Raw genomic sequence first — 92,294 nt, 5'->3', positions numbered from 1 at the left:
TGCTGCTGCGGGGCGGGCGTGGGGGTGGGGGGCTGAGGCCGATTTTGCCCGGGTTGGGCCTGGTTGCCCTGGGGCTGACCGCTTTGAGGCCGGTTGCCCTGGGCCCGGCTGCCGTTGGCGGGCGGGGCGGCCTGCTGCCGGGCGGGCGGCTGCTGGGGCCGCGGCGGGGCGGGCTGAGGGGTATTGCAGGCAACCAGCAGCACCGCGGCGAGAAACAGAGCGAAAAGGGTAAAGCGTTTCATGATGGCCTCCAGGGATAAGTGCGGTATGCAGGAAATAGATTTTTGGAGTGCGGCGACGCGTCGCCGCTTTCAAAGCGGTGCCCTGGCACCGCACTCCAAAAAGGGGCTACGGTGCTGGCTCAATGAACACCGGCGCGTTGCCCAAGGCCAGGGTGAGTTGGCCGTTGGCGAGGCTGGCCTGCACGGCGTTGCCTAAGGCATCGGTGACGCTCACCGCGGGCAGGGGCACGGGCAGGGCCACCGTCACCGGCGGGGCGGCTGCGTCGTCGTAGGGGTCTAAGTCGGCGTTGTGGCGCCAGGCGATGAAAAGGGGTTGTTGGCCTTCCCGCTCGATGCGGTAGAAGTAGATGCTGTCGTCACCCGTGGCGATGCGTTCCACCCGGGTGGCGTTGCCCATGTGCCCGGCGAAGCGTTTATAGCAAGCGTAGCCGGGCAGTTCTTCCATCTGCGGCGTGCGCAGGCGCATTTGGCCGAAGATGAGGTCAACGCCGGGGGATTGCAGGTTCCACATCCACAGCGCCTGCACGCCTTCGCCCAGGGCTATGGTGCTGCGCTGCACGATGTCGTAGCAGTGAAGTTGCTCATACTGCGCCTGCTCTTCGGGGGTGGTGACGCCAAAGAAGGGGCGTAGTTTGGGGTCAACCTGGTCTACGTGGTCGGCAGCCCACTGGCGGGCGCAGCGCAGGCGGTTGGCCTGGTCGTCGCCGCATAGCGCGCTGGTGACTTTAATCTGCGCCATGAAAAGGTAATCCGGGCCGTTGTGCATGGTGCGGGGGTCTACGCCGCCGTATTCCGTGCTCACGATGGGCTTTTCGTAGCCGTACATTTGCATGTGCTCGCGGAACCAGCCGACCCGATTGGGGATGGCATAAAGGTCGTTGTAGAGGCGCACATCCAGCAGGTCGAAGTCGTCTCGCCCGTGTTGGAGCACATATTCAAAGAAGTCGGCGCTGGCCGGCTCGCCCATGCCGCGCTTGGTGAAATCGCCGTTGCAGTTGACGCCGATGACCTGCACATCGGGCAGCACGGCTTTCACCGCCTGATAGTAGATGTGCTGCAGTTGCACGAAGGCTTCGGGCTGGTCGGCGGGGAAGTGCAGCCCCGAGGCGGGTTCGGTATCCCGCTGCATGTATTTGATGCCGCCGTGGGCGTGGTCGCGCACCTCTTCGGCGACTTTGGTCACGAATTCCCGGTAGTATTCCTCGCAGGTCTTGGTGCAGGCAGTTTCCCCTTTGGGGCACTCGCGCAGGGGCGCGCCTTTCTGAGATTGCACCTCGTCGGCGGCGGTGCACCAGCCGTTGGTGAACAGGTTGAGCAGCGCCTGGTCGTTTGGCCCCAACTGGTCGAGGTAAGCGTCCAGTTCGTGGAAATCGTACTGCCCTGGCTCCGGTTCCAACTTGGACCAGTAAAAGGAAAGTTTGGTGCGGGGGATACCCAGGTCGTGGATGTAGGTGAGGAAGCCTTCCATCTTGGGGCGCCCGGCGTTGCCTTCCTGGAAGGGGCCGAAGGCCACGCCCAGGGGGGAGTGCCACCAAACCTGGGCGGTGTTGGGGGAAGGCGAGGCAGCCGTGGCGGTCGGTTGGGGCGGCGGCGTGTTGGCGGGGGACTGAGGCCGGTTTTGCCCGGGTTGGGCCTGGCCGCCTGGGGGCTGATTGCCCTGGGGCTGGCTGCCGTTGGCGGGCGGGGCGGCCTGCTGCCGGGCGGGCGGCTGCTGGGGCCGCGGCGGTGCAGGTTGTGGTGTGTTGCACGCCGTGAGCGCCCATAACAGCACGGGAAGGACAAGAAGCCAACGTCTCATAGGGAACCTCCTTTTGAAGACTGTGCTCGGTCGCTTCGGGTGAGCGTTTCCCCCGATAGCGGCGACCGCGCGGACGTGGATTCTGCCGCTGGAAAGCACCGCCGCGGAGAAGGCAGAGGGAGCACATGCAGAGACAAGATATGTGCGGCTCAGCGAGGCGTACCATTGCACAATACAAACCCTTACGCCCCCTGCGGCCTCTGTGCGCCCTTTGCCTGGGGCCCGGATGATTGCCTTCTCATTTTGCTCTCATTATACGCACACCGTGTAAAAACGGGGTTATCGGCGAGTAAGAAAGGCGTAAAATGCCGCCGCGGCGTTCAGGTTTCCCCCATGATGTTCCCTCTATGACAGGGCGGGCGATGTCGTCGCACACGACACCGCCCGCTGAAGTGGCCTTCAAGATTCGTTAGCGCCGGAAAAGCACCGCGGGGGCTTTCCCTCACCCCCTCGGTGGAGCAGGAGGAAGCACTCCAAAGCGCCCCCTGGGGAAATCCAGCACGATGGTGTGCTCAAGAAATGGCGCGTTCCCCATAATGCCGATCATCTCATGGCGAGAAAAGAACGCCTGCCACCCTTCGTCATCGCTGTAATGCACGGTGTGCATTGGGAGCAACATCCCTCCCAGGCGCACCTGGGCCTTGAGCGGACCTCCCGGTATTTGTTTGGTTTCACCCCAGGCAGAGATGGACAGCGTATGGGTCACGTGGCCCTCGCTCAACTGCGCCCACTGGGAAGCATCGGTGAGCAGTTCGAAAATGCTGCTCCCTGTATCCCATAAGGCCCAGCGGGGGCGGCCATCCACCTCTATCTCAATCATGATGTGCCCGTGCTCGGTGAGCCGGAGGGGGGTCCAGCGGGCGGTCCTTTCCCAGGGTACAGGAAGGCGTTCCAGGCGAGCAAGGCGCTGAGCGGGGAAATCCATTGCCAGGATATGCCCTCGCACCAGGTCAGCCCCAATGGTGCCGAGCACCGGCTTCCCATCGGGCGGCGTGTCTTCGTCGCCAAAATCCCGGTACCAGGCGATGGGGGTAATTTCCCACGGCCCCACGCGCAGGGGAATCTCGAGCAAGGGGGCTTCCTGCCCATTGATGATGGCACGCCGCCCTTGCTGCTGAAAGCGGATGAGTGCTGCCTTTTGCTCGGGGGTGAACGCCTGGGCGTAAAGCATGGTCGTAGGCGCGCCCAGGTCAAATTGAAACCACCCTTGCAAGCCGTTGAGAGCAGGCAACGTCGCCAACACATACATCACAGCATGGGGAAAATACCTTCCCCCAAGATCGGCGCCCTGCCAGCGGAAATTTTGCCAGGGAATCGCGGATTCTGCCATTTCCTCTTACCTCCGTGCCATGCTCTCGAGAGACCGTTCGGTTTCGGGTAATGTCTCTGGCAGCATTTCGTACTTCGACTTCGCTGCCGTTGGTCACTCCGCTCAGTACGAAATGCTGCCAACAGCACGTTTCGACATGGTTGCTCCACAATCTCTGCTCAACGCGTTTATTCGCGACTCAGGTTATCATCGTCAGCGCCCCCAACAGCCCGGCATCGTCGCCGAGGGCCGCGGTGGTAAGCACCATGCCTTCCAGATAGGCCGGCGACATCACGCTGGTGCGCAGGGCGGCTTCCAGCGGGCGCAACAGCACGTCGCCCGCATGCACCACGCCGCCGCCCAAAATCACAATGCTGGGATTGAAGATGTGCAGAAAGCCTGCGAGCGCGCGGCCCAGGTGCTCCGCAGCCTGGGTGAAGATGCGTTGTGCCAGCGCATCGCCGCCTTGCGCGGCCTGGGCCACATCGGCCGCGGTGAGGGGGCGGGGCAGGGCGGCCAGGGACGAGGCTTCCCCGCGGTTTAAGGCTTCTTCAGCCTGGCGGGCAATGGCCGTGCCCGAGGCAACGGCTTCCAGATGCCCTCGCTGGCCACAGCCGCACAAGGGGCCATCGGGCATCACGGTCACATGTCCCAGTTCTGCGGCCAGCCCGCGCGCGCCATGCAGCAGGCGATCGTCCACGATCACGCCCGCGCCAATGCCGGTGCTGATGGTCAGGTAGAGGACGTGATGATGCCCCTGCCCTGCGCCGTAACGCCATTCACCCAACGCGGCCAGGTTGGCGTCGTTATCTACCTTCACGGGCACACCCAACGCCCGCGAGAGGTAATCTGCCAGCGGGAAATCGCGCCACGCGGGGATGTTAGGGGCGGCATACACCACACCGGTTTCCGGGTTCAGGGGGCCAGGGCAGGCCACGCCCACGCCCAGCACCTCGCCATCCGCAGGCCAGATTTCCCGGAGCAGCGCGACCAGTGCGGCTTCCGGACGGCCTTCCCGCGGGGTGCGGGCGCGTTCCCGCCGCATCGGCGCGGTTTCCCCTTGCGGGTACAGCGCCGCCCGCAGCCACGTGCCGCCAACATCCACCGCCAAATGATACTTCATGCAAGCAAGTATAGCACACGTAGGGTATACTAAAATTGAGCGTTTTCGAGATTTCCCGCAGGCGAGGAGAGACCCCAGGTGCAACCTGAACGCATTGGCCGCTACGAAATTCTGGAACTTTTGGGGCGTGGGGGGCAAGCCGCCGTGTATCGCGCCTATGACCCCACCATGCAGCGCGAGGTCGCCATCAAAGTGCTGACCACCACCGCTGCCGTCGACGAGAAAGCCCGCCAACGCTTCGAGCGGGAAGCCCACACCATCGCTGCGCTGGAACACCCCAACATCGTGCCGGTGTACGATTTCGGCGCCTACGACGACGGCCTCTACATCGTCATGCGGCTGATGAAAGGCGGCACTTTAGCCGACCGCCTGGCACACGGCCCACTCAACCCCGCGGAGGCGCTGGAAGTAGTGCGCCCCATCGCCGCTGCGCTGGACGCGGCCCACAAGCGGGGCATCGTGCATCGCGATATCAAGCCCGGCAATATCCTCTTCGACGAATACGGCGCAGCCTACCTCTCGGACTTCGGCATTGCGCGGCTGGGCGATGCCACCGCCTCGCTGACAGGCTCGCTCATCCTCGGCACGCCCCACTACATGAGCCCAGAGCAAATTCAGGGGAACGTTCCCCTTGACGGGCGTTCCGACGTCTACGCGCTGGGCGCGCTGCTCTTTCAAATGCTGACCGGCCACGTGCCCTACGAGGGCGACACCCCTGCCCAGGCCCTGGTCAAGCACCTTCAGGAACCCATCCCACGGCTGGCCGACTATCGGCCGGCGTTGCCGGAAGCCTACCAGGCCATCATCGACCGGGCCATGGCGAAAGACCGCGAAGCGCGCTACCCCACCGCAGGCGCGCTGGCTGCCGACCTGGAAGCCGCGGTCACCGACCGGCCGCTTGCCAGCGCCCCGACGTTAGCCATGGCGCCGCCCGCCGCAGGCCGCCGTGCGGGAAAACGCCTGCCCTGGTGGGCATGGGCTGCCGCCGGGCTGGCCGTGCTGGCCCTGGTGGGGGCAGGCTGGGCGCTCTGGGGTCGACGCACCAGCCCGCCGCCCACGCCAACCCTCGCGGCTTCCCCCACAGCCCTGGTGAAGACCAGCCTGCCCGTCGCGGCAGCCACCACGGCCGTGCCCACGCCTTCCCCCCCACCCACGCCCACGCCCACCGTGGCGACTTCCCCCACATCACCCCCCACCCCCACTTTCACCCCCGCCGCGTCGCCCACCCCAGCCCTTGGCGGCAAGGTACTCGGCGGCACCGACCTGCTGGCCGTGCTTTCCGGCGGCGATTTATGGTTCGTTTCGCTGGACGGCCACGCGCAACGCATCACCACCGACGGCGGCGACAAACACGGCCTGGAATGGCTTTCGCCCGACCGCCTGCTCTACCTCAACGGCAAATGCGTTTTCACCCTCACCACCGCCGACCCCACTCCCCAACCCCTGGTTTGCTTCCGCAACACCGATTCGCTGGATGCCTTCCGCATCTCGCCCGACGGCAAGCGCGTTGCCATTGTGCTGGACAACAAACTCTACATCGCCGACTACGACCTCAAAGCCCTGAGCAACTATCGCGACCCCGACCTGCTCCCCCAAATGCCGGGCTTTTGTGCGCGCTTCGTGGCCGACACCATCCATGAAGTGCGCTGGTCGGCCGACGGCTCGCGGCTGGCCGCGCGGGTCACAGTGCCCATCGGCGGCGGGCGGGCTGGCGACCAGATCGAAATTCTCAACCCGGTCTGCGGCCAGGGTATTTACCGCCAGCACACCTTCCCCGGCAACCGCTTCCCCATGCGCACCTACAACCAGGTGCCGCGCATTACCGCTTTCGATTGGGATGGTGACAAACAGTTCGTCTTCACCCTCTACTGGCGCAACCTCAGTTTCGGCGATATGTACCTTTACAGCCGCGGTACCTACACCGGCGAGCGCATCCAACCCATCCAAACCAGCGATTGCTGCTACGCCGCCCCGGCCTGGAGCCCCGATGGCACTTACCTTTCGTTCTTCTTCCAAGACATCAACGACCCGAAGGGCAAGATCTTCCTGTACCACATTCCTGCAGGCACCATCGGCGCGGGGGTGAACTACAAGCCTCTGCCTCTCGACGCCCCCATTTTCCCCTCGCCGCGCACCTATCTGGAAATCGCCCCCCGGCCAGCGCCCTGAGCGCAAGCCCTCACCCCCGGGGAACTTTTGCGCCCCCTTCAGCGTCTGAAACCGCAGAACGCCCCCAAAAGCACCTTCCCCAGGAGGAAAACATGACCTCATCCAAACGCATCCTCAGCCTGGCGTTACTGCTGACGCTGCTCGGCGCACTGCTGGCAGGCTGCGCGCAGCAAAAAGCCCCTCTGCCCGAAGCCGTTGGCCGCGACGCGATGGAAAACGGCGCGGCTTCGCTGGCAATGCCCGCTAATGCCCCCGCTGCCAAAAGCGCCGCCTTCCAAGACGCGGTGCCTGAAGAGGCCCCACGGTTGGTCATCCGCAACGCGGACCTGGAAATCGTGGTAGACGACCCCGCACAGGCCGCCGACGCCATCAGCAAAATGGCCGCAAGCATGGGCGGCTTTGTGGTCTCTTCCAAGGTTTACGAAAGCACCAGCGCGAGCGGCGTGCAGTTGCTTTACGGGTCGGTCACAGTGCGCGTGCCCGCCGAAAAATTCCAAGAGGCCATCGGCCAAATCGAAGCCCTGGCCGTGCGGGTGGAACGCAAAGACATCACCGGCAAAGACGTCACCGAAGAATACGTTGACCTGCAAGCCCGTCTCAAAAACCTGGAAGCCGCCCGCGACGAGTTACAGCGCCTGATGCGCGACGCCACCAACACCGAAGACGTCCTGGCCGTCTATCGCGAACTGACCCAGGTGCAGGGCGAAATCGAACAAGTGAAAGGGCGCATTAAATACCTGAAAACTTCTGCGGCCATGTCGGCTATTTCGGTGCGGCTGACCCCCAGCGCCGCGGCCAAAACCGTCAGCATTGGCGGCTGGCACCCCAGCGGGGTCGCCAAAGACGCGCTGGTGATGCTGGCGCGCACCCTGCGCGGGCTGCTCAACCTGGTCATCTGGGTGGTCATTTACCTCATTCCCACCTTCCTGGCGCTGGGCATCGTCTTTGGCCTGCCAGCATGGGGCTTTTACCGCCTGGCACGCCGCTGGTGGCGAAAGCGCCATGCCCCGCAGCCGCAGGAACCCCCAACCCCAGCAGCCGCCCCACCGCCCAGCGAGAATACCTGAATCTCGTCCCATCCACAGAAAAAAAGCCGCCCCGTGAGGGCGGCTTTTGGCGCTCAAAGGGGCATGCCGGGGGGTTAACCCTTCATCCCACTGCGGGCAATGCTTTCGGTAAACTGCTTCTGGGTAAGGAAGTAAAGCGCCAAAATGGGCAAAATGGTAATCACCGCGCCGGCCATCTGCAGGTTGAGTTCCGAGCCAGCCTCATCCACAAACTGGAACAACCCTACCGCAATCGGCCGCCAGGTCGGCTCGTTGGTCACCAGCAGCGGCCAGGCCAGGGCATTCCAGGAACCGATGAACGAAAGCACCATGATGACCATGATGGGCGCTTTGGAAAGCGGCAGCACCACATGCCGCAAAAACTGCCAGTGGCTCGCCCCGTCGATTTGCGCCGCGTCGAAAAGGTCGTCGGGGATTTGCGCGAAAAACTGCCGCAACAGGAAAATGCTAAACACGTTGCCCATGAAGGGGATGGTCAGCGCAGGCCAGTTGTTGATCCACTTGATGGGGCTGACACGGCCCAACCACGTCACGGTGAGGAAGTTGGGGATCATCAACACCATCCCCGGGATCATCATGGTGCTCAACAACACCATGAAAATCAGATCGCGACCGGGGAATTTCATGCGGGCAAACGCATAGGCCGCCAAAATGCTGAACAACAGTTCCCCGCCTAAGGTGATGAACGTGATTTCCACCGAGTTGAAGAAATACTCCGAAAAGTTGGCTTCCCGCCAGGCCACGACGTAATTATGCCATTGCGGCACCTGGGGCAAGAAACGGCCTGAAATGGCTTCCCCCAAGGTCATCAGCGAGGTGGAAAGCATCCACAAAAAGGGCACGATGGCGATGATACCGCCCACAATCAGAATAGTGTAAAGCAACCCTCGCAGCAACCCGCGGCGCAGACGGTAGTTGGGGGTGGATTTTTGAGCAGCGACACTCATGAGGCACCTCTACTGGTAGAAAACGCGCGAGCCTTGCACCTTGTTGTTGATGTAGGTCAGGCTGAGGATGATGGCGAAAAGCACAAAAGCCATGGCCGAAGCGTAGCCGTAACGGGTGTCGGTGAAGAAAGTGTCGAAGATGACCACGCTGAAAGTGTTGACGGTCTTCAAGGCTTCCGTTTCCCGCATGACGTAGATGTGATTGAAGGCCTTGAAAGTCCCGATAATGGCAATGAGCGAGAGGAAGTAAGTGGTCGGCGAGAGCAACGGCAGTGTGATGTGGCGGAAAATCTGCCAGCGGCTGGCGCCGTCGATTTCAGCGGCTTCGTTGATTTCGTTGGGGATGTTCCCCAGCCCGGCCAGATAAATCACCGTGTCGTAGCCGACGTAAGTCCAGATGGAATAAATGATGATGACCACCAGCGCCAGGCTTGGCCCTGCCGCCCACGAGGGGATATGCACCCCCAGCCCATCGGCAATCAGCGAGAACACCCCGCGAGGCTCCCACAGCCACTTGAGCGGCTTGATGCCGAAAAGCCGCAAGAAGCGGTTGACCAGACCGGAAGGGTGCCCGATGAACAGCAACCGGAACACCGCCGCGCTCGCCACCGTAGGCGTGATGTAAGGCATAAAGTAAAGCACACGGAAGAACTCGCGCCCCCGAATGTTCTGAAACAGCAAATAAGAAAGCACCAACGCGATGCCCAACTGGAACGGCACCGTGCCGAGGGCATAATACACGGTCACCACCAGCCCGCGCCAGAGGTCAGGGTCACCCGCTTCAATGACCGGCGGCAACTCGGCCACGAAAATCCAGCCCGCGACCAACAAAAACAGCGCCGCCAGCCCTTTGAAAGCAAAACCCTTATCCGAGGCGCTATCAACGGCGCTTTGCCACAGCCTCCAGGCCGCATAGAACAAAATCACCCCAATGGTAATCAGCACCACGTGGGTGGCAATGGTGGGCGGCTCTCCCTCTTCGATGGCTTTCTGGATGGTCAATTGTAACTGATGGTAAGTAAACCCGGCTGTGATGACGCCTGTCAGGAAGAAGAAAACCCCCGTGCTCCACTGCAAAATATAAGTGCTGTGGCGCGCCGAAGACTGCCGCCGATAAAGCGCCCACCACAGCAACAGGCCCACCAACGTCACCCCTGCCGCCACCCCCATTGCGGCCAACACGTGCGGCTCGATGAAGGCTTCCCACAGCAGTTTCCGAAACAAAGCCTGCGATCGCTTGACGCCGATGGCCTTGTTGGGGATCTCCAACACCACGGGCAGCAAAATGACGCCATAGCGCATCCACAATAAGCCCCCCACGCCAAGCACCACGCCCGGCACGCCCCACAGCCAGGGGCTTTCCTCGTTCTCGCGGGCATGGGTCATCACTGCCCGCCACGCCCGCCAGGCCGCGAAGAACATGCCCAAGGCGACCGCGAAAAAGAGCAAAAACCCCAAACTCTCGACGGCACGGACATAATGAGCAAGCCCCACGAACTTGCCCATCCGAATGCGCCAGCGGTGCAAACTCACATAGACCGCAAACAAGACCGGGAAAATGCCAAACGTGAAAATGAGAATCACCGACGGCGCCAGCATCAAATACGCGGTAAGATATTCGCGCCATTGACGCCCGCGCTTGCTATGCCACATTGCAGAGAGTTTGGAATGCATAGGCCCTCCCTTGAATGGTCGCGAGGCTGATGGTGTTATTATACCCTGCAAGGAGGCCACCATGCCCGATTTGAGTACCGCGATCATGCCCGTGCTGGAAAGCCCGCGGCTGACAGCCCTGCCCCTGGGGCCCGGCCAGATGCCCCCTCACTATGCGGGCTACGGGCTGCTCAACATTCCCGCCACCATCTGCCAGTTACTCGGCGCGCCGCCCATCCGCGACCACCCACCGCTGGAAGCCGCCCTCACCGAGCCGCTGGGCCACGCCGAGCGCGTGGTAGTTGTGCTGGTGGATGGGCTACGTTGGGGCCTGCTGCGTCAGGCGCTGGAAGCCAACCTGCTCCCCGGCTGGGTGCGCCTCGCCGAGCAGGGCGTGCTGGCCCCGCTGACCTCCATCGCCCCCAGCACCACCGCCGCTGCCCTCAGCACCCTCTGGACGGGCGCAACCCCCACCGAGCACGGCATCACCGGTTACGAAGTCTGGCTCAAGGCTTACGGGCTGGTCGCCAACATGATCTTCCATCAGCCTTCCAGTTTTCGGCGGGGGATGGATGCCTTGCGCAACACCGGTTTCGAACCGGACAAATTCATCCCCCTCCCCACCTTAGGCGAACACCTGGCGCACCACGGCATCAAAAGCATTGCCTTCCAGCACTACACCATCAGCCATTCCGGACTTTCCGAAATGCTCTTTCGAGAAACCGAAGTGCGCGCCTTCACCACGCCGGCGCAATTATGGTTCAACGTCCGCCAGGCGCTGGCCGAAGCCCCCGGCGAAAAGCGCTTCCTGGGCGTGTACTGGGGGGCAGTAGACGGGCTGGAACACCACCACGGCCCCCACGACCCGCGCGTGCTGGCCGAAGTGCACGCCTTCGGCTGGGCGATGGAACGCTACTTCCTGAACGCGCTCACCCCCGCCGAGCGTGCCGGTACGGTGCTGCTCATCACTGCCGACCACGGGCACATTCACACCGACGACGACCCGCACTTTTACCTCAAAAACCACCCCAGGCTGCAGGAAACCTTTCACATCCCGCCCTGCGGCGAAAACCGGCTGATGTACCTCTACCCCCGCCCGGGGCACGCGGCAGCCATGCAAGACTACTTCGCAGAAGCCTGGCCCGGCCAGTTTCGGCTGGTGCCTGCCGAAAAAGCCATCGCCGCCGGCCTTTTCGGCCCCGGCGAGCCCCACCCCGACCTGCACAACCGCGTCGGTGACTGGGTGGGGCTGGCCCAGGGGAACGCTTACCTCTGGTGGGCCGACAAGAAAAACCACCTCATCGGGCGGCACGGCGGGCTTTCCCGCGAAGAAATGCTTATCCCGTTTCTGGCCGCGCGGCTGGACTAAAAAACCTGACAGGCCTTCGCGGGCCTGTCAGGTTTTCATCACCACAAAACGGGGAAAATCAGCCGCGGCTGTTGGCGTCCATTACGGCCACAGCGGCCACGTTCACAATGTCTTTCACTTCGTCGCCGGTCTGAAGGACATGCACCGGTGCGCCCATTCCCAACAGGATAGGCCCAATGGCCTGCGCCTTGCCCAAACGCGCCAGCAGTTTGTAGGCAATGTTGGCGGCTTCCAACGAGGGGAAGACCAGCACGTTGGCATCTTTCACCCGGCTGAAGGGGTAACGTTTCTCGACGATTTCAGTCACCACTGCGGTGTCAGCCTGCATTTCGCCGTCGATGACCAGGTCAGGGCGCTTCTCACGCACGATTTCCACGGCCTTGCGCACCTTTTCGCTTTCAGGGTGCGGCGTGCTGCCGAAGTTGGAGAAGGAAAGCATGGCCACGCGCGGCTCGATTTCCAACTGGCGGGCAAAGTCGGCGGCCAGAATGGCAATTTCGGCCAGGTCTTCCGCTGTGGGGTCAATGTTGACGGTCGCGTCGGTGAAGAGATACACCCGGCCGTCCACCACCATGATGTACACGCCCGCGGCCTTGGAAACGCCCGCGGCCGTGTGGTGAATTTGCAGCGCCGGGCGGATCACCTCGGGGTATTCGTAAGTCAGGCCAGAAACAAAGGCATCGGCATCGCCCATCTTGACCATCATCGGGCCAAGGATATTCGGGTCGCTGATGTGCTTGTAGGCCTGGGAAAGGGTCACGCCCTTGCGCTGGCGCAGTTCGTAGTAAGCGTGCGCATATTCGTCGCGGCGGTCGAAGTTCTGCGGGCCCACCACCTTGGGCTGATGTTTCAGTTCCATGCGCCTGGCTTTTTCGGCAATCACCTCGGGGTCGCCGATGAGAATCGGCTCGGCAATGTTTTCGTCGATGAGTTGCATCGCCGCGCGCAAGATCTTGTCTTCCTCGCCCTCAGCAAACACCACGCGCTTCTTGCTCTTGGCCGCCTTGGCTTTGTTCATGATGAAGTGGCGTACCTGAGCGCCTTTGCCCTGCCGCAGCGCGAGTTGTTCTTTGTATTCCTCAATGTCAATGTGCTTGCGGGCCACGCCGGTTTCCATGGCCGCCTGCGCCACCGCGGGGGCTTCCCACAGCAGCACGCGCGGGTCGAAAGGCTTGGGAATGATGTAGTCGGGGCCAAACTTCAGGCTTTCCAGGCCATAGGCACGCAGCACGCTGTCGGGCACGTCTTCCTTCGCCAACGCCGCCAACGCCTTGGCCGCGGCGATCTTCATTTCGTCGTTGATCGCCCGGGCACGCACATCCAACGCGCCGCGGAAGATGAAGGGGAAGCCCAGCACATTGTTGATCTGGTTGGGGTAGTCGGAGCGGCCCGTGGCAACAATCGCATCGGGACGGGCTTCCTTCGCCAATTCATACTTGATTTCGGGGTCGGGGTTGGCCATCGCGAAGATGATGGGGTTGGGCGCCATCTTCTTCACCATCTCGGGCGTCAAAATGTCGGCCACCGAGAGGCCATAGAACACATCCGCCCCTTCGATCGCGTCATCCAGCGTGCGGGCGTCGGTCTCGACGGCAAATTCCTCTTTGTAGGGGTTCATCCGCTCGGTGCGGCCCTTGTAAAGCACCCCGCGGCTGTCGCACATGATGATGTTTTCTTTCTTCGCGCCCAGTTTGATGGCCAGTTTAGCGCACGCCATGGCCGAAGCACCAGCGCCTGAGACCACGATCTTGATCTCATCGATCTTCTTGCCGGTGAGTTCCAGCGCGTTGAGCAGCCCGGCCGCAGAAATGATTGCTGTGCCGTGTTGGTCATCGTGGAAGACCGGGATGTCGAGCATTTCTTTCAGTTTGTCTTCCACGTAAAAGCATTCCGGCGCCTTGATGTCTTCCAGGTTGATGCCGCCGAAAGTGGGCGCAATGGCTGCTGCCACCTTGATGAGTTCATCGGGGTCGTGGGTGTCGACCTCAATATCGAACACATCAATATCGGCAAAGCGCTTAAACAACACGCCCTTGCCTTCCATTACGGGTTTGGAAGCAAGGGCGCCACGATCGCCGAGGCCGAGAATGGCCGTACCGTTGGAAATCACCGCCACCAGATTGCCTTTGGAGGTGTATTCGTAGGCCAGTTCAGGGTCTTTTTCAATTTCCAGCACCGGAACGGCCACGCCTGGCGTGTAAGCCAACGAGAGGTCCCGTTGGGTTTCCAGCGGCTTGGTCGGCAAAATGGAGATTTTGCCCGGTTTACCGTGTAACCGATGGTATTCCAGGGCTTCTTCACGGGTAATCGGTGCTTTGCTCATGGGAAACTTCTCCTTTCGTCACGAAGGATGATGGATGGGGGGATATTTTCTGGAACGCGGCATACAAACAGAGGTAAAAACAACAACAGCAAGTATATTATGCCGCGCTCTGGCAACCGACGGAAGTTACATTAGTCACTACATTGAGAGATAACCCTCTTTCTTTTCAAACGATGCGCTCGCCCGCGAGGCCTATGGTATCATTAGCCCGCAAAAAATGCTCTGGGAGGTCTCCCTATGAAACAAATCGCTGTGGTCGGCGTGGGCTACGTCGGCCTGGTCACCGCTGCCTGCTTTGCCGATTTGGGCAACAAAGTGATTGCCCTGGACATCGACGAGGAACGCATCGCCCGCCTGAAGCGCGGCGAAATGCCCATTTACGAGCCCGGGTTGGAAGAACTGGTGCGCCGCAATGTGCACGCCGGACGGCTGGCGTTCACCACGTCCTACCGCGAAGCGCTGGACGGCACCGAGTTTGCCTTCATCGCGGTGGGCACCCCCGAAGGCGTAGACGGCGAGGCCGACCTGCGCTACGTGGAAGCCGCGGCCAAATCCATCGCCAAGACCATGCAGGAACCGCTCATCGTGATCAACAAATCCACCGTGCCGGTGGGCACAGGCGACTGGGTGGCGAACATCATCCGCGAACACCAACCGGAACCCGTGCCGTTTTCTGTGGTTTCCTGCCCCGAATTCCTGCGGGAAGGCTCGGCCATTGCCGATTTCATGAACCCGCACCGGGTGGTGCTCGGCTCCACCGACAAAGACGCCGCCGAAAAGGTAGCCCAACTCCACCTGCCGCTGCGCGCCCCCATCATCGTCACCGACCTGCGCACTGCCGAAATGATCAAATACGCCTCCAACGCCTTCCTCGCCACCAAAATTTCGTTCATCAACGAAATCGCCAACATCTGCGAGGCGCTGGGCGCGGATGTGGAAGAAGTGGCCGTGGGGATGGGCTACGACCCCCGCATCGGGCCGCTCTTCCTCAAGGCCGGGCTGGGCTACGGCGGCTCCTGCTTCCCCAAGGACGTCAAGGCCCTGGCCCACATGGCCGAAGAAAAGGGACGCCACCCGCAACTGCTCCACGCGGTGATGGACATCAACGCCGACCGCCGTCAAATGGTGATAGAGCGCGTCAAGGAAATGCTCGGCGGCGAACTGGAAGGCAAAACCGTGGGCTTGCTCGGCCTGGCTTTCAAGCCCAACACCGACGATATGCGCGAATCGCCCGCCATCGACATCGCCCGCGGCTTCCAGGAAGCCGGTGCAACCGTGCGGGCTTACGACCCCATCGCCATGGAAAACGCCAAGGCCATTATGCCCAACGTCACCATGTGCGCCGGCCCCTACGCCCTGGCCGAAGACAGCGACGCGCTCATCGTGGTAACCGACTGGAACGAGTTCAAGCAACTGGATTTGAAACGCATTCACGGCCTGATGCGCGAGCCTGTGATTTTCGACGGGCGCAACATCTACGACCCCGAAAAGATGTGCCAGATGGGCTTCCGCTATCACGGCGTGGGGCGCGGCTACGCGTGCCCGCAACTCGCCGAGGAGGAAGCGTAGCGTGACCACTCACGACCGCCCGCCGGTGTGCGACTACGAAGGCTCCGATTACCAGCAACGGTTTTGGGAACAGGGCGGCCGCGCCTATGAGGACGGGGCGGAAGCCGTGGCCCTGCGCCATCTGCTGCCCCCAGAAGGCGGCGAATTGCTGTTGGAAATCGGCGCGGGCGCAGGCCGCAACACCCCGCGCTACCACGGCTACCGGCGGGTGGTGCTGCTCGACTATTCCCGCACCCAACTGCGGCAGGCGCAGGAACGCCTGGGCCGCAGCGATCGCTACATCTACGTCGCCGCCGACGCCTACACCATGCCTTTCGTGGACGGCCTGTTCGACGGCGCCACCATGATTCGCGTGCTGCACCACATGGCCGAACCGCTGGCCGTGCTGCAGGAAACCCGCCGCGTGATGCGGCCTGAGGGCATCTTCATCCTGGAATTTGCCAGCAAGCGCAACCTGAAGGCCATCCTGCGGTGGCTGCTGCGCCGCCAGGCGTGGAGCCCTTTCACCCCCGAGCCGGTGGAATTCGCCCCGCTGAACTACGACTTCCACCCGCGGCAGGTGCAGGCATGGCTGGCCGAAGCAGGCTTCACGGTGGAAGACATCCGCACCGTCTCCCACTTCCGCATCGGCCTGCTGAAGCGCCTGGTGCCCACCCGCGTGCTGGTGGCCCTGGACGCCCTTGCCCAGCCCACCGGCCGCTGGTGGCAGTTGACGCCCAGCGTGTTCGTGCGCGCCCGCGCCCAGGGCCAACCGGAAACCGCGCCCGAAGGGGCATTCTTCCGCTGCCCCGCGTGCGGCCACGCACCGCTGGAAAGCCACCCCGACGTTTTGGCCTGCCCCCACTGCGGCGCACGCTGGGCGATTCGCGACGGTATCTATGATTTCAAAGAGCCGATGTGATGATGCAAGATGCACCCTGCCCCCTGCAACTTCCCTAAATCGCTAATCTTATGCCTCCTCAAACCCCCGTCACCTCTCATTTAGACGCCCTCGGCCTGCCCTATCGGGTGGTCACCCACGACCATCACCCGAAGAGCGCCGAGGAAGCCGCCGCCCTGCGCGGCCAGAAGCCGGAGCAGGTCGTCCGCAGCCTGCTCTTCCGGCTGGAAAGCGGCGAATTCGTGATGGTGCTGGTGCCCGGCGGCTATCGCGCCCACTGGCCGACCCTGCGGCGCTATCTCGGCCAGCGACGCATCAGCATGGCCAGCCCCGAAGAGGTGCAGGAAGTGACCGGCTACCCCATCGGCACGGTTTCCCCCTTAGGGCTGCCCAAACCCATCCGCATTTTGGCCGATGAACGCATCTTCCAGCAGCCTGAACTCTCAATGGGGATAGGCGTGCGCAAGGCTGCTGTGGTGCTTACCCCCGAGACATTGAAGCGAGCCTTGCCGAACCTGGAAATCGGCGCGTTTGCCAAGCCAAATGCGCCCACTGGGTGATGATGAAACGCCGGTGGTTGACTTTCGCTGGAATCGGTTTGGCGCTGGCGGTGATCGTCGCGCTGGCTGCCGCGGTGGTGGCCGCGCCGCGGCTTGAGGCGGTTTCCCCTGCCCAAGGCGAGCAGGTGCCCAGCGGCGCGGTGGTGGTGCGGCTGACTTTCTCCCGCCCTGTGCAGGAAGTTAGTGTGGCCGCGCACGTCCACTTTGCCCCCGATGTGCCGGGCAAGTGGGCCGTGAAAGGCAGCACCGCGACGTTCACGCCTTCCCAGCCCTGGCCGCCCAGCGAAACCGTCACGGTCACGGTAGAAAGCGGCCTGAAAGCCGCCAACGGCCTGCCGTTGCTGAAAGGGCAAACCTGGACGTTCAACACCATGCCCACCATGCTGGCTTACGTCAGCCCCCCGGAAGGTGGCGACATTTACGCCCTCGCGGTGGGCGAAGCACAGGCCACGCCGGAACAACTCACGCACACCGGCGGCGTGTTGGATTTCGCCCCCTCTGCCGACGGCCGTTTTGTTTATTTCAGCGCCCGCGACGGCGTGGGCGTCAGCCTGTTCGTACTCGACCGCGCTGCGCCGTCGGCTTCTGCCGCCGTCAGGCAAGTGATTGCCTGCGGCACCGACCAGTGCCTCAGCCCCGCGCCCTCGCCCGATGGCCGCTGGCTGGCTTACACCCGCGGCGACGGGCCGGGCGGCGCGCCGCGGGTGCATGTGCTTCGGCTGGAAGACCATCAGGAAATGCCCTGGCTGCCCGCCGACCACAGCACGCGGGCGCCCATCTGGTCACCAGAAGGGCAACTGGCCTGCTACGACGCTACCGGCAAAGGCTACCTTGTGCTCGCCCCGCCCGACGGCAAGACGGTGGCCTTCCTGACCAACGACACCGGCGAAAGCGCGGCCTGGGCGCCCGACGGCCGCGCCCTGGTTGCCATTGAAATGCGGCTGATCAAGCCCTCCAGCCCCAACGCCACTCCCAACGCCCCCTCTCAGGCGCCTTACCTGGCCGCTCACCTCTGGCTCTACCGCTTCGCGCCCGTGCAAAGCCGCACCGACCTGACGCGCGACCCCGATCTGGAAGACGCCACCCCAGCCTTTTCCCCCGATGGGCGCTGGCTGGCCTTTGGGCGCAAGGCTTTAGACCCCGCTCACTGGACGCCCGGCCGCCAACTCTGGCTGATGCACCCTGACGGCAGCTATGCCCATCAGGTGACCCATGCCCCCAACAAAAACCACCTCGACTTTGCATGGCACCCCACCCTGCCTTTACTGGCCTATGCCAGCACCGACCAAACCGACTTCACCCGCCCGCCGGAAATCTGGCTTTACAACCTCCAGACCGGCGAGCAGCGGATGCTGGTCAGCAACGCCATCATGCCCCGCTGGCTGCCTTAAACGGCTTGCGCCCGACCGCGGTCGGGCGCTTTGCTGGCGGAGAGGGAGGGATTCGAACCCTCGGAGCCCCTTGTGAGGGCTCACCCGCTCTCCAGGCGGGCGCGTTAGGCCGGACTACGCTACCTCTCCGTGCCTTGCGAGGGCAGATTATACCATGTCGCCCGCACAGATGCCAAGTTTTGAGGTGACACCACATCCTCCACCATGACCATGACTTCCCCTGCCCACTTTCCCGATAGGGATAAACTCAGCGTTGCCACCGCGGCTATGGCCATTGCCATGCTCAGCGGCCATTTCGTGCACCTGCCAGCATGGCAAATAACGCTGCGGCTGCCGGGGGTCGTCTTGCCGCTGCGCATTGGGATGCCAGGGGTGATGGCTTTGCTCATCGCGGCCCTCACCATCGCGGGGGTGGACTGGATTTTAGGGGACCATCCTGCGCTGGCTGGCCGCTCTACCCTGCCACACTGGTTGCTGCCAGCCCTGACGGCCTGGGTGCTGGAAGTGCTGCTCCAGCGGCTGCCGGGTGGGGTCGCGTGGTGGGGCATCCTCTTTGGCGGCATCGCGCTGTGGTTTCTCGTGATGTTGGCCGAATACATCGTCGTCGACGGTGAAGACCTGCGTTACCCGCTGGCCGCCACCGGCCTGACAGCCCTGGGCTTCCTGCTGTTCTTCCTGCTGGCCGTCGCGGTGCGTTCCTCGGGCCTGCGGCTGTTCTTCACCGCGCCCATGCTGGGGCTGGCCGCGGGCACCGTCGCTCTGCGGACTTTCAACCTGCAACTTCACGGCCTTTGGCGGCCGGTGGAAGCCATCTTCATCCTTGCCATCGCCACCCAACTGGCAGCCGCGTGCCACTATCTGCCCATCCCGCCCGCGGCTTATAGCCTCATTCTCACCGCAGCCACCTACGCCGCCACGGTTTACGTCGGCAACCTGCTGGAAGAGGAACCCCCTTCACAAGCCGTGGTCGAGCCGCTGGCCGTTTTGGCGCTGCTGCTCTTGCTGCTGCCTTTAGCATGGTAAGATGTTGCTGCGCTACACTCACTACCTCGCCATGCGGCGCCATGTGGCCGCCGAAGCGCCGCTGGAAGCCTGTGGGCTGGTCGCGGGACGCGACGGCGTGAGCGTCGCTGTTTACCCCATCCCCAACGCACTGCACAGCCCTACCCGCTATCGCATGGACCCGCGCGCCCAGGTGCAGGCCTTTTTCGCGATGGAAGCCGCTGGGCTGGAACTGCTCGCCATCTATCACAGCCACCCCCAAGGGCCGCCTCTGCCCTCCGCAACCGATCTCCGCGAAGCCACCTACGCCGTCCCTTACCTCATCTGGGCGCGGTTAGGGGAAACCTGGCTGGTGCGGGCCTTCCTGCTGCAAAAAAGCGGGCAAGAAGTGCCTCTGCGCCTCGCATGAGCAACCCGAAGGCCCAAAAAGTGTTAGAATGAACGCGAAACAATTCACGGCAGGAGGTTGCCCCTATGCTTTGGCTGAAAATTGTGATGGTGCTGGCTGTGGCTTACTTCATCGGCGCCATCCCGTTTGGTTACATCTTCGTCAAAATGAAAACCGGGCGCGATGTGCGCCAAATCCAAAGCGGACGCACCGGCACAACCAACGCGATGCGCGCCGCAGGTGTGTGGGTGGGGGTTGCCACAGTTACGATGGATATTCTCAAAGGGGTGGTCGCCGTGTGGCTGGCGCGGGAAATCTTCCCCACGCTGGCCTGGGTTCACGTCGCGGCCCCCCTGGTGATGATCATGGGGCACAATTATTCACTGGTCATGGTCGAGCACAACGAAAAAGGCAAACCTGTGCTGAAAGGCGGGGCTGGGGGGGCTCCGAGCGTGGGGGGCGCCATTGGCCTGTGGTGGCCGGTCGCCCTGATCCAGATTCCGGTGGGGGCAGTCATCCTGCTGGGCGTGGGTTACGCCTCCGTCGCCACGATGAGCATGCCGCTGATTGCGGCGGCGGTGTTTGCGTGGCGGGCAGCGCACGGGCTGGGGCCGTGGGTTTACGTGGCCTATGGCTTGCTGGCCGAGGTACTGCTGGTGTATTCCCTGCGGCCGAACATCAAACGCCTGCTGGCCGGTGAAGAACGCGTGGTAGGGCTGCGGGTATGGCTGGCGAAACGCAAAGCACGGCGCGAAGCACGGCGCACGCAACCGCCAGTCGCCAAGAGCGAAAAGCACGATGAGGCCACGCAAACGCCTACCACCTCGCGCCGCCACGCACCCACTGGTGGGGCGCATTGAGCCTCTCTTGCTCTCTGATACTCTCCACGAACCGGCGCAAGGGCTGCGCCGGTTTTTTCGTCGCATGGCTCCCCGCCGCTTCTCGCACGTCCGTTTCCCCAACGCGTGATAGAATAACCCCATGAGCATCCGCGTGGTTTCCACCAACCGCAAAGCCCTGCACGATTACTTCATCGACGAAACCTTCGAGGCCGGTATCGTGCTCCGAGGCAGCGAAATCAAATCGGTACGCGCCGGGCGCGTCAGCCTGAAAGAGGCGTACGTGCGCATCGACGACAACCTCGAAGCCTGGTTGATCGACGCGCACATCGCGCCTTACGAATCGGCAAGCCACTTCAACCACGACCCGCGCCGCCCGCGCAAACTGCTGCTCCACAAGCAAGAAATCCTGCGCTTGTGGAACAAAGTCCGGCAGAAAGGCGTGACCATTGTGCCGCTGCGGATGTATTTGAAAGACGGCAAGGCCAAAGTAGAAATTGCCGTAGCCCGCGGCAAGAAAAAATATGACAAGCGGGCTGAAATTGCCCGCCGCGAGATGGAGCGTGAAATCCAACGCGAACTTCGCCGCTACTGAGCCTGAGCGCATCCCCTCGTCCATTGGGGCCATCAACCGCCTACCGGAAGCCGAGAAGCGGGCGATTTACCTGCGCGCCGTGCCGCCCGCCCTGCTCGAGCGCTTTGGCCTCAGCCCTTACCTGGTGGATGCCGAGGGGCGTCCCCTGTTCACCCTGCGCGCGCCGGCAGGGGCTTCCACGGTAGAACTGGCGGTCTACCACCGGCACGGCTTCCCCGACCCGGTGCTCTACGCCCACCTCGGCGATTCCCTCAGCGGGCACCTGCACGTTTTGCTCTATATTCTGAACGACCCCGACGCGCCGCGCTTCAACGTCGACCGCCTGCCCGACGGCACGCCGACCCGCTTTGGCATTCTGGCGCGCAACCTGGAAGCCGAACAAGCCGCCATGGAAGCAGGACTGGCCCCAGGACAAATTCGCCGCGGCCTGCGAATGCTGCCCGACGCCATTGCCACCTTCGAAGCCTTTGCCTGGAGCATGGGGCAGCGCATTTACTTTGCCGAACCGCTCTACTACCACAACGCCGTGCTCTTCGAGCGCTACGGCTTTGGCTACCAAAAAGGGCGCGCCTTCATGGAACGCATTGCTCGCGGCTTCGCTCCCGGCGGCGACCTGCTACCCCGCCTGGACGGCAGCACCCCCTTCCGCCGACCGGAAGCCGCCCACAGCATCCGCCTGCGCTCCTGGGCCATCCACGATGGCATCCTCGGCGTGCCGTTCACCGGCGTCACCATGTACAAGCGGGTGGGGCAACAATCGCGAGTGCGGACCTGCCCCCCCGAAATCGCCTGGTAACCCGCTTCCTTCGGAGGTTCCCCATGCCCGCCTTCCACGAACTCATCTCACGCGTCCGCCGCAACCACGGGCTGGAACACGCGACCATCCACCTGCTTTCCCGCCGCCATCCCAACACCTTTTTAGCGGGGCATTCCGACCCCGAAGGGTTCTGGCTGATCGGCAACGTGCCCACGGCGGCCGTTGAAAGCGCCGTGCAGGAAGCCTTAGAGCGCCTGCGCGGCGGTGAACGGCGGCTGGCCATTCACCCTGGCTGCGGCACCAACTACCTGGTTTCGGGCGGGCTGGCTGCGTTGGCCGGGGCATTAGCCATGCTGGGCGTCGGCAAACGCTGGCGCGACAAAGCCGACCGCCTGCCGCTGGCCGTGATGTTAGGCACGGTGGCCTTGATGTTTTCCCAGCCGCTGGGCTACCTGCTGCAAGAAAAAGTCACCACCGACGGCGATCCCGGCGCGCTGGAAATCGTGGAAATCATCCCCACCCGCCAGGGGCGCTTCACTGCCCATCGGGTGCTGACCCGCGGCTGAGCCATGAGCGCCCCCAAGCCCCGCATCTACATTCTGCACGGGGAAGACGAACAAGCCCGCCAGGCCGCCCTGGCCAGGCTGCGCGAAGGGCTGGGCGCCGACGACCCTGCCGCGCTGGATTACATCCGCCTCAAGGGGGAAACCCTCGACCTGCCGGCATTGCACGACGCCGCGTTGACCATTCCCTTTTTTGCCAAGCGACGGCTGGTGCACCTCGTACAGCCCCTCGCTGCGCCGCCGCTCAAAAGCCCCAAAGGCCGCAAAGCCTTCCTTGCGCTGCTGGAACGCGTGCCGCCTTCGACCGCCTTGGTGCTGGAAATCACCACGACGCTGCCCCCCAAACACTGGCTGCGCCGGTGGGCCGACGCCCACCCCGAGGCCGCTTACCAGCGCCGCTATGCCCTGCCCGACAACCTGACCCGCTGGATCATGAAGCAGGCAGCGGAAGCAGGCGGGCGCTTCACCCCGGCAGGGGCAGCCGAACTGGCGCGCCGCGTCGGCAACGACGCCGCCGCAGCCCGGCAGGAAATTCACAAACTGCTGGCTTTCGTCAACTACGCCCGTCCCGTCGAACCGGAAGACGTGGCAGAACTGACCCCCGCGCCGGAACACCCCAACATTTTCGAGATGGTCGATGCCATCGCCCTGGGACGCAGTGAGCGGGCGTTGCGGCTGCTGCACCAGTTGCTTCAGCAAGAAGAGCCTATCCGCATTTGGGGGATGGTCATCCGGCAATTCCGCCTGCTGTTACTGGTGCGCGAAGCACTGAACCAGGGCATCACCGCGCCGCAGGCGCTGGCGCAGCGGTTGAAAATTCACCCCTTCGTAGCCAAAAAACTGTTGCCCCAGGCGCGGCGCTTTCCTATGGAAAGCCTGGAGACCATCTACGCGGCGCTGCTCGAAACCGACCGCGCATGGAAAACCGGCCAGACCGACCTGCCCACCGCGCTGGATGTGCTCGTGGCTTCTTTGGGGCGCTAAACCAGGGGCGGCCTGGTCCCTCAAGCCACAATGCTCGCCCGCGCTGGCCGCGCGGTTTCCTGCACTTCGGCTACCCCCAACCAGAGATGTTGCGGCAAAATATCCTTGAGGGGGCGCACTGCCACGCCATCCACTTCCAGCGGGCCCTCGGGCAGCATCGCCGGGTGCACATAACAAAGGTTGGGACGCTGGCCGTACTTCTGGCGGTAATAGGCCGCGGCGCGACGCACTTTTTCATCCAACGACCGTTTGGGGGAATCGTCCAGCCACAGCATGCCAACGCGCATCATCGCCAACCTCCTCAACCCAGCCGCGGGGCAGTGTAACGCATCCACTCGCCGCCGGAACGCACCCACGCCTGGTAGGGCATGAGATCGTAATAGAGCATGTTGGTCATATCGCGAAAAGCGGATGTGTTGGGCAGGTGAGCATCATCTGCAAAGCCATACACCTTCTGGCGGAACAATCGCCGCACTTCCTGGGGCAGCGCATGGTAATGCTCGTAACGCACGCTGGCGACGACGTGCACGCCAAACTCGTGGCCGCGCTGGAGCAAAGGCACCAGGTCATAACGGGCGTCTTCGCTGAGGCGCTTCCAGTAACGTCCCAGGTCGTGCAACACAACCACATACTGCGGGCCACGATGCCGCCCAAAACTGCGTTGCTCCATCAAGCCCGCCATCGCAGGAATGACCTCATTGCCATCGCGCTCGTGCGGGGAAATGACGCCTTTGCAGTGCTTACTCCTTTCCACCTGCCATTCGGTGCTTTGCTCGGAAAGAATGAGGAACTGCCAGTGCTCCGGTCCCCATTCCTGCACAGTCATGCTGTAAAGGATAGGCTCAACAAGGGTGGCAAGCACACGGTCATCCTGGCCGTAGAAGAGGTAATGCCCTGCCCGCTTCGGGTCGTGCAGCCGCATGGCAAGGGGAATGCCGTCGTCGCACACCCCCATCAGCGCCATGCAGCAAAGCCACGGCCCCCACTCGCGCAACACAGCCCGCACGGTGGGCCGTCGTGCAGCCGTGCGCGGCCGCACCGCCGTGGTTGGATGCGAAACAGCAGGTTTTGCACCCCATAAGTGCCGGGCCACAGAAAGGCTTTCCGATGAGTTCATCCCTTGCTCTCCTTCCGTTCTCGAGCGTCCGCCCCTGTGCATCGCGCGCCGAGCGGCGCAAACCGAGGACAAGAAAAAACACGCCCCTAAAGGGGCCTGGCTGCCTTGCAATGGCAGCATGCGAAAAGAAACTGATACAGCGCGCCTTCGCGTGGGCGGGGAACACCATCTACCATCTCAGTCGGATAACACTGTTGGAGCATTCCAACCACGATGGCTTCCGGTCTCCGCTCAGCACGCTTATCCAGAACCTGATTATCTGCTACAAAGAGAACACTAAGAACATGCGTTCTACTTATACCCCCTTTTGGTCCATTTGTCAAGCAGCATTTTGGAGATTTTGAGGTTGGGAAAAAACATCAGAAACGCGCCCCGACTCTCTCCCTTCCCGCCGAGGTGCCTGCCAATTTGCGGCGCCCACACGCTTACGCTTTCAACACCCCCACCGCGCCCACCCCGCGCGGGCCAACATGCGTGCCAATGACCGTGGTGACCAACACCGTCATGGGGGGCAAAACCAACCCACTCGTATCGGCCGCAGCAGCCAGCGCCTCGGCATCCTCGGGCGCGCCGCTGTGCAGCAGCGCCAAATAATCCAACGCCCCCCACGCCTCGACGTGCCCGGCCAGCCGCGCCAGCCCCTTGCGCCGCGTGCGCACTGCGGGCAGGCTGATGACCTCCCCATGCCGCACCTCCAGAAAGGGCTTCAGTTGCAGCAATGACCCCAAACGCGCCTTGGCCCACGAAACCCGCCCGCTGCGGCGCAGAAATTCCAGCGTATCGAGCATCGCCACCAAACGCACCCGCTGCTGGATGCTCTGCACCGCCTCCAGCACATCCGACACGCTGCCACCTTCGCGAGCCACACGCGCCGCTGCCAACACCTGAAACCCCAGCCCCATCGTCAGCTGCCCGCTATCCACCACATGCACCCGCTCCCCAAAATCCTGCGCCGCCAGCCGCGCGTTCTGGTAAATGCTGCTCAGCGTGCTGGCCAAAAAGACGCCGACCACCGTATCGGCCGTGGCCAGCGCAGCACGATAGGCCTCGGCAAACACGCCTACGGAAGGCGCGGCCGTGGTGGGCAAAGGCTGCATGGCCGGCAAGCGACGGTAAAACTCGGCGCGGGAAAGCCCTTCACCATCCAGATACTGCTCTGAGCCCAAAACAACCACTGCCGGCACCACCGTGATGTCGTATTCGGCGGCCAGGTCAGGGGGAATATCGGCAGTGCTGTCGGTGACAATGCGGATTTTGGACATCCAACGCTCCTTTAACACAAAGTCGGGCAAGCCTTCGCCTGCCCGACCGTGTTTTCGCCGCCCACGGCAACTATTGGCGACAATACCAGTCTTCGCGTGTCCAGGGCAGGCCGCTGGGGCCGTGCTCCGATTTTACCAGCAAAGTCTGATAGAGCTCATGATGGTCTTTGAGGAAATTGTAGGAAGAGCCCGACATGAACAGCCGCCAGATGCGGTAAGTCACTTCATCCACATACTTCAGCGCCTCTTCATGGTGGGCTTCCAACCGTTGCACCCAGTGGCGCAGCGTCAGCGCGTAATGCTCGCGCAGGCTTTCCACATCGCGCACCTCAAAGCCTACCTCTTGAGCAACCTTCAGCGTCAGCCAAATGGGTTCCAGTTCCCCATCGGGGAAGACGTATTTATCGCCAAAGGTATTGCGTTGCCACGGCACGTTGGCTTCACGTGCAATGCCGTGGTTGAGGAAAACGCCCCCTGGCTTGAGCAATTTGTACGCCTGTTGGAAGTAAACCGGCAACATCTCTTCGCCAACGTGCTCGAACATGCCCACGCTGACCAGTTTATCGTAGCCTTCAGGCTCATTCACCTCGCGATAATCGCGCAATTCCACGCGGGCCCGGCCTTCCAGCCCCTCCTGCTTGATGCGCTCATTGGCCCAGCGGTATTGATTCTCGCTCAGGGTGATGCCCACGGCTTCCACCCCATAATGTTTTGCCGCGTAAATAACCAGCCCCCCCCAGCCGCAGCCAATATCCAGCAACCGCTCGCCGGGCTTGAGGCGCAGTTTGCGGCAGATGTAATCCAATTTCTGCTCTTGGGCGGTGTCGATATCCTCTTCCCCCGTCTTGAAATAGGCGCAGGAATACACCATGTTCTTGTCTAACCAGAGCGCATAGAACTCGCTGGGCACATCGTAGTGATACTGGATGGCCTGGCGGTCGCGGTCCACGCTATGGCGTTTGCCGCTCAGACGAGCAGCGCGGTCACGCTTGCGCTTGGCGTCGCCTTTCGGCAGCCGCAACAGCATTTGCCCCAGGCGCAGTTTATCGCCCACGCTCCAGTCGGCCTCATCGAGGAGACGATCGGCCAACCGGTACACTTCAAAGATATCGCCTTCAATGTCGAAATCATCGTAAATGTAGGCTTCCCCCATGCTCAGGTCTGTTGACAGATCGCGGAACATCAAGCGCAACGCGCCTGGGTGTTTGAGCACAATGGTAAAGCGAGGCTCGTCGGTCTCGGCTTCCCATACCGAGCCATCCCAAAAGCGAACGGCAAAATCACGCGGGTGGATATCCTCAAAAACCGCCTGCAGGAACGCCAACGCGGCCGCGACCTGCTTGTCACGGATAGCATTTTGCACTGCCATGAGACACCTCCTTCTCTATGTCAAAGAACCGCGCACCTTGCTCTTCTTTGATTATAGGCCATTGAGCCAACGGCGAAGGTGTCAGTTGTCATATATTCAGGCAAAGTGCGCGTCCGCGCTACAGAGGCGGGGACGCGCGTGGCGCGCAAAACGCAGCCATTCCATCCAAGGAAGTCAGGCCGTATCCGGCGGTTCCAGCCGAAACTCGTCGTCAGGGCCGAGAAGCACTTCGCGCTCCTTCCCCGCGCCGGCAGGGGGAGCCACCACGCCCACTTCCTCCAATTGCTCGATCAAGCGCGCGGCGCGGGGATACCCCACCCGCAGGCGGCGCTGGAGCATCGAGGCGCTGGCGCGCTGCGCCCGGATAACCACGCGGGCCGCCTCTTCCAGCAGCGGGTCATACCCCAGCGGGGTTGCCTCACCCTCGGCGAGCAAGCGTTCCCACGGGGCCGGTTCACGGCTTTCCCCCACCTGCTTTTGCCAATAAGCCATCACCCTGCTGACTTCCTTGTCGCTCACCAACACACCCTGGGCGCGCACCGGCGCGGGGGCATCAGGCGCCTGGAAGAGCATATCGCCCTTGCCCAGCAAGTGCTCCGCGCCGGGGGTATCTAAAATCACGCGACTATCGGTGCCCGAGGCCACAGCAAAGGAAAGCCGCGCCGGGAAGTTGGCCTTGATAAGGCCGGTGACGACGTCGGTGCTGGGGCGCTGCGTTGCAACCACCAAATGGATGCCGGTGGCGCGCGCCATCTGCGCCAGCCGCACGATGTTGTGTTCCACCTGGTCGGGAGCAAACATCATCAAATCGGCCAGTTCGTCAATGAGCACCACAATGTAGGGCAACGGCTCGCCGCCCTTGCGCTGAATTTTGCGGTTATACGAAGCAAGGTGGCGGGCGCGGTGTTGCTCCAGCAGGCGGTAGCGGCGCTCCATTTCTGCCACCACCCACCGCAGGGAAGCCAGCACCCGCTCCATGTCGCTTTCCACCTGGCCAAGCAGGTGCGGCAGCCCGTTGAAGCGCAACAGTTCCACCCGCTTCGGGTCGATCATCACCAGCCGCAGGTCGGCGGGGGTGTTGTTCATCACCAGGCAGGTGGTCAGCGCCGCGATGCACACCGATTTCCCCGAGCCGGTCGCGCCGGCGATGAGCAGGTGTGGCATTTTGGCAAGGTCGGCCACCACCGGCCGCCCGGCCACATCGCGGCCCAGGGCCAACGCCAGAGGCGAACTCAGCCGCCGGAAGGCTTCGGAAGCCATCAACGGCCGCAGGCGCACCACCGTGGCATCACGGTTCGGAATTTCGATGCCCACATACGACCGACCAGGCACCGGCGCCTGCACCCGCAAGCGCTCTGCCGAAAGCGCCAGCGCCAGGTCGCGCTGCAGGGCAGCAATTTGGGCCACGCGCACTTTCTGCCGCTGGGGCTTGCCATCGGGGCCAGGCCTTTCGATATAGCCAGGCTCCACAGCAAACTGCACCACGGTCGGCCCCACCTGCACGCCCACCACCCGGGCAGGCAGGCCAAACTCGGCTAAGGTTTTCTCAATCAAACCCGCGGTGAGATGAATGTGTCGCTCATCGGCGCGGGCAGGGGTTTCGTCGAGCAAGAGGCTCAGCGGCGGCAAGCGGTCATCACGGGGGCGGGGCTTTGGGGGCGGTTCGTCTTCGGGGCGGGCAATGGGCACCTCGCGCCGGAACTCCGGCGGCAGGTTGGGGCGTGGGCGCTTGCGGCGGCGCGGCTTGCGGGGGGCTTCCGTCACCACCGGCGTTTCGGCAGGGGCAGCCTCTTCAGGGAAAAGCCATCCCCGCAGGCGAGAGACCAGAACGCCGCCCAGGGGCGTTCCCAGGAATGGGGCAACCGCCACGGCCATCAGCAAAAACCCCCACGCCCCCACGCGGCCCGAGACCAACCGCAGGAACTCCACCAACCCCCAGCCCACCGCCCCGCCGGGGGTGGTCACCGCGCCCTTGGGCAACACGTGCCCCCCTGCCAGGTCGGCCAGGCCCAACGAGGCCAGCAAAGCGACTTCCCAAACCGTGATACGCCCCCAGGGCAAGGCTTCCGGCGGCGACGCTTTCCCGCTCGCCCGCGCCAGCACATACAGCCCGGCCAAAGCCAGCGCGAGCACCACATAGGCCACTCCCAGACCCAGCCCCGCGCGCAGGAAGGCCACCATGCCACCCACCCACGCACCGTGGGTCAACCCGGCCCAGCCCAGCAGCAACACTGCCGCCCACGCCAGCAGCAACACCCCCAGCGCGTTGAGCAAAGCATTGCGGGCACGCAAGAGGAAAGTGTAAAAAGGCATAACGCTCCCAAACTCGTCCGTCATCCCCCGCCCGACGCGCACCCTCAGCGCGTGGCGCACTCAGTCAGCCCACGCCCAGGCCGCGAGGAACGCCCCACGTCGTCCACCCCCACGGGAAAGCCGGCCCCGCGGGGGTGGCGCGAGGGAATCAACAGGTGCAGAGGCCAATCACAATTCAAACACGTCGCCAGGGTTGAGCACATGGGCCTTGGCGTCGGTTTCCGCCTCGACCCGCTGCGCCCACGCCTGGGCATCTTGTTCGATAAGCGGCCAGGTGTTGTAATGAATCGGAATGACGTGCTTCGGGCGCAGCAGTTTCACCGCCCGCAGGGCATCATCAGGGCCCATGGTGAAGTTATCGCCAATGGGCACCATCGCGAGGTCAAGCCCCTCATCGCCAATGAGCGCCATGTCGCCAAACAGGCCGGTATCTTGGGCAAAGTAGAGTTTGTGGCCGTCGTTGGTGGTCAGCAAAATGCCCGCCGGGTTGCCGCCGTAAGAACCATCGGGCAGGGCCGAGCCATGCAACGCCAAAGTCAGTTTGAGGTAACCAAAGGGATGCTTGAAACCGCCGCCGAGGTGCTGGGGGTGAACTTTCTCAGCGCCCTGGGCGGTCAACCAGTTCGTAATTTCGTAGTTGCTGATGATAAGCGCACCGGTGCGCCTGGCAATTTCCAAGGCATCGCCAACGTGGTCGCCGTGGCCGTGGCTAACCACGATGAAATCGGCGTCCACCTTGTCGGCGGTGGTGCTGGCCGCCGGATTACCGCTGAAGAAGGGGTCGATCAAAATCTTGTAGCCATCGCTGGTTTCCAGGCCAATGGTGGCGTGACCGTACCAGGTGATTTTTGTAGTCATAGCAGCCTCCTTATAGGGTACGCTGGGTGTGCGAAACGGCTGGTTTTAGTATAACGCAATTTTGGGAAACCGCATCCGGCAGGGCGGGAGCGGTGCTCAAGATGCCGCTCAGGCAGGCTCTCTTCGCGCAAGCCCTGCAATGCTTCTACGCAGGCAGGTGCTCCCAGGCCAGCAACAGGGCAGCGAGGGTCTTGGCATCCCGGAAATCGCCTGCCAGCGCCCGGCGGCGCACTTCGGCCACAGGCAGCGCCACCGGCTCCAGAAACTCATCCGCGTCCTGGGGCAGGGGGTCGGGAGAAAGGCCGGTCGCCAGATACACATACTGGTATTCGGTGGAATAGCCGGGGGCGAGGTAGAACTCGCCCAGCAGGCGCAGGTGTGCGGCGGCGAAGCCGGTTTCTTCCCGAATTTCCCGCGCCGCACAGGCTTCCGGCGCCTCGCCCGGCTCCAACGTACCAGCGGGAAGTTCCAACAAGGCTTCCCCCGCCGCGTGGCGATATTGCCGCACGAACCAGATGCGCCCGTCGGCATCCAGCGGCACCAACGTCACCGCGCCGTGATGGGTGATGATATCCAACTCGGTAGTGTTGCCATCGGGCAAGCGGACCCAATCGCGCCGCACGGCAAACACCCTGCCCTGAAAAACAGTTTCCGAATGCTCCACGCGAAACATACACAGCCTCCAAGGCGAAAAGGGTGCTGCCGGCAGCAGCACCCTTTGGAAATTCACAACCCCGCGATCTAAGGGATTCTCAGCGTCTGCCCCGGAGTCAGCACAGCGTTGACGCTCAAGCCGTTGGCCGCGGCAATGGCTTCCGGCCAGACATCGCCAAACAAGCAGGCAATGCTATAAAACGTGTCGCCCGCCTGTACGGTGTAAGTGGTAGGGTGCGGGCGCAGGGCGCGCTGGTAGGGGAAAGGCCCCGCGCCTTGCGGAATGGTCAGCGCCGTGCCGGGGTAAACATACTGCCCGCGGCTCAACCCGTTGACATTCAGCAGCGCGTCGGGGTTGACGTTGAAGCGCCGGGCAATACAATAAGGGAATTCCCCTTTATGCAGCACGTACTTCGCCGGCACCGAAGTCACCACTGGCCGCGGCGTGGGCTGAGGCTTGGGCGTCGGTTGAGGGGGCGAGGTCGGCTTGGCCGCAGGCTGCGCCTGTTGCGTCGGCTTGAGCGCGTTGGGCGTGCTGGCGTACAACGGCGCTGGCGTCGGGCCTTCTCCGCCACCGGTTTGCGGCGGCATCATTGCGACAGCCGTCTGCGTCGCGCCGGCATTGGCTACCCCCGTCGGCACATTGGTGGGGAAAGCACCCACCGTGGGCGTCGGCGGCAACGAGCCAGTGGCCGAGCGTGTACACGCCCCCAACACAGCCGCAATGAGCACGACGATCGCCAGCCAAAAGAACATCCTTTTCATCGTTACGACTCCTTCATCAAGAACCTCGGCTACCCCGAAAGCAACCGCGCACCGTGGTGTGCATAGGGTAGCATATACCTACACGAAAGTCAAGCCGCGCCCCGCCCTACCAATTCGGCTGAGGCGTTGCCATTTCCAGTAAGTGCTCCAGCACCCAGCCTTCCACCCCGCTGGAAGGCACCCGAATGCGCACCCACACATAATTGTCCACTTCCTCTTCTGGCCCGGTTACCAGCACCACCTCACCGTTGGAAACACCGCCAACCACCTTGTGGTTGAAACCAGGCGCTGCCCGGATGAGCACGCCGCCGTATTTGGCGGGGGCGGCTGCGCGCGCGTAGGCGGGTGTGGGCGTCGGCGTGAACGTCGCCGTCGGGGTGGGCGTAGCCGTGGGCACCGGCGTGGGTGTAGGCGTTGCTGTCGGCGGCACTGGCGTGGGCGAGGGGGTGAACGTCGCCGTCGGCGAAGGCGGCACAGGCGTTGGGGTGGGAATCGGCGTGGGCAGTGCCACCTGGGTGCTCACGGCAGTCCCCACACCCAAAGCCATCACCAACGCCACACCGCCCACCAGCGCGGCCACGCCGCTCAGCGTGTAGCCAAACAGCGTCAGCGGGCGAAAGCCCAACACCGCAAAGCCTACTGCCGCCAGCAGCGCTGCCCAGGCAAGATGCACCGCGAACACCACCAACCCATCGGGGAACAGATGCGGCACACCGCTACCCAGGCCAAACCCTGCCGTAACCAAAGGCAGGAAAACTTCGTAAGCCAGCGCCGCCCCCGGCACCACAAAATAGCCCAGCCTGCGGGCCAACGCCACCGCCCCCCACACCGAGGCAATCGCCAGCACGGCGAAATCCCACACGGCAAGGTGGGCATGCAGCGGGGCCTGGTGAAGCACCGGCGGGGCCCATAGCAACGCCGCTGCGCCGCCCAACACGCCCAACCCAAAGGCCAGCAGGCTTCCCAGCACAATGCCGCCCAACACGTGCCCAAAATAGCGGGCGGCGCCGGTAATGATGCCCAACCCCAGGCCAACGACGGGCGCCATCAACGGTGCAAGAAGCGCGCCAAACAACAGCAGCGCAGGGGAATCCACGCTCAGCCCCAACGTCCACACCACCGTCGCCAGGGCGAGGTAGAGGAAGAAATCCACCGAAGGCTCGGCGCGGCGGGCGGCTTCATTCCAGAAGGCGTGCTTCTCGGCCGCATCCAAAGGCGCGAGGGTGCGCCCCGCTCGACGGCGGCGGGCCGGCGGCAGTTGACGCGGGTCTTCGGGGGTGGCTCGGCTACGAGGAATGGTCATCGGCGCAAACTGGCAAGAATACGGGTCGGATGCAACAAGAGTTCCAAAGCGGTCAACACATCGGGCACCACCAGGTCAGCAGCCTGGAGAGCCTCTACCGCCGTGCCTTCCGGCGAAAGCACACAAATGCCCAAAGCGGCCTCTTTCAACATAAGCGCATCGTTAGCGCCCTGCCCCAATGCAATGACGCCTGCAGCGCCCAGGTCGCGCACAAAGGCCGCCTTTTGCTCGGCTTCGTGCCCACCACGCACTCGCACCGCTTGCAACCCCAAAATGCGGTCAATTTCGGCCTGCCTGCCGTGGGTATCGGCAGTGAGCAAATGCACTTGCAACACCTGCTGAACGGCTGCCAGCCGCTCGGCCACACCTTCGAGCAAGCGACCATCCACGGCCAAAGTGCCGTTGACATCGCTCACCAGGTATTGCCACGCAAACACACCACGCCCGGGAATTTCCAAACGAATCATCGCACCACCCGTGGTAACATAAGATGCGACAATTATAACCCGTTTTATTCACCCCGCTTTTCGTGAGAGGAAGGCCAATGGTACTACGCCGCCGAGCGATTTTGATCATCTGGGCTGCGCTCATGCTGGCCGCCTGCGGGAAAACCACGCCCTCCCCGACCGGTGCCCCCGCGCCTACCGCGACGGCCAGCCCCACGGCATTGCCCCCCACCCCCACAGCCACACCCGCGCCCCCCACCGCCGCGCTGTTGGTGGCCCCCCAGGCCGACGCCGCCCTGAAAAACACCGCTCGAGCCTGGCTGCAGGCACTGGCGCAAAAGGAAGGTTACCGCTTTGTCACCCTCAACGCGGAAGCCAGCCTGCCACCGCACACTGTGGTGGCGTTAGGTGTGGGAGTAGCGCCGCCGGCCGCGGCAGGGGCACGACGCCTGGCCGTCGCGCCGCCGGAAAACGCGGACCTGAAAGGCGTGCAATGGGTCAATGCCACCACCGCCGACCTGCCTCACCGGGCCTTCCTCGCGGGCTATCTTGCGGCGGTGGTCACTTACGACTGGCGAGGCGGGCTATTGGCCAGCGAAAACGAAAAAGCCGCCGCAGCGGCTTTTGAGGATGGCGGGCGCTACTTCTGCGGCCTGTGCCGCCCCCTCCACCCTCCCTTTCTGGCCTATCCCCAATATGCCCTGGCCCCCGCGGGGGCGACGGAAGAAGAATGGGACATCGCCCTGCAACGGCTGACCCAGACCAGGGTCAAGACTCTGGCCGTCAGCCCTGCCGCGCTGGCCGCCGTAGGCGTCAAGGCACTACCGCAAAATATCACGCTGCTCACCTTAGAAGCGCCGCCCACCGGCACAGCGCAGCCCTTTGCTGCGGCCATTTACCCCGACCTCGCCGCAGCCCTGGAAACCTTGTGGCAGCACCCCGAGACCACCACCACGCCGCTCCCCCTCAAACTCGAAGTCTTTGACGCCACGGTGGTTACCCCCGGCAGGCAGCGGTTAGTCGAAGCCGTACGCGACCGCCTGGAAGCCGGATGGATTGCGCCGTAGGCGGAGCCCAGGCGCGCTACCGTCAGCCGCAGCCACCCTCACAAGCCCCAAAAGGCCTCCCGCTGCCAGGCCCCCTACAGCCCCAACGCCTTCAGCAAGGTCAAAACAATGCGCGCAGTCGCGCCCCAGATGACTTCCCCTTCGTAAGGCTGGAAAAAGGTCGTAGAAATCGGCGGCAGCCCCGGCCCCAGGTGGCGGGTGCGGGTTTCCCGATGCGCGGGGTCACGTAGCCAGGCCAACGGCACGACAAAAAAGCGTACCACTTCACTTTGCGAAGGGTGCAGCGGCAAGGGCCAGGGAATGCCCCCCACCACCGGCGTAATCCAGAAATTGCTCACGGTCCGGTGGCGCGGCAATGTACCCAGCACGCGCACCGCGTGGGGCGGGAGGCCAAGTTCCTCTTCGGTTTCCCGCAAAGCCGTAGCCACCAGCGTGGGGTCTGTGCGTTCCTGCTGACCGCCGGGGAAGGCCACCTGCCCGCTGTGAGGGTCGTGCGGATGGGGCGCGCGGTGGATGAAAAGCGTGTGCCACGCCCCCTCGTGCTGAAAGAGCGGAATGAGCACCGCGGCCGGGCGCGGCCTGCCCGGTAGTGCCGCCTCGGGGTAGGGGTCAACCGGGGGATGGCGATAGGCAGCCAGGCGGCGGCGGATATCGTCTTCGTCGCGCAAAGGGCAGGCGGGCATGGTCAGGCTTCCTCGGCTGCCACCGGGGTCTCCGGCTGCGGGGGCGGGGCAGGGATCACCGGCCGGGCGAAAATCAGGTAGCCGGTGTGCGCCACCATGCGGTCGGTAGGGCGCAGGCGTTCCGGCACCGGTTTGTAATAGCGCAGCAGCACCTCGCAGACGTCAATGAAAGCGAAGTCGTTGGCCTGCAACGCCGCGACCAGGCGGGAAACCTGATTGGTGGTCGGCACCAGACTGCCAAAAAAGCCGCCTGTTTTCAGGGCTTCCCGCGCCTGGGGGATGTAGTCTTCAGGGTTGGGAACATCCAGGAACAAGGCGTCGGCCTCGCGCTCATCAAAACCCTCAGCAATGTCGCGCAGTTTGAAAGTCACGCGGTCTTCCAGGCCCACCCGCCGCAGGTTGCGCCGGGCAAGGCGCTGCATTTCGGCGCGGCGCTCGTAAGAAATCACCTGGCCTTCACGCCCCACCGCAAAGGCCAGGGCGGTCGTCAACGCGCCTGAGCCCGTCCCTGCTTCTACCACTGTCTGGCCCGGCCCAATGCTCAGGGAAACCAGCACGAAGCCAATATCTTTGGGGAACATGATCTGGGTGTTGCGGCGGGTCTCTTTGAGCAGGTCGGCAAGCGAGGGACGCAAAAGGTAAAAAGGCGTGCCCAGGTGCGAATAGATCTCTGTGCCCCACGACAGGCCAATGAGGTCATCGTGCCTGACCACGCCTTTGTGGGTGTGCAACACCTCGCCGGGGGTCAGGCGCAACAGGAAGAAACGATGGCCTGTGCTCAGCAATTGCGCCAGGTCACCGGCGCGAGCATGAGAATCGTAAAGGGGAAGGCTCATAAGAAAACACCTTTTGGGAAAGCCAAAAGTGGCGGGTATCAGATCTTGTCAGCCCTGGCAGGGAAACGCCGCAGACGCCACAGAAGAGTGGTTTTCGTGAAGCGCGCTTTTGTCCATCCGTGGCACGCCCCAAAGCATTCTCACACGTGATTGTGGTAATCCAGAAAGCACGATCAGCCCTGCTTGTGGCCAGATCTCACCTATCCCCCGATGAGCGTCACCGTAGCCGGGGTAGGGAGAGATCAAGCAAAGCAACTTGGCCTTGGGCACCGCTGTGGGCAGCCTAAACCCACCATCAGGGTTGATTACGCCCCAAGGCCCACTATGCCGAAAGGCGCTCAACCGAACAAGGCCTGGACGTCTTCCGGCGAAAGTTCCTTGAGGAAACTGCTCTCGGTGGCAATCAGTTTTTCTACCAGTTCCTTCTTTTGCTCCTGCAATTGCAAAATTTTCTCTTCCACGCTTTCGCGGGTGATGAGTTTGAAAATGAAGACTGGTTTATCTTGCCCGATGCGGTGGGTGCGGTCAGAAGCCTGGCGTTCTACCGCGGGGTTCCACCACGGGTCAACGTGGATGACATAGTCGGCCGCGGTCAGGTTGAGCCCCACGCCGCCCGCTTTCAGACTGATGAGGAAAAACGGCACCTGGGGGTCGTTCTGGAAACGATCGACCTGTTCCTGACGGTTACGGGTGCTGCCATCCAGATAAGCGTAGGGAATGCCCCGCTCATCGAGGGCTTCGCGTACCAGACGGAGCATTTGCACAAACTGGGAAAACACCAGCGCCTTGTGCCCTTCACTGTGCAGCGTTTCCAGCGTATCCAGCAACACGTTCATTTTACCCGACTCGCCGCGGAAACCGGGGTCAATGAGTTTGGGATGGTTGCTGGCCTGCCGCAGGCGCAACAGGCCTTCCAGAATCTTCATTCGGCTTTTGTCAAGCCCTTCTTCTTCAATCAGGCCGATGAGCAACTCGCGGTAGTAATCGCGCAGTTTGAGGTAAAAACGGCGCTGGGCGGGTTCCATCGGGCAGTAAATCACCCGCTCGGTGCGCGGCGGCAATTCGGGGGCAACCTGCTCTTTGGTACGGCGCAGGATGAAAGGATACACCATCCGGCGCAGGGTTTGGGCCGTTTGCTCATCTTTGCTCTTTTCAATGGGCCTGACAAACTGCTCTTTGAAATAATCCAGCCCGCCCAGCAGGCCGGGCATGACAAAGGCAAACTGCGCCCAAAGTTCGAAGGTGTTGTTTTCCACCGGCGTGCCGGTCATTGCAAGGCGGTGCTCGCTTTGCAGGCGGCGGGCGGCGCGGGAGGTTTTCGCCAGGGGGTTCTTGATGGCCTGCGATTCGTCGAGCACGATATAGTGGAAGCGATAGCCGCGCAGTTTTTCATTGTCCACCCGCATCACGCCGTAGGTGGTGAGCACCAGGTCGTAGTCGGCAAAGGTCTCGACGGGCGGGCGCTGGGGGCCGAAATAGGCCAGCACTTTGAGGCCGGGGGTGAATTTTTCCACCTCACGCTGCCAGTTGATGAGCAGGGAACGCGGCACCACCACCAGGTCGGGGGCTTGCGCGTGGCCGCTTTCCCGCAGCGAAAGCAGGAAGGCCAGCACCTGCACGGTTTTGCCCAGCCCCATGTCGTCGGCCAGAATGCCGCCAAAGCCGTAGTCGTGCAAAAAGTGCAGCCAGTTATAGCCCGCCAACTGATAGGGGCGCAACGCGCCGCGCAAACCTTTGGGCAGGGGGTGCTCGGCAATACCTTCAAAGTCTTTGAGTTGCTCCAGGCGCTGCCGGAATTCAGCGTCTATCTCGGCCTGCTCTGCCTCTTCGGCCAGTTCTTCGAGCATCAGGGCGTGGAAGTCAGCAAAGCGGAGCGTGTTGGTGGTTTCATCCGTTTCGGCAGCAAGGCCAAAAAGGCGTTTGTAGCGCTCCAGCCATGCTTCCGGCAGGCGGCCAATGGAACCATCGGCCAGTTTGACATAGCGGCGCTTTTTGCGCAGAGCGCGTTTGATTTCGGCCAGCGAGACGGTCTGCTCACCGAACTGCACCACGGCCTGCACATTGAACCAGTCGATGCCCGAGGTGATGTTGACCGAAAGGGTGGGCTGGTGGCGGCTGACACGCACCTTTTTGATGTTTTCTTCACCGTAAATTTCAAAACCCGCGGCAGCCAGAGCAGGCACCTTATCGAGCAAAAAATCCACCGGTGAGGTGCGGGCTCGCAACAAGAGCAGGGCTGGCTCGTCTCCCGTGCCGCGCTTGAGGCCGTATTTCGCCTGGACGGCTTCGTGATGCCAGCGGCGCTCGGCCTCGGGATCGCGCTGCACCCGATAGAACTTCCAGGGGTCGTGAGGGTCTTCCAGCGTGGTCACCTCGGGCACGGGCACTTCGTAAAGCACCTCGTGCTCGCCATAGGCAAAGCGCAACTCTGCCCCCAGCGTCTCGTCCACTTCCTGCAAATAAAGCCGCGGCACTGGCTCAGCCCGCACCGGCTCATACGTGACCACCCCGCCTTCCAGCGGACGCCCCAGTTTAGCCAGCAGGCGGGGCAGGTATCGGTCGCGGAAGTCTTCCACCTCTTGCTGCGGAATGAACAAAGGATTGCGCAGAGCCTCCAACCATGCTGTCAGCCCCTTGAGATCAGCGCGCACCAGCCAGGTCTCATCCACCAACAACCAGGGAGGGCGAGAGGAAACCTCGTGGACGTCGTGCGCCTCCAGCACCCGGTTGCCAATCCGCATGTGGGCGCTGAGTTGCAAGCCCCCATCCACGGCTTCCAGCGCAAGCACCAGGTGTGCCCCTTCTCGCGCAATCTTGAGCGCCCGCCCCCGCCGAGGCGAAGCAAAATAAACCGGGATGTTCCACTCGACGATGGCCTCCAGCGCCTCGCCGAGAGGCACCTCCGCACCCCCGTAATGGCCGCGACGCCCCAGGGCAAAGGCCAGCGCCACGGCACCCGGGGGCGCGTTGAGGGCATGGATGCCATACCGGGAAGCAGGCAAGCGGCGCTGGAAATGGTCTTTCGCCCACCCCGCATGGGCCTCAAGCCATTCGGCCCATGCCGCAGGGGTTTGCGGCCAGTCTTTCCGGGGCAAAACGCGCTTCAGGGTGCTCTCCGAGAGCCAATAAGGCTCGAGGACAAAATCGGCATCGTAATAGTAACGGCGGGAAAGCACAAACACCAAAAGGTAAAAAGTCCCCCTGGCCTGAATCGGGCTCAATGCCGGCAGGCCAAGCATTTTGCGAATCTCACGTTTCCAGGGAAGCCGAAACTCCCCTTCCCCGCTATCCTGTTTTTGCAGGGTTCGCCGCAGGGTAACCGCCGCCGCCACACAATGTTTGCAAAATTTTTTCTCCTGCCCTACGGGGCAGGTGCAATCGTAAAGCAGGTCATCGCCAAAAACTTCCAGGAAAACCCGGTAAGGCCGGGGGCGGCTGCCTTGCACCAGGAAACGCGCGGCATCGGTCGTAATGTCGATAATTTGCACCCGCCCCTCATCGGCATAGCGCATCCCGCGCGCATAAGACCTCGCGCCCGCTTTGCGAAAGAGGTAACTTTCAGAGAGAAAACGGAGATCCCACATAGAAAATCACAAAGGGAAGACGGTTAATCGGCCAATCGGGCCCACCTGCCCGGCAAGAAGCCCTGCCCCCGTGGTGGCTACCGCCACGGCAGGGGGAAGGAAGTCGCCCCGCCTCCAGAACGCCTGCCGCACCCCCCAGGCCAAACGCCTGCCGCCGCCCGACCTTCTTCAGCAGCGGGCCTGGGAAAAAACAGGCAAAACGGCAACACAACGTCAGCCCCCAGGGAGGCGGGTGTCCACCTCCCCTGGGGGCTCAAAGCAAGTTGCCGCGCGAGCAATCGGCTTTAGCCCTTCAACACCCGCTCGTTGAAGGCCTTGATCAGTTCGTCGATCTGCGGCACCAGTTCCTGGATGCGCTTCCAGTATGCCTTGTCGTACCACTGCGCCCGCAGTTCGTCGGAATTCTTGCCCTGTTGCTCGACCCAGGTGAAATATTTGAGGTTGTGCACCCGTCGGCGGTCGGTGTAGCGCAGTTCCAGCAAGTTGCCCAGGTCGGCTCCCTGGAGGTAGTGGGCGTAGTCCACCGCTGCATCCTGCTCGGTGTATTCGCCGTGGGCTTCGTGCATCTCGCGCAGGCGGCTCTGATACAGTTCCATCGAATCGGTCAGCACGGTCAGCACCACATCGTGCTCGCCCAGTTCGTAGTACTTGGCGAACTTGATGGCCATCAACATATTGGCGATACCCGAGAAACCGAGCAGGTCAAGTTGGGCCACCAGTTCCTCAGGCACGCCCTGCTTCACCAGATAAGCCCGCCCGGCAGGTTCGTTGAACAGGCGCGCCAGGCTGACCACAGCGTCGTCGTCGATGTCGATGATCATGTCGGTATTCTTGACGTTGTGAATCCACGGCACGTGCTTGTCGCCAATGCCTTCGATGCGATGCGCGCCGAAGCCGTTTTCCAGCAGGGTGGGGCACTGCAAAGCCTCGCCGGCGGCGATCTTGCTGCTGGGGAAGATTTGCTTCATGTAGTCGCCGCAAGCAATCGTACCGGCAGAGCCGGTGGTCAGCGTCACACCGCGGTATTCATCCTGCGGGCCCATGACGCGTTCCAACACCTCTTCCATCGCATGGCCGGTGACATCGTAGTGCCACAGGTAATTGCCGAATTCCTCAAACTGATTGAAAACGAAGATGTTGTCGCGCGTACGGCGCAGTTCCCACACCTTGTCGAAGATTTCCTTGACGTTGCTTTCGCTGCCGGGGGTCTTGATGACCTCGCCAGCCACTTTGGAAAGCCACTCGAACCGCTCTTTGCTCATGCCCTCGGGCAAAATGGCGATGGATTCACAGGCCAGCAGGTTAGCGTCGTAAGCGCCGCCGCGGCAATAATTGCCGGTGGAAGGCCATACCGCCTGATGCGCCGTAGGGTCGAACTGCCCGGTGACCAGCCGCGGCACCAAGCAGCCAAAAGTAGCGCCCACTTTGTGCGCACCGGTGGGGAACCATTTGCCCACCAGGGCAATGATGCGCGCCGGCGTGCCGGTCAGGCTCTCGGGGAATTCCAGAATGTTGACCGGGCCGAAATCGCCGCCAAAGGGCTTGGGCTCGTTGTGCCAGGTAATGCGGAACAGGTTGCGCGGGTGCAGATCCCACAGGCCGATGTTGTGTAATTCCTCGCGGATTTCGGCAGGGATCTTGCTGGGGTCCTTCATCTGCTCAAAGGTTGGGATGATGATATCGCGCTCGCGCGCACGCTCCACGGCGTGCTTCAGCCCCTCTTCGTGGATGGAAAGGTCAAACTCGGGGTAAGTCATGGTAGCTGCTCCTTCAAAAAAGATAAAATTTGTTGCCTGATTGGCTGGTTACCTAGTTGAGAAATCCTCGGGATGGCCGGAAGCCATTGCCGACCCGGCTTGCGCACGCGGTGGCCGGGCAGGCGAAAGCGTCTCTTCCGGGGCTTCGGCGACGACATACAGCGGGCGGCCTTTGGCTTCGTCGTACAGGCGCCCCACATACTCGCCCAAAATACCCAGGGAAATCAACTGCACGCCGCCCAGGAAAAGCACCGCGATCAGCGTGGAAGCCTGGCCATAGAAGGCTTGCGAGCCTGTCAACCGCAACACCACCACCACGGGAATGGCAACGATGGCCAGCCCCGCCGAAGCGAACCCCAGGTAGGTTGCCAGTTGCAGCGGGAAATACGAAAACCCCGTGATGGCGTCCAGGGCGAACTTGACCATCTTGCTGAGGGGGTATTTGGTTTCCCCGGCGAAGCGCGGGGCGCGCTTGTAGGGCACGCCGGTTTGACGGAAGCCCACCCATGAAACCATCCCGCGGATGAAGCGGTGGTGCTCCGGCATCTGCCGCAACACGTCCACCACCCGCCTGTCCATCAGTCGGAAATCGCCCGTATCCAGGGGAATCTTGACGTCGGTAATGCGGTAAATCAGGCGGTAAAACAGCGCCGCGGTGGCTTTCTTGAACCAGGTTTCGCCCTCGCGCTCGGCGCGCACGGCATAGACCACCTGATAGCCTTCCCGCCACTTCGCCACCAGGTCGGGGATCACCTCCGGCGGGTCTTGCAGGTCGGCATCCATCAAAATCACGGCCTCGCCACGGGCAAAGTCCATCCCGGCGGTGACGGCAATCTGGTGGCCAAAATTGCGGGCAAAAATCACCGGCCTGACGTGCTCCGGGTCTTGCTCGCGCAACTGACGGATGACGTCGGTCGAACCATCAGTAGAGCCGTCGTCCACCAGCACCAGTTCCCACGGCTCACCGAGGCCCTCCATCACCGCCCGGACACGGCGATAGAGTTCCGGCAGGCTTTCCCGCTCATTGTAAACGGGGGCTACAATCGAAAATACAGGGGAAGCGGATGGATTCATAGGGTTCATTTTATCATTGGCCGACGCAGAGAGAAAGGTGCCTTGCCTTGCCGACGCGCAATTTACGGAGACCTATTTTATCACTATTGCCTCCACCGCGCCTTCAACGCCGGACTTCGCTTACGCTCCGCCCTCCGCTCAAGATGCGCCACCCTTGTGCCGGCCCAACCCTTGCAACACAAGAACTTTTGTTCTATCATTAAGGCGTGGATGCCCTGGAGAAACTGCGCTTGCACGCGCAAGAAGCCGACCTGGACCGCGACGCGGGCAACACAGCCTGCCCCCTGCGCACCGACCACCTGCCGGTTTATTGGGCTGCAGCCGGGGGGCGGCGGGTGCCGATTTTGAAGACGCTGCTGACCTCCGCCTGCGAGCGCAACTGCGCCTATTGCCCCTTTCGCGCCGGCCGCGATGCCCGCCGCCAGACGTTTCGCCCCGCGGCGTTGGCCTCGCTGATCGAGCAATTGACGCACAGGGGAATGGTCGAAGGCGTGCTGCTCAGCAGCGGCATTGCCGGGGGCAGCGTAGCAACGCAAGATCGCCTGCTGGAAACCGCGGCTATCTTGCGTCGGCGCGGCTACACCGGCTACCTGCACCTCAAACTCATGCCCGGCGCGGAGCAAGCCCAAATTCTGGAAGCCCTGCGGCTGGCCGACCGCGTCTCGGTCAATCTGGAAACCTCAGGGGCGCGCTTTCTCCGCCGACTGGCACCGCAAAAACGCTTCTGGGGTGAGTTGCTGCAAACCCTGCAACGGGCTGTCAACCTGCGGCAAGCCCCGCCCCAAGCGTACGGGCGCGCCCGCTGGCCTTCCTTAGTCACCCAGTTCGTCGTGGGCGCGGCTGGGGAAAGCGACCGCGATCTGCTCACCTGGACGGCGCGTTTGTTGCAGGAATTCGGGCTGCAACGGGTTTACTTCTCGCCCTTCCGCCCCATCGCGCAAACGCCGCTGGAAAATCTGCCAGCAGAGCACCCCGACCGGGTGCGGCGGCTTTACCGGGCCAGTTTCCTTTTGCGCGATTACGGCTTTTCGGCAGAGGAACTTTTCCCACCCGGCGCGCACGCCCTGCCTCACGATGACCCCAAGGCGTGGTGGGCATGGCACCACCTGCGCGAGCAACCGGTCGAAATCAACACCGCGCCGCGCGAGCAACTGCTGCGGGTACCAGGCATCGGCCCCAAAAGAGCGGAAGCCCTGTTACGCGCGCGGCGGCAAGCCACGCTGCGCTCGCTGAGCCAGTTGCAGGCACTGGGCATTCCCCCAGAGCGGGCCGCCCCCTTCATCTTGCTGGACGGTCGCCGTCCGCCGCGGCAGGCGAGGTTGTGGGCATAAAACCTGTCCCAACGCCCACGGCGAGCCACACCTCTTCGCTTTGGGTTCCGTGGCGCTGTTCCCTCGGCGCGCTGAGCCGACACAAAGGCGCCAAAACCAAAAGCCGGTGGGCAAACCCACCGGCTTTGCAATCGGTCTCAACCCAGGCCGACTTACTTCTTCCCTAACTTCTTCTTGAAGGCCTCGTTGAGGGCAGGGACGATCTTCCACAGGTCGCCGACCACGCCGTAGCGGGCGAGTTTAAAAATCGGCGCTTCGGGGTCGGTGTTGATCGCCACGATGACCTTGCTGTTGCGCATCCCGGCCTGGTGCTGAATCGCGCCAGAGATGCCGCAGGCGATGTACAGGTCAGGGGAAACCACCTTGCCGGTCTGGCCGACCTGGTGTTCGTAGGGAATGTAGCCTGCGTCGACGGCCGCGCGGCTGGCACCGACGGCAGCGCCCAGGGTGTCGGCCAACTCGCCGATGAGTTTAAAGCCTTGTTTGGCGCGCCACACCTCGATTTCGTTTTCGTCGGTGATGTCAGGGGGCGGGGCCAAATCGGGGTTGTTAGAAACGCCCCGGCCGCCGGAAACGATGATGGCCGCCTCGGTCAGGCTGACGCCGCCCTCGGTGGTGGCATATTCCACCACTTTGGTGGCGATATCGTCTTCGCTCAAAGCGGCATCCACTTTCACCACCTCACCGCTGCGGCTGGTGTCGGGTTCTGGCTTGGCAAAAGCGCGCACGCGCAGGGTGATGATTTGCGGCTCACCCTCGGCCACGGCTTTGGCCAGCAGTTTGCCCGCGTAGACAGGGCGCGTGGTCACGATTTTGCCGTCCACCACATCCATGTCGATGATGTCGGCAATCACGCCTGCATCCAGCGCTGCGCCGGCCAGCGCGGCCAGTTCGCGCCCGCGGGTGGTGGTGGGGAACAGAATCACCGCCGGGCTGTGTTCCTGTGCAGCCTTGGCGAGGGTTTCCACATAAGGCTCGGCGCGGTAATCGTCGAGAGTAGCGTCGTCGGCCACAATCACCTTGTCAGCGCCGTAGTGGAAGGCTTCCTGCACAATACCGTCCACACCGCTGCCCAACACCACCGCGGCCACCCCACCGCCCAGTTTCTCGGCCAGCATCTTAGCCGCGCCGATGGTTTCCCACGAAGGCATCAGGGGTTCGCCCTTGAAATGGTCAATGTAAGCCCAGATCTGCTTGCTCATAGCACCTTCTCCGCAAGGATTTTGTCGGCCAGTTTCTCGGCAATCTCTTCGGGGGTGTCGCCCTCGATGAACTCGCACACCACTTCACGCTTGGGCGGGTTCTGCAATTCGGGCAGGCGCACTTTGACCGCCGGGGCTTCCAGGCCCAGGTCGGCCAGGCTCCAGACAGGCACCTTGGCCCGGGCAGCCTTGCGGATGCCCATGAACGAGGGGTAGCGCGGTTCGCCGAAATCTTTGGCCACGCTGACCACCGCGGGCAGTTTGGTGGAAAGCACCTGGCGGCCCTCTTCGATGGTGCGCTCGGCGGTGAGTTTCTTGCCGTCGGGGTCGATTTCCCGGAAGGCAGCCACCAGACCGACGTAAGGCCAGCCGAGCAAGCGGGCCGTTTGGGGCGGCGTGAGGCCGGTATCGCCATCGATGGCCTGGCGGCCGAAGAAGACCATATCCACATCGCCGATTTTCTCGACCACGGCTTTGAGCACCTTGGCCGTGCTCAGGCTGTCGTCTTCGGCGAGAGCGGGGTCTTCGATGCGAATGGCGTCGTTGCAGCCCATCGCCAGGGCGCGGCGGATGGCCTCCAGCGCGTTCTCGTCGCCCATGCTGACCACGGTCACCGAGCCGCCGTGGGCCTCTTTCGTTTGCAAAGCAGCCTCCACGGCGTACTCATCCCAGGGGTTGAGCACCAGGGGTGCATCGCCCCAGGTCACGTTCCCGGCCTCGTCCACCTTGACGGTGGCCGCCGTGTCGGGCGTGACTTTGACGAAAACGATGATTTTCAAAGTACACCTCCATCCATTTGGGGTTGATTGGTCAATTAAGGGATTGGGGGATTAGGAATTCGGGATTGGGTATAAGATTATCCCGCATCCCGAACCACAAACCCCGAATTACGAATCAACGCTACTCCTGCCACTCCTCCGGGTCGTAGGGGGGCAGTTCAATGCGCAGCGGCTTGTCTTTGCGATAGCCAAGGGCGTAGTCGGCCTGGATGAGCGTATGGATTTCGCTGCTGCCTTCGTAAATCACCGAGCCGCGGGCGTTGCGGAAGAAGCGTTCCACATCATACTCGTCGCTGAAACCGTACGCGCCGTGAATCTGAATGGCGTCGTTGGCGGCCTGCAACGCGGCTTCGGTAGCAAACCACTTTGCCATGGAAGTGATGCGGGTGGCACGAATGCCGTGGTTCATCTGCCAGCCGGCTTCCAGGTAGAGCAAGCGCCCCATTTCATAATCGCGCGCCATGTGGGCGATCTTCTGCTTGATGAGTTGGTGCTGGCCGATGGGCACGCCGAAGGTCTCCCGCTCGCGGGCATAGCGCACGCTGGCATCGAGGGCCGCCCGAATCAGCCCCACTGCGCCGGAAGCCACGGTATAGCGGCCGCGGTCGAAGGCGCTCATGGTAATCTTGAAGCCCTCACCTTCCTCACCCAGGCGGTTTTCTACCGGCACTTTCACATCCTGAAAGGCAATCCAGCCGGTGGAACCGGCGCGCACACCGAGTTTGCCCTTGATATCGCCGCGCTTGATCCCGGGGGAATGCAGATCCACAATGAAAGTGGAAAGCCCGCGGTGCGGTTTCTCGGCTTCCGGATTGGTGCGGGCGGTCACGATGGCATAATCGGCCAGCGTGGCTAAGGAAATCCACATCTTCTCGCCGTTGAGGATGTAGTAATCGCCTTCGCGGCGGGCGCTCATCTGGATGTGGGCAAAATCGGAACCGTGCCCAGGCTCGGTAAACGCCCCACAGCCGATTTTCTCGCCCTTTGCCAGCGGCACAAGGAACTTCTGCTTTTGCTCTTCGGTGCCCCAGTGGAAGATGGTCTGCGCGCACAGGCCCATGTGCACGGCCATCACCACCCGCAAAGTGGAATCGGCGTATTCCAGTTCTTCACATACCAGCCCCAGGGAAATGTAATCAAGCCCCTGGCCCCCGTATTTAACCGGAATGCCCACGCCTAAAATCCCCAACTCGGCCATGCGAGGGAGAAGCGGCGCGGGCTCATGCTTGCGGTCGTATTCCCGAATCACAGGGATGGCTTCGGCGCCAAACTTACGCACCATATCCACGACCATTTTATGCTCTTGGGTAAGGGCGAAATCCATGCTAGCCTCCGGCAAAGCGATAAGGTGGGAAGATAAAATTCGGGCAGATTATACCATGCCACCCCTCATGGTCGAAAAGTGCAAGACGTCACATTTTTCATCCCATTTACAGCCACAGCAGCACGCCCAGCCCTCCCAACACTCCCAGGAAGCCCCCGGCTACCACATCCGAAAGATAATGCACCCCCATCGCGACGCGCGCCAAAGCCACTAAGGGCGCCCACACCGTCAACGCCACGGCCAGCCACCACGGCCCCAACCCCCACGCCAGCACCGCCAGCAAGGCCGCCCGGGCCGCATGGCCCGAGGGGAAGGAATGCGGGTCGGTGGCGCGATAGATTGCACCCCATTCCCCCGCGGGGCGGCGGCGGCGCACGGTGAATTTGATGCCCAGCACCAGCAGCGCCAGCCCAAAAACGCTGACCGCCATCACCAGCGCCCGCGCCCGCCAGGCCGCATTGCCCAGCAGCGCCACCACCGCCAACCCGGCAAACCAAAACCACGAATCGCCGGAATGCGCCAGAAAAGCCGCCGCTCGCCGCAAGGGGCCGGGCTGCCCGGCAAGCCGCAAACGGCGGGTCAGACGCACATCCCACTGTAAAACTTGCTGCAACATGCTCACTTCTCCGCAGGGTGCGCCAGCGCCAGCAGCGCCAGAATTTCGGGCGGGATTTCGTCTTCCGTGTGGCGGGCGCGGTAAGGCTGAGCCGCGCGTTCCCGCAGGGCGCGCCACAGCAGGCGGCGTTCCTCGCCTTCCACCACCAGGTTGTGCAATGTGGTCGCCGCCAGCAACCGCTCGCCGGTGGTGTAGAGGAACGTGACCCGCTTCCAGCGGCCGGCTTCAATGGGGTGCGGCAGGCGGCGCAGCGCCCCCAACTGGATTTTGTAGTAGGTTTCGTGGGCGCGCGGGTGGTTGGGCTCATCGCGGAAGAGTTCCGCGCGGGTCACCAACTCGTGGCCTTCCACTGGCGCAGCCCATTCCACCCGCCAGCGGTGGGCTTCCCCAAACGCGGCGGGCTGGTAAAACGCCAGCCAGTCCACAGCCACCACTTTGGGCGCGGTTGCCAGGGGGATGCGATACCACCCCAGCACACGGGCAATTTCCAGATCCCGCGGGTGGGGCAGAAAAGCCACCAGTACCAGATCAGTCGGTTGAGGCAGAGCAGGCGTGGACATTGGGCCAAAGAGAACCACAGATTTGTCGAGGCACAGATCAGGCAGGAAGTTCAAAAAGAGAGGCGTCTACAAATCAACCGGGCAACCAGGCACCCACGCAACCAGGCAACGAACCTTTACCCCACGGCTTCCAGCCGGGCGAGGGCGGCATCCACCCGTTTGAGGCCCACGCTGTCGAAGACCACATCCACCAGTTCCGCGCCGTCTTTGATGCGGCTGCCGATCACCATTCCCTCGCCCCAGCGGGGATGGCGCACCTTCATGCCAGAAGCAAAGCGAGGCTCGATGACCGGGGGCGCTTCAGGTTCCCAGCGGGGGGTGAAGATTCCCTCGCCAGCACGCGCCCGCGGGTGGTCGCCTTCCACCAGGTCGGGCGGAATTTCTTCCAGAAAGCGGGAAGGCGCGGTCGGCTCGGCATAGCCATACACGGTGCGCATTTCGGGGTAAGTGAGGTAGAGGGCGTTTTTGGCGCGGGTGATGCCCACATAGAACAGGCGGCGCTCTTCGGCCATGGCGTCGCTGTCTTCCCACGAGCGGCTGTGGGGCAGCAGCCCCTCGACCAGCCCCACGATGAACACCTGCGGGAATTCCAGCCCTTTGGCCGCGTGGAGGGTCAGGAGCACCGGTGCGTTGGCGTCGTCGCGGAGGGTATCCTGGTCGGAAACCAGGGCAACTTCTTCAAGGAAGGCGCTCAACCCCTCATCGGCGTAGCGCTGGGCCAGGCTGTGGAGTTCTTTGACGTTTTCCCAGCGGGCTTCGCCCTCATCGGTGCCGTCGAGGAGGTAATCTTTGTAGCCCACATCGGCAAGGATGGCAGCCATCAGGTCGGCAGGCGGGGTGGTAAGGGCCAGTTCATACCACTGGGCGAAGGGGCGCGCGAAGGCCAGCAGCGCCTTGAACGCCCGCGCGCCGAAAGCCTGCTGGTAATCCTCGGGTGCGGCCGCCATGTGGAGCAGCAGGTTGCCGGGGGCCAGGCCCGCCCGGCGGGCAATCGTGCGCAGCGCGGCGATGGTCTTGGTGCCAATGCCCCGCGGCGGGACGTTGATGACCCGCATCAGGCTGGGTTCATCGGCGGGGTTGTGCGCCAGCCGCAGGTAAGCCACCACATCTTTGACCTCACGCCGCCCGTAGAAACGCTGCGCCCCCACGATGCGGTAAGGCAACCCGGCGCGCAGGAAGGCTTCTTCCAGCACGCGCGATTGGGCATTGGTGCGGTACATGATGGCAAAATCGCGCGGCTCGGCCTGCCCGCGCGCCACCAGCGAGGCGATGGTTTCCACCACGTAGCGGGCTTCTTCCCGATCGTCGTAGGTGCGGCGCACGGTGATTTTCGCGCCGGCACCCCGGTCGGTAAACAGGCGTTTGCGGTGCCTGCCCTGCAGGGGAGCAATCACGGCCATCGCCGCGTCCAGAATGCGCTGGGTCGAGCGATAGTTCTGCTCCAGCAAAATGACCCGCGCGCCGGGGAAATCGCGCTCGAAGCGCTGCACGTTGCGGTAATCGGCCCCGCGCCAGCCGTAGATGGACTGGTCGGCGTCGCCCACCACGAACAAGTTGCGGTGATAGGAACTCAGCAGCCGCACCAGGTCGTATTGCACCATGTTGGTATCCTGAAATTCGTCGACCAACAGGTGCTGAAAGCGGCGGGCATAGCGCTCGCGCACGGCAGGTTCGTGGTTCAGCAGGTAGCGCGTCCAGAGGAGCAGGTCGTCGAAATCCAGCAGGTTGGAAGTGAGCAGCCGCTTCTGGTATTCGGCAAACACCTGCTGGGTGATTTCTTCGCCGTAGGTGGTGGGGGTGAAGTCTTCCGGGAACAGCCCTTCGTTTTTGAGGCGCGAAATGGCGGCCTGCAGGCGGGTTGGCGTGTATTGCTTGGGGTCGTAGTTCAGTTCCCTGAGCACCTGCTTGATGAGGCGTTTCTGGTCATCGGTGTCGGCAATGGCAAAGTTGGCCTGGAAGGGCAGGTGGTCGGCTTCCCGCCGCAGGATGCGGGCGCAAACCGAGTGGAAGGTGCCCACAGTCAGACCGCGGGCCTGGTCGCCCAGCACAGCAGCGATGCGGCTTTCCATTTCACGGGCGGCTTTATTGGTAAACGTAACCGCCAAAATGTGAAAGGGGCGCACACCCAGAGCGCCGATAAGGTAAGCCACCCGATAGGTCAACACGCGGGTCTTCCCCGAGCCGGGGCCAGCCAGCACCAGGATGGCGCCGGGGGGAGCGGTGACGGCTTCCTGCTGCTGCGGATTGAGCGTCGCGAGGTAATTCATCATGTGCCAATTGTACCCTGAAAGTCTCTTTTCGGCCCAAGTAAGGAGAAACCACAGATTACGCAGATTCCACAGAAAAACATCCACCGATGGACGCCGATTTCCACAGAGCAACACACCGATGGCACAGAAAAACCACAGAAAAGCGCTTTGCGCTCTCTGCTCCCTTCGCGCCTTTGCGTTAATTCCTGGCCTGCCTGGCGTCATTTTCCCATCCGTGGCCTGCCTTGGAAAGCCGCCCAGTTACGCTTTCCCAGCAACGCAATGCGGTATAATGAAAGCGCCCCGAACTTCCACCCTTGATTCCTTGAGGAGGCTTCTATGGCCACAAATCCGGCATCTGTTGAAGAACTACAGGCTGCCCACAAAGTGCTCGCCGAATACACCTACGAACTTCGCCCGGTGGAACGCGGCTACGCCAACCGCACGCTCTATATCAACCTGGATGACTACACCATCAAGGAAAAGCCCGTCACGCAGGAGATGAAAGAGCGCTTCACCGGCGGTAAAGGCTTTGCCCTCTGGCTGCTATGGAACGCGGTCAACGACGACACCAAGTGGGACGACCCGGAAAACGAACTGCTCATCGCCAGCGGGCCGATTTCCGGCAATACGGCCTACCCCGGGTCGGGCAAATCCACTGTGGTGTTCATCTCGCCACTGACCAAGCAGGTCGTCGACAGCAACGTCGGCGGCTATTTCGGGCCTTACATGAAGTTCTCCGGCTTTGACGTGCTGGAAATCCAAGGTAAGGCCAAGGAAGATGTCATCATCTTCATCGATGGCGACCACGGCAAGGTCACGATTGAATCAGCCCCACTGGAAGCCCTGGACACCTACAACCTCAAAGAACAACTCGCCGAAATGTACAAAGGCGACAGCAAGAAAGGTAAACTGGCGATTTCCACCATCACCGCCGGTCCAGCGTCCGAACACATCGACTACGGCGCGCTGAATTTCAGTTGGTACGACGTCCGCCGGAAGGAAATGCGCGTCAAACAGGCCGCGCGCGGCGGTTCGGGCACCGTTTTCCGAGACAAGAAAATCAAGGGCATCGTGGTGCGCTTCAGCAACCTGCGCCCCGATTCCAACAACCCCGCCGACATGTCGCTGGTCAAGAAAGCCGGCAAGCGCATCAATACCGAAATCTGGGAACTGGACGACAAGCAAAACCAGATGCGCAAAATCGGCACGCCCTATCTGGTCGAAATCATGGACCACTTCGACCTGCTGCCGGTGCACAACTACAAATTCGGCTCCCACCCCGACGCCCACAAAATCGATTCCACCGTCTGGAAGAACCTCTTCAGCCAGGGCATGCCCGACGGCTGCTGGGCGGGGTGCCAGCTCTCGTGCTCCCACGGCGTGGACCATTTCCACCTGAAAACCGGCCCCTTCAAGGGCAAAGCCGTGCTGGTCGACGGCCCCGAATACGAAAACGCCGCCGGTTTCGGCGCCAACATCGGCACCTTCGACCCCCTTGCCGTGCTGGAGATCAACTTCTACTGCGACACCTACGGCATCGACACGATTTCCTTCGCCAACACCGTGGCCTTCTGCATGGAATGCTGGGAAAACGGCATCCTCAACGCCGAGCGCACCGGCGGGCTTGACCTGACCTGGGGCAACACCGAAGCCGTGCTGGAAATTCTGCACCAGATGGCCCGCGGCGAGGGCTTCGGCCTGCTGGTGGGCAAAGGCACCCGCTACCTGGTGGACTACTTCGCCGACCAATACGGCGCCGACCGCCAGTTCCTCAACGACATCGCCATGCACAACAAGGGCATGGAAATTTCCGAGTACGTCACCAAGGAATCCATCGCCCAACAGGGCGGCTACGGCCTCACCCTCAAAGGCGGCCAGCACGACGAAGCCTGGCTGATCTTCATGGATCAGGTCAACAAGCAACTGCCCACCTTCGAAGACAAAGCCGAGGCGCTCCACTGGTTCCCCATGTGGCGGACGTGGTTCAGCCTGCACGGCCTGTGCAAACTGCCCTGGAACGACATCATCCCCGCCGAGAACGACAAAACCGACGAGCCGCACAAAGTGCCCGAACACCTGGAAAACTACACCTGGCTGTACGAGGGTATTTTGGGCAAGAAGGTCACACCCGACGACCTGATCTTTGAATCCGAGAAGGTCTACAACTTCCAGCGGGTGTTTGCCGTGCGCTTAGGCTACGGCACGCGGGAATACGACTACGTGCCCTACCGCGCCATGGGGCCGGTCACCGTCGAGGAATACGAATCCCGCCAGGAACGCTACGACAGCCAACTGCGGGAACTCGGCCACGACGTGGACAAGATGAGCACCGAGGAAAAGGTAGCCGCGCTGCGGAAGCACCGCTACGCCGAGTACGAAAAACTGATGGATGCGGCCTACGCGCGCCGCGGGTGGGATAAGCACGGCATCCCCACCGTGGAAAAACTGAAGGAACTGGGCATCGACCTGCCCGAAGTGGTCGCCGTGGTCGAAAAAGCGCGGGCGCGCTACAACGACTGACCCCCAAACCTCCCCACCCCGAAACCGGCGGGCGCGACGCTCGCCGGTTTTTGCTTTCCCCCGCGGCGCAGCCGAATTTGCGCGCCAAAAATTCCCGCCCTGGCCCTCTTTGTGGTATAAATGGCAGGGCATCCCCCAGAAAGTTGCCCAAACACCACACCCCCTGCACCGCCGCCGCGCCGGCGGGGTCGCTGCGCGCAAGCGGCACCCCGGCGCGCGGCCGTGCCGCGCGGGGCGATGCCCTCCCACCAGCCCGCCGGGCGCCCTGCCCGCTCCCACCCGCTGAAGGAGGTTTCCCCATGTCCGCTTTCCTGCCCCCCCAACGCCCCACCAGCCGCCACCTGCCGTTCGGCGACCGCCGCGACGCCCCGTTCTACGGCAAACACATCATCTCCGTGAAGCAATTTTCCCGCGACGACCTGACCTACATCTTCGAAGTCGCCCACGAAATGCGCGAAATGGTGCTGCGCGTCGGCTCTTTTGACCTGCTGAAGGGCAAAATCCTCGCCAACCTCTTCTACGAACCCTCCACCCGCACCTCGTCGTCGTTCACCTCGGCCATGGAACGTCTCGGCGGCAGCGTGATTCCCATCAACGAAGTGCGCTACTCCTCCGTTGCCAAAGGCGAATCGCTGCCCGACACCGTCCGCACGCTGGAATCCTACGCCGACGTGGTGGTGCTGCGCCACCCCCAGAAAGGTGCTGCCGCGCTGGCCGCCCAATACGCCCGCAAGCCCATCATCAACGCGGGCGACGGCACGGGCGAGCACCCCACCCAGGCGCTCCTCGACCTCTTCACCATCGTCGAAGAACTCGGCCAGGTGGACGGCCTGACCATCACCATGCTGGGCGACCTGAAATACGGCCGCACGGTGCATTCCCTTGCCCGCCTGCTTTCCCTCTACGATGTGCGCCTGAACTACGTTTCGCCGGAAATCCTGCGGATGCCGCCCGAAATCCTGGCCGAACTGGAAGAAAAGGGCATCCCCCAGGCGGAATACAGCACCCTGGAAGACGTCTTGCCACAAACCGACGTCCTCTATGTCACCCGCGTGCAGAAAGAGCGCTTTGAAGACCCCGCCGCCTACGAGCAGGTCAAGGGCGCGTACATCATCACCCCCGAAACCATGACGCAGGCCAAAAGCCGGATGATCCTGATGCACCCCTTCCCGCGCGTCGGGGAAATCAGCATGGACGTGGACGCCGACCCGCGGGCCGCCTACTTCCGCCAGATGGAATACGGCCTCTATGTGCGCATGGCGCTGCTGGCGATGGTGTTGGGGAAGGCATAGCCGGTAAGCGGGAAGCCTTCCCGCCCGGGCAGGCCGCAAGAGATGGACAACTCATTGACACAATGGAGCGTCAGCACGCCTGGGCCCCCTCACCTTCCCCCCGCTGCGCGCCCCCGGCGAAATTTGACACTCCCCACAAAATCGGCGATAATACAAAAGCCGACTGAACCCGCAGGCCGGGCCGGTACGGCGCATTCCCCATTGCGGCCACAACCTCTTGCTGGCCCCTACCCCAAGAAGGAGGGAACCATGTCCACCACTTCCCCCACGACCTCACAACAACCTGCCGCGCGCAAAAAAGTCACCGTGCGCACGCTGCGCGCCAAGAAGCGCCGCGGCGAGCCCATCACCATGCTCACCGCCTACGACTACCCCTCGGCGCTGGCCGTGGACAACGCTGGCACCGATGTCATCCTCGTGGGCGACTCGTTAGGCATGGTGGTGCTCGGCTACGACACCACCCTGCCCGTCACGATGGACGATATGCTGCACCACTGCAAAGCGGTGGCCCGCGGCGCAAAATATGCCCTGCTGGTGGGCGACATGCCTTTTATGTCCTACCAGGCCTCGGTGGAAGATGCCGTGCGCAACGCCGGGCGTTTCCTGCAGGAAGCCGGGACGGACGCGGTGAAACTGGAAGGCGGGCGCGAGCGGCTGGATGCCATCCGCGCCATCGTGAGCGCGGGCATTCCGGTGATGGGGCACATTGGCCTGACGCCCCAAAGCGTGCACCAGTTGGGCGGCTTTCGGGCGCAGGGCAAAACCGCGGCCGCGGCCAAACGCCTGGTGGAAGACGCCCTCGCGCTGCAAGAAGCCGGGGTGTTCTCCATCGTGCTGGAATCCGTCCCCGGGCGGCTGGCCGAGTTGATTTCCCGCAAGCTGGAAGTGCCCACCATCGGCATCGGCGCGGGCGTGGGCTGCGACGGGCAGGTGCTGGTCTTCCACGACGTCCTCGGCCTGTTTGATCGCTTCACGCCGCGTTTCGTGAAGCAATACGCCCACCTGCACGCCGTGATTGCCGAAGCCCTGCGCGCCTACAACGACGACGTCCTCGCCCGCCGCTTCCCCGCTGCCGAGCACACGGTGGAAATGAAAGAAGAAGAATGGGAAATGCTGGAGAAGATGTTGGCGGAGAATTAACCGCAGATTCCGCAGATTTCGCAGAACAAATCTGCGCTAATCTGTGAAATCTGCGGTTTTCCTTTTCTGGAAAGCCATGACGATCTCAAAGCCTTCCATCCATATTTACGGCACCGGCGCGCTGGGCACCCTGTTTGCCGCACGGCTGAGCGCCGCGGGCTACCCCGTCACCGTGCTGGGCACCTGGCCGGAAGCCCTGGAAGCATTGGCCGCACGCGGGGCGCGCATCCGGTGGCCGGACGGCCGCGAAGAAGCCCATCCGGTCGCGGTGGCGGCTTCCCCTGAAGAAGCCGCGCCCGCCCGCTATGCCATCGTGCTCGTCAAATCGTGGCAGACGCCCCGCGTGGCCCGCTGGTTGCAGCAAACCCTTGCCGCCGACGGCCTGGCGCTGACCCTGCAAAACGGCCTCGGCAACGACGAAGTGCTGGCCGAGGCGCTGGGGCACGAGCGCGTGGCGGCAGGCGTAACCATCGTGGGCGCGACCGTGGTAGCGCCGGGGGTCGTGCGCGTCAGCGGCAACCCCATCGTGACCCTGGGCGAACACCCCCGCCTGGCCCCCTTGCAGCAGGCGCTGGCCGCGGGGGGCTTTGAGGTGGAAACCCGCGCCGACGTGCGCGGCGTGATCTGGGGAAAACTCGCCATCAACGCGGGCCTCAACCCCCTGACCGCGCTGCTGGGCGTGCCCAACGGCGGCCTGCTGGAAGACCCCGCGGCGCGGCTGTTCATGCGGCGCGCGGCGCAGGAAGTCGCCGCTGTCGCCGCCGCGCAGGGCATTACCCTGCCCTACGACGATGCCGCCGCCGCGGTGGAAGACATCGCCCGCCGCACCGCCCCCAACCTCTCTTCCATGCTCCAGGACCTGCGCCGCGGCGCGCCCACCGAAATCGACGCCATCTGCGGCGCGGTGGCCCGCCGCGGCCGGGAAGTCGGCACGCCTGCCCCCCTCAACGAAGCCCTCTGGGCGATGATCCGCGAGCGCGTCGCCAAGCCGTAAGCCTCACTCCGGAAGCACGCAAAAACTGCAGCAATGCCCGCCGCTTGCAGAAACGCCCTCACCCCTCAAGCCGCCCCCTTCGACTTCGCTCAGGGGTGCGGCTTTCTCCCCTCTCCCGGTGGGAGAGGGGAGAAACGGCGAGCGCAGCGAGCCAAAGCAGGGTGAGGGCGAAGCATCGCTTCTACAACATTGGCTTGCCCCCTCACTCCGTCCAGGTCATGCTGGCAAAGACCTGCATCAGGCGCGCCCAGGCCGCCTGCTTGTCCTGGTCGCTGACCTGGTCGGCAGGGCGCTCGGCGTGCAAGAGCAGGTGCACCGTCACGCAGCGGCTGGTCTGCATGTGATAGGCCCGGAACTGGCGGTCGAAAAAGGTGCTATCCACGAAAACGGGCAGCACGACGTCGTAGCCGCGATACCCTTCACCGTTGACGCGCCGGTCGCCCAAAGGGGTGCTTTCCAGCGTGCCGACTTCGGCCTGGGGCGGGGTATCCAGGCACTGATGCCAGTTGGTGGTGGGTTCCAGCGTGACCAGCAGGTAGGCGCTTTCCAGCGTCTCACCCAAAGGGGCCGTCAGGCGCAGGCCGCTGACCTCGTGGGGCAGAATGCCCGGCATCTCGGGGGTGAACATCTGCGGGGCGTAGGTCATGCGATAGCCGATTTCGGCGTTTTGCAGCGTTTGGGTTTGCGGCAAAGGATTGGGGGTGGCCGTTGCCACAGCCGACACCGTGGGCGAAACCTGCACCACCGTTGCCACCGCCGTCGCGGTGGGTGCGGGCGCCTGGGTGGGCATGGCCGTTGCCGCGGCCATGGTCGGCGCAGGCATTGAAGAAGGCACGGGCGGCGCAGGGGTAGGGCGCGCGGGAGCGCAGGCAGCGAGCAAGAGCAAAATCAGGGGCAACACGATTTTCCGAACAGTCATGGCAACCTCCAAAGGAAAGCCGATTTTCCAAAGCCCCCCGGCCAGCGGCCTTCCTCTGGAAAAGCAGCCCAAGCGCACGCGGCGGCTTCCCTTCCCCCAGCCAGGAACGCCTCCCGCGCGCAAAAGATGGCCCATTATAGCATCTCCTCACCCCAACATCGTGGTAAAATTGCATCGCCATGAACCCGATGGTCTGTTCTTCCCTCGGCATCATGATGATGCGCCCTCACAGGCCGGCGTGACCGCTGGGCCTGGGCGGTCGCGCATCCCCCCGACGGCTTCCCCACAGGTCGGCCTCCGCGCCGGCCTGTTCCGTTTTCCCCCAACTACCTGACTCCCTGACTCCCTGACCACCCGACTACCTGACTCCCTGACCATCTGACTACCCTCGGAGGCCATTATGAGCGAATACATCTTAGTTGGCGTCGCCTGGCCTTACGCCAACGCCGACATCCATGTGGGCAACCTGACCGGCGCTTACCTGCCCGCCGACATCTTCACCCGCTACCACCGCCTGAAGGGGAACCATGTGCTCATGGTTTCCGGCTCCGACGCGCACGGCACGCCCATCACCGTGCGCGCGGACGAAGAAGGCACCACCCCCGAAGAGGTCTACAAGCGCTACCACGCCCGCTTCCTGGAACTCTTCCAGAAGGCCGGGCTGGCCTACGACCTTTTCACCACCACCCACACCGCCAACCACTTCAAGGTTTCCCAGAGCATCTTTCTGGCGCTCAAGGAAAACGGCTATCTCTACACCGAGAAAAGCAAGCAGTGGTATTCGCCCACTTTAGGGCGCTTTCTGCCCGACCGCTACGTGGAAGGCACGTGCTACATTTGCGGCTACGAAAACGCCCGCGGCGACCAGTGCGACCAGTGCGGCAACCTGCTCGATGCCACCAAACTCATCAACCCGCGCTCCAAAATCGACGGCTCGACCCCCGAACTGCGGGAAACCGAGCACTTTTACCTTGACCTGGGCAAACTGCAAGATGCCATTGTCGCCTTCCTGGAAAAGCGCAAGGACTACTGGCGCCCCAATGTGGTGCGGCAGTCGTTAGGGCAGATCCTCGCCGAGGGGCTGCATGGCCGCCCCATCACCCGCGACCTCGCGTGGGGCATTCCCGTGCCGCTGGAAGGCTGGGAGCACAAGAGCCTCTACGTGTGGTTCGAGGCCGTCATCGGCTACCTCTCCGCGCCGGTGGAATGGAGCATGATCACCGGCCAGCCCGACGCGTGGCAAAACTGGTGGTTCAACCCCGAAACCAAATCCTACTACTTCATCGGCAAAGACAACATCCCCTTCCACGCGGTCATCTGGCCCGGCCAACTCATCGGCTCGGGCGACGCGTTCGCCCGCATCTTCCTCGGCGAAGAAGCGGGCCAGGGCAAAGAACTGGTGCTGCCCTACGATGTGCCGGCCAACGAATTCATGAACCTGGAAAACCGCAAGATTTCGGGCAGCCGCAACTGGGCTGTCTGGGGGCTGGATTTCCTCAGCCGCTACGACCCCGACCCGCTGCGCTATTACCTCACCGTGAACATGCCCGAAAGCCGCGACACCATGTGGGATTGGGAAGACTTCCTGCACCGCAACAACGGCGAACTGGTCGCCACGTGGGGCAACCTGGTGCACCGGGTGCTCTCGTTCACCCACAAGCATTGGGAAGGCCGCGTGCCGCAGCCCGGCGAACTCCGCCCGGTGGATAGAGAAATCCTGGCCGTGGTGGAAGCCGCGTTCCAGAAGGTGGGCGAGCGCATCGAGAAGGTGCAATTGCGCGCCGCGCTGAGCGAAGCCATGCAGGCCGCCTCGGAAGCCAACAAATACCTGGAACGCACCTCGCCGTGGCTGGAAATCAAGACCGACAAACAAGCCGCCGCGACCACCATGTACACCGCGCTGCAGGTGGTCAACGCGCTCAAGGTGCTCTTTGCGCCCTTCCTGCCGCACACCAGCGAGCAACTCCACGCCGCCCTCGGCTATACGAAGCCGCTTTTCGGCCAGCAGAAGGTGGAAACCCTCACCGACGACCTCGGCGAGCACACCGCCCTGCGCTACGACCCCGCCGACGCCAGCGGCAAGTGGGAAGCCGAGCGCCTCGAACCTGGCCGCCCCTTCGCCAAGCCCAGGCCCCTTTTCAAGCGCCTCGACGAAAGCATCGTGGAAGAAGAGCGCGCCCGGTTGGGGAAGTGACCCCTTGCACCGACGCCACCTCTCGGGGCGGCCTTCCCGCCGCCCCGCCCTATTTCGGGGGAAACCTTAAAATTTTCCCGGCCTGCCCGAAAACCCTTGTGCCCCCCTGCAAGTTGTGCTAAAATGTCAGCCCCAAGATACGGGGGCAGCAACCCGCGCAAGCCCAATATATGGTGATGAAATGCGGTGTCCTTTTTGTGGTCATGAGCAAAGTCGGGTCGTCGACACTATCCACGACCGCCAGGGCGGCATCCGCCGTCGGCGGCAGTGCCTGGCATGCGGGCGCCGCTTCAGCACTTACGAGCGCCCCCTGCTGGCGACCCCGCTCATCGTGAAACAAGACGGCACCCGGGAGGAATTCAACCGCGAAAAACTGATTCGCGGCATTCGCATTGCCTGCGCCAAACGCCCCGTGCCCGCCGAAAGCATCGAGCGCCTGGTCGGCGAAGTGGAATCGAAACTCCAGGGGCTGGGCAAGGCCGAAGTGTCTTCGCGCGTGGTGGGCGATATGGTCATCGAAGGGCTCAAACAACTCGACCAGATTGCCTATATCCGCTATGCCATCGTCTATTTAGGGCTGGACGACTTGCGAGCCATCCGCAGTGAAATCGACCGCCTGTTAGAAGGCGGCTGACCACGGCAGGGAAGCCACGGCAGAGGGGCGTTCATCAACCTCCGGCTTCCCCACTTTCGCCGCTGCCAACCCACAAACGCGATCAACCGAGCGGCTCTGCCGCTGCGGGGGGGGCTTCTTGCGCCTTCCCCCCGCCCGAAATTCCGTTCAGGAGGATGCCCATGGCCAGTTCACTTCCCCCATCCAAGGGCCTGCTGCCCACCCCACCGCTCCCCAAAGGGCTTCCCAAAGTCAACCTGACCGAAAACGCCTATCAGGTCTTCGTGCGCCGCTACGTCCGCAAAGGCCCTGACGGCAACCCCGTGGAAACCCCCGAGGAAACCTTCTGGCGGGTGGCCTACCACGTCGCCAAAGCCGAAGCGACCTGGGGGGCTTCCGACAAGGCCATTTTGAACCGCGCCAAAGATTTCTATCGCCTGCTCATCGCCCTCCGCTACATTCCCAACTCGCCGACCTGGACGGGCGCAGGCACGCCTTTAGGCCAACTGGCTGCCTGCTTCGTGCTGCCGATTTCCGACGACATGGGGCGGAAGGATTCCGGCATCTTCATGAGCCTGCGGAATGCGGCGCTCATCCAGCAAACCGGCGGGGGGAACGGCTTTTCCTTCTCCCGCCTGCGCCCCAAGGGCGCGTTGGTCAAATCTTCGGCCGGGCAGGCCACCGGGCCGGTGGGCTTCCTGCGGGTTTACGACCAGGCCTTTGGGGAAATCGCGCAAGGCGGCAGCCGCCGGGGGGCAAATATGGCCGTGCTGCGCATCGACCACCCCGACATCGAAGATTTCATCACCTGCAAAACCGACGAAAACGCCATCACTAATTTCAACATTTCCGTGGGCATCACCGACGCCTTCATGCGCGCGGTGGAAAACGACGAAGAATGGGAACTACGCTTCCCCGACGTGCTCGACCCGCGTTACAGCGAGTTCGACGGCACCATCGACCAGGCCGAAGCCGCGGGCATTCCCATCAAAACCTACCGCAAGGTGCGCGCCCGCGACCTGTTCGAGAAAATCGTCAAACAAGCCCACCACAACGGCGAGCCGGGCGTCCTTTTCCTCGATGCTGCCAACCGCTCCAACCCGGTGCCCCATCTCTACCCGCTGGAAGCCACCAATCCCTGCGGCGAACAATGGCTTGGCCCTTACGAAAACTGCTGCCTGGGCTCCATCAACCTCGCCCAGCACGTCACCGAAGACGGCAAGGTCGATTGGGCCAAATTGCAGGAAACCACCGAGCGCGCCGTGCGCTTCCTTGACGACGTGGTGGAAGCCAACGCCTACGTGCCGGCGGTGCCCCAATTGAAAGAAGCCGCCCACCGCGCCCGCCGCATTGGCCTGGGCATCATGGGCCTGGCCGACCTGATGTACGTCAACGGCGTGCGCTACGGCTCGCCGGAAGGCCAGGAATTCGCCGCCCAGGTGATGGAATTCGTGCGCTACCATGCCATGCGCACCAGCATCGAACTGGCCAAAGAACGCGGCCCCTTCCCGGCCATCAAGGGGAGCATTTACGACCCCGAAAACCTGAAATGGCAGCCGCCCCAATGGCCCGACTGGCTCGGCGGCGGCCCCAAAACCGATTGGGGGCGCCCGCCCTTAGATTGGGACGCCATCGTAGAAGGCATCCGCCAGCACGGCATCCGCAACGCGGCGCAGACCACCATCGCTCCCACGGGCACGGTTTCCACCGTCTCGGGCGTGGAAGGCTACGGCTGCGAACCGGTGTTCGCCCTCGCCTACATCCGCCATGTCAACGACAACGGCCAGGATCTGCAACTCACCTACACCAGCCCGCTTTTCATGAAAGCCCTGGAAGACGCCGGGCTGGACGAAGAAACCCGCAACCACATCATCGAGCAAGTGCTGGAACAGGGCACCTGCCAGCACATCCCCGAAGTGCCAGAGCACATCAAACACACCTTCGTGGTGGCTTCCGACATCACCGCCGAGGAACACGTTTACACCCAGGCCGCCCTGCAAGTATTCGTAGATAACAGTATCTCGAAGTGCGTCACGGGCGACACCCTCGTGCTCACCGCTCACGGCCTCAAACCCATCGCCGAGTTCGACAACTTGCGGCTTCCTGACCAGTTTGCCCCCTTATCGGAACCCATTATCAGCCCACAACACACTGAAACGGCAACGGCCTTCTACTACGGCGGGATGAAAGAAACCCGTCGGATCACCCTACGTTATGGCCTTACCGTCGAGGGCACGCCCAATCACCGTATCCAGGTTTTGGACGACAGCGGAGAAATTACCTTCCGCCGCCTCGACGAAATTCGGCCAGGTGATTTGGCGGTAGTCTACGTCGGGCAACGGCAATTTGGGCCTGCAGGTGCGCCTCTGCCGCCTTTCAGCGGCACATTCCGCACCAGCAGCACGCGGCTCACCTTCCCTCAACACATGAGCACCGATTTGGCCTTCTTCTTGGGCGCCGTCACATCCGAAGGCGCTATCATGCCCAACACCCTCAACATCACCAACCGCGATCGCCGCCTGCTGGAGCACCTCCAGGCCATTGCACAACGCCTCTTTGGGCTTTCCGGGCACATCGCCACCGACCACCGCAACGGTGTCCATTATCTTCTCCTTCACTCCCGCCCTCTGCGCCACTGGCTGGTCAACGACTTGGGGCTACAACCAGGGGCGGCACACAAAATCATTCCCACCTGCATTTTGCAAGCCGCCGAGGAAGAGGTCGCCGCTTTCCTCAAAGGATTATTCCTGGACGCCTACATGACCGAAAACGGCCGCACTTTCGGCATCACCCTGGCCAGTCAACGCCTCATCCAGCAATTGCAAGTGCTGCTGCTCAATATGGACGTCGTAGCGACGGTGCGCCAGACAGCCGAACGCGCCTGGAACCTCACCGTCCAGGGGAACGAGTTAGAGCACTTGGCAGCCGCTATTGGCTTCGTAGAAACGTGGAAAAACGAGCGGATTGCCCGCCGCAACATTGGCCGCCTGCACCAACGGCGCAACTACAGCCGCCTGCTCCCCGAAAGGGTCACCGAGGCGCTGCGGGCAATGCAGGCGGCGGGGGCTTCCCTGCGCCGCGGCTTTGCCGTGGAGCAAGCGGAGGAAGCGCGCACCTACCAGCGGGTGCGCGTCAACCTGCGCGCCGGCCATCGCCTCACCCGCGCCGATGCCCGCCGCGTTTACGAAACCCTGCGCAGCCAGGGCGCAAGCCACCCCCTGGCCGAGGCTTTCTTTGCCCACGACAACCCGCACAATCTCTACGTTCCTGTGGAAAAAATTGAGACGGGCTTTGCCGAGGTTTTTGACCTGACCGTTCCCGGCTCTCATGCCTTTGTTGCCAATGGTCTGGGAAACCACAACACGGTCAATTTCCCCGCCCACGCCACCCCCGACGACGTCGCCAAAGCCTACAAACTGGCCTGGAAACTGGGCATCAAGGGCCTGACGGTGTACGTCACCGGCTCCCGCGAGAAGGTGGTGCTGGAAACCAAAGCCACCGCGAAAGCCAAAGGCAAAGATGTGCCGCTGGGAATGCCGGGCGGGGAAGACCAGCCCGCGCAACCCCGCCTGTGGAACGAGCCCAAGAAACCGCGCCCCTCGGTGCTGCGGGGACGCACCTACCGCATCGAAACGCCGGTGGGGCGAGCCTTTGTGACCATCAACGAAAACGGCGGCAACCAGCCCTTCGAGGTCTTCATCAACACCGCCAAGGCAGGCTCGGAAACCGCAGCCATTTCCGAGGCCATTGGGCGGCTGATTTCCTACATTTTGCGGCTGACTTCTACCGTCGAGCCGCGGGAACGCCTGCGCGAAGTGTGGCGGCAGTTGAGTGGTATCGGCGGCGGGCGCTCGGCAGGCTTCGGCCCCAACCGCGTTCGCTCGCTGCCCGACGGCATTGCCCAGGCGCTCAAACGCTATCTGGAAGCCGCCCCCTCTGCAGAAGACACACCGGAGGAAGAAGAACGGCACACGTTCTCGCTCAACCTGCCCTCGCTGCTCCCGCTGAATGACGAAGCAGAACATGCTGCCCCCAAGGTGGAAGCCTTCGCCGCCGCCCCCCAACATCCCACGGAAGACGAAAAACTGGACATCACCCAGGTGGGCGACATCTGCCCTGAATGCGGTGCGGCAGCGGTTGTTTACACGGAAGGCTGCGCCCGCTGCTATGTCTGCGGGCACAGCGAATGCTCTTGATTTTGGCACGCCTCCCCTCTCGCCGGGTTCCGCTGAGAGGGGAGGCTTCCCTGGCTCATCACCGCATGGGGACACAAAAGCCTGTATAATAAGATTGACATTACTCAAATGCGCCGGGTTTTTCACTGGTCCACCGGCAAAGCCGCTTCTCCTTACCAAAGCAAAAGGCCCAGCCGGAGACACATCCTCAACCAGGAACGGGGGCCGATATTACCATGTGACACCTGGCAACAAGCCAACCTGTCCCGTCTTTGCTTTCCCCACAAGACAAGTAGGAGGAGTTTTATGCACTACAAGCGCTACCTACTCGCTGGATTGGTACTCGCTCTGGTTTCACTGGCCTGCTCGTTCTCTTTTGGCACCCAACCCACGCCCACGCCGGTGCCCCCCACAGCAACGCCTGTACCCACCCAGCCGCCGGCAACGCCTACCCCTCTGCCCCCTACCTCTCCCCCCACCCCTCGGCCCAAGCCCACAGCCACCAAACCAAATACTATCCCCCTCTCCAATACCCTCTACGTCCATCCTAACGGCCTCTTCCAACTCCACCCTCCTAAGGGTTGGCGTGTCGACAACGAAGGGGATGCTTTCACCGACTTTGTCCCTGCCAGGGATGACAAAGTCTCTGACTTGGTCATCGTTGCGATCAACACAGGCACCACCCTCGACGCCGCCTCCTTCAAACGGCTGGTCGATGCATACGAGCAAGCCTACGAAGACAAAGACGGCTATCGCCTTTTGGATCGCACCAACATCGATGGCGCGGCCAAAGTCATCAAGGAATACACCTGCAACGGCCAAACCTGCGTATCGACCGCAGGTTATTACCAGGATGGGCCCGTGGTCATCATTATCGACCTCCTTCAGCCCAAAGCGAAGGCAAAAACGGCTGCTGCCTACTTCAAGGCCCTGACGAAGGACTTGCGCTACGATACCGACAGCATCACCGCTCAGCCTCTCTACAACGACTATTGGACATACACTGCGCCCAATAACCTTTTCACCATGCAGGTGCCGATGGCATGGTATTACCTCTACCAGCAGGATAAAGACATCGTGCTGGAAGAGTTCCAGTCGCCCGACAACAAAGCCTACATTGAAAGCATTGTGTACGACGACGGCACCACCTATTCCAAGACTGAGGCCGGGAAGATCACCCTCAACATCCTGCGCGAGGTGTATGCCAAGGACCTGAAAATCACCGACGACCAGGTGCAACCCGACGGCAGCGAACGTCTGACCTGGCATTCCAAAGCGCAAGGCACCACGGGCACCACCTTCTTCGAGACCCGCGGCACGAGTTTCCTGCTGCTCTCAATGGTTGCAACCGACGACACTTACGATATGTACCTCGACCTCTTCAACAACATCCTCGACTCCTACGATATTCCCTAACCCCCTGCTGAATTCCAGCCATTCAAAAAATCCTGCACCGATGAGGGTGCAGGATTTTTTGTTCGACTGAAGAGAACAATCCACTCGAGAAGTCACGTTTTCAAAATCTCCTGCAAAGCCTGAACGTGCTCCTCAAACGCCAGTTTGCCGGCCGGGGTTATGCCGATATAAGTGCGCGGGCGGCGCCCCACAAAAGTTTTTTCTACCTGCACGTAGCCCGCGTCTTCCAACTTGCGGAGATGAGTTGCCAAATTTCCATCGGTGACGCCCAGCAAATCACGCAGGGTGCCGAAATCTACGCGCTCATCGGCTTCCAGCGTATTGAGCGCCGCCATAATGCGCAGCCGCACCGGCTGATGAATGAGTTCGTTGAGCCGCGCCATGGGTCACCTCCACGCCCACCAGATATACACCCCCGCCAGTATCAGGCCACCACCGCCCACCACGGCCATCCACAGGCTAAACGCTCCAGGGAAAAACACAAACCCCACAAGGGTCAACACCGTGAGGGCAATGCCCAGACTTACAAAGAATCTACTACGGTATAGCACGCCGGTGATCACATAAGCCAGCATGACAAACAAAGCAATTAGCAGGGTCAGGCGATTGGCATCTTGCGGTTGCGCAAAATAGATGATGAGCGCCCCATATACCAACCAGGCTGCCCAGAAAAGCCCCATGCTGGTGCCACGCGGCGAGCGCAGCCGTCGGGCGAAATGCCAGCCGATGGCCATGGAAAGCACAAAGCCCAGCGTATCCAGACCTGTCCATACCCATCCCACCGTAGGGCTTCCAGCGCCCAGAAAATATTCCACGCCGAACCCCAGCATCCAGATAGCCCCCCACAACCAAAGATAGTATGCCGCACCACCTGCGGCAATCATGCGGCGCATCTGCCGTTGTGTTTCGCGCACCATCCGCAGGGCTTCCTGGGCTTCTTCAGATTGAATTGTTGTCATTGCACACCTCCTCACAAATATTGCAAAGTTCTCTGCACTACAAAGTATAGTACAACACAAAGCGCCGTTTGTCAAGCCTTCTTCAAAAATCTCCAGCCGTCCCTCCATCCCACCAACCTCCCGTTTGTGTTATCATCGGGAAGTGCCGTCTACCTCGAACACCAGGAGGCTCCCATGAGCAACCTTGATTTTGCCACCGAAACCATCACCGGCTGGCAGGGAGAAACCTTCCCCCTCCGCTGGCGGATCCCCGCGCCCGCGGTGCGCAAGCCCATCGCGGCGCTGATTTTGCCCGGCCTGCGCTACACCCCCGACAAGCCCCTGCTCTACTACACCGCGCAGGCGCTCACCCAGCGCGGCGTGGCCGTTGCGGCCGCGTGGGTGGATTACAGCCGCTCCGATTTCCAGGAAGCCGAGCCGCAGACCCGCCTGCAATGGCTGCTGGCCGATGCCGAAGCCGCGCTGCAGGCCGTGCGTCGGCGGGCCGGCGTGAAGCAGGTCGTGCTGGTGGGCAAATCCATCGGCACGCTGACCATGGGGGCGCTGTGGGGCATGGGCGGCCTGGCCGACATGGCGGCTTCCATCTGGTTCACGCCGCTGCTGGCCTTCCCCGCGGTGCAAAAGGCTGCCCGCTACGCCGACCGTCCCGCCCTGTTCGTCGCCAGCGAAGCCGACCCGGCCCACCACCCCGAAGGCTGGCAGGCCGTGGAAGCCAACCCCAACGCCCGCGGCCTGCTGCTGCCCCGGGGCGACCACAGCCTGGAAAATCCCGCCGACCTCGCCGGCACCCTCACCCTGCACCGGCAGGTTTTGGAAACCGTGGTGGGTTTTGTTGACAAACTTGCTGACTAAACGACTAAACGACTTCCCCAACTACGCGACTTCCCTATGAAAACCCTCAAAGTCATCGGCGCCCGCGTCCACAACCTGAAAAACCTCACCGTCGAAATGCCCCGCGAAAAACTGGTGGTCATCACCGGTCTGTCGGGTTCCGGCAAGTCGTCGCTGGCCTTCGACACCATCTTCGCGGAAGGCCAGCGCCGCTATGTAGAATCCCTTTCCGCCTACGCCCGCCAGTTTTTGGGGCGGATGGACAAGCCCGATGTGGACGCCATTGAGGGGCTTTCGCCTGCGGTTTCCATTGACCAGAAGGGCGCTTCCCACAACCCCCGCTCCACCGTGGGCACCGTGACCGAAATTTACGACTACCTGCGCCTGCTGTTTGCCCGCGCAGGCACACCCCACTGCCCCATCTGCGGGCGGGAAGTCACCCGCCAGTCGGCGCAGGAAATCGTGGACGCCATCCGCCGCCTGCCCGAAGGCAGCCGCGTGCTCATCCTCGCGCCGGTGGTGCGCGGCCGCAAAGGCACCCACCAGAACGTGCTGGAAGAAATCCGCAAGTCGGGCTTTACCCGCGCCCGCGTGGACGGCGTGGTTTACGACCTGGAAACCGACGAAATCAGCCTTGATCGCTACAAACAGCACACCATTGAGGCTGTGGTAGACCGCCTGGTCATCCGCACGCCCGCCGACCCGCAAGAGGAAGCCGATTTTCTCGCCCGCCTGACCGATTCGGTGGAAACCGCGCTCAAGTTCGGCGACGGCTACCTCACCGTCCACCGCCTGCCTTCCCGCGACGCCGAGGGCGACGAAGGCGAGGATTTGTTCTTTTCGGAGCATTTAGCCTGCCCGGAGCACGGCGTCAGCGTGCCGGAGTTGGAGCCGCGGCTGTTTTCCTTCAACACGCCCTACGGCGCGTGCCCGGTGTGTCAGGGCTTGGGTTTCACCCAAAAAATTGACACCGAATTGCTCATTCCCGACCCGTCGCTTTCCCTCGCTGAGGGTGCGATTGCCGCCAAAGAGTGGACGCCCCACGCCGAGCGCAGCGGTTATTACTGGCAGACGCTGGTTTCGGTGGCCAAAGCCTACAGCATTGACCTGCACAAGCCGGTCAAGGATCTGCCCAAGGAGCATTTGGACATCATCCTCTACGGCACGAAAGGGAAGAAAGTGGCAGTGCAGTACCGGGGGCGGCGCAGTCAGGCGCGCTGGTACACCGCGTTCGAGGGCGTGGTCAACAACCTGGAACGCCGCTACCGGGAAACCACTTCGGAGCACATGCGGGCGCGCATTGAAAGTTTCATGAGCAAAAAGCCCTGCCTCGCGTGCCACGGCGCGCGCCTGCGCCCCGAAGCCCTTGCCGTCACCGTCGCGGGCGTGAACATCGTGGAGGTGACGTCGTGGGCGGTGAGTAGGACACTACAATGGGTGAAGTGGCTGGAGGGTGATCTCACCCCTCCCCCGCCGCCTACGGCGGCTCCCCCCTCCCCTCCCTTAGTAAGGGAGGGGAGGGGGGCAGGGGGTGGGGAGAGATCCTCTCTTCGCGAGGCTCAACCTCCCCTTGGCAAAGAAAAGGAGGCGGCTGGGGGGTGGAAAGAGATTCCCCCCGACCTCAAGCACATTGCCCAAGAGCGCGGTCTTGTAACCACTGGCTTTCATTTGCCCTACAACCCTAAACTGACCGAACGCGCCCGCGAACTGCGCGCTCACATGACACCCGCCGAGAAGAAGTTATGGGCTTATCTGCGCGAACTTCCCCAGCGCGTTTTGCGCCAGCGCCCGATTGACCACTACATTGTGGATTTTTACATCCCCAAAGCGAAGTTGGTCATTGAAGTTGACGGTGAGCCGCATTTTACCGAAGAAGGCAAAGCCTACGACGCCGAGCGTGACGCCGTGCTGGAAGGCTACGGCTTGCGAGTGCTTCGCCTGCCCAACAGCGAGGTCATGGAGCGCTTTGAAGAAGCCAAAGCGAAAATTGCCCGTGCGCTGGATCTCACCCCTCCCCCGCCACCTGCGGCGGCTTCCCCCTCCCCTCCCTTAGTAAGGGAGGGGAGGGGGGCAGGGGGTGGGGAGAGATCCACACCCCTCACCCCCCGCCAATACGCCATCGCCCGCCGCATCCTCCGCGAACTGGAAGCCCGCTTAGGCTTCATGGTGGACGTTGGGCTGGAATACCTCACCCTTGACCGCGCCGCAAACACCCTTTCCGGCGGCGAGGCGCAGCGCATCCGCTTAGCCACGCAAATCGGCTCGCGGCTGACCGGCGTGCTCTACGTGCTGGACGAGCCTTCCATCGGCTTGCACCCGCGCGACACCGACCGCCTGCTGCGCACCCTGAAGGGCTTGCGCGACCTCGGCAACACCGTGCTGGTGGTGGAGCACGACCCCGAAACCATCCGCGCCGCCGATTGGGTGGTGGATCTCGGCCCCGGCGCGGGCGAACACGGCGGGCAGGTGGTCGCCGAGGGCACGGTGGAGGAGGTCATCGCCAACCCCAATTCCCTCACCGGCGCGTACCTTTCGGGCCGGCTGCAGGTGCCCCTGCCCGAAAAGCGCCGCGCGGGCACGGGCGACTTCCTCACCATCGTGGGAGCGCGGGAAAACAACCTCAAAAATATCACCGTGCGCATCCCCCTGGGCAAACTGGTGCTCGTCACCGGCGTTTCCGGCTCGGGTAAGTCTTCCTTAGTGGTGGAAGTGCTCTACAAATCCCTCGCCCGCCATCTTAACAAAGCCCGCACCCACCCCGGCAAGCACGACCGCATCGTGGGCTTAGAGCATCTGGACAAAGTCATCAACATTGACCAATCGCCCATCGGGCGCACGCCGCGTTCCAACCCCGGCACCTACACCGGCCTGTTTGACCACATCCGCCAACTTTTTGCCCAACTGCCGGAAAGCAAAATCCGCGGCTACAAGCCCGGGCGGTTTTCGTTCAACGTCAAGGGCGGGCGGTGCGAGGCGTGTCAGGGGCAGGGGCAACTGCGCATTGAAATGCAATTCCTGCCCGATGTGTATGTGCCGTGCGAAGTGTGCCACGGGGCGCGCTTCAACCGTGAAACCCTGCAGGTGCGCTTCAAGGGCTACAGCATCGCCGACGTGCTGGATATGACCGTGGAGCAGGCGATGGAGGTGTTTGCCGCCTTCCCTGCGATGATGCGCAAGTTGCAGACTTTGGCCGACGTGGGCCTGGGCTACATCCGCATCGGCCAGCCTGCGCCCACCCTTTCTGGCGGCGAAGCCCAGCGCGTCAAACTGGCGCGGGAACTTTCCAAGCGCCCCACGGGGCACACCCTCTACGTGCTGGACGAGCCCACCGTAGGCCTGCACGCTGCGGATGTGCACAAACTGATTGAGGTGCTTCAGCGCTTGGTGGAAGCGGGCAACACGGTGGTGGTGATTGAGCACAACCTTGACCTCATCAAAGTCGCCGACTGGATCATTGACCTCGGCCCCGAAGGCGGCGACCGCGGCGGCGAAATCGTTGCCGAGGGCACGCCTGAGCAAATCTGTCAGGTGGAAGCCTCGTACACCGGGCGCTACCTGCGGGCGTATGTGAGGGAGAATCATGGGGAGGGTGGGTGAGGGGTTGGTTGGTTACTTGGTCAATTGGTTGGTTGTTGGGGAATTAGGGTATTAGGGTATTGGGGTAGTGGGGCCCCGAGGTGCCTGGCGGTTCTTCCTACTCTTCCTAACCCCCTAACGCCCTAACTCCCTGCCTCGCCAATCGCAATTCATAACTCGCCATTCATAATTCACAACCTGCCATGTCCACAAACCCCGAACTTCTCCTCCACGCCGCCGAAACCCTCCGCCGCGCCCGGCGGGCAGTGGCCTTTACCGGCGCGGGCATCTCGGTGGAAAGCGGCATTCCTCCCTTCCGCGGCCCCAACGGCCTGTGGAGCCGCTACGACCCCACCGTGCTTGACCTGAACTACTTCTTTGCCCACCCTGCCGAATCGTGGGCGGTCATCAAGGAAATCTTCTACGACTTCTTCGGCCAGGCGCAGCCCAACCCGGCGCACCAGGCCTGCGCCCGCCTGGAAGCCGCCGGTTTCCTGCACGGCGTGATTACCCAAAACATCGACAACCTGCACCAGGAAGCCGGCAGCCGCCGGGTGATCGAATACCACGGCACCAGCCGCTGGCTGACCTGCACCGCCTGCGGCCACCGGCTGGAAGCCCGCCCCGACCTGCTGCGGGAACTGCCCCCGAAATGCCCCCGCTGCGGCGGCCTGCTGAAGCCCGATTTCGTTTTCTTTGGGGAAGCCATCCCCGCGGCGGCGCAGCAGGCTGCGTGGGAAGAAACCCGCCGCGCCGACGTCTGGCTGGTGGTGGGCACCACGGGCGAAATTTACCCCGCGGCAATGCTGCCCACCGTGGCGAAAGAGCACGGCGCGACGATTATTGAGGTCAACATTGCCCCTTCCAACTACACCGCCACCGTGACCGACATCTTCCTGCAGGGCAAGGCCAGCGAAGTGTGCGCCGCGCTGGCCGAGGCCGTGCTTGGGGAAGCCGCGGCGGCGGGTGAAGCGGAGTAACGCCCTTGCAAACCCTGCGCCCTGGCGCGATAATCGGATACGGGATACGCGGGGTGCGGGATACGGGATGCGGCTTGCATCCTGCATCCTGCATCTGCAAAAACCCGTGCTCATCCGCGTCATCCAGGCCATGTTTTCCTGCCTTGGGGAGACCGCATGACCAAAAAACGCAAAGTCACGCCCAACATCCTGCACGACTGGCCGTTGAGGAACGACGACGAGGCGCTGTTCAACTTTGACGATTTCGCCATAACCCTGGCGCGGCTGGCCGCCGACCGCCGCACCCCCACGCCCCTCACCATCGGCATCAGCGGGCCGTGGGGCAGCGGCAAAACCACCCTCCTGCGGCGCATCAAACGCCTGCTGGACGAAACCACCGTGCTCTACGACCATTCCAAACCCGACCTGATGGAAATTGCCGCCTCGGGTGAAACGCCCGAAAAGGTCTTCCGCCCCTGCCGCACGGTGTGGTTCAACGCCTGGAAGTACAACGACGAAGACGCCCTGCTGGTGGCGCTCATCCGGCGCATTTTGCAGGAAATGGCCGCCGATGACTGGTTTTCCAAAGCCGCGGCCAAAGTCTTTGACCCCACCTACCCCCGCCGCGATGTGGTGAACACCGTCCTGGGCTGGTTTTCCCTCAAACTGGGCGACGCCGGGCTGCAACTCAGCACCGGCACCCCGCAGCAGCCCCCGCTGGCGCAGAAAACCGCCATTTTGGATTTGTTTGATGAGGCCTTTGACCGCCTGCTGGCTGCCTGGGTGCACCGCGACCCGCTGGCGCGGCGCATTGACCCCAAAAACGGCCTGCTGGTGGTTTTCATTGACGATTTGGACCGCTGCCTGCCTTCCAAAATGATTCAGGTGCTGGAAGCCGTCAAACTCTTTCTGGATAAAGAGGGCTGTGTGTTCTACCTCGGCGCCGATGCCGATGTGCTGCAGCAGGCGGTGGCAAAGCAGTATGCCCAGGCCGGGGTCAGCGAAGGGGAAGCGCGCGACTACCTAGGAAAAATCATCCAGTTGCGCTTCCACCTGCCGCCCGCCACGCCCGATACCATGCAAGACCTCATCCGCGCCTACCCCGCGGCGGAAGAGGCCTTAGGCGACACCTGGCGGCTGCTGGTGACCGGCGCCGCCCTCAACCCCCGCAAGGTGAAGACCTTTGTCAACGACCTCAACCTGGCCTGGGCCATGCTGCAAAGCAGCGGCAAAGAGGAAGGCTTCACGCGGCAGGACTTCAACACTTGGCAGGTGCTGCTGCGGGTGGCGCCGGCGGCTTTCGTGCACCGGGTGCGCGAGCGGCTGGATGACCCCGCCCTGCGTTTCAAGTTCGTGCAGGAAGCCCTGCGCTGGGCGCGGGAAGCCTGGGAAGACGACGAAGACCGCGACCGCCTGAACCGCCAGTTTGGTGAATACGACGACTGGCGCTTCCGGCGCGTGCTGCGCGATGCGGTCTTTACAGAGGCTTTCAATGCTGAGATGCTGGATGCTTTGGTGCACCTCTCGGCTTTGCCGCAGCCCGCGGCAGGGGAAGCCGCCGCGGCGGGCGAAGAAGCCAAACCGCCGCGCATCACAGGCGGGGCGCGTCGCGGCACAGGGAAAGGTATGGCAGAAGGCAAAGCCGCCCGCGGCCTGACCTTTGCCGGCATGCCCTTTGTGCGGGTGCCCAAAGGCCCGTTTTTGATGGGCAGCACGGAAGATAATGTGTTGGCAGAGAGTAACGAGTGCCCCCAGCACACCCTGAACCTGGACTACGACTACTACATAGGCCGTTTTCCGGTCACCAACGCCGATTTTGCTCGCTTCAAGCCCGAACATGAATTTCCAAAAGACAAAGAAAAACATCCTGTTGTCTATGTTTCCTGGTACAATGCGCTGGCGTATATCCGGTGGCTGAACGAGACCTTCGCCGTCGACCTGCCGGAGGGCTACCGCTTCGCCCTGCCCTCGGAAGCCGAATGGGAGAAGGCCGCCCGCGACGAATTCGGCAACGAGTGGCCGTGGGGGAACGAATGGCGGGAGGGGTTGTGCAACTCAGGAGAAGCGGGCATTGGGGATACAACCCCTGTGGGGCAGTTTTCCCCGCAGGGCGATTCGCCCTACGGCTGCGCCGATATGAGCGGCAACGTCTGGGAATGGACGCGCAGTTTGTTCAAGGAATATCCGTATGACCCACAAGACGGGCGCGAGAACCTGGAAGCCCCTGGTGATATGGCCCGTGTTCTGCGCGGCGGCTCCTTCTTCAGCGGTCGCGGGGGCGCCCGTGCCGCCGTCCGCCTCTGGTACGACCCGCTCAACGGGCTCTGGGACGGCGGTTTTCGGGTGGTGGTCGCCCCCATGCACTCTGGACTCTGAAACTCTGTACTCTGAAACTCTGAATTGGGGGGCTTCGCCGTGAGCTCAGCCGAACGGTCTGGGGGGCATAGCCCCCCAGCGTTCCCCACCGAAGGCGGGTCGAGTTAAATTTGGCGAGCCGTAGTGCGGAATGGCATTCCGCGGGGCCTCCCGCTTCAGTGTTGGTGCACAAAGCACGCTGATTTGTGTCATTGCGAGGGTGCTTTGCGCCCGAAGCAATCCCCCCTGCGGAGGGGCGGAGATTGCTTCGCCCCTTCGGGGCTCGCAATGACATCACGACGATATTTCCCGGATAGAGTCTAATTGCCTCTTCTGAATTCCCAAAATTCTGCTTGAGAATGCACCAGGCAACCCGGCAACCAGCCGACCATGTAACGAACCCCACATCCCGCATCCCGAAACCCGGAGCCTCCCCATGCCCCCCTTCCCCTGCCAAACCCGCACCTGCATCATGGGCATCCTCAACGTCACCCCCGACAGTTTTTCGGGCGACGGCCTGTTAGCGCGCGGCGACGCGGTGCAGGCCGCCCTCGCTCAAGCACGCGAGTTCGTCGCCGCGGGCGCGGACATTCTGGACGTCGGCGGGGAAAGCACCCGCCCGGGCGCGCAGCCGGTTTCCGCCGAAGAGGAAGCCGCCCGTGTGGTGCCCGTGGTGCGGGCGCTGGCCGCCGAGTTCCCCAACGTGCTGATTTCGGTAGATACTTACAAAGCCACGGTGGCCGAGGCCGCGCTGGAAGCCGGCGCGGGCATGGTCAACGACGTCTGGGGGCTGCGCGCCGACCCCCACATGGCCGAAGTGATTGCCCGCCACGACGCGTGGGCGGTGCTGATGCACAACCGCAGCACGCCGCAAAACGCCGAAGTGCGGGAACACCTCGGCGGGCGTTATGTGGGCGTGGCTTACACCGATTTGCTCGCCGAGGTGAAGGCCGAACTGCTGGAAAGCGTGGCCTTGGCGCGGCAGGCGGGCATTCCCGACGAGCGCATCATCCTCGACCCCGGTATCGGCTTCGGCAAGACGGTGGAACAAAATTTAGAACTGGTGAACCGCCTGGATGAGATTCGCGCCCTCGGCTTCCCCCTGCTGTTGGGCGTGTCGCGCAAGTCGTTCATCGGCTACACGCTGAACCTGCCGCCGGAAGAGCGCCTCGCGGGCACTGCCGCGGCGGTGGCAGTGGGCATTGTCCGCGGGGCCGACATTGTGCGCGTGCACGATGTGGCCTTCATGGTGCAGGTGGCGCGCATGACCGACGCGATTTTAGGCAAACGCCCCCCGGCGGATGCTGCCTGAACATCTCACCCCCGTTGTTTTTCCATAATCAGCGCATCTTCCCCGTCGACGTAATACCGCGGCCAGCGGTTGACGATCTGATAGCCCGCCAAGCGGTAGAGGGTTTGTGCGGGGCGGTTGGAAGCCCGCACCGCGAGGCGCAGCACGGGCTGGGGCAGGGACGCTTCGCAGGCTTCCAGCAGCACCCGCCCCAGGCCGCGCCGCCGATGCGCCGGATGGACGGCAATCGTCACAATCCATCCGGCGCCTTCGATTTCCTGCCCGGCGGCAAAGCCGACCATCTCGCCTTCCCCGTCCGTCACCTTGTAGCGCACCACGCCGGGCCACATCAGCACGCCCAGCAGTTCCACCAGCGGCCAGGCATCGGTGGGAAAGCACACCTTTTCCAGCCGCTGGAGCGCCCCCAGGTCGCGCCACGTAGCAACTTCCAGCCGGTAAGGCGGCGGCAGCAGGTCGGCCAACAGATTACTCTTGCTTGCGCTGCTCGCTCGCTTCACCCTCTTGCCGCAACCTCATGAAATCGCTCATCAGACCGGTGAATTCCATCGGGAAGATGAACTTAGTGGAGGGGCTGGAGCCCATGCTCTTGAGGGTCTCGAAGTATTGCAGCGTCATGGTCTTGGGGTCGACTTCCTGCGCCACGCTGTAAATGCGCTTCAGGGCCGCGGCAAAGCCTTCCGCCCGCAACAGTTGGGCCTGCTTCTCGCCCTCGGCCTTGAGGATGGCCGACTGCTTCTCGCCTTCCGCCCGCAGAATGGCAGCCTGCTTCTCACCTTCGGCGACGTTGATGGCGGCTTCCCGCTTGCCCTGCGATTCCGTCACCACGGCGCGGCGCTCGCGCTCGGCCGACATCTGGCGGTCCATGGCTTCCTGAATCTTCTTGGGCGGCACGATCTCGCGGATTTCCACATTCGTGACCTTCACGCCCCAGCGCTCGGTCACCTCGTCCAGGCGGGCGCGCAGCATGTTGTTGATGTGTTCCCGCTCGGAAAGCACATCGTCTAACAAAATGCCGCCGATGACGGCGCGCAGCGTGGTGGTCGCCATGCCCTGGGCGGCGGCCTCAAAGTTACCCACCTGAATCACGCTCTGCTCGGCGTCCAGCACTTTGTAGTACCAGATGAAGTCCACCGCGATGGCCGCGTTGTCTTTGGTAATGCACGTCTGATGGGGGATTTCCCGCACCTGTTCGCGCAGGTCAACCCACACGCCGCGATCGACGAAGGGAATCAGCAGCACAAGGCCCGGGCCTTTAGCGCCGACCACCCGCCCCAGGCGGAAGACCACCAGCCGCTTGTATTCGGGCACAATTTTGATGGCGCTGGTGACCAGCCAAAACAAGAACAGGAGCACCACGCCCACAAAGCACAAAAGGGTGAAACCTACGGCCGTGTCCCCAGCCATTACGGGAAGATAGAACATAGCACACCTCCTTTTGAACAAAACAAGCAGGAAACGAACACTTCATTGCCGTGGCTTCGGGCACCTCTCTCAGGTGCCGCACTCTTTACCCAAGGGGTTTTCTTCATGCCACGGCTCGACCTCTAAAATCAACCCTTCTCGGGAAAGCACGCGAACCCGCGTGCCCGCAGGAATCGGCTGCTCACTGCGCGCCGTCCACATTTCCCCATCGAGGTACACCGAACCCTCCGGCGCGATGTCGGTGCGGGCTTCCCCCACTTGACCAATCAAGCGTTCCAGATCATGCACCGGCGGGCGGGTTTCGGCTTCCAACACCTTGCGGGCAACCAACCAACCTGAGCCCCCCACCAGCAACGAGACCGTCACCGCCAGCCAGGGAGAAACCGCGCTGCCGCCATCAGGCGTGCGGAAAATGAACACCGACCCCACCATCATCGCCAGCAGTGCCAGCGCCAGCCACACCCCCTCGCGCCGGCCGCGTCGCAGCGAAAGCCCGAAGAAAACGATGCCCACAATCCAAACGGCCACCGCCCAGGCATTGACCGCCAACTGCGTGGCCGTATAGCCCGCTGCCAGCAGCAAAAAGAGCGCACTGAGCTCCAACATCCCCGTGCCGGGCGTGATGAGGGCCAAAATCAACACCACCGTGCCGCTCATCAGCAACAGGTAAGCCAGGTTGGGGGTAATCCATGCTTGAGGCATCGGGTTTCATCTCCTGAAAAAGGGCCCCTCATGCGCTTCTATTATACCTGCAAATACCCCATTCCACCCCCTGCACAGCGCAACTTTCCCCCTGTCAAGGGGTTTCTGTTTACAGCCTTCTTGTGGAGGAACGCCTTATGCCCCGCCCTGTCGCACTGGTCACAGATAGCACCGCTTACATCCCCAAAGACCTGCTGGAACGCCACCACATTCGCGTTGCCCCCCAGATCTTGATTTGGGGCGACGAATCCTTTCAAGACGGCGTGGACATTACCCCTACCGAGTTCTACCAGCGCCTGGCGACCGCCAAGATCCTGCCTCAAAGCACACAGCCTGCGGTCATGTCTTTCGTGCAAATCTTCAGCGAACTGGTAGAAAGCGGCTACGATGTCCTGGCCGTGGTCATTTCCTCCAAACTTTCCGGCACTTACCAGGCCGCCATGCAAGCGCGCCAGGCCATCGCCAACGGCGAAGTCGAGGTCGTCGACTCACACACCACGGCGATGGAACTGGGCTTCCACGTGCTGGCCGCGGCGCGAGCCGCCGAACAGGGAGCATCCCTCGCCGAATGCAAAGCCGTTGCCGAGCAGGCCCAGCAGCACACCGGCGTGGTGCTCACCGTCAACACCCTGGAATTCCTGCACCGTGGCGGGCGCATCGGCGGGGCAAGCCGCTGGTTTGGCACCGCGCTGCGCATCAAACCCCTTCTGGAAGTTCGCGACGGCCTGGTGCAGCCGCTGGAAAAAATCCGCACCCGCCGCAAAGCCCTGGCGCGTTTGGTGGAAATCACCGTGGAACGCGCGCAACAAGGCGGCCATCCCATCCGCCTGGCCGCGCTGCACGCCAACGCCGAAGACGACGCCCGCTGGCTGCTGGCGCAGGCTTCCGCCCAGCTGCACCCTGAGGAAGCCCTGGTCTCCGACGTCAGCCCGGTGGTCGGCACGCATGTCGGCCCCGGCACCGTTGCCCTGGCCTATATGGCCGGCATGTAACCCTTTCCCGAGGTATTCCCATGAGCAAACCCGTCGCTGTTGTTACCGACAGCACCGCTTCCCTTCCCAAAGATTTACAGGAAAAGTACCACATCCACGTCGTGCCGTTGCAAGTCGTCTGGGACGGCCAATCGTACCGCGACGGCGTAGACATCACCCCCGAAGCCTTCTATGAGCGGCTGGGTACCTCCAAAACGCTGCCCACCAGTTCCCAGCCCTCGGCCAAAGATTTCGTCAATACCTTCGAGCCCCTGCTGGAAGCCGGTTACGACATCCTCACCGTGGTGATTTCCTCCAAAATGTCGGGCACATTGGCCTCGGCCGCCCACGCCAAAGAAATGCTGGGCGCTGACAACATCGCCCTGGTCGATTCCCTTTCCACCGGCATGGAAACCGGCTTCCACGCGCTGCTGGCGGCGCGGGCCGCGGCCGATGGCGCCTCGCTGGAAGAGTGCAAAGCCATCGCCGAGCGGGCGCGTGACCATAGCGGCTTTGTGCTGATGGTGCCCACGCTGGAATTCCTGCACCGTGGCGGGCGCATCGGCGGCGCAAGCCGCTGGTTCGGCACAGTGTTGCGCATCAAGCCCATTCTGGAAGTGCGTGGCGGACGGGTCGAACCGCTGGAAAAAGTGCGCACACGACGGAAAGTCATCCAAAGAATGACCGACATCGTCGTGGAACGCGTGGGCAACACCCGCCCTGTGCGGCTGGCCACACTGCACACCGGCGCGGTCGAAGAAGCCCGACAAGTGCAGGCGCAGTTAGAAGAACGCCTCTCGCCCGACGAATCTCTCTTTGGTACGGTCAGCCCGGTCATCGGCACCCACGTTGGCCCCAACGGCATCGGGGTGGTGTACGTCGCCGGGCTGTGAAGCAGCATCGGGTATAATTCGGGGCGATACCCCTCCATCCATCCAAAGTTACAGGGCTGGCGCATGTTTGGCCAGCCCTGTAACTTATTCATCACCGCTCAGACTTTTGAAAATGGTGCCTGCACGCCTGAAAACCAACGCAAAGAGCGCCAGAATTAACACGAAGGCGCACGGGAAGCAAAGCCACAAAGGGGGTTTCTGGATTTTCTATGGCGTTTCGGTGCCCTCTGGATTTTTGCCAATCTGTGCAAATCTGTGTCAATCGGTGGATTTTTTCTGCGTAATCTGCGTAATCTGCGTAATCTGCGGTTTCGCTTTGCCCGGGCTGAATAGATACACTTACTCACCAATCACACCGTAAAAATGCGGCAGTGGCGCCACCGGTTCGCTGCTGATTTTCAGTGCCCTCAGCAGCCGTTCCCGCGCCTCGGCCAGTTTGGCCTCATCGTTGGCGTGGATAGTGAACACCGGTTCGCCGGCTTCCACCGCTTCGCCCACCTTCTTGTGGACCATGATGCCCACTGCGTGGTCGATGGGGTCGCCCTTCTTTTCCCGCCCCGCGCCCAAAACTACGGCGGTCTCGCCCACCGTGCGGGCGTGGATCTCGGCCAGATAACCACTTTGCGGCGCCGGTACAGTTTCCTGAAGCGGGGCAGAAGGCAAACGGCTGGGATCGTCGATATATGCCACGTCCCCGCCCTGGGCCTGCACCAGTTTGCGGAAGGCTTCCCATGCGCTGCCGTCGGCCAGGGTGCGGGCAGCAAGGGCGCGCCCCTCGGCCTCGTTTTTCGCCTTCCCGCCCAGCACCAGCATATGCGCCGCCACCATGAAGCAGTGTTCACGGAAATCGGCCGGGCCGCCGTCGTGCAGGGTTTCGATGGCTTCCTGCACTTCCAGCGCATTGCCCACCGCGTAGCCCAGCGGCTGGTTCATGTCGGAAAGCAAGGCAATGGCCCGCCGCCCGGCGCGGTCGGCAATTTCCACCATCAACTCGGCCAGGGCGCGGGCGTCCTCGAGGGTCTGCATGAACGCCCCATTGCCTACTTTCACATCCAACACAATACCCTGCGCCCCGGCGGCGAGTTTCTTGCTCATGATGGACGAGGCAATCAGCGGAATGGAAGGCACGGTGCCGGTGACATCGCGCAGGGCATAAAGTTTGCCATCGGCAGGAGCCAGGTCAGCCGATTGGCCGGTCAGCACAATGCCCACTTCGCGCAATTGCTGCAGAAACTCTTCGGTGGTCAGGTCGGTGCGATAGCCGGGGATGGATTCCATCTTGTCCAGCGTACCGCCGCTGAATCCCAGCCCACGCCCCGACATCTTCCCCACGGGGATGCCTGCTGCCACCACCATCGGCAGCACGACAAGGGTGGTCTTGTCGCCCACGCCGCCGGTAGAGTGCTTGTCAAGAGCAATAGACACCACCCCCGAAAGGTCAAGCACATCGCCGGAATGCGCCATCGCGAGGGTCAGGTCGGTGGTTTCCCGCGGCGTCATCCCGTTGAGCAACACCGCCATCGCCCACGCCGCGGCCTGGTAATCGGGAATCTCGCCGCGAGTGTAGCCCTTGATGAAGAACTTGATTTCCTCGGTCGTCAATTCTTGCCGGTCGCGCTTCTTGATGATGATATCCACGGCTCGCATGGCCAACTCCTTGTAAAAAAATCGCCTTACGGCAATCTATTATAATACGATAAGGCACACCGCAAATTCCGCGGGGTACCCAAAAAGCACGCCCGCCTTGCTCCCGACGGGACGACCGTCCGACAATGCGACTATCCGACTACCCGACTATGCGACTGCGCGAGGTTTCTCATGCTCCGCCTTCCCGGCCTGATTGACCCCCATGTCCATGTCCGTGAGCCCGGCGCAAACCACAAAGAAGATTGGAGCACTGCAACTGCCGCGGCTTTGGCTGGCGGCTTCACCGCCATCCTCGCCATGCCCAACACCCAGCCCCCCATCACCGACGCCGCCGCGCTGGAAACCGCCCTCAACGCCGCCCGCACCAAAGCCCGCTGCGATTACGCCCAATACTTCGGCGCCACCGCGGCCAACGCCGAAGCCATCGCGCCCCTGGCAAGCCGCGCCGCGGGCCTGAAAATGTACCTCAACCAGACCTACGGCACGCTGCGGCTGGACGACACCGCAGCGTGGCACGCCCACTTCCGCTTATGGCCGCGCACCGCGCCGCTGGTCGTCCACGCCGAGCGGCACACCCTGGCCGCGGCCATCCTTTTCGCCGCGCTCTACGACCGGCCGGTGCACATCGCCCATGTTTCCCGCCGGGAAGAAATTCTGCTCATACGCGCAGCCAAAGCCCGCGGTCTGCCCGTGACCTGCGAAGTGGCGCCTCACCACCTCTTCCTCACCGCCGACGACGCCCCCCGCATCGGCCCCGGCCGCAGCGAAGTGCGCCCGGTGCTGGCTTCCCCCGCCGACCAGCAAGCCCTCTGGGACAACCTGGACGTCATCGACTGCTTCGCCACCGACCACGCCCCCCACACCCTGGCCGAAAAAGACAGCCCCCAGCCGCCCCCCGGCTTCCCCGGGCTGGAAACCGCGCTCCCCTTGCTGCTGACCGCGGTGCAGGAAGGCCGCCTCACCCTCGACGACCTCGTCGCGCGGATGCACACCAACCCGCGGCGCATCTTTGGCCTGCCCCCACAGCCCGAAACCTGGGTGGAAGTGGACGAGAACGCCCGCTGGGAAATCCCCCTGCGCGGCTGGCAAACCCGCGCCGACTGGTCGCCCTTTGCCGGCATGCGCGTTCGCGGGCGCGTGCGGCGGGTAGTGCTGCGCGGGCAAACCGTTTACACCGACGGCAAAGTGCTGACGAAGCCTGGCATGGGGAAACCCTTACGCCCCTGAGGCTTCCCCTTCTTCCTTGCATCGGCGCTGCTCTTCTCGCATCTGCTCGGCAAAGGTGCGCAAAGTATTTTGCTGCAAACGCTTAACCAGAATGCGGGAAAAGCCCGTCTCCTGCATGAAAGTGCGCATCATCACCATCTCGTAGGTTGCCACCATTACCGTGACCGTACCGCTAAAGATGCGCGGCATCGAACGCGTGAACGCGAGGGCCTGTTCTGGTGGCAGTTGCTCTTGCGCCCGCTGCGCCAGAATGTTGATCCAGCGGGGAGCCAGCCCTACCACCACTTCATTGGGCACATCGTTACGCACATGCTCCACAGCAAGATTCATCTGCTGGAACCAGAACGTGCGCACGTCGGGCGCGCGGAACAGGTCACGATACCACCCTGCCGGGTCACCATTGAGATAGGTATCGACATAAACGCGCGTGTTTTCAGTAGATTCCAGAATTGCGCGAATTTCAGCCCCCACTTCGTCAGCCCACAGCAGGCAAACATCGGCCATCGAGCGCAACACCGCAAAATCTTCATCTTGTAAATTAGCAAGGGAAACCGCAACCGCAAGGATACGGCGCATTTCATCCCGCAAGGAAGGTAACGGCTGGTTTGTCATCAAAAAACCTCTCTTGAACGCACCTACACGAATATCGCCAACCCCTTTTGCCAGCGAATCCCCAGCCTTCGCCCGCAACCGCTCTACTCCTTTTCCATTATACTCCCCAGGCACCGCCACAAAACGCCATTTCTCTAAAAATTACAGCAAATTGTCGACGCCCGCTCGGCACGCCCGCCCCATTCTTTTTTTCATGACCAGGTTGCAACGCTGTCCAGGCCCGCCGCTCAGCGCCAGGGACACAGCCCTACACCGCCCACCGAACACAGGTCACGCAAGCCTTTCCTTCAGCGGCGCGAACAACCGCCGATACTGGTCGGTTTGCAGCACTTCGTGGGGGTCTAACTGCGCCTTGAGGGCAAAATAGCGCCGCAGGGTGTCTTCGCCCAGGGAAGCCAGCCACGCGTCGGGGGTGAGGGTGGCATCTTTGGCTAAGTAAAAGCGCCCGCCAGCCTGGAGCACGATGCGGTTGAGCACGTCGGCCATGTCTTGCAGGCGGCGGCGGTTGCTGGGGGTCACGCGGAAGTCCATCGCTAACGAGAAGCCATCCACCGCGTGGGAAAGCAGGAAGCGGTCGGGGCGGTGGCGCTTGACCACGCCCAGGTAGGTCGGCAGGCCGTGGCGGTGGGTGGTTTCCAGAACCTCCCGGAAGGCATCGTAAGCGGTTTCCTTCGGCACAAAGCACTGGTACTGAATCAGCCCGCCCTTGCCGTAGGCGCGTTCCCAATGGGGCACGTAGTCGAGCAGGAAGTTGAAGGCCGCGTGGGACTGGCGGAAGGTCTTGTGGTTGCCCAGGGTGCGTGCGCTGAGATATTTAGCCGTGTTGGTGCCCCACAGGCCGAGGCGGTTCATGAAGGGGCGCATGAACATCCACAGCACGCTCTTGGGCACGAACAAAATGTTTTCGGGCAGGGTCTGGTAGTCTAAGGAAAGCGTCCGCCCGGGGTGGGGGTCCTCCCCGGGTTCCAGGTAGCGGGCGATATGAATCTGCCCCCGCCCCAGGCTTTTGCCCCGCGCCGTGCCGTCCAGCCAGGCGACCACGTATTCGCTGGATTCCTTGTGGGCGTCTAGGTCGTCTAACATCTGCTTCAGGTGGGGCACCGACCACGCGCCGACTTCCACCTCGCCGGAATGCACTTTGTGCAGCCGCAGGGTGATTTCGGTGAACACGCCCAGCGTGCCCATGCTGCTCACCAGCGCGGGGAAGAGATCGTCGTCGGGGGTCAGGGTGATTTCCTCACCCGTGGGCAGCAGCGCCCGCAGGCGGGTGACGTGCTCGCCGATGGTGCCCGCCAGCCAGTTGTTCTTGCCGTGGACGTTGGCCGCCAAGCAGCCGCCGATGGTCGGGCGCATGGTGCCGGGCACCACCGCAGGCCACCAGCCATCCTCCAGGGTGTATTGCCAGAGGCGCTCGATGGTGACGCCCGGCTCCACGGTGATTTCGCCGGTCTCGGGATTCCAATCCAGCACGCGGTTCATGCGCCGCAGGTCGAGCACCACGCCGCCGGAAGCCATGTGGGGGTCGCCGTAACTGCGGCCTGCGCCCCGCAGCGCCACCCGCAGGCTGCGCTTTTGGGCTTCCTGCAGCAGGTCGGCAATCTGCTCAGTGTGGGTGGGGCGGAAGACGTAGCCCGGCGCGCTGATGCTGTGCCCGAAGTTTTCCAGGCGGCGGAGGCGGTCGGGGGGAGGGAAGTTAGAGGGCATGGGGGGCCTCGGGGGAAAAAATTAGGAATGAGGAATTAGGAATTGTGAATGGCGACTCGCAGAGGTAAGTAAAGAATCGCAATTCGCTACTCGCGATTCGCAATTTGCGGCAGGTAGGGCATTTCGGGGCCGGGGAGGCCCAAATGTTCGGCTAACGCGGCGCGGAGGGCAGTGCGGTCGTCCCAGGGGTATTCGGTTTCGCCGAAGCACATGGATTGCTCGTGCCCCTTGCCGCACACGATGACCACATCGCCCGGGCGGGCCACAGCCACCGCGTGGCGGATGGCTTCCCGCCGGTCGGGGACGCGCACGAAGGTTTTGCCTTCCACCCCGCCGCGGGCCTCCGCACCGGCGGCCATTTCTGCCAAAATCGCGTCTAACGACTCGGTGCGGGGGTCTTCGGCGGTGAGCACGGTGTAGTCGGCCAGTTGGGCGGAAACCTCGGCCATCAGGCGGCGCTTTTCGCGGTCGCGCAGCCCCGCGGAGCCGAAAACGGCAATCACGCGCCCGTTGGTCAGGCCGCGGGCGGTTTCCAGCGCCCGCCGCAGCGCGTTGGGGGTGTGGGCGAAATCCACAATTGCGGTGAAATTTTGCCCTAAGTCAATGCGCTCCATGCGGCCGGGAATGGCTTCCAGCGCAGCCACGCCTTCCCGCGCGGCTTCGGGCGCAATGCCCAGCCCCACCACCGTGGCCGCCACCGCGGCCAAAATGTTGCTGACGTTGTAAGCGCCCACCAGCTGCGAAGTCAGCGGCAGGCGGAAGCCCGGCCCCACCGCGGTGAAGGTCAGCCCTTGCGGGGTATGGCGGACGTCTTCGGCGCGCACGTCGGCTTCCGGATGCAGGCCATAGGTGGCGGCGGGCACCTTCAGGCGGGGGGTGAGAAAGGCGTAGGAACCTTCATCGTCGCGGTTGAGCACGGCAAGGCGGGGGTTGCCCTGGGGCTTGGGCGGGGTTTCGGCCAGCATGTCAAACAACCGGGCTTTGGCCGCAAAGTAGGCTTCCCGCGAGCCGTGGTAGTCTAAGTGCTCGTGGGTGATGTTGGTCACCACGCCGATGTCGAACTCGCACGCGGTCACCCGGTGCTGCGCCAGGCCGTGGGAGGTGGCTTCCAGCACCGCGTGGGTGAGGCCGGCTTCCACCATTTCGGCGAGGTAAGCCTGGGTTTCGGGCGCGGGCGGGGTGGTGGTGTGGAAGCCGGTATCCAGCACCCGCTCGCCCACCACCGCGTTCACGGTGGAAATCATGCCCGCCGCAATGCCCGCTGCCTTGAGGATGTGGAAGATGAAGTTGGCGGTGGTGGTCTTGCCGTCGGTGCCCGTCACGCCGATGACGGTGAGGCGGTGGGCCGGGTTGCCGTAGAAGCGGGCGATGAGGTAAGCGAGGGCTTCGCGGGCATCGCGCACGCGGATGTAGGGCACCTGCAGGTCGGTAAATTCGGCTTCCGGGCGGGTGCCGACGACAGCCGCTGCGCCGCGCGCCACCGCCGCGGGGATGAAGCGGTGGCCGTCCACCGCCACGCCGGGGATGGCAACGAACAGGTCGCCGCGGCGCACCTTGCGGGAATCGGAAGCAATGCCCGACACCCAGACGTCTTCTTTGGGTGCGGGCACGGGGTAGGGCAGCGCCCTCAGCAGGGCAGAGAGGAAAATCGGGCGGGGTTGGGGCATGGAGAAAAGTTACTTCGTTACTTCGTGAATTGGTTGCCTGGCGTTACACCTGAAATTGGCCGTCTTTGTAGAACAGTTCGCCGTCCACCCAAATGGCGCTGTCGGTGCGCATGTCGCAGATGAAATCCCAGTGGATGGCGGATTTGTTCTTGCTGCCGGTTTCCGGGTAGCCTGCGCCCACGGCCATGTGGATGCTGCCGCCGATTTTCTCGTCGAAGAGGATGTTCTTGGTGAAGCGGTCAATGCCGTAGTTGGTGCCGATGGCGAATTCGCCCAAATAGCGGGCGCCCGGGTCGCTGTCCAACATTTCCAGCAGGAAGGCTTCGTTCTTCTCGGCGCGGGCTTCCACCACTTTGCCGTTTTCAAAGCGCAGTTCCACGCCTTCCACCTCACGCCCGGCGTAGAGCGCCGGGTAGGTGAAGCGCACCCAGCCGTTGACCGAATCTTCCACCGGGCCGGTGAAGATTTCGCCGCTGGGCATGTTGTGGTGGCCGTCGGAGTTGATGAAGGTGCGGCCTTCAATGGAAAGCGTGAGGTCGGCGTTGGGACCTTTCACCACCACCTCGCGCTTGCCCTTCAGCCAGTCCACCATGCGCTGCTGCATGGCGTGGATTTCCTGCCATTTGGCGATGGGGTCGGGCTGGTCGGCGAAGGTGGCGCGGTAAACGAAATCCTCGTACTCGGCGAGGCTCATGTCGGCTTCCTGCGCGTAGGCCGGTGTGGGGAAGAGAGTGCTCACCCAGCGCAGCGTGCCCTCGGCGGAACGCCGCATGAAAGTCGCCATCAGTTCGGCGCGGGCCTGCTGGGCCGCCCGCTGCTTGGCCGGGGAAACCTGCGTCATCGCGCGGGTGTTGGAAGCCCCGCGGATAGAAATCAGCGAATCGGCTTTTTCGTAAACCAGCGGCTCCAGAGGGGAAATCCAGCGTATCTGTTCTTCGGAAGCCGCGCGCGCCACGGCGGCGTCGGTTTCGTCGTCGTTGAGCACCACGGTGGGATGCCCGCCGGCGCGCAGCACTTCCACCGCAGCGGCACGGATAAGCGGCAGGGCGGCCACGCCGCCACGAATCACCACCCAATCGCCTTTGCGGATTTCGGCGGAGTAGTTCACCAAAAGTCTGGCAAGGTTGAGCAAACGGGTGTCGGCCATGAAAGGCTCCTTTCACAAAAGAACGGCGCAGGGCGCGCCGCGGGTGGGTGAAGGTGTGGGGTAATTATATCATCAGTGGGGGGAACGCCTCGTACAACGCGCGTGCCAACAGCCATCCAGGGGTATAATTTCGTAAACTGCCAGGGAAGGAAAACGCCATGCCCCCATCTCAAGCCGCTTTGCGCATCCTGAGCGCCATCGTCAAGGCGTCCCTGCGCCGCGCCGTGGGCGACCCCACGCTCCAGGCCGTGGCCGACGAACTGGCCACCCTGGGCCAGGAGGACCTGGCCCGCCGCCTGGATGCACTCCTGGGCCACCCCGACCGCCGTGAGGCCCTGGCTGCCGCCCTGGAACGGGCCGACGCCTGCGTGCAGCGCCGCTTGCAAGACACCCTGCCCGCCTTAGCGCCCCTGGCCGACGCGGGCCGCGGCCTGCCTTTACGCGACCTGCCCGCGGTGCTGGATGCCCTGGCCAACCTGCCCGCCGATGACTACGACGAGGGCCGCCTGCGCCGCGCCCTGCTGGCGGTCATCCGGCGGGATTGGGAAGCCGCCACGCCCCAGCAGGCCGAGACCGTGGCCGACGCCTACCTCCTCTGCCTGCGGGAGGCCCTGCTGGGGGTGGAGACCGACGCCCTGCGCACCCTCGGCCGCGCGGTGCTGCGCACCGAGGAGGCCGTAAAGCGTCTGGAGCAGGCCCTGCAGGCGTGGAAGGCACAGGCCAGCCGGGACATCCACATTCAAGGCCATGTAAACCGGTCCGTGCTCATCACCGGCGACCGCAATGTCATTCAGGTTTTCCTCAACGCGGCCCCCTTTGACCACCGCCCGCGGGTGGAGCGTTTTCTGCAGGAGTACCTGGGCACCTCAGACGCCCCCGTGCCCTTCGGCGGCAGAAAGGCAGATTTGCGCCTCTTGAGCCAATGGCTGGAGGAGGACGCAAAGCCCTACTTCTTCCTGCACGCCCCGGCGGGGCGGGGCAAGAGCGCTTTGTTGGCGCGTTGGGCCACAGCGGTGCGTCGGCAAGCCGAAGAAGCGTGGGCTGTGGTGTTCGTCCCGGTCAGCCTGCGGTTTGACACCCACCGGCCAGGCGTGTTTCTCAGCCTGCTGGCGTGCGGCTTGACCCGCGCTTATGACCCGCAGCAAAAATGCACCGAGCGCGACCCTCAAATTTTGCTGAGCATGGCCGCAGGTTTTCTCAGGCAAGCGAAGCCGCCAGAGGGACGCCGGGGCGTGTTGGTGGTGCTTGACGGGCTGGATGAAGCGGCGTGGGGGAGCGCCGGTGAGGCCTGGCGCAGTCTGTTCCCCATTGCGCCGCCGCCTCACCTGAAAGTTGTCGTCAGCGCCCGCCTGCTGGCTAACGCCGAAGTGCCCAACTGGCTGCATCGTCTGGGCTGGCGTCGAGGGAAAACCCGCACCCATCGTTTGACTCACCTCTCTTTGGAAGGCGTGCGGGAGGTGCTGGCTCAAATGAAAGTGCCGTTGGATGAACTCAGCCGCGATGTGGATCTGGTCGCAACCCTCTACCGCCTGACCGATGAGGGCGACCCGCTTCTGGTAGGCTTGTACGCCCGGGAGTTGCTGGACGCGCTGGAAGCGGAAGGGGTGGACTATGCCCGCCGCCGCGCGCGGCAGATTGCCGATTTGGTCGGCAGCGGCTACGCCACTTTCTTTGAGGACTACTGGTGGCCTGAGCAAAAGAAATTATGGAAGGCCCAGGGTTTGCCCGGCGATGTGGACAGGCGGGTGAGGGAGATTTTAGATTTGCTTTCTCTGGCGCGGGGCCCCATACCGCAAGCCGATCTGCTTGCCCTTGCCCGCCGCGCCCCCGACGCTCCGGCGGTGGACCTTGACCATCACACCCTCGGGCTGGTATGGGAGAACCTGGCACGGCTGGTTGTGCGGCGCGCAGAAGGGGGGCATGTGTGGATGACCTTTTCACACCCCCGCATGCAGGAATATTTTGCCGAAGACCGTCTCCGGCGGCAGAACCCCGCGCGGTATGCGGAACTGGAGGCGCGCTACCGCGCCTGGGCGCGGGAGGGCTTTCGCCGTGTGAGCGACGGCGAAGAAGCCATCACCGACGCCTCGCCTTATGTGCTCCGTTATGCCCTTGACCATTTAGCCGCCGAGCCGTTGGAGACCTTGCGAACTGTGGTGACCCGCCCGGGCTGGCACCGCACCCGCTACACGCTGGAAGGCGACTACCAGGGCTATCTGGAGGATGTGCGCGCCGTGTGGCGCCGGGCAGTGGCCGAAAACCAAAAGGCAATCGCTAATCGCAAATCGCAAATTACCCCCCGCCAACCACTACCCGCTATTGGCCTGGAAATTCGCTGCGCCCTCATTGAAGCCAGCATCCATAGCCTGGCCGGGAACCTGCCCCCGGACCTGCCTGCCCTGCTGGTGGAAAACGACCTGTGGACCCCGCCCCAGGCCCTGGCCCACGTGCGCCAGATGCCGGATGAACGGCGGCGGAAGGAAGCCCTGATCGCTCTGGCCCCGGTGCTGGCCCAAAAGGACCCGGCCCGCCTGGAGGACGCCCTGGTGGCGGCCCGGAGCATCGGGGATGAGGAGCATCGCGCCGAGGCCCTTGCGTCCCTGACGCCCCACCTGCCGCCGGAGTTGCAGGAGCAGGCCCTGGCGGCGGCCCGGAGCATTGAGTGGGAGTATGCCCGCGCTCGCGCCCTTGCGTCCCTGCCCCCCCACCTGCCGCCCGAGTTGGGGAAGCAGGCCCTGACCGAGGCCATGGACGCGGCCCGGAGCATCTGGAATGCGCGGTTCCGTGCCGAAGCCCTTTCGGCCCTGGCACCGCACCTGCCGCCCGACTTGCTGGCCCAGGCCCTGGCGGCGGCCCGGAGCATCGGGAATGAGTGGTACCGCGCCGAGGCCCTTTCGTCCCTGGTACCCCACCTGCCGCCCGACTTGCTGGAGCAGGCCCTGACCGAGGCTCTTGCGGCGGCCCGGAGCATTTGGGATGAAAATGAGCGCGCCGATGCCCTCTCGGGACTGGCCCCCCACCTGCCGGCGGCGTTGCGGGAGCAGGCCTTGGCCGAGGCCCTGGCGGCGGCCCGGAGCCTTCCGGAGAAGGACGCTCTTGGCCTTAGAAGTCCTCGCGCCGAGGCCCTTGCGGCCCTGGCCCCCCACCTGCCACCGGACTTGCGGGAGCAGGCTCTGAGCGAGGCCCTGGCGGCGGCCCGGAGCCTGCCGGAGGAAGGTATTTTTGGTGAAAGCCCGCGCGCTGAAGCCCTTTCGTCCCTGGCACTCCACCTGCCGCCGGAGTTGCTGAGCGAGGCCCTGGCGGCGGCCCGGAGTATTGAGGATGAATATGTCCGCGCTGAGGTTCTTGCTGCCCTGGCGCCCCACCTGCCGCCGGAATTGCGGGAGCAGGCCCTGACCGAGGCTCTTGCGGCGGCCCGAAGCATCGGGGATGAGTGGTTCCGCGCTCGCGCTCTTTCGTCCCTGGCGCCGCACCTGCCGCCGGAATTGCTGAGCGAGGCCCTGGCCGAGGCCCTGAGCATCGGGAATGAGTATGCCCGCGCCGAGGCCCTTTCGGCCCTGGCACCCCACCTGTCGCCGGAATTGCGGGAGCAGGCTCTGAGCGAGGCCCTGGCGGCGGCCCGGAGCATCCGGGATGAGTGGTACCGCGCCGAGGCCCTTTCCTCCCTGGCGCCCCACCTGCCACTGGACTTGCGGGAGCAGGCTCTGAGCGAGGCCCTGGCGGCGGCCCGGAGCATTGAGCGGGGAGACGCCCGCGCCGAGGCCCTTTCGGCCCTGGCCCCCCACCTGCCGGCGGCGTTGCGGGAGCAGGCCTTGGCCGAGGCCCGGAGCCTTCCAGAGAAGGACGCTCTTGGCCTTAGAAGTCCTCGCGCCAAGGCCCTTGCGGCCCTGGCGCCCCACCTGCCACCGGACTTGCGGGAGCAGGCTCTGAGCGAGGCCCTGGCGGCGGCCCGGAGCATCCGGGATGAATATGCCCGCGCCCGTGCCCTTGCGGCCCTGGTGCCCCACCTGCCACCGGACTTGCGGGAGCAGGCTCTGAGCGAGGCCCTGGCGGCGGCCCGGAGCATCCGGGATGAAGATGCTCGCGCCCGTGCCCTTGCGGCCCTGGCCCCCCACCTGCCGCCCGACTTGCTGGAGCAGGCCCTGGCCGAGGCTCTTGCGGCGGCCCGGAGCCTTCCGGAGAAGGACGCTCTTGGCCTTAGAAGTCCTCGCGCCGAGGCCCTTGCGGCCCTGGCCCCCCACCTGCCGGCGGCGTTGCGGGAGCAGGCCTTGGCCGAGGCCCTGGCGGCGGCCCGGAGCCTTCCGGAGAAGGACGCTCTTGGCCTTAGAAGTCCTCGCGCCGAGGCCCTTGCGGCCCTGGCCCCCCAC

Annotated in this window: 71 protein-coding genes, 1 tRNA gene and 1 pseudogene; 33 read left to right on the top strand and 40 right to left on the bottom strand. The window is 63.1% G+C overall.

All coding sequences use genetic code 11. The annotated features are described in order from the left end of the window. The 4 genes from ENJ54_07500 to ENJ54_07485 form a co-directional block, all read right to left on the bottom strand. Positions 1–242, bottom strand: a 242-nt coding sequence (locus ENJ54_07500; GenBank protein HFC09673.1) for a hypothetical protein, incomplete at its 3' end; no start/stop codon positions are given. Between the two features lie 106 nt (positions 243–348). Then, the gene (locus ENJ54_07495) at positions 349–2,040 is read right to left on the bottom strand and encodes a hypothetical protein (GenBank protein HFC09672.1); all 1,692 of its coding nucleotides are present in this window, start codon (positions 2,038–2,040) and stop codon (positions 349–351) included. 442 nt (positions 2,041–2,482) lie between these two features. After that, positions 2,483–3,370 (bottom strand): hypothetical protein, encoded by an 888-nt coding sequence (locus ENJ54_07490; protein ID HFC09671.1) that lies wholly within the window; start codon positions 3,368–3,370, stop codon positions 2,483–2,485. A 178-nt stretch (positions 3,371–3,548) separates the two neighbouring features. Further along, entirely contained in the window at positions 3,549–4,472 is a 924-nt protein-coding gene (locus ENJ54_07485; GenBank protein HFC09670.1) for an ROK family protein, read from the bottom strand. Between the two features lie 78 nt (positions 4,473–4,550). Here ENJ54_07485 and ENJ54_07480 point away from each other — a divergent pair, with 78 nt between their 5' ends. Beyond that, positions 4,551–6,641 carry a serine/threonine protein kinase gene (locus ENJ54_07480; GenBank protein HFC09669.1) on the top strand — a complete coding sequence of 697 codons (2,091 nt, stop codon included), beginning with the start codon at positions 4,551–4,553 and terminating at the stop codon, positions 6,639–6,641. A gap of 92 nt (positions 6,642–6,733) precedes the next feature. Beyond that, positions 6,734–7,708 (top strand): DUF4349 domain-containing protein, encoded by a 975-nt coding sequence (locus ENJ54_07475; GenBank protein HFC09668.1) that lies wholly within the window; start codon positions 6,734–6,736, stop codon positions 7,706–7,708. A gap of 74 nt (positions 7,709–7,782) precedes the next feature. On the opposite strand, the gene ENJ54_07470 is transcribed toward ENJ54_07475, so the two are convergent. Further along, positions 7,783–8,655, bottom strand: coding sequence for a carbohydrate ABC transporter permease (locus tag ENJ54_07470; GenBank protein ID HFC09667.1), 873 nt, complete (start codon positions 8,653–8,655; stop codon positions 7,783–7,785). A 9-nt stretch (positions 8,656–8,664) separates the two neighbouring features. After that, complete coding sequence (locus ENJ54_07465) at positions 8,665–10,416, bottom strand: sugar ABC transporter permease (protein ID HFC09666.1); 1,752 nt, start codon at positions 10,414–10,416, stop codon at positions 8,665–8,667. On the opposite strand from ENJ54_07465, the gene ENJ54_07460 reads away from it, so the two are divergent. Then, positions 10,391–11,677: a hypothetical protein gene (locus ENJ54_07460; GenBank protein HFC09665.1), complete on the top strand. Its 1,287-nt coding sequence runs from the start codon at positions 10,391–10,393 to the stop codon at positions 11,675–11,677. The genes ENJ54_07465 and ENJ54_07460 overlap by 26 nt on opposite strands. A gap of 58 nt (positions 11,678–11,735) precedes the next feature. Here the strand turns inward: ENJ54_07460 and ENJ54_07455 are convergent, their stop codons facing one another. Continuing rightward, the gene (locus tag ENJ54_07455) at positions 11,736–14,000 is read right to left on the bottom strand and encodes an NADP-dependent malic enzyme (GenBank protein HFC09664.1); all 2,265 of its coding nucleotides are present in this window, start codon (positions 13,998–14,000) and stop codon (positions 11,736–11,738) included. A gap of 237 nt (positions 14,001–14,237) precedes the next feature. Between ENJ54_07455 and ENJ54_07450 the strand changes: the two genes are divergently transcribed. From ENJ54_07450 to ENJ54_07435, 4 genes are read left to right on the top strand one after another with little or no spacing between them, the layout of a single operon-like run. Beyond that, a complete protein-coding gene (locus ENJ54_07450) occupies positions 14,238–15,569 on the top strand; it encodes a UDP-glucose/GDP-mannose dehydrogenase family protein (protein ID HFC09663.1) in 1,332 nt (443 codons plus the stop codon). Continuing rightward, positions 15,514–16,470 carry a methyltransferase domain-containing protein gene (locus tag ENJ54_07445; protein ID HFC09662.1) on the top strand — a complete coding sequence of 319 codons (957 nt, stop codon included), beginning with the start codon at positions 15,514–15,516 and terminating at the stop codon, positions 16,468–16,470. The genes ENJ54_07450 and ENJ54_07445 overlap by 56 nt, the downstream gene beginning before the upstream one ends. 50 nt (positions 16,471–16,520) lie before the next feature. Continuing rightward, positions 16,521–17,009 carry a YbaK/EbsC family protein gene (locus ENJ54_07440; protein ID HFC09661.1) on the top strand — a complete coding sequence of 163 codons (489 nt, stop codon included), beginning with the start codon at positions 16,521–16,523 and terminating at the stop codon, positions 17,007–17,009. Continuing rightward, positions 17,009–18,400 carry a hypothetical protein gene (locus tag ENJ54_07435; GenBank protein HFC09660.1) on the top strand — a complete coding sequence of 464 codons (1,392 nt, stop codon included), beginning with the start codon at positions 17,009–17,011 and terminating at the stop codon, positions 18,398–18,400. The genes ENJ54_07440 and ENJ54_07435 overlap by 1 nt, the downstream gene beginning before the upstream one ends. A 34-nt stretch (positions 18,401–18,434) precedes the next feature. Here the strand turns inward: ENJ54_07435 and ENJ54_07430 are convergent. Then, positions 18,435–18,529 (bottom strand) — tRNA-Ser (locus ENJ54_07430). A 75-nt stretch (positions 18,530–18,604) separates the two neighbouring features. On the opposite strand from ENJ54_07430, the gene ENJ54_07425 reads away from it, so the two are divergent. The 7 genes from ENJ54_07425 (at position 18,605) to holA (ending at position 23,528) form a co-directional block, all read left to right on the top strand. Further along, positions 18,605–19,423: a hypothetical protein gene (locus tag ENJ54_07425; GenBank protein HFC09659.1), complete on the top strand. Its 819-nt coding sequence runs from the start codon at positions 18,605–18,607 to the stop codon at positions 19,421–19,423. 1 nt (position 19,424) lies between these two features. After that, positions 19,425–19,811: a M67 family peptidase gene (locus ENJ54_07420; protein HFC09658.1), complete on the top strand. Its 387-nt coding sequence runs from the start codon at positions 19,425–19,427 to the stop codon at positions 19,809–19,811. 65 nt (positions 19,812–19,876) lie between these two features. Beyond that, the gene (locus ENJ54_07415; protein ID HFC09657.1) at positions 19,877–20,650 is read left to right on the top strand and encodes a glycerol-3-phosphate acyltransferase; all 774 of its coding nucleotides are present in this window, start codon (positions 19,877–19,879) and stop codon (positions 20,648–20,650) included. Positions 20,651–20,771: 121 nt separating this feature from the next. Then, a complete protein-coding gene (gene smpB / locus ENJ54_07410; protein HFC09656.1) occupies positions 20,772–21,224 on the top strand; it encodes an SsrA-binding protein SmpB in 453 nt (150 codons plus the stop codon). Beyond that, positions 21,193–22,020, top strand: a complete 828-nt coding sequence (locus ENJ54_07405) for a hypothetical protein (protein ID HFC09655.1) — start codon at positions 21,193–21,195, stop codon at positions 22,018–22,020. Before smpB ends, ENJ54_07405 begins: the two co-directional genes overlap by 32 nt. 23 nt (positions 22,021–22,043) lie before the next feature. Continuing rightward, entirely contained in the window at positions 22,044–22,547 is a 504-nt protein-coding gene (locus ENJ54_07400) for a hypothetical protein (GenBank protein ID HFC09654.1), read from the top strand. 3 nt (positions 22,548–22,550) lie between these two features. Continuing rightward, on the top strand, positions 22,551–23,528 hold the full coding sequence (gene holA / locus ENJ54_07395) for a DNA polymerase III subunit delta (protein HFC09653.1): 978 nt from the start codon (positions 22,551–22,553) through the stop codon (positions 23,526–23,528). Between the two features lie 20 nt (positions 23,529–23,548). Here the strand turns inward: holA and ENJ54_07390 are convergent, their stop codons facing one another. From ENJ54_07390 to ENJ54_07345, 10 genes are all read right to left on the bottom strand, one after another. Continuing rightward, positions 23,549–23,818, bottom strand: a complete 270-nt coding sequence (locus ENJ54_07390; GenBank protein ID HFC09652.1) for a hypothetical protein — start codon at positions 23,816–23,818, stop codon at positions 23,549–23,551. Positions 23,819–23,829: 11 nt separating this feature from the next. Further along, positions 23,830–24,645 (bottom strand): hypothetical protein, encoded by an 816-nt coding sequence (locus ENJ54_07385; protein ID HFC09651.1) that lies wholly within the window; start codon positions 24,643–24,645, stop codon positions 23,830–23,832. Positions 24,646–25,070: 425 nt separating this feature from the next. Further along, on the bottom strand, positions 25,071–25,907 hold the full coding sequence (locus ENJ54_07380) for a DegV family protein (GenBank protein ID HFC09650.1): 837 nt from the start codon (positions 25,905–25,907) through the stop codon (positions 25,071–25,073). A gap of 70 nt (positions 25,908–25,977) precedes the next feature. Next, positions 25,978–27,276: a class I SAM-dependent methyltransferase gene (locus tag ENJ54_07375; GenBank protein ID HFC09649.1), complete on the bottom strand. Its 1,299-nt coding sequence runs from the start codon at positions 27,274–27,276 to the stop codon at positions 25,978–25,980. A gap of 174 nt (positions 27,277–27,450) precedes the next feature. Further along, complete coding sequence (locus tag ENJ54_07370) at positions 27,451–29,613, bottom strand: DNA translocase FtsK (GenBank protein HFC09648.1); 2,163 nt, start codon at positions 29,611–29,613, stop codon at positions 27,451–27,453. A gap of 144 nt (positions 29,614–29,757) precedes the next feature. Then, positions 29,758–30,447 (bottom strand): metal-dependent hydrolase, encoded by a 690-nt coding sequence (locus tag ENJ54_07365; GenBank protein ID HFC09647.1) that lies wholly within the window; start codon positions 30,445–30,447, stop codon positions 29,758–29,760. Between the two features lie 145 nt (positions 30,448–30,592). After that, the gene (locus ENJ54_07360; protein HFC09646.1) at positions 30,593–31,120 is read right to left on the bottom strand and encodes an NUDIX hydrolase; all 528 of its coding nucleotides are present in this window, start codon (positions 31,118–31,120) and stop codon (positions 30,593–30,595) included. Between the two features lie 68 nt (positions 31,121–31,188). Then, the gene (locus ENJ54_07355) at positions 31,189–31,866 is read right to left on the bottom strand and encodes a LysM peptidoglycan-binding domain-containing protein (GenBank protein HFC09645.1); all 678 of its coding nucleotides are present in this window, start codon (positions 31,864–31,866) and stop codon (positions 31,189–31,191) included. Between the two features lie 106 nt (positions 31,867–31,972). Continuing rightward, entirely contained in the window at positions 31,973–33,169 is a 1,197-nt protein-coding gene (locus ENJ54_07350; GenBank protein HFC09644.1) for a DUF389 domain-containing protein, read from the bottom strand. Then, on the bottom strand, positions 33,166–33,636 hold the full coding sequence (locus tag ENJ54_07345) for an ATPase P (GenBank protein ID HFC09643.1): 471 nt from the start codon (positions 33,634–33,636) through the stop codon (positions 33,166–33,168). The genes ENJ54_07350 and ENJ54_07345 overlap by 4 nt, the downstream gene beginning before the upstream one ends. A 146-nt stretch (positions 33,637–33,782) precedes the next feature. On the opposite strand from ENJ54_07345, the pseudogene ENJ54_07340 reads away from it, so the two are divergent. After that, positions 33,783–33,869: pseudogene (locus ENJ54_07340) on the top strand (peptidoglycan-binding protein). Positions 33,870–34,756: 887 nt separating this feature from the next. On the opposite strand, the gene ENJ54_07335 reads toward ENJ54_07340, so the two are convergent. From ENJ54_07335 to ENJ54_07315, 5 genes are all read right to left on the bottom strand, one after another. Beyond that, on the bottom strand, positions 34,757–35,365 hold the full coding sequence (locus tag ENJ54_07335) for a CoA pyrophosphatase (protein ID HFC09642.1): 609 nt from the start codon (positions 35,363–35,365) through the stop codon (positions 34,757–34,759). Between the two features lie 2 nt (positions 35,366–35,367). After that, the gene (locus ENJ54_07330; protein HFC09641.1) at positions 35,368–36,201 is read right to left on the bottom strand and encodes a tRNA (adenine-N1)-methyltransferase; all 834 of its coding nucleotides are present in this window, start codon (positions 36,199–36,201) and stop codon (positions 35,368–35,370) included. A gap of 338 nt (positions 36,202–36,539) precedes the next feature. After that, positions 36,540–39,785, bottom strand: coding sequence for a serine/threonine protein kinase (locus tag ENJ54_07325; protein ID HFC09640.1), 3,246 nt, complete (start codon positions 39,783–39,785; stop codon positions 36,540–36,542). Between the two features lie 284 nt (positions 39,786–40,069). Then, positions 40,070–41,542 carry a pyridoxal-phosphate dependent enzyme gene (locus ENJ54_07320; GenBank protein HFC09639.1) on the bottom strand — a complete coding sequence of 491 codons (1,473 nt, stop codon included), beginning with the start codon at positions 41,540–41,542 and terminating at the stop codon, positions 40,070–40,072. A gap of 48 nt (positions 41,543–41,590) precedes the next feature. After that, positions 41,591–42,616 (bottom strand): glycosyltransferase, encoded by a 1,026-nt coding sequence (locus ENJ54_07315; protein HFC09638.1) that lies wholly within the window; start codon positions 42,614–42,616, stop codon positions 41,591–41,593. Positions 42,617–42,822: 206 nt separating this feature from the next. Here ENJ54_07315 and ENJ54_07310 point away from each other — a divergent pair, with 206 nt between their 5' ends. Next, entirely contained in the window at positions 42,823–43,947 is a 1,125-nt protein-coding gene (locus ENJ54_07310) for a radical SAM protein (protein HFC09637.1), read from the top strand. A 152-nt stretch (positions 43,948–44,099) separates the two neighbouring features. On the opposite strand, the gene ENJ54_07305 is transcribed toward ENJ54_07310, so the two are convergent. The 6 genes from ENJ54_07305 to ENJ54_07280 all read right to left on the bottom strand — a co-directional run bounded on the left by ENJ54_07305 (position 44,100) and on the right by ENJ54_07280 (position 50,698). Continuing rightward, on the bottom strand, positions 44,100–45,149 hold the full coding sequence (locus ENJ54_07305; protein HFC09636.1) for an electron transfer flavoprotein subunit alpha/FixB family protein: 1,050 nt from the start codon (positions 45,147–45,149) through the stop codon (positions 44,100–44,102). Next, positions 45,146–45,964 carry an electron transfer flavoprotein beta subunit/FixA family protein gene (locus ENJ54_07300; protein ID HFC09635.1) on the bottom strand — a complete coding sequence of 273 codons (819 nt, stop codon included), beginning with the start codon at positions 45,962–45,964 and terminating at the stop codon, positions 45,146–45,148. Before ENJ54_07300 ends, ENJ54_07305 begins: the two co-directional genes overlap by 4 nt. Positions 45,965–46,049: 85 nt before the next feature. Then, positions 46,050–47,252 (bottom strand): butyryl-CoA dehydrogenase, encoded by a 1,203-nt coding sequence (locus ENJ54_07295; GenBank protein HFC09634.1) that lies wholly within the window; start codon positions 47,250–47,252, stop codon positions 46,050–46,052. Between the two features lie 106 nt (positions 47,253–47,358). Continuing rightward, positions 47,359–47,868: a phosphatase PAP2 family protein gene (locus tag ENJ54_07290; GenBank protein HFC09633.1), complete on the bottom strand. Its 510-nt coding sequence runs from the start codon at positions 47,866–47,868 to the stop codon at positions 47,359–47,361. 2 nt (positions 47,869–47,870) lie between these two features. After that, entirely contained in the window at positions 47,871–48,428 is a 558-nt protein-coding gene (locus ENJ54_07285) for a hypothetical protein (protein HFC09632.1), read from the bottom strand. A 116-nt stretch (positions 48,429–48,544) separates the two neighbouring features. Then, complete coding sequence (locus ENJ54_07280) at positions 48,545–50,698, bottom strand: DNA helicase UvrD (GenBank protein HFC09631.1); 2,154 nt, start codon at positions 50,696–50,698, stop codon at positions 48,545–48,547. A gap of 318 nt (positions 50,699–51,016) precedes the next feature. Between ENJ54_07280 and ENJ54_07275 the strand changes: the two genes are divergently transcribed. The 4 genes from ENJ54_07275 (at position 51,017) to ENJ54_07260 (ending at position 56,626) form a co-directional block, all read left to right on the top strand. Next, positions 51,017–53,200, top strand: a complete 2,184-nt coding sequence (locus ENJ54_07275) for an aldehyde:ferredoxin oxidoreductase (GenBank protein HFC09630.1) — start codon at positions 51,017–51,019, stop codon at positions 53,198–53,200. 299 nt (positions 53,201–53,499) lie between these two features. After that, positions 53,500–54,492: an aspartate carbamoyltransferase gene (pyrB, locus tag ENJ54_07270; protein ID HFC09629.1), complete on the top strand. Its 993-nt coding sequence runs from the start codon at positions 53,500–53,502 to the stop codon at positions 54,490–54,492. A gap of 249 nt (positions 54,493–54,741) precedes the next feature. Continuing rightward, the gene (gene panB, locus ENJ54_07265; protein HFC09628.1) at positions 54,742–55,632 is read left to right on the top strand and encodes a 3-methyl-2-oxobutanoate hydroxymethyltransferase; all 891 of its coding nucleotides are present in this window, start codon (positions 54,742–54,744) and stop codon (positions 55,630–55,632) included. A gap of 76 nt (positions 55,633–55,708) precedes the next feature. Next, on the top strand, positions 55,709–56,626 hold the full coding sequence (locus ENJ54_07260) for a 2-dehydropantoate 2-reductase (protein HFC09627.1): 918 nt from the start codon (positions 55,709–55,711) through the stop codon (positions 56,624–56,626). Between the two features lie 202 nt (positions 56,627–56,828). Here ENJ54_07260 and ENJ54_07255 read toward each other — a convergent pair whose 3' ends face one another. Continuing rightward, complete coding sequence (locus tag ENJ54_07255) at positions 56,829–57,545, bottom strand: hypothetical protein (protein ID HFC09626.1); 717 nt, start codon at positions 57,543–57,545, stop codon at positions 56,829–56,831. Positions 57,546–57,945: 400 nt separating this feature from the next. Between ENJ54_07255 and ENJ54_07250 the strand changes: the two genes are divergently transcribed. The 4 genes from ENJ54_07250 to ENJ54_07235 all read left to right on the top strand — a co-directional run bounded on the left by ENJ54_07250 (position 57,946) and on the right by ENJ54_07235 (position 65,943). Continuing rightward, on the top strand, positions 57,946–59,739 hold the full coding sequence (locus ENJ54_07250) for a methionine--tRNA ligase (protein HFC09625.1): 1,794 nt from the start codon (positions 57,946–57,948) through the stop codon (positions 59,737–59,739). Between the two features lie 181 nt (positions 59,740–59,920). Then, positions 59,921–60,373: a transcriptional repressor NrdR gene (gene nrdR / locus ENJ54_07245; GenBank protein ID HFC09624.1), complete on the top strand. Its 453-nt coding sequence runs from the start codon at positions 59,921–59,923 to the stop codon at positions 60,371–60,373. A gap of 155 nt (positions 60,374–60,528) precedes the next feature. Next, on the top strand, positions 60,529–64,548 hold the full coding sequence (locus ENJ54_07240; GenBank protein ID HFC09623.1) for an adenosylcobalamin-dependent ribonucleoside-diphosphate reductase: 4,020 nt from the start codon (positions 60,529–60,531) through the stop codon (positions 64,546–64,548). A gap of 285 nt (positions 64,549–64,833) precedes the next feature. Then, positions 64,834–65,943: a hypothetical protein gene (locus ENJ54_07235; GenBank protein HFC09622.1), complete on the top strand. Its 1,110-nt coding sequence runs from the start codon at positions 64,834–64,836 to the stop codon at positions 65,941–65,943. Between the two features lie 92 nt (positions 65,944–66,035). Here ENJ54_07235 and ENJ54_07230 read toward each other — a convergent pair whose 3' ends face one another. Further along, positions 66,036–66,326, bottom strand: a complete 291-nt coding sequence (locus tag ENJ54_07230; protein HFC09621.1) for a transcriptional regulator — start codon at positions 66,324–66,326, stop codon at positions 66,036–66,038. A 3-nt stretch (positions 66,327–66,329) separates the two neighbouring features. Then, positions 66,330–66,902, bottom strand: coding sequence for a hypothetical protein (locus ENJ54_07225; GenBank protein ID HFC09620.1), 573 nt, complete (start codon positions 66,900–66,902; stop codon positions 66,330–66,332). A gap of 174 nt (positions 66,903–67,076) precedes the next feature. Here ENJ54_07225 and ENJ54_07220 point away from each other — a divergent pair, with 174 nt between their 5' ends. The 5 genes from ENJ54_07220 (at position 67,077) to folP (ending at position 75,935) form a co-directional block, all read left to right on the top strand. Further along, positions 67,077–67,754 carry a hypothetical protein gene (locus ENJ54_07220; protein HFC09619.1) on the top strand — a complete coding sequence of 226 codons (678 nt, stop codon included), beginning with the start codon at positions 67,077–67,079 and terminating at the stop codon, positions 67,752–67,754. A gap of 1,935 nt (positions 67,755–69,689) precedes the next feature. Beyond that, positions 69,690–71,330, top strand: coding sequence for an excinuclease ABC subunit A (gene uvrA / locus ENJ54_07215; protein HFC09618.1), 1,641 nt, complete (start codon positions 69,690–69,692; stop codon positions 71,328–71,330). 182 nt (positions 71,331–71,512) lie between these two features. Continuing rightward, positions 71,513–72,289, top strand: coding sequence for an NAD-dependent deacylase (locus ENJ54_07210; GenBank protein HFC09617.1), 777 nt, complete (start codon positions 71,513–71,515; stop codon positions 72,287–72,289). A 156-nt stretch (positions 72,290–72,445) separates the two neighbouring features. Then, complete coding sequence (locus tag ENJ54_07205) at positions 72,446–74,644, top strand: hypothetical protein (protein ID HFC09616.1); 2,199 nt, start codon at positions 72,446–72,448, stop codon at positions 74,642–74,644. A 415-nt stretch (positions 74,645–75,059) separates the two neighbouring features. Further along, the gene (folP, locus tag ENJ54_07200; protein ID HFC09615.1) at positions 75,060–75,935 is read left to right on the top strand and encodes a dihydropteroate synthase; all 876 of its coding nucleotides are present in this window, start codon (positions 75,060–75,062) and stop codon (positions 75,933–75,935) included. Positions 75,936–75,940: 5 nt separating this feature from the next. Here folP and ENJ54_07195 read toward each other — a convergent pair whose 3' ends face one another. The 3 genes from ENJ54_07195 to ENJ54_07185 all read right to left on the bottom strand — a co-directional run bounded on the left by ENJ54_07195 (position 75,941) and on the right by ENJ54_07185 (position 78,059). Further along, positions 75,941–76,396, bottom strand: a complete 456-nt coding sequence (locus ENJ54_07195) for a GNAT family N-acetyltransferase (protein ID HFC09614.1) — start codon at positions 76,394–76,396, stop codon at positions 75,941–75,943. 4 nt (positions 76,397–76,400) lie between these two features. Then, positions 76,401–77,339, bottom strand: coding sequence for an SPFH/Band 7/PHB domain protein (locus ENJ54_07190; GenBank protein HFC09613.1), 939 nt, complete (start codon positions 77,337–77,339; stop codon positions 76,401–76,403). Between the two features lie 87 nt (positions 77,340–77,426). Continuing rightward, on the bottom strand, positions 77,427–78,059 hold the full coding sequence (locus tag ENJ54_07185; protein HFC09612.1) for a hypothetical protein: 633 nt from the start codon (positions 78,057–78,059) through the stop codon (positions 77,427–77,429). Positions 78,060–78,196: 137 nt separating this feature from the next. On the opposite strand from ENJ54_07185, the gene ENJ54_07180 reads away from it, so the two are divergent. Both ENJ54_07180 and ENJ54_07175 read left to right on the top strand, forming a co-directional pair. Next, complete coding sequence (locus ENJ54_07180; GenBank protein HFC09611.1) at positions 78,197–79,051, top strand: DegV family protein; 855 nt, start codon at positions 78,197–78,199, stop codon at positions 79,049–79,051. Between the two features lie 20 nt (positions 79,052–79,071). Beyond that, entirely contained in the window at positions 79,072–79,923 is an 852-nt protein-coding gene (locus tag ENJ54_07175) for a DegV family protein (protein HFC09610.1), read from the top strand. Positions 79,924–80,262: 339 nt separating this feature from the next. On the opposite strand, the gene ENJ54_07170 is transcribed toward ENJ54_07175, so the two are convergent. Further along, complete coding sequence (locus ENJ54_07170; GenBank protein HFC09609.1) at positions 80,263–81,570, bottom strand: thymidine phosphorylase; 1,308 nt, start codon at positions 81,568–81,570, stop codon at positions 80,263–80,265. A 171-nt stretch (positions 81,571–81,741) separates the two neighbouring features. Here ENJ54_07170 and ENJ54_07165 point away from each other — a divergent pair, with 171 nt between their 5' ends. Further along, positions 81,742–82,797 carry a hypothetical protein gene (locus ENJ54_07165; protein HFC09608.1) on the top strand — a complete coding sequence of 352 codons (1,056 nt, stop codon included), beginning with the start codon at positions 81,742–81,744 and terminating at the stop codon, positions 82,795–82,797. On the opposite strand, the gene ENJ54_07160 is transcribed toward ENJ54_07165, so the two are convergent. The 4 genes from ENJ54_07160 to ENJ54_07145 form a co-directional block, all read right to left on the bottom strand. Then, positions 82,786–83,373 carry a hypothetical protein gene (locus ENJ54_07160; GenBank protein HFC09607.1) on the bottom strand — a complete coding sequence of 196 codons (588 nt, stop codon included), beginning with the start codon at positions 83,371–83,373 and terminating at the stop codon, positions 82,786–82,788. The genes ENJ54_07165 and ENJ54_07160 overlap by 12 nt on opposite strands. A gap of 306 nt (positions 83,374–83,679) precedes the next feature. Further along, positions 83,680–85,113: an FAD-binding oxidoreductase gene (locus ENJ54_07155; GenBank protein ID HFC09606.1), complete on the bottom strand. Its 1,434-nt coding sequence runs from the start codon at positions 85,111–85,113 to the stop codon at positions 83,680–83,682. A gap of 86 nt (positions 85,114–85,199) precedes the next feature. Further along, positions 85,200–86,780 (bottom strand): UDP-N-acetylmuramoyl-L-alanyl-D-glutamate--2,6-diaminopimelate ligase, encoded by a 1,581-nt coding sequence (locus tag ENJ54_07150; GenBank protein HFC09605.1) that lies wholly within the window; start codon positions 86,778–86,780, stop codon positions 85,200–85,202. Between the two features lie 43 nt (positions 86,781–86,823). Next, the gene (locus ENJ54_07145) at positions 86,824–87,927 is read right to left on the bottom strand and encodes an aminopeptidase (GenBank protein ID HFC09604.1); all 1,104 of its coding nucleotides are present in this window, start codon (positions 87,925–87,927) and stop codon (positions 86,824–86,826) included. A gap of 158 nt (positions 87,928–88,085) precedes the next feature. On the opposite strand from ENJ54_07145, the gene ENJ54_07140 reads away from it, so the two are divergent. Beyond that, on the top strand, positions 88,086–92,294 hold a 4,209-nt coding region (locus tag ENJ54_07140), incomplete at its 3' end, for a hypothetical protein (GenBank protein HFC09603.1).

The organism is Chloroflexota bacterium (assembly GCA_011322445.1).
Taxonomy (GTDB): Bacteria; Chloroflexota; Anaerolineae; order Anaerolineales; family DRMV01; genus DRMV01.
The sequence above is the reverse complement of the archived record's forward strand: the minus strand, read 5'-3'. Positions and strand labels throughout refer to the sequence as shown.

What these genes read in the sequence shown, in the direction of transcription:
- ENJ54_07380 (HFC09650.1), bottom strand. Translation starts at nt 25,907, where the DNA reads ATGTCCAAAATCCGCATTGTCACCGACAGCACTGCCGATATTCCCCCT.
- nrdR (HFC09624.1), top strand. Translation starts at nt 59,921, where the DNA reads ATGCGGTGTCCTTTTTGTGGTCATGAGCAAAGTCGGGTCGTCGACACT.
- ENJ54_07175 (HFC09610.1), top strand. Translation starts at nt 79,072, where the DNA reads ATGAGCAAACCCGTCGCTGTTGTTACCGACAGCACCGCTTCCCTTCCC.
- ENJ54_07475 (HFC09668.1), top strand. Translation starts at nt 6,734, where the DNA reads ATGACCTCATCCAAACGCATCCTCAGCCTGGCGTTACTGCTGACGCTG.
- ENJ54_07495 (HFC09672.1), bottom strand. Translation starts at nt 2,040, where the DNA reads ATGAGACGTTGGCTTCTTGTCCTTCCCGTGCTGTTATGGGCGCTCACG.
- ENJ54_07420 (HFC09658.1), top strand. Translation starts at nt 19,425, where the DNA reads ATGTTGCTGCGCTACACTCACTACCTCGCCATGCGGCGCCATGTGGCC.
- ENJ54_07490 (HFC09671.1), bottom strand. Translation starts at nt 3,370, where the DNA reads ATGGCAGAATCCGCGATTCCCTGGCAAAATTTCCGCTGGCAGGGCGCC.
- ENJ54_07295 (HFC09634.1), bottom strand. Translation starts at nt 47,252, where the DNA reads ATGGATTTCGCCCTTACCCAAGAGCATAAAATGGTCGTGGATATGGTG.
- ENJ54_07210 (HFC09617.1), top strand. Translation starts at nt 71,513, where the DNA reads ATGTCCACAAACCCCGAACTTCTCCTCCACGCCGCCGAAACCCTCCGC.
- ENJ54_07235 (HFC09622.1), top strand. Translation starts at nt 64,834, where the DNA reads ATGCACTACAAGCGCTACCTACTCGCTGGATTGGTACTCGCTCTGGTT.
- ENJ54_07315 (HFC09638.1), bottom strand. Translation starts at nt 42,616, where the DNA reads ATGAATCCATCCGCTTCCCCTGTATTTTCGATTGTAGCCCCCGTTTAC.
- ENJ54_07390 (HFC09652.1), bottom strand. Translation starts at nt 23,818, where the DNA reads ATGATGCGCGTTGGCATGCTGTGGCTGGACGATTCCCCCAAACGGTCG.
- ENJ54_07230 (HFC09621.1), bottom strand. Translation starts at nt 66,326, where the DNA reads ATGGCGCGGCTCAACGAACTCATTCATCAGCCGGTGCGGCTGCGCATT.
- ENJ54_07190 (HFC09613.1), bottom strand. Translation starts at nt 77,339, where the DNA reads ATGGCTGGGGACACGGCCGTAGGTTTCACCCTTTTGTGCTTTGTGGGC.
- ENJ54_07370 (HFC09648.1), bottom strand. Translation starts at nt 29,613, where the DNA reads ATGACGGACGAGTTTGGGAGCGTTATGCCTTTTTACACTTTCCTCTTG.
- ENJ54_07155 (HFC09606.1), bottom strand. Translation starts at nt 85,113, where the DNA reads ATGCCCTCTAACTTCCCTCCCCCCGACCGCCTCCGCCGCCTGGAAAAC.
- smpB (HFC09656.1), top strand. Translation starts at nt 20,772, where the DNA reads ATGAGCATCCGCGTGGTTTCCACCAACCGCAAAGCCCTGCACGATTAC.
- ENJ54_07305 (HFC09636.1), bottom strand. Translation starts at nt 45,149, where the DNA reads ATGAGCAAGCAGATCTGGGCTTACATTGACCATTTCAAGGGCGAACCC.
- uvrA (HFC09618.1), top strand. Translation starts at nt 69,690, where the DNA reads ATGGAGCGCTTTGAAGAAGCCAAAGCGAAAATTGCCCGTGCGCTGGAT.
- ENJ54_07225 (HFC09620.1), bottom strand. Translation starts at nt 66,902, where the DNA reads ATGACAACAATTCAATCTGAAGAAGCCCAGGAAGCCCTGCGGATGGTG.
- ENJ54_07330 (HFC09641.1), bottom strand. Translation starts at nt 36,201, where the DNA reads ATGAGCCTTCCCCTTTACGATTCTCATGCTCGCGCCGGTGACCTGGCG.
- ENJ54_07415 (HFC09657.1), top strand. Translation starts at nt 19,877, where the DNA reads ATGCTTTGGCTGAAAATTGTGATGGTGCTGGCTGTGGCTTACTTCATC.
- ENJ54_07240 (HFC09623.1), top strand. Translation starts at nt 60,529, where the DNA reads ATGCCCATGGCCAGTTCACTTCCCCCATCCAAGGGCCTGCTGCCCACC.
- ENJ54_07290 (HFC09633.1), bottom strand. Translation starts at nt 47,868, where the DNA reads ATGTTGCAGCAAGTTTTACAGTGGGATGTGCGTCTGACCCGCCGTTTG.
- ENJ54_07145 (HFC09604.1), bottom strand. Translation starts at nt 87,927, where the DNA reads ATGGCCGACACCCGTTTGCTCAACCTTGCCAGACTTTTGGTGAACTAC.
- ENJ54_07385 (HFC09651.1), bottom strand. Translation starts at nt 24,645, where the DNA reads ATGAACTCATCGGAAAGCCTTTCTGTGGCCCGGCACTTATGGGGTGCA.
- ENJ54_07360 (HFC09646.1), bottom strand. Translation starts at nt 31,120, where the DNA reads ATGTTTCGCGTGGAGCATTCGGAAACTGTTTTTCAGGGCAGGGTGTTT.
- ENJ54_07325 (HFC09640.1), bottom strand. Translation starts at nt 39,785, where the DNA reads ATGTGGGATCTCCGTTTTCTCTCTGAAAGTTACCTCTTTCGCAAAGCG.
- ENJ54_07365 (HFC09647.1), bottom strand. Translation starts at nt 30,447, where the DNA reads ATGACTACAAAAATCACCTGGTACGGTCACGCCACCATTGGCCTGGAA.
- ENJ54_07470 (HFC09667.1), bottom strand. Translation starts at nt 8,655, where the DNA reads ATGAGTGTCGCTGCTCAAAAATCCACCCCCAACTACCGTCTGCGCCGC.
- ENJ54_07375 (HFC09649.1), bottom strand. Translation starts at nt 27,276, where the DNA reads ATGGCAGTGCAAAATGCTATCCGTGACAAGCAGGTCGCGGCCGCGTTG.
- ENJ54_07205 (HFC09616.1), top strand. Translation starts at nt 72,446, where the DNA reads ATGACCAAAAAACGCAAAGTCACGCCCAACATCCTGCACGACTGGCCG.
- folP (HFC09615.1), top strand. Translation starts at nt 75,060, where the DNA reads ATGCCCCCCTTCCCCTGCCAAACCCGCACCTGCATCATGGGCATCCTC.
- ENJ54_07460 (HFC09665.1), top strand. Translation starts at nt 10,391, where the DNA reads ATGCCCGATTTGAGTACCGCGATCATGCCCGTGCTGGAAAGCCCGCGG.
- pyrB (HFC09629.1), top strand. Translation starts at nt 53,500, where the DNA reads ATGTCCGCTTTCCTGCCCCCCCAACGCCCCACCAGCCGCCACCTGCCG.
- panB (HFC09628.1), top strand. Translation starts at nt 54,742, where the DNA reads ATGTCCACCACTTCCCCCACGACCTCACAACAACCTGCCGCGCGCAAA.
- ENJ54_07455 (HFC09664.1), bottom strand. Translation starts at nt 14,000, where the DNA reads ATGAGCAAAGCACCGATTACCCGTGAAGAAGCCCTGGAATACCATCGG.
- ENJ54_07160 (HFC09607.1), bottom strand. Translation starts at nt 83,373, where the DNA reads ATGCGCCGTATCCTTGCGGTTGCGGTTTCCCTTGCTAATTTACAAGAT.
- ENJ54_07180 (HFC09611.1), top strand. Translation starts at nt 78,197, where the DNA reads ATGCCCCGCCCTGTCGCACTGGTCACAGATAGCACCGCTTACATCCCC.
- ENJ54_07355 (HFC09645.1), bottom strand. Translation starts at nt 31,866, where the DNA reads ATGAAAAGGATGTTCTTTTGGCTGGCGATCGTCGTGCTCATTGCGGCT.
- ENJ54_07350 (HFC09644.1), bottom strand. Translation starts at nt 33,169, where the DNA reads ATGACCATTCCTCGTAGCCGAGCCACCCCCGAAGACCCGCGTCAACTG.
- ENJ54_07150 (HFC09605.1), bottom strand. Translation starts at nt 86,780, where the DNA reads ATGCCCCAACCCCGCCCGATTTTCCTCTCTGCCCTGCTGAGGGCGCTG.
- ENJ54_07485 (HFC09670.1), bottom strand. Translation starts at nt 4,472, where the DNA reads ATGAAGTATCATTTGGCGGTGGATGTTGGCGGCACGTGGCTGCGGGCG.
- ENJ54_07170 (HFC09609.1), bottom strand. Translation starts at nt 81,570, where the DNA reads ATGCGAGCCGTGGATATCATCATCAAGAAGCGCGACCGGCAAGAATTG.
- ENJ54_07320 (HFC09639.1), bottom strand. Translation starts at nt 41,542, where the DNA reads ATGACTTACCCCGAGTTTGACCTTTCCATCCACGAAGAGGGGCTGAAG.
- ENJ54_07440 (HFC09661.1), top strand. Translation starts at nt 16,521, where the DNA reads ATGCCTCCTCAAACCCCCGTCACCTCTCATTTAGACGCCCTCGGCCTG.
- ENJ54_07435 (HFC09660.1), top strand. Translation starts at nt 17,009, where the DNA reads ATGATGAAACGCCGGTGGTTGACTTTCGCTGGAATCGGTTTGGCGCTG.
- ENJ54_07345 (HFC09643.1), bottom strand. Translation starts at nt 33,636, where the DNA reads ATGATTCGTTTGGAAATTCCCGGGCGTGGTGTGTTTGCGTGGCAATAC.
- ENJ54_07255 (HFC09626.1), bottom strand. Translation starts at nt 57,545, where the DNA reads ATGACTGTTCGGAAAATCGTGTTGCCCCTGATTTTGCTCTTGCTCGCT.
- ENJ54_07165 (HFC09608.1), top strand. Translation starts at nt 81,742, where the DNA reads ATGCTCCGCCTTCCCGGCCTGATTGACCCCCATGTCCATGTCCGTGAG.
- ENJ54_07335 (HFC09642.1), bottom strand. Translation starts at nt 35,365, where the DNA reads ATGCCCGCCTGCCCTTTGCGCGACGAAGACGATATCCGCCGCCGCCTG.
- ENJ54_07400 (HFC09654.1), top strand. Translation starts at nt 22,044, where the DNA reads ATGCCCGCCTTCCACGAACTCATCTCACGCGTCCGCCGCAACCACGGG.
- ENJ54_07285 (HFC09632.1), bottom strand. Translation starts at nt 48,428, where the DNA reads ATGTCCACGCCTGCTCTGCCTCAACCGACTGATCTGGTACTGGTGGCT.
- ENJ54_07250 (HFC09625.1), top strand. Translation starts at nt 57,946, where the DNA reads ATGAGCGAATACATCTTAGTTGGCGTCGCCTGGCCTTACGCCAACGCC.
- ENJ54_07450 (HFC09663.1), top strand. Translation starts at nt 14,238, where the DNA reads ATGAAACAAATCGCTGTGGTCGGCGTGGGCTACGTCGGCCTGGTCACC.
- ENJ54_07280 (HFC09631.1), bottom strand. Translation starts at nt 50,698, where the DNA reads ATGATGAATTACCTCGCGACGCTCAATCCGCAGCAGCAGGAAGCCGTC.
- ENJ54_07260 (HFC09627.1), top strand. Translation starts at nt 55,709, where the DNA reads ATGACGATCTCAAAGCCTTCCATCCATATTTACGGCACCGGCGCGCTG.
- holA (HFC09653.1), top strand. Translation starts at nt 22,551, where the DNA reads ATGAGCGCCCCCAAGCCCCGCATCTACATTCTGCACGGGGAAGACGAA.
- ENJ54_07425 (HFC09659.1), top strand. Translation starts at nt 18,605, where the DNA reads ATGACCATGACTTCCCCTGCCCACTTTCCCGATAGGGATAAACTCAGC.
- ENJ54_07220 (HFC09619.1), top strand. Translation starts at nt 67,077, where the DNA reads ATGAGCAACCTTGATTTTGCCACCGAAACCATCACCGGCTGGCAGGGA.
- ENJ54_07275 (HFC09630.1), top strand. Translation starts at nt 51,017, where the DNA reads ATGGCCACAAATCCGGCATCTGTTGAAGAACTACAGGCTGCCCACAAA.
- ENJ54_07185 (HFC09612.1), bottom strand. Translation starts at nt 78,059, where the DNA reads ATGCCTCAAGCATGGATTACCCCCAACCTGGCTTACCTGTTGCTGATG.
- ENJ54_07465 (HFC09666.1), bottom strand. Translation starts at nt 10,416, where the DNA reads ATGATCGCGGTACTCAAATCGGGCATGGTGGCCTCCTTGCAGGGTATA.